103 protein-coding genes, 2 tRNA genes and 1 riboswitch (1 of these 106 cut by a window edge) are annotated in these 114,051 nt (G+C 72.2%); of the genes, 55 read left to right on the top strand and 50 right to left on the bottom strand.

What is annotated here, in order from left to right:
• On the bottom strand, positions 1-756 hold the 5' portion of the coding sequence (locus DC008_RS14375; protein ID WP_108707330.1) for a purple acid phosphatase family protein. It extends 711 nt beyond the left edge of the window; only the first 756 of its 1,467 coding nucleotides appear in the window; it begins with the start codon at positions 754-756; its stop codon lies beyond the left edge, outside the window.
• Positions 757-1,038: 282 nt separating this feature from the next.
• Here DC008_RS14375 and DC008_RS14370 point away from each other — a divergent pair, with 282 nt between their 5' ends.
• Complete coding sequence (locus tag DC008_RS14370; protein WP_108707329.1) at positions 1,039-1,488, top strand: hypothetical protein; 450 nt, start codon at positions 1,039-1,041, stop codon at positions 1,486-1,488.
• Here the strand turns inward: DC008_RS14370 and DC008_RS14365 are convergent.
• Positions 1,450-1,932: an HIT family protein gene (locus DC008_RS14365; protein WP_108707328.1), complete on the bottom strand. Its 483-nt coding sequence runs from the start codon at positions 1,930-1,932 to the stop codon at positions 1,450-1,452. The genes DC008_RS14370 and DC008_RS14365 overlap by 39 nt on opposite strands.
• Positions 1,933-2,056: 124 nt before the next feature.
• On the opposite strand from DC008_RS14365, the gene DC008_RS14360 reads away from it, so the two are divergent.
• Positions 2,057-2,332: a DUF1876 domain-containing protein gene (locus DC008_RS14360; RefSeq protein ID WP_108710689.1), complete on the top strand. Its 276-nt coding sequence runs from the start codon at positions 2,057-2,059 to the stop codon at positions 2,330-2,332.
• Here DC008_RS14360 and DC008_RS14355 read toward each other — a convergent pair.
• The 4 genes from DC008_RS14355 to DC008_RS14340 form a co-directional block, all read right to left on the bottom strand.
• Positions 2,329-3,489: a serine hydrolase domain-containing protein gene (locus DC008_RS14355; RefSeq protein WP_108707327.1), complete on the bottom strand. Its 1,161-nt coding sequence runs from the start codon at positions 3,487-3,489 to the stop codon at positions 2,329-2,331. The two genes, DC008_RS14360 and DC008_RS14355, sit on opposite strands and share 4 nt — an antisense overlap.
• A gap of 118 nt (positions 3,490-3,607) precedes the next feature.
• The gene (locus DC008_RS14350; RefSeq protein ID WP_108707326.1) at positions 3,608-4,366 is read right to left on the bottom strand and encodes an energy-coupling factor ABC transporter ATP-binding protein; all 759 of its coding nucleotides are present in this window, start codon (positions 4,364-4,366) and stop codon (positions 3,608-3,610) included.
• Positions 4,354-5,115 (bottom strand): cobalt ECF transporter T component CbiQ, encoded by a 762-nt coding sequence (gene cbiQ, locus DC008_RS14345; protein ID WP_055624866.1) that lies wholly within the window; start codon positions 5,113-5,115, stop codon positions 4,354-4,356. The genes DC008_RS14350 and cbiQ overlap by 13 nt, the downstream gene beginning before the upstream one ends.
• Position 5,116: 1 nt before the next feature.
• Positions 5,117-6,172: an energy-coupling factor ABC transporter permease gene (locus DC008_RS14340; protein WP_108707325.1), complete on the bottom strand. Its 1,056-nt coding sequence runs from the start codon at positions 6,170-6,172 to the stop codon at positions 5,117-5,119.
• A 220-nt stretch (positions 6,173-6,392) separates the two neighbouring features.
• Between DC008_RS14340 and DC008_RS14335 the strand changes: the two genes are divergently transcribed.
• Positions 6,393-6,755, top strand: a complete 363-nt coding sequence (locus DC008_RS14335) for an SsgA family sporulation/cell division regulator (protein WP_055624864.1) — start codon at positions 6,393-6,395, stop codon at positions 6,753-6,755.
• 3 nt (positions 6,756-6,758) lie between these two features.
• On the opposite strand, the gene DC008_RS14330 is transcribed toward DC008_RS14335, so the two are convergent.
• From DC008_RS14330 to DC008_RS14320, 3 genes are all read right to left on the bottom strand, one after another.
• Positions 6,759-8,429: a penicillin-binding transpeptidase domain-containing protein gene (locus DC008_RS14330; protein ID WP_108707324.1), complete on the bottom strand. Its 1,671-nt coding sequence runs from the start codon at positions 8,427-8,429 to the stop codon at positions 6,759-6,761.
• Positions 8,430-8,531: 102 nt separating this feature from the next.
• Positions 8,532-10,163, bottom strand: a complete 1,632-nt coding sequence (locus DC008_RS14325; RefSeq protein ID WP_108707323.1) for a penicillin-binding transpeptidase domain-containing protein — start codon at positions 10,161-10,163, stop codon at positions 8,532-8,534.
• 128 nt (positions 10,164-10,291) lie between these two features.
• Positions 10,292-12,034 (bottom strand): dolichyl-phosphate-mannose--protein mannosyltransferase, encoded by a 1,743-nt coding sequence (locus tag DC008_RS14320; RefSeq protein ID WP_108707322.1) that lies wholly within the window; start codon positions 12,032-12,034, stop codon positions 10,292-10,294.
• A gap of 62 nt (positions 12,035-12,096) precedes the next feature.
• Between DC008_RS14320 and rsmI the strand changes: the two genes are divergently transcribed.
• The 6 genes from rsmI (at position 12,097) to DC008_RS14290 (ending at position 18,128) form a co-directional block, all read left to right on the top strand.
• Positions 12,097-12,945, top strand: a complete 849-nt coding sequence (gene rsmI / locus DC008_RS14315; RefSeq protein WP_108707321.1) for a 16S rRNA (cytidine(1402)-2'-O)-methyltransferase — start codon at positions 12,097-12,099, stop codon at positions 12,943-12,945.
• 191 nt (positions 12,946-13,136) lie between these two features.
• Positions 13,137-13,526 (top strand): hypothetical protein, encoded by a 390-nt coding sequence (locus DC008_RS14310; protein WP_108707320.1) that lies wholly within the window; start codon positions 13,137-13,139, stop codon positions 13,524-13,526.
• Between the two features lie 47 nt (positions 13,527-13,573).
• A complete protein-coding gene (locus DC008_RS14305; RefSeq protein ID WP_108707319.1) occupies positions 13,574-14,461 on the top strand; it encodes a TatD family hydrolase in 888 nt (295 codons plus the stop codon).
• Between the two features lie 133 nt (positions 14,462-14,594).
• Positions 14,595-15,971, top strand: a complete 1,377-nt coding sequence (locus tag DC008_RS14300) for a resuscitation-promoting factor (RefSeq protein WP_108710688.1) — start codon at positions 14,595-14,597, stop codon at positions 15,969-15,971.
• A 361-nt stretch (positions 15,972-16,332) separates the two neighbouring features.
• A complete protein-coding gene (gene rsmA, locus DC008_RS14295; RefSeq protein ID WP_108707318.1) occupies positions 16,333-17,235 on the top strand; it encodes a 16S rRNA (adenine(1518)-N(6)/adenine(1519)-N(6))-dimethyltransferase RsmA in 903 nt (300 codons plus the stop codon).
• The gene (locus DC008_RS14290; RefSeq protein ID WP_108707317.1) at positions 17,232-18,128 is read left to right on the top strand and encodes a 4-(cytidine 5'-diphospho)-2-C-methyl-D-erythritol kinase; all 897 of its coding nucleotides are present in this window, start codon (positions 17,232-17,234) and stop codon (positions 18,126-18,128) included. Before rsmA ends, DC008_RS14290 begins: the two co-directional genes overlap by 4 nt.
• Positions 18,129-18,132: 4 nt before the next feature.
• Here the strand turns inward: DC008_RS14290 and DC008_RS14285 are convergent, their stop codons facing one another.
• Positions 18,133-18,726 carry a Uma2 family endonuclease gene (locus DC008_RS14285; protein WP_108707316.1) on the bottom strand — a complete coding sequence of 198 codons (594 nt, stop codon included), beginning with the start codon at positions 18,724-18,726 and terminating at the stop codon, positions 18,133-18,135.
• 156 nt (positions 18,727-18,882) lie between these two features.
• On the opposite strand from DC008_RS14285, the gene DC008_RS14280 reads away from it, so the two are divergent.
• From DC008_RS14280 to DC008_RS14265, 4 genes are all read left to right on the top strand, one after another.
• Complete coding sequence (locus tag DC008_RS14280) at positions 18,883-20,691, top strand: ABC-F family ATP-binding cassette domain-containing protein (protein WP_108707315.1); 1,809 nt, start codon at positions 18,883-18,885, stop codon at positions 20,689-20,691.
• A 214-nt stretch (positions 20,692-20,905) separates the two neighbouring features.
• Positions 20,906-22,741: an outer membrane protein assembly factor BamB family protein gene (locus DC008_RS14275; protein WP_108707314.1), complete on the top strand. Its 1,836-nt coding sequence runs from the start codon at positions 20,906-20,908 to the stop codon at positions 22,739-22,741.
• A gap of 79 nt (positions 22,742-22,820) precedes the next feature.
• A complete protein-coding gene (locus tag DC008_RS14270; RefSeq protein ID WP_108707313.1) occupies positions 22,821-24,620 on the top strand; it encodes an outer membrane protein assembly factor BamB family protein in 1,800 nt (599 codons plus the stop codon).
• Between the two features lie 301 nt (positions 24,621-24,921).
• The gene (locus DC008_RS14265) at positions 24,922-25,620 is read left to right on the top strand and encodes a helix-turn-helix transcriptional regulator (RefSeq protein ID WP_108707312.1); all 699 of its coding nucleotides are present in this window, start codon (positions 24,922-24,924) and stop codon (positions 25,618-25,620) included.
• Positions 25,621-25,662: 42 nt separating this feature from the next.
• Here the strand turns inward: DC008_RS14265 and DC008_RS14260 are convergent, their stop codons facing one another.
• Positions 25,663-26,010 carry a hypothetical protein gene (locus DC008_RS14260; RefSeq protein WP_108707311.1) on the bottom strand — a complete coding sequence of 116 codons (348 nt, stop codon included), beginning with the start codon at positions 26,008-26,010 and terminating at the stop codon, positions 25,663-25,665.
• 19 nt (positions 26,011-26,029) lie between these two features.
• Complete coding sequence (locus DC008_RS14255) at positions 26,030-27,721, bottom strand: sodium:solute symporter family protein (RefSeq protein WP_108707310.1); 1,692 nt, start codon at positions 27,719-27,721, stop codon at positions 26,030-26,032.
• A 177-nt stretch (positions 27,722-27,898) separates the two neighbouring features.
• Here DC008_RS14255 and galT point away from each other — a divergent pair, with 177 nt between their 5' ends.
• The 3 genes from galT to galK all read left to right on the top strand — a co-directional run bounded on the left by galT (position 27,899) and on the right by galK (position 31,154).
• Entirely contained in the window at positions 27,899-28,957 is a 1,059-nt protein-coding gene (gene galT / locus DC008_RS14250) for a galactose-1-phosphate uridylyltransferase (RefSeq protein ID WP_108707309.1), read from the top strand.
• The gene (gene galE / locus DC008_RS14245; RefSeq protein WP_108707308.1) at positions 28,958-29,917 is read left to right on the top strand and encodes a UDP-glucose 4-epimerase GalE; all 960 of its coding nucleotides are present in this window, start codon (positions 28,958-28,960) and stop codon (positions 29,915-29,917) included.
• A 73-nt stretch (positions 29,918-29,990) separates the two neighbouring features.
• Positions 29,991-31,154 carry a galactokinase gene (gene galK, locus DC008_RS14240; RefSeq protein WP_108707307.1) on the top strand — a complete coding sequence of 388 codons (1,164 nt, stop codon included), beginning with the start codon at positions 29,991-29,993 and terminating at the stop codon, positions 31,152-31,154.
• Positions 31,155-31,158: 4 nt separating this feature from the next.
• On the opposite strand, the gene DC008_RS14235 is transcribed toward galK, so the two are convergent.
• Positions 31,159-31,614: a GNAT family N-acetyltransferase gene (locus DC008_RS14235; protein WP_055624900.1), complete on the bottom strand. Its 456-nt coding sequence runs from the start codon at positions 31,612-31,614 to the stop codon at positions 31,159-31,161.
• 272 nt (positions 31,615-31,886) lie between these two features.
• On the opposite strand from DC008_RS14235, the gene DC008_RS14230 reads away from it, so the two are divergent.
• Complete coding sequence (locus DC008_RS14230) at positions 31,887-32,660, top strand: LuxR C-terminal-related transcriptional regulator (RefSeq protein WP_055624846.1); 774 nt, start codon at positions 31,887-31,889, stop codon at positions 32,658-32,660.
• A 223-nt stretch (positions 32,661-32,883) separates the two neighbouring features.
• On the opposite strand, the gene tamR is transcribed toward DC008_RS14230, so the two are convergent.
• The gene (gene tamR, locus DC008_RS14225) at positions 32,884-33,381 is read right to left on the bottom strand and encodes a MarR family transcriptional regulator TamR (protein WP_055624899.1); all 498 of its coding nucleotides are present in this window, start codon (positions 33,379-33,381) and stop codon (positions 32,884-32,886) included.
• Positions 33,382-33,476: 95 nt separating this feature from the next.
• Here tamR and DC008_RS14220 point away from each other — a divergent pair, with 95 nt between their 5' ends.
• The 3 genes from DC008_RS14220 (at position 33,477) to DC008_RS14210 (ending at position 34,898) form a co-directional block, all read left to right on the top strand.
• Positions 33,477-34,292: a trans-aconitate 2-methyltransferase gene (locus tag DC008_RS14220; protein WP_108707306.1), complete on the top strand. Its 816-nt coding sequence runs from the start codon at positions 33,477-33,479 to the stop codon at positions 34,290-34,292.
• The gene (locus DC008_RS14215) at positions 34,292-34,660 is read left to right on the top strand and encodes a VOC family protein (RefSeq protein ID WP_108707305.1); all 369 of its coding nucleotides are present in this window, start codon (positions 34,292-34,294) and stop codon (positions 34,658-34,660) included. Before DC008_RS14220 ends, DC008_RS14215 begins: the two co-directional genes overlap by 1 nt.
• A gap of 64 nt (positions 34,661-34,724) precedes the next feature.
• The gene (locus tag DC008_RS14210; protein ID WP_079033879.1) at positions 34,725-34,898 is read left to right on the top strand and encodes a CsbD family protein; all 174 of its coding nucleotides are present in this window, start codon (positions 34,725-34,727) and stop codon (positions 34,896-34,898) included.
• A gap of 103 nt (positions 34,899-35,001) precedes the next feature.
• On the opposite strand, the gene DC008_RS14205 is transcribed toward DC008_RS14210, so the two are convergent.
• Together DC008_RS14205 and DC008_RS14200 are read right to left on the bottom strand one after the other, a co-directional pair.
• A complete protein-coding gene (locus tag DC008_RS14205) occupies positions 35,002-35,676 on the bottom strand; it encodes a TetR/AcrR family transcriptional regulator (RefSeq protein WP_108707304.1) in 675 nt (224 codons plus the stop codon).
• A complete protein-coding gene (locus DC008_RS14200) occupies positions 35,673-36,683 on the bottom strand; it encodes an acyl-CoA desaturase (RefSeq protein WP_108707303.1) in 1,011 nt (336 codons plus the stop codon). The genes DC008_RS14205 and DC008_RS14200 overlap by 4 nt, the downstream gene beginning before the upstream one ends.
• 302 nt (positions 36,684-36,985) lie before the next feature.
• On the opposite strand from DC008_RS14200, the gene ppc reads away from it, so the two are divergent.
• A complete protein-coding gene (gene ppc, locus DC008_RS14195) occupies positions 36,986-39,727 on the top strand; it encodes a phosphoenolpyruvate carboxylase (protein WP_108707302.1) in 2,742 nt (913 codons plus the stop codon).
• A 72-nt stretch (positions 39,728-39,799) separates the two neighbouring features.
• Here the strand turns inward: ppc and DC008_RS14190 are convergent, their stop codons facing one another.
• From DC008_RS14190 to DC008_RS14160, 7 genes are all read right to left on the bottom strand, one after another.
• Positions 39,800-40,432, bottom strand: a complete 633-nt coding sequence (locus DC008_RS14190; protein WP_108707301.1) for an LPXTG cell wall anchor domain-containing protein — start codon at positions 40,430-40,432, stop codon at positions 39,800-39,802.
• A 137-nt stretch (positions 40,433-40,569) separates the two neighbouring features.
• Positions 40,570-41,058, bottom strand: a complete 489-nt coding sequence (locus DC008_RS14185) for a hypothetical protein (RefSeq protein ID WP_108707300.1) — start codon at positions 41,056-41,058, stop codon at positions 40,570-40,572.
• Between the two features lie 65 nt (positions 41,059-41,123).
• Positions 41,124-41,726: an aminoacyl-tRNA hydrolase gene (gene pth, locus DC008_RS14180; protein ID WP_108707299.1), complete on the bottom strand. Its 603-nt coding sequence runs from the start codon at positions 41,724-41,726 to the stop codon at positions 41,124-41,126.
• 95 nt (positions 41,727-41,821) lie between these two features.
• The gene (locus tag DC008_RS14175; RefSeq protein WP_108707298.1) at positions 41,822-42,418 is read right to left on the bottom strand and encodes a 50S ribosomal protein L25/general stress protein Ctc; all 597 of its coding nucleotides are present in this window, start codon (positions 42,416-42,418) and stop codon (positions 41,822-41,824) included.
• Positions 42,419-42,598: 180 nt separating this feature from the next.
• Entirely contained in the window at positions 42,599-43,579 is a 981-nt protein-coding gene (locus tag DC008_RS14170; RefSeq protein ID WP_062673931.1) for a ribose-phosphate diphosphokinase, read from the bottom strand.
• 77 nt (positions 43,580-43,656) lie between these two features.
• Positions 43,657-45,105 (bottom strand): bifunctional UDP-N-acetylglucosamine diphosphorylase/glucosamine-1-phosphate N-acetyltransferase GlmU, encoded by a 1,449-nt coding sequence (gene glmU / locus DC008_RS14165; protein WP_108707297.1) that lies wholly within the window; start codon positions 45,103-45,105, stop codon positions 43,657-43,659.
• A 124-nt stretch (positions 45,106-45,229) separates the two neighbouring features.
• Positions 45,230-45,300: transfer RNA gene (locus DC008_RS14160), tRNA-Gln, on the bottom strand.
• A 154-nt stretch (positions 45,301-45,454) separates the two neighbouring features.
• Here DC008_RS14160 and DC008_RS14155 point away from each other — a divergent pair.
• Entirely contained in the window at positions 45,455-46,783 is a 1,329-nt protein-coding gene (locus DC008_RS14155) for a sensor histidine kinase (RefSeq protein ID WP_108707296.1), read from the top strand.
• 22 nt (positions 46,784-46,805) lie between these two features.
• On the opposite strand, the gene DC008_RS14150 is transcribed toward DC008_RS14155, so the two are convergent.
• Positions 46,806-47,300, bottom strand: coding sequence for an SUKH-3 domain-containing protein (locus DC008_RS14150; RefSeq protein ID WP_108707295.1), 495 nt, complete (start codon positions 47,298-47,300; stop codon positions 46,806-46,808).
• 90 nt (positions 47,301-47,390) lie between these two features.
• Positions 47,391-47,915: a YwqJ-related putative deaminase gene (locus DC008_RS14145; protein WP_055624834.1), complete on the bottom strand. Its 525-nt coding sequence runs from the start codon at positions 47,913-47,915 to the stop codon at positions 47,391-47,393.
• Positions 47,916-48,224: 309 nt separating this feature from the next.
• Here DC008_RS14145 and DC008_RS14140 point away from each other — a divergent pair, with 309 nt between their 5' ends.
• The 3 genes from DC008_RS14140 to DC008_RS14130 all read left to right on the top strand — a co-directional run bounded on the left by DC008_RS14140 (position 48,225) and on the right by DC008_RS14130 (position 53,031).
• Complete coding sequence (locus DC008_RS14140; protein ID WP_108707294.1) at positions 48,225-49,250, top strand: SMI1/KNR4 family protein; 1,026 nt, start codon at positions 48,225-48,227, stop codon at positions 49,248-49,250.
• A gap of 8 nt (positions 49,251-49,258) precedes the next feature.
• On the top strand, positions 49,259-51,880 hold the full coding sequence (locus DC008_RS14135) for an SUKH-4 family immunity protein (RefSeq protein WP_108710687.1): 2,622 nt from the start codon (positions 49,259-49,261) through the stop codon (positions 51,878-51,880).
• Between the two features lie 263 nt (positions 51,881-52,143).
• The gene (locus DC008_RS14130) at positions 52,144-53,031 is read left to right on the top strand and encodes a coiled-coil domain-containing protein (protein WP_108707293.1); all 888 of its coding nucleotides are present in this window, start codon (positions 52,144-52,146) and stop codon (positions 53,029-53,031) included.
• Between the two features lie 46 nt (positions 53,032-53,077).
• Here DC008_RS14130 and DC008_RS14125 read toward each other — a convergent pair whose 3' ends face one another.
• The 7 genes from DC008_RS14125 to DC008_RS14095 form a co-directional block, all read right to left on the bottom strand.
• Complete coding sequence (locus DC008_RS14125) at positions 53,078-54,688, bottom strand: sodium/solute symporter (RefSeq protein WP_108707292.1); 1,611 nt, start codon at positions 54,686-54,688, stop codon at positions 53,078-53,080.
• A complete protein-coding gene (locus tag DC008_RS14120; protein ID WP_108707291.1) occupies positions 54,685-55,143 on the bottom strand; it encodes a DUF485 domain-containing protein in 459 nt (152 codons plus the stop codon). The genes DC008_RS14125 and DC008_RS14120 overlap by 4 nt, the downstream gene beginning before the upstream one ends.
• A 188-nt stretch (positions 55,144-55,331) precedes the next feature.
• A complete protein-coding gene (locus DC008_RS14115) occupies positions 55,332-56,435 on the bottom strand; it encodes a sensor histidine kinase (RefSeq protein WP_108707290.1) in 1,104 nt (367 codons plus the stop codon).
• Complete coding sequence (locus DC008_RS14110; protein ID WP_108707289.1) at positions 56,428-57,108, bottom strand: response regulator transcription factor; 681 nt, start codon at positions 57,106-57,108, stop codon at positions 56,428-56,430. The genes DC008_RS14115 and DC008_RS14110 overlap by 8 nt, the downstream gene beginning before the upstream one ends.
• A gap of 9 nt (positions 57,109-57,117) precedes the next feature.
• The gene (locus DC008_RS14105; protein ID WP_108707288.1) at positions 57,118-57,780 is read right to left on the bottom strand and encodes a VanZ family protein; all 663 of its coding nucleotides are present in this window, start codon (positions 57,778-57,780) and stop codon (positions 57,118-57,120) included.
• A 44-nt stretch (positions 57,781-57,824) separates the two neighbouring features.
• Entirely contained in the window at positions 57,825-58,046 is a 222-nt protein-coding gene (locus DC008_RS14100) for a DUF397 domain-containing protein (protein ID WP_108707287.1), read from the bottom strand.
• On the bottom strand, positions 58,018-58,857 hold the full coding sequence (locus DC008_RS14095; RefSeq protein ID WP_108707286.1) for a helix-turn-helix domain-containing protein: 840 nt from the start codon (positions 58,855-58,857) through the stop codon (positions 58,018-58,020). The genes DC008_RS14100 and DC008_RS14095 overlap by 29 nt, the downstream gene beginning before the upstream one ends.
• 744 nt (positions 58,858-59,601) lie before the next feature.
• Between DC008_RS14095 and DC008_RS14085 the strand changes: the two genes are divergently transcribed.
• Together DC008_RS14085 and DC008_RS14080 are read left to right on the top strand one after the other, a co-directional pair.
• Entirely contained in the window at positions 59,602-60,390 is a 789-nt protein-coding gene (locus DC008_RS14085) for an ABC transporter ATP-binding protein (protein WP_108707284.1), read from the top strand.
• Complete coding sequence (locus DC008_RS14080; RefSeq protein WP_108707283.1) at positions 60,387-62,957, top strand: ABC transporter permease; 2,571 nt, start codon at positions 60,387-60,389, stop codon at positions 62,955-62,957. Before DC008_RS14085 ends, DC008_RS14080 begins: the two co-directional genes overlap by 4 nt.
• 77 nt (positions 62,958-63,034) lie before the next feature.
• On the opposite strand, the gene DC008_RS14075 is transcribed toward DC008_RS14080, so the two are convergent.
• Positions 63,035-64,486: a DUF2079 domain-containing protein gene (locus tag DC008_RS14075; RefSeq protein ID WP_108707282.1), complete on the bottom strand. Its 1,452-nt coding sequence runs from the start codon at positions 64,484-64,486 to the stop codon at positions 63,035-63,037.
• A 428-nt stretch (positions 64,487-64,914) separates the two neighbouring features.
• On the opposite strand from DC008_RS14075, the gene mfd reads away from it, so the two are divergent.
• On the top strand, positions 64,915-68,445 hold the full coding sequence (gene mfd, locus DC008_RS14070) for a transcription-repair coupling factor (protein ID WP_108707281.1): 3,531 nt from the start codon (positions 64,915-64,917) through the stop codon (positions 68,443-68,445).
• 33 nt (positions 68,446-68,478) lie between these two features.
• On the opposite strand, the gene DC008_RS14065 is transcribed toward mfd, so the two are convergent.
• Positions 68,479-69,078, bottom strand: coding sequence for a TetR/AcrR family transcriptional regulator (locus tag DC008_RS14065; RefSeq protein WP_108707280.1), 600 nt, complete (start codon positions 69,076-69,078; stop codon positions 68,479-68,481).
• A 235-nt stretch (positions 69,079-69,313) separates the two neighbouring features.
• Between DC008_RS14065 and DC008_RS14060 the strand changes: the two genes are divergently transcribed.
• Positions 69,314-70,174: an SCO6745 family protein gene (locus DC008_RS14060; protein WP_108710686.1), complete on the top strand. Its 861-nt coding sequence runs from the start codon at positions 69,314-69,316 to the stop codon at positions 70,172-70,174.
• Between the two features lie 154 nt (positions 70,175-70,328).
• On the opposite strand, the gene DC008_RS14055 is transcribed toward DC008_RS14060, so the two are convergent.
• Positions 70,329-70,514, bottom strand: a complete 186-nt coding sequence (locus tag DC008_RS14055) for an Rv0909 family putative TA system antitoxin (protein WP_108707279.1) — start codon at positions 70,512-70,514, stop codon at positions 70,329-70,331.
• A gap of 193 nt (positions 70,515-70,707) precedes the next feature.
• Between DC008_RS14055 and DC008_RS14050 the strand changes: the two genes are divergently transcribed.
• The 13 genes from DC008_RS14050 to DC008_RS13990 all read left to right on the top strand — a co-directional run bounded on the left by DC008_RS14050 (position 70,708) and on the right by DC008_RS13990 (position 83,672).
• Positions 70,708-71,478 carry an HNH endonuclease family protein gene (locus tag DC008_RS14050; protein ID WP_108707278.1) on the top strand — a complete coding sequence of 257 codons (771 nt, stop codon included), beginning with the start codon at positions 70,708-70,710 and terminating at the stop codon, positions 71,476-71,478.
• 80 nt (positions 71,479-71,558) lie between these two features.
• Positions 71,559-72,302, top strand: coding sequence for a GNAT family N-acetyltransferase (locus tag DC008_RS14045; protein WP_208645861.1), 744 nt, complete (start codon positions 71,559-71,561; stop codon positions 72,300-72,302).
• 194 nt (positions 72,303-72,496) lie between these two features.
• On the top strand, positions 72,497-73,129 hold the full coding sequence (locus tag DC008_RS14040; RefSeq protein WP_108707276.1) for a hypothetical protein: 633 nt from the start codon (positions 72,497-72,499) through the stop codon (positions 73,127-73,129).
• A 38-nt stretch (positions 73,130-73,167) separates the two neighbouring features.
• Positions 73,168-74,661, top strand: coding sequence for a serine/threonine-protein kinase (locus DC008_RS14035; protein ID WP_267145702.1), 1,494 nt, complete (start codon positions 73,168-73,170; stop codon positions 74,659-74,661).
• A 203-nt stretch (positions 74,662-74,864) separates the two neighbouring features.
• Positions 74,865-75,503 carry a SurA N-terminal domain-containing protein gene (locus DC008_RS14030; protein WP_108707274.1) on the top strand — a complete coding sequence of 213 codons (639 nt, stop codon included), beginning with the start codon at positions 74,865-74,867 and terminating at the stop codon, positions 75,501-75,503.
• Between the two features lie 58 nt (positions 75,504-75,561).
• Positions 75,562-76,557, top strand: coding sequence for a nucleoside triphosphate pyrophosphohydrolase (locus tag DC008_RS14025; protein ID WP_108707273.1), 996 nt, complete (start codon positions 75,562-75,564; stop codon positions 76,555-76,557).
• A 9-nt stretch (positions 76,558-76,566) separates the two neighbouring features.
• Entirely contained in the window at positions 76,567-77,871 is a 1,305-nt protein-coding gene (locus tag DC008_RS14020; protein WP_108707272.1) for a cytochrome P450 family protein, read from the top strand.
• 143 nt (positions 77,872-78,014) lie between these two features.
• Complete coding sequence (locus DC008_RS14015) at positions 78,015-79,010, top strand: LysM peptidoglycan-binding domain-containing protein (RefSeq protein ID WP_108707271.1); 996 nt, start codon at positions 78,015-78,017, stop codon at positions 79,008-79,010.
• Positions 79,011-79,219: 209 nt separating this feature from the next.
• A riboswitch (cyclic di-AMP (ydaO/yuaA leader) is annotated at positions 79,220-79,412 on the top strand.
• A gap of 4 nt (positions 79,413-79,416) precedes the next feature.
• Positions 79,417-80,094: a transglycosylase family protein gene (locus DC008_RS14010; protein WP_108707270.1), complete on the top strand. Its 678-nt coding sequence runs from the start codon at positions 79,417-79,419 to the stop codon at positions 80,092-80,094.
• 223 nt (positions 80,095-80,317) lie between these two features.
• Positions 80,318-81,598, top strand: coding sequence for a phosphopyruvate hydratase (gene eno, locus DC008_RS14005; protein WP_107096845.1), 1,281 nt, complete (start codon positions 80,318-80,320; stop codon positions 81,596-81,598).
• A 94-nt stretch (positions 81,599-81,692) separates the two neighbouring features.
• Positions 81,693-82,181, top strand: coding sequence for an FtsB family cell division protein (locus DC008_RS14000; RefSeq protein ID WP_108707269.1), 489 nt, complete (start codon positions 81,693-81,695; stop codon positions 82,179-82,181).
• A gap of 10 nt (positions 82,182-82,191) precedes the next feature.
• A complete protein-coding gene (locus DC008_RS13995) occupies positions 82,192-82,722 on the top strand; it encodes a DUF501 domain-containing protein (RefSeq protein WP_108707268.1) in 531 nt (176 codons plus the stop codon).
• The gene (locus tag DC008_RS13990; RefSeq protein WP_108707267.1) at positions 82,719-83,672 is read left to right on the top strand and encodes a Ppx/GppA phosphatase family protein; all 954 of its coding nucleotides are present in this window, start codon (positions 82,719-82,721) and stop codon (positions 83,670-83,672) included. The genes DC008_RS13995 and DC008_RS13990 overlap by 4 nt, the downstream gene beginning before the upstream one ends.
• Positions 83,673-83,754: 82 nt before the next feature.
• On the opposite strand, the gene DC008_RS13985 is transcribed toward DC008_RS13990, so the two are convergent.
• Positions 83,755-84,024 carry a type II toxin-antitoxin system RelE family toxin gene (locus DC008_RS13985; RefSeq protein WP_108707266.1) on the bottom strand — a complete coding sequence of 90 codons (270 nt, stop codon included), beginning with the start codon at positions 84,022-84,024 and terminating at the stop codon, positions 83,755-83,757.
• On the bottom strand, positions 84,021-84,293 hold the full coding sequence (locus DC008_RS13980; protein WP_108707265.1) for a type II toxin-antitoxin system Phd/YefM family antitoxin: 273 nt from the start codon (positions 84,291-84,293) through the stop codon (positions 84,021-84,023). Before DC008_RS13980 ends, DC008_RS13985 begins: the two co-directional genes overlap by 4 nt.
• Positions 84,294-85,041: 748 nt before the next feature.
• Here DC008_RS13980 and DC008_RS13975 point away from each other — a divergent pair.
• Together DC008_RS13975 and DC008_RS13970 are read left to right on the top strand one after the other, a co-directional pair.
• The gene (locus DC008_RS13975; protein ID WP_108707264.1) at positions 85,042-86,430 is read left to right on the top strand and encodes an NAD(P)/FAD-dependent oxidoreductase; all 1,389 of its coding nucleotides are present in this window, start codon (positions 85,042-85,044) and stop codon (positions 86,428-86,430) included.
• A gap of 191 nt (positions 86,431-86,621) precedes the next feature.
• On the top strand, positions 86,622-87,920 hold the full coding sequence (locus DC008_RS13970; protein ID WP_108707263.1) for an SAM-dependent methyltransferase: 1,299 nt from the start codon (positions 86,622-86,624) through the stop codon (positions 87,918-87,920).
• Positions 87,921-87,997: 77 nt separating this feature from the next.
• Here DC008_RS13970 and DC008_RS13965 read toward each other — a convergent pair whose 3' ends face one another.
• Complete coding sequence (locus DC008_RS13965) at positions 87,998-90,532, bottom strand: ABC transporter permease (protein ID WP_108707262.1); 2,535 nt, start codon at positions 90,530-90,532, stop codon at positions 87,998-88,000.
• Complete coding sequence (locus tag DC008_RS13960; RefSeq protein WP_108707261.1) at positions 90,532-91,302, bottom strand: ABC transporter ATP-binding protein; 771 nt, start codon at positions 91,300-91,302, stop codon at positions 90,532-90,534. Before DC008_RS13960 ends, DC008_RS13965 begins: the two co-directional genes overlap by 1 nt.
• A 392-nt stretch (positions 91,303-91,694) precedes the next feature.
• Here DC008_RS13960 and DC008_RS13950 point away from each other — a divergent pair.
• Both DC008_RS13950 and DC008_RS13945 read left to right on the top strand, forming a co-directional pair.
• A tRNA-Leu gene (locus DC008_RS13950) sits at positions 91,695-91,778 on the top strand.
• Between the two features lie 329 nt (positions 91,779-92,107).
• On the top strand, positions 92,108-93,001 hold the full coding sequence (locus tag DC008_RS13945) for a Bax inhibitor-1/YccA family protein (protein ID WP_108707260.1): 894 nt from the start codon (positions 92,108-92,110) through the stop codon (positions 92,999-93,001).
• 108 nt (positions 93,002-93,109) lie between these two features.
• Here the strand turns inward: DC008_RS13945 and DC008_RS13940 are convergent, their stop codons facing one another.
• Positions 93,110-93,340, bottom strand: coding sequence for a DUF4287 domain-containing protein (locus DC008_RS13940; protein WP_055624215.1), 231 nt, complete (start codon positions 93,338-93,340; stop codon positions 93,110-93,112).
• A gap of 102 nt (positions 93,341-93,442) precedes the next feature.
• Between DC008_RS13940 and DC008_RS13935 the strand changes: the two genes are divergently transcribed.
• Positions 93,443-93,754: a hypothetical protein gene (locus DC008_RS13935; RefSeq protein ID WP_108707259.1), complete on the top strand. Its 312-nt coding sequence runs from the start codon at positions 93,443-93,445 to the stop codon at positions 93,752-93,754.
• Between the two features lie 16 nt (positions 93,755-93,770).
• Here DC008_RS13935 and DC008_RS13930 read toward each other — a convergent pair whose 3' ends face one another.
• The 3 genes from DC008_RS13930 to DC008_RS13920 form a co-directional block, all read right to left on the bottom strand.
• The gene (locus tag DC008_RS13930) at positions 93,771-94,592 is read right to left on the bottom strand and encodes a hypothetical protein (RefSeq protein WP_108707258.1); all 822 of its coding nucleotides are present in this window, start codon (positions 94,590-94,592) and stop codon (positions 93,771-93,773) included.
• Positions 94,593-94,875: 283 nt separating this feature from the next.
• Positions 94,876-96,096, bottom strand: a complete 1,221-nt coding sequence (locus DC008_RS13925) for an acetyl-CoA C-acetyltransferase (protein WP_108707257.1) — start codon at positions 96,094-96,096, stop codon at positions 94,876-94,878.
• A gap of 209 nt (positions 96,097-96,305) precedes the next feature.
• Positions 96,306-97,346: an SGNH/GDSL hydrolase family protein gene (locus DC008_RS13920; protein WP_108707256.1), complete on the bottom strand. Its 1,041-nt coding sequence runs from the start codon at positions 97,344-97,346 to the stop codon at positions 96,306-96,308.
• 159 nt (positions 97,347-97,505) lie between these two features.
• Here DC008_RS13920 and DC008_RS13915 point away from each other — a divergent pair, with 159 nt between their 5' ends.
• Positions 97,506-98,894: a cystathionine beta-synthase gene (locus DC008_RS13915; RefSeq protein WP_108707255.1), complete on the top strand. Its 1,389-nt coding sequence runs from the start codon at positions 97,506-97,508 to the stop codon at positions 98,892-98,894.
• A 324-nt stretch (positions 98,895-99,218) separates the two neighbouring features.
• On the opposite strand, the gene DC008_RS13910 is transcribed toward DC008_RS13915, so the two are convergent.
• Positions 99,219-99,650, bottom strand: coding sequence for a hypothetical protein (locus DC008_RS13910; RefSeq protein ID WP_164492447.1), 432 nt, complete (start codon positions 99,648-99,650; stop codon positions 99,219-99,221).
• Positions 99,651-99,819: 169 nt separating this feature from the next.
• Here DC008_RS13910 and DC008_RS13905 point away from each other — a divergent pair, with 169 nt between their 5' ends.
• The 3 genes from DC008_RS13905 (at position 99,820) to DC008_RS13895 (ending at position 102,901) form a co-directional block, all read left to right on the top strand.
• Positions 99,820-101,337 (top strand): aromatic amino acid ammonia-lyase, encoded by a 1,518-nt coding sequence (locus DC008_RS13905; protein ID WP_108707253.1) that lies wholly within the window; start codon positions 99,820-99,822, stop codon positions 101,335-101,337.
• Positions 101,334-102,194, top strand: coding sequence for a MurR/RpiR family transcriptional regulator (locus DC008_RS13900; protein WP_108707252.1), 861 nt, complete (start codon positions 101,334-101,336; stop codon positions 102,192-102,194). The genes DC008_RS13905 and DC008_RS13900 overlap by 4 nt, the downstream gene beginning before the upstream one ends.
• Positions 102,195-102,313: 119 nt before the next feature.
• Positions 102,314-102,901 (top strand): hypothetical protein, encoded by a 588-nt coding sequence (locus DC008_RS13895; protein ID WP_108707251.1) that lies wholly within the window; start codon positions 102,314-102,316, stop codon positions 102,899-102,901.
• A gap of 19 nt (positions 102,902-102,920) precedes the next feature.
• Here the strand turns inward: DC008_RS13895 and DC008_RS13890 are convergent, their stop codons facing one another.
• The 5 genes from DC008_RS13890 to DC008_RS13870 form a co-directional block, all read right to left on the bottom strand.
• The gene (locus DC008_RS13890) at positions 102,921-103,295 is read right to left on the bottom strand and encodes a roadblock/LC7 domain-containing protein (RefSeq protein ID WP_108707250.1); all 375 of its coding nucleotides are present in this window, start codon (positions 103,293-103,295) and stop codon (positions 102,921-102,923) included.
• Positions 103,296-103,309: 14 nt separating this feature from the next.
• Complete coding sequence (locus DC008_RS13885) at positions 103,310-103,807, bottom strand: roadblock/LC7 domain-containing protein (protein WP_108707249.1); 498 nt, start codon at positions 103,805-103,807, stop codon at positions 103,310-103,312.
• 82 nt (positions 103,808-103,889) lie between these two features.
• Positions 103,890-104,681 (bottom strand): hypothetical protein, encoded by a 792-nt coding sequence (locus DC008_RS13880; protein WP_108707248.1) that lies wholly within the window; start codon positions 104,679-104,681, stop codon positions 103,890-103,892.
• A complete protein-coding gene (locus tag DC008_RS13875; RefSeq protein ID WP_055624228.1) occupies positions 104,678-105,070 on the bottom strand; it encodes a hypothetical protein in 393 nt (130 codons plus the stop codon). The genes DC008_RS13880 and DC008_RS13875 overlap by 4 nt, the downstream gene beginning before the upstream one ends.
• A gap of 180 nt (positions 105,071-105,250) precedes the next feature.
• Entirely contained in the window at positions 105,251-106,762 is a 1,512-nt protein-coding gene (locus tag DC008_RS13870) for a type III PLP-dependent enzyme domain-containing protein (protein ID WP_108707247.1), read from the bottom strand.
• 58 nt (positions 106,763-106,820) lie between these two features.
• Here DC008_RS13870 and hutU point away from each other — a divergent pair, with 58 nt between their 5' ends.
• From hutU to hutI, 4 genes are read left to right on the top strand one after another with little or no spacing between them, the layout of a single operon-like run.
• Positions 106,821-108,485, top strand: coding sequence for a urocanate hydratase (gene hutU, locus DC008_RS13865; RefSeq protein WP_108707246.1), 1,665 nt, complete (start codon positions 106,821-106,823; stop codon positions 108,483-108,485).
• The gene (locus tag DC008_RS13860) at positions 108,482-109,705 is read left to right on the top strand and encodes an allantoate amidohydrolase (RefSeq protein ID WP_108707245.1); all 1,224 of its coding nucleotides are present in this window, start codon (positions 108,482-108,484) and stop codon (positions 109,703-109,705) included. The genes hutU and DC008_RS13860 overlap by 4 nt, the downstream gene beginning before the upstream one ends.
• The gene (locus tag DC008_RS13855; RefSeq protein ID WP_108707244.1) at positions 109,702-111,039 is read left to right on the top strand and encodes a formimidoylglutamate deiminase; all 1,338 of its coding nucleotides are present in this window, start codon (positions 109,702-109,704) and stop codon (positions 111,037-111,039) included. Before DC008_RS13860 ends, DC008_RS13855 begins: the two co-directional genes overlap by 4 nt.
• On the top strand, positions 111,036-112,307 hold the full coding sequence (gene hutI, locus DC008_RS13850) for an imidazolonepropionase (RefSeq protein ID WP_108707243.1): 1,272 nt from the start codon (positions 111,036-111,038) through the stop codon (positions 112,305-112,307). The genes DC008_RS13855 and hutI overlap by 4 nt, the downstream gene beginning before the upstream one ends.
• Here hutI and DC008_RS13845 read toward each other — a convergent pair whose 3' ends face one another.
• Positions 112,308-113,891 carry a ricin-type beta-trefoil lectin domain protein gene (locus DC008_RS13845; RefSeq protein WP_108707242.1) on the bottom strand — a complete coding sequence of 528 codons (1,584 nt, stop codon included), beginning with the start codon at positions 113,889-113,891 and terminating at the stop codon, positions 112,308-112,310.
• Between the last annotated feature and the right edge of the window lie 160 nt (positions 113,892-114,051).

Raw genomic sequence — 114,051 nt, 5'->3', positions numbered from 1 at the left:
GTGCGCCGCACCGCCGGCCGAGATGTCGCCCCCGGCGAGCAGCACGTCGGCGCCGCGTCGCCGGGCCTCCTCGACCAGCGCCCGGGACATGATCTCCGGATACGGCTCCCGGCCCGGCTGCTGGAGCACCCCGCGCAGCAGGGGCAGCCCGCCGACCAGACCGGCCGTGGTCTCGCCGAGGTGCAGGTCGTTGCAGAGCGCGATGGACAGCAGATGCCGGCCGGGCGGCGGCTGGGGGGTCGTGAACGAGTACGGCCCGCCGCGGGTGCCGAGCCCGAACGCCGAGGTGCCGACCGCGTTGCCGCGCACCAGGTGCAGCGAGGTCGGCGTCGCGGTGACCCCGCGCGAACGCGCCTGGTAGTAGTACGTCTGGCCCGGCTCCAGGCCCGTGAGCTCGACCTGGTGGTGGGCGGTGGGCGGGCCGCCGGACGCCACCCGGTTCAGCCGGGACGGGTGGGTGCCGTAGACGACCTCGCCCTCGGTGACGGCGGGCAGCGGGCGGCCCGCGCCGTCGTCGGTGCCGGGGACACCGGTGAACCAGGTGACGACCGCGCGGTCCTCGGTGAGCGTGACCAGTTCCAGATGGACGGCCGCCAGATCGTCGGGGTGCGCGGCGCGGGCGCGCCGGCGGGCCGTGGCCGCCGACCGCAGCAGGGCGGGGGCCAGCCGCGCCCCGGAGCGCAGCACCTCACCGGGGCCGGGCAGGGCCGACAGGGCGGCGAGAGCGGGGAGATGGGCGGAGAAGCAGCAGCGCATGGCCTCGGTGCGGCCCTGTGCGGGGGACGGGACGAGAGGCGCCGTCGGCGGGGCCAGAGCCGGTGCGCGACCCTCCCATGGAAGCAGGGCGGGAGCGCCTTCGGCGGTCCCTGTGCCGAGTGTCACCTGATCCCGAGTTGCCGGATGGACACCGGGTAAACGCGGGTCGGCTGGGGTGGACGTGGCGTCCGGATCGGGCCGTTCGACTGTCCGGGACCGGCCCCTCGGGCCGCCCGCCGCACTACGATCGTCCCGGCGGACGGTTCACCGAGGGGGCGGGCAGTGACGGCGCTGAGCGAGGGATCGGACGCGGGGGTCGGCGACCGGGAGCCCCTGCCTCCGGACCGGATCAAGCACCTCGAGTTCATCCAGGCCACCATCACGCGGATGGGCACCAACTCCTTCCTGGTGAAGGGCTGGGCGCTGACCCTGGCCGCCGGTCTGCTCGCGCTGTCCGCGAGCCGGCTGAGCTGGCACCTCGCGGCCGTCGGTGTGCTGCCGCTGCTGTGCTTCTGGTACCTCGACTGCTTCTTCCTGCGCCAGGAGCGGGCCTTCCGCCGCCTCTACGACGACGCCCGCCGCCCCGGCAGCACGGTCGAGCCGCTCTCCATGAACGTGGCGTCCTATCTGGGCACCATGCCCTGGCGGGAGGTCTGGGTCACGCCGACCCTGCTGCTGTTCTACTCGCCGCTGTTACTGGCCGACCTCGCGCTTCTCGTCCTCGCCCTCTGAGCCGGCGCGGGCGGCGTCCGCGACCCGGGCCGCGAGCGCGTCCGCGGCGGCGTCGTCGGCGAACCGGAAACCGGCGCCGGCGGCCGGCCACAGCCGTCCCATCGCGTCCCCGGCCCGGCGCGGCACCAGATGCACATGGGTGTGGAACACCGTCTGCGTGGCCGCCTCGCCCGCCGAGGAGACGACGTTCATGCCGTCCGGCGCGAGCACCGAGCGCAGCGCCCGGCCGACCCGCAGCACCGTCCGCATCAGATGCCGGGCCGTCGTGTCGTCCATCGCCCACAGGTCCGCCGAGTGCCGCCGGGGCACCACGAGCGTGTGACCGAGGGTGGCGGGCTCCAGCGGGAAGAACGCCACGGTGTGCGGGTCCTCGTGGACCAGCCGCGTCCCGGCGGTTCCGGCCGCGATCTCACAGAACACGCAGGGCTGTTCGTCCCCGGGCATGGGCTTTCCCCGTTCGTCGGCGGTGTGCGGTGGCGGCCACTGTACGACCGTCCCGCCCCGGCCCTTCTGGCGAGCCGGCCCGTGAAGGAGCACCCTGGAAGCAGGTCTTCCGGAGGTGATCGTCATGATGCACACCGCAGTGGGATGGCATGTCGAGATGGAGTTCATGGAGGACGACCAGCACACGCGCGCGGCCGCGCTGGTACGGCTCCCCGACGGCACCGAGGTACGCGGCCACGGGCATGCGACCCGGCACCACACCGACTCCTACCAGCCCCGGGTGGGGGAGGAGATCGCCGGCGCCCGCGCGCTGAACGAGCTGGCGACGCAGATGCTGAACAAGGCGCACAGCGAGATCGACGCCGCGTCGGGCCGCACCTCGCACCCGATCCACGTCTAGGTATCCAGAGAAGTCCTGATCGCCCGGATCAGCGCCTGCGCCCTCGGGTCCGCCGTCACCGTCCTGCGGAAGCCGTTCGTCACATAGCCGAAGGCGATGCCCGCCTCCGGGTCGGCGAAGCCGAGGGCGCCGCCGCGCCCGGGATGCCCGAACGAGCCGGGGCCCAGCAGCGGCGAGGCGGTGCCGTGCAGCATGTACCCCAGACCGAAACGGGTGTTGACGACCAGGACGCGGTCCGGGCCCGACGACTCCTCGGCGCGGGCCAGGTCCACCGTCGCCGGGTCGAACAGCCGCATCCCGTCGACCTCGCCGATCAGCGCCGCGTAGAAGCGGGCCAGCGCGTCGGCCGTCGCGATGCCGTTCGTGGCGGGGAGCGCGGCCGCGCGGTACGCGGGGTCGTTCTGGTCGGGGAAGGGGCTGATCGCGGCGAACGCGCGACGCGTGAGGGAGTCCGGATCCTTGTAGGCCGCGGTCACCGACCGCTTCGGCCGGGCCCGCAGCGCGCCCGTCGGCTCCGGCCCGTCCACCCGCCCGGTACGGCCGACCCGGCCGGCCGCCTCCTCCGGCAGCCCCAGCCACAGATCGAGCCCCAGCGGGCCCGCCACCTCCTCGGCGAGCCACTCGCCGGTCCAGCGGCCCGTCACCCGCCGCACCAGCCCGTCCAGCAGCCAGCCGTACGTCAGCGCGTGGTAGCCGTGCGCGGTGCCGGGCTCCCACACGGGGCGCTCCGCGGCGACCGCCGCCGGACCGCGTTCGGGGTCCAGGGCCTCCTCCGGGGTGAGCGGCACGTCGAGGACCGGCAGCCCGGCGCGATGGCCGAGGACGTGCCGGACCAGCAGCCGCTCCTTGCCGTGCGCCTTGAACTCCGGCCAGTACGCCGCCACCGGCGCGTCCAGGTCCAGTTCCCCGCGCCGGTGCAGCAGCAGGGCCACGGCAGCGGCGACCCCCTTGGTCGCCGAGCGCACGACCTGCGCGGTGCCGCGTTGCCACGGCTCGGTGCCGTCGACGTCCCGGGTGCCCGCCCACAGGTCGACGACCCGCCGCCCGTCGCGGTACACGGCGACGGCCGCGCCCCGCTCGCCGAGCCCGGTGAAGTTCCGCGCGAAGGCGTCCCTGACCGGCTCGAAGCCCTCGGCGACCGTGCCGTTCACATCCACGCGCGTGCTCCCTCGACGACCACCCGGCGCCCCCGTGGCGCCTGCGGTGTCCAGTCCAACATGGGTGCGCCACCTTCGATTCCGAAGTGTGGCCGACGTCTCGCGGGGAGGGCGGAGGTCAGGCGCCCGTGGGCACCGAGCGCGGGTCGAACCCGTACGGCAGCTCCAGGCGGTGGGCGCCCATCAGCGCGTCGTCGGCGAGGAGTTCACGGGTCGGGCCGTCCGCCGCGATCACGCCCTCGCTGAGGATCAGCGACCGGGGGCACAGCTCCAGCGCGTACGGCAGGTCGTGGGTGACCATGAGGACGGTGACGTCCAGGGAGCGCAGGATGTCGGCGAGTTCGCGGCGGGAGGCCGGGTCCAGGTTGGAGGACGGCTCGTCCAGGACGAGGATCTCCGGCTCCATCGCGAGCACCGTGGCGACCGCGACCCGGCGCCGCTGCCCGAACGACAGATGGTGCGGCGGGCGGTCCTTGAACTCCGCCATGCCGACCCGTTCCAGCGCCCGGTCGACACGGGCCTCCAGCTCCGCCCCCTTCAGCCCGGCGGCGGCCGGCCCGAACGCCACGTCCTCGCGGACCGTCGGCATGAACAGCTGGTCGTCCGGGTCCTGGAAGACGATCCCGACCCGGCGCCGGATCTCCGCCATGTGCTCCCGGCCCACGGGCAGCCCGGCGACCCGCACGCTGCCGGTGCCGCCGCTCAGGATGCCGTTGAGGTGCAGCACGAGAGTCGTCTTGCCGGCGCCGTTCGGGCCGAGCAGCGCGACCCGTTCGCCGCGCTCGATGGAGAAGTCGACGCCGAACAGGGCCTGATGCCCGTCGGGGTAGGCGAAGGCGAGGCCACAGACCTCGAGGGAAGCGGTCACAGGGTCCATCCCAGCAGACAGACGACGAGGGCGGAAAGCGGGAGGGTCAGGGCGTACGACCACTGCGCCCGCGACGCGGTGACCTCGTCGATCACCGGCATCGTCCCGGCGTACCCGCGGCTGACCATGGCCAGGTGGACGCGCTCGCCGCGTTCGTAGGAGCGGATGAACAGGGCGCCCGCCGACTTGGCGAGCACCCCCCAGTGCCGTACGCCCTTCGCCTCGAAGCCGCGGGACTCGCGTGCGATGCGCATCCGGCGCATCTCGTCGGCGATGACGTCGCCGTAGCGGACCATGAAGGACGCGATCTGCACGAGCAGCGGCGGCAGCTTCAGCCGCTGCAGGCCGAGCAGCAGCTCGCGCAGCTCGGTGGTGGAGGCGAGCAGCACCGACGCGGCGACCCCGAGGGTGCCCTTGGCCAGCACGTTCCAGGCGCCCCACAGGCCGCCGACGCTCAGCGACAGGCCCAGCACCTCGACGCGTTCGCCCTCCGCCACGAACGGCATGAGCACCGCGAACGCGACGAACGGCACCTCGATCAGCAGCCGCTTCAGCAGAAAGCCGGCGGGCACGCGCGCGACGTACGCGACGACGCCGAGCAGCACCGCGTACAGGCCGAACGCCCACATCGCCTCGCGCGGTGTGGACACCACGACGACGACGAACGCGAACGTCGCGGCCAGCTTGGTGTGCGGCGGCAGACCGTGCACGGGTGAGTGCCCGTGCCGGTACAGCCGGTGCGCGTGGCCCGCCCCCATGTCAGGCGCCGCTCGTGCTCGCCGGGGAGACCTCGGCGGGACCGGCGGTGCGGCGCCGGCGCACGGTCCAGAACACCGCGCTGCCCGCGACGACGGTGACCCCGACGCCGATCACGCCCGCGAGGCCGCCGGACAACCGGGCGTCGGTGACGTCCTTGACGCCGTAGTCGGCGAGCGGGGAGTCGGCGACGGCGTGGTCCTCGGCCTTCTTGTCGATGCCGTGGTCGGCGGCGACCTTCTCGAGGCCGTCGGGGCTGGCGGAGGCGTAGAAGCTGACGAAGCCGGCGAGGACCAGGGAGGTCACCAGGCCGACCGCCCACACCTTGCGCGGGGAGCGCGCGGCGACCGGGGCCGGCTCGGCGGCGGGCGCGTCGACGAGTTCGCCGTTGACCCGCAGCCTCAGCCGCTGCCGCAGATCACGGGCGCCGTACACCAGGTCGGGGCGTACGGCGACGACGGCGCCGACCGTCAGGGCGGTGATCGTGGCCTCGCCGAGGCCGATCAGGACGTGCACGCCGACCATGGCGGTCAGGACCTTGCCGAGGGAGACGTCGGTGGTGCCGCCGACCGCGAACATCAGGGTGAAGGCGAGCGCCGCCGCAGGGACGGACAGCAGGGCCGCGGCGAAGGAGGCGACGGTGATGGAGCGGCGGCCGCGCGGGAGCACCTTCACCAGGAGCCGGAAGACGGCGTAGGCGACGACGGTCGTGACGATCGCCATGTTGGTGATGTTCACGCCGAGCGCGGTCAGGCCGCCGTCCGCGAACAGGATGCCCTGCATGAGCAGGACGACGGACACGCACAACACGCCCGTATAGGGCCCGACCAGGATCGCCGCGAGGGCGCCGCCGAGCAGATGGCCGCTGGTGCCGGCCGCGACGGGGAAGTTGAGCATCTGGACGGCGAAGATGAACGCGGCGACCAGACCGGCGAGCGGGGCGGTGCGTTCGTCGAGCTCGCGCCGGGCACCGCGCAGGCTCACGGCGACCGCGGCCGCGGCGACCACGCCGGTCACGGCGGAGGTGGGGGCGTCTATGAATCCGTCAGGTACGTGCACCGTTCGATGATAGTGGCTTAATGCGAACGGTTCGCAAGAGCGAGGCAGTGTTCATTGCGGCCACGCTCGCCGTGGGGCGTCCGGGCATGATTCGGCCCACATCTGAGCCCGATCCGGCTACGACGAGCGGAATCGGGAAGATGTGCGACATTGGAGAAGGAGCGGAGGCAAGCCTTCGCACAGGTCACGCGTTGAGTTCACGCGGGTTAGGGGCCGTCCGATGTCCGTAGTCGAGCAGTACGCACGAGCCCACATCGTCACCGACGCCGACATCCAGGCCGCGGAGCAGGACGCCGTACCGGTCGTCCTGCGCTACGACCCCGACACCGATCCACGCGTGGTGCACATCCGGCTCCCCGGAGGCGACACCCACGACTGGACGTGCTCGCGCACCCTGTTGGAGCAGGGCCTGCGCGCCCCCGCCGGAAGCGGCGAGGTACGGGTCTGGCCGTGCGGCCGGGTGCAGGCCGTCGTCGAGTTCCACTCACCGGAGGGCGTCTCGGTCGTCCAGTTCGACACGAAGGCGCTGATGCGGTTCCTGCGGCGGACCTATCTGGCCGCCACGGAGCCCGTGCACAGCTGAGGCTCAGCCGCCCGCCTTCAGCAGGGCCGCCACGATCGGGCCGGCCGTCGAACCGCCGTGTCCCGCCGCCTGCACGACACCCGCCGCGGCGAGGTCACCCCGGTACGCCGTGAACCAGCCGTTGGGCTTCTTCTGGTTGTCGACCTCGGCCGAACCGGTCTTCGCGCCGACGTCACCGGGGACGCCCGCCATCGCCTCGGCCGCCGTGCCGTACTTCGCCGTGTACGCCATCAGATCGCGCAGCTGGCCCAGCGTGGACGCGGACATCGTGCGGGACGCCTTCGCGAGCGTGCGCCCGTCCACCTCGGGGGAGACCAGGTAGGGCTGCTTGAAGACGCCCTGCTTCACGGTCGCCGACACCGACGCCATGTTCAGCGGGTTCATCCGCACCCCGCCCTGCCCGATCAGCTCGGCCGCCATCTGCGCCTGCGACTGCACCGGGACGGCGCCGTCGAAGGTGGGCACGCCCACCGACCAGTTGTCGAGCGAGAGACCGAAGACCTGCTGGGCCTGCTTGGTGAGGCTGTCGTCCTCCAGCTCCGGCGCCTGGCTGATGAAGGCCGTGTTGCAGGAGCGGGCGAAGCTCGCCTTGAACGTCCCGCCCTTGATCTCGAACTTGTCGTCGTTCTGGAACTTCCAGTGCCCATAGGTGAAGTACTTCGGGCAGGGGTGCGCCTTGTCCGCCGACGCCAGGCCCTTCTCGATCAGCATCGAGGAGGTGACGACCTTCATCGTGGAGCCGGGGGCGAGGGAGCCCTGGAACGCGGTGTTGAAGCCGTGCGAGGAGTTCGCCGCGGCGAGGATCTCGCCGGTGGAGGGGCGCAGCACGACGACCGACGCCTTCTCCTTCGCGGCGACCTGCTGCTCGGCGGCGGCCTGCAGGGAGGGGCTGAGCGTCGTCTTCACGGTGCCCGGGGTGCCCTTGCTCAGCTCCAGCACGGTCTTGTCGGCCAGCTCCGCCTTCTGGGACTCCTTGCCCCGGACGACCTGGAGTTCGACGCCCGCCGTGCCGCCGGCCTTCTCGCCGTACTTCTCGCGCAGCCCGTCCAGGACGGAGCCCAGCGACGGGTAGGCCTTCACGGTCAGCTCGCCGCCGTCGCGGTCGAGGGCCTTGACCGGCGGGGTGCCGGACGCGCCGGTGACGAGCCGGTCGCCGTCCTTCAGCTCCGGGTGGACGACCGACGCCTGCCACTTGACCAGCGGCTTGCCGTCCTCCGCCCGCCGGACGACGGTGAGTGCGCTGTCGTACGTCAGGGGCTTGCTGGTCTTCTTGTAGGAGACGGTGCCCTTCACCGAGAAGGGGACCTTGTCGCCGGCGCGGGCACCCGGGGTGAGGGTGACGTCCTTGATACGGGCGTCCTTGGCGTAGCCGGTGAGCTGGGCCTTCGCGGCGGCGCTGTCGTCGGTGGCGGCGGCGGCCTTCGCCACGTCGCCCTTCTGCCAGGCCGTGAGGAACGCCTCGGCGGCCGAGGTGACCTCCTTGCCGGAGAGCGGGCCCGACCTGACCTTCCGCGCCCGCTGCTCGGCGGAGGACGACTGCGTGTCCGCGGCCGCTCCACCGCCGTACAGGGCGTAGACGCCGAACCCGGCGCCACCGATCACGACGGCGATCATCCCGCCGAGCACGGCGGGGTTGGTCTTCCGCCGCTCGGCGACGCGCTTTCTTCTGCCCACTGCTTTCCGTTCCCTCGCGAATCCCAGGGGTCCCCGGTGCCCCGCTGCCCTCACGCACAACGACGACGACCAGCCTAGAGTCCCCCGGCGCCGAGGGTGAGGTCAGCCGGCCGCTCGTAGCACGGCTGCGACAATCGGACCGGCCGCGTCGCCGCCGTGCCCGCCCTGCTGGACCAGTGCGGACGCGGCCACGTCACCGCGGTACCCGACGAACCAGCTGTCCGAGGTGGCTTCCCCGTCGACCTCCGCCGAACCGGTCTTCGCGCCGATGTCACCGCTGAGCCCGCGCATGGCCGCCGCGCCGGTGCCCTGCGTCGCGGTCAGCCGCATCATCTGCCGGATCTGGTTCGCGGTGCCCGGGCGCAGCCCCGCCGCGGTCGCGAACTCCCGGTCGTCGAGCGCGCGCGGCACCAGATACGGCTGCCGGAACGAGCCGGTGATCGCGGTCGCCGTCACGGACGCCATGGTCAGCGGGTTCATCTGGACCGTGCCCTGCCCGATCGCGTTGGCCGCGCGGTCCGGCCCCGCGGAGGCGGGGACGCTGCCGTCGAACGAGCTGATGCCGGTCCGCCAGTCGCGGCCGATCCCGAACCGCTGCTCGGCCTCCGCGGTCAGGGAGGCGTCGGTGACGCCGTCGCGGCCGACCAGCTTGATGAAGGCGGTGTTGCAGGACCGGGTGAACGCGGCCGAAAGGGTGGCGCCGGTCCCCTCGTCGGGCTTCATGCCCTTCAGGTTCTTGAAGGTCTGGCTCTGCCAGACCGCGGTGTCCGGGCAGGGCGCCGGACCGTTCATCGTCGCGAGGCCGTTGTCGATGAGCATGGCCGAGGTGAGCACCTTCATCGTGGAGCCGGGGGCGACCTGCCCCTCGAAGGCCGCGTTGAAGGCGTCCTCACGGTGGTTGGCGACGGCGAGGATCTCACCGCTGCTGGGCTGGAGGGCGACGACGGAGGACTGCCCGTACTTCTCGACGGCCTTCTCGGCGGCGGCCTGCACGCCCGCGCTGAGCGTGGTGCGCAGCTTGCCGGGTCTGCCCTTGGAGAGGGTCAGCAGCGAGGTGTCCGGGGCCTCGGTGGCGGTGTGCCGGATCGACAGCTCCACGCCGGGCTCACCGCCCGCCTTGTCGCCGTACCTCGACCGCAGGGTGTCCAGGACCGGCCCGAGCGAGGGGTACTTCTCCTTCGTCAGCACGGTGCCGTTCCGGTCGACTGCCTCGATGGGCGGGTTCTCGGCCTCGCCGGTGACCAGGGTGTCGCCCTTGCGCAGCTCCGGATGGATGACGGCCGGCTGCCAGTCGACAAGCGCCCGCCCCGTACTGACCCCCCGCACCACGGTGAGCCGGCTCTCGTACCGCAACGGCTTGGACTTCCCGCCGTAGGACACCGTGGCGTCGACACCGAACGGCACGGTGGTACCCGTCGCCTTCCCCGCCCTGATCTTCACATCACTGATGTGCGCGGCCTTGGTGTAGGCGTTGAACAGCACACCGGCGGCCGCGTCGTTGTTGGTCCGGGCGGCGGCCTGCTCGACCTTGCCCTTCTCCCACGCCTCGAAGAACGCCTCGGTGGTCTCCGCCACCTCGTCCGCGTCCGGCGGCCCGGACCGTGCCGACCCCCCGGCGCCGGTGGCCCCGCCCCCGTCCAACGCCGACACGATGTTGTACGCGCCGTACCCGGCCCCGCCCACCATCAGGGCGAACACCCCGCCGACGACCGCGACCTTGACCCCCTTGGCCATGATCCCCTCCCCGTTTTCGTCCCCCGGCACTGTAAGTGGCGTGGGGGAGAACTGTGAGGAGAGTTTCCTTTTGTGACCGAGGAGGCCCGCACATGTGTCCGATCGTCAGGCCCTCCGGGCGGGCCCGCCTACACCCACGTATCCAGCCACATCCGCGACCGCCACTCGTCGATCGGGATCGACGTGCCCGTGTGCAGGGGCCAGAAGTAGATGAAGTTCCAGGCGATCAGGAGGACCAGGACGCCCGCGGCCGTCGCGCCGATCACCCGGCGGGTGGCGCCGGAGCGGGGTGGGCCGATGATCGCGCCCAGGAGCATCGCCACGGCCAGGCAGAGGAAGGGGAGGAAGACGATGGCGTAGAAGAAGAAGATGGTGCGTTCCTGGTAGAGGAACCAGGGGAGGTACCCGGCCGCGACGCCGCAGGCGATGGCGCCGGCCCGCCAGTCGCGGCGCAGCAGCCAGCGCCACAGGACGTACAGCACGGCCGCGGCCGCCGCCCACCACAGGACCGGGGTGCCGATCGCCAGGACCTCGCGGGCGCACTTGCCGCCCGCGTCGGAGGGGCAGCCGTCCCTGCCGGGCAGCGGGGACTCGTAGAAGAAGGAGACGGGGCGGCCGTCGACGATCCAGCTCCACGGGTTGGATTGGTAGGTGTGCGGCGAGGACAGGCCGACGTGGAAGTCGTACACCTGGTTCTCGTAGTGCCACAGGGACAGCCACCAGTCGGGGAACAGCCAGGACCAGTCGCTGGTGCGGCCGTTGGCGGTCGCCCAGTCGCGGTAGTAGCCGCCCTTGCCGTTCGTGGGGGAGAGGATCCAGCCGGTCCAGGACGCGAAGTAGGTGACGACCGCCACCGGGACCGTCGCCAGGAAGGCCAGGCCCAGGTCGTGGCGGGCCACGGCCCAGTAGGGGCGGCCGGCGCCGGCGACCCGGCGGGCGCCGATGTCCCACGCCACGGTCATCAGGCCGAACGCGGCCAGGAAGTACAGGCCGTTCCACTTGGTGCCGATGGCCAGGCCCAGCATCAGGCCCGCCAGCCAGCGGTAGGGGCGCAGCCCGAGGCGCAGGGTCTCGGCGATGTGCGCGTCCGGGCGGGCCCGCCCGTCGGCGTCCACCGGCAGCGCGGCCGCCAGCTTCGCGCGCGCCCGGTCCCGGTCGATGACCAGACACCCGAAGGCCGCCAGCACGAAGAACATCAGCACCCCGTCCAGCAGCGAGGTGCGGGCCATCACGAAGGCCAGCCCGTCCACGGCCATGAGCGCGCCCGCGACACAGCCGAGGAACGTGGAGCGGAAGATCCGCCGGCCGATGCGGCACAGCATCAGCACCGACAGCGTGCCGAGCAGCGCCGTCATGAAGCGCCAGCCGAAGGGGTTGAACCCGAACATCAGCTCGCCGAGCCCGATGACGTACTTGCCCACCGGCGGGTGCACGACGTACGCCGCCTCCGTCGGGATCGGCACCTTGTCGGCCAGCTCCAGGACGGACTTGTTGGCGTTCTTGTCCCAGCTGACCTCGAAACCGCGGTGGATCAGCGCCCAGGCGTCCTTGGCGTAGTACGTCTCGTCGAATATCACCGCCTTCGGGCTGCCCAGGTGCCAGAAGCGCAGCACGCCCGCAAGCAGCGTCACCAGCAGCGGGCCGCCCCAGCCGGACCAGCGTGTGATCCGGTCGGCGAGCGGACCCGAGGCGCCGAGGAACTGCCACATCCGCGGGCTGGGCTTCACGTACGGCGGCACGAGTTGGTCGCGTACGTCGCCGCGGGGCGCGGCGGAGTAGCCGAATCGGCGCAGCCGCTGCTGCCACGACGGCCGCTGCTCGTGCGATGCCTGGCCCTGCCGGGTGTCCGTGGAGGACGCGGTACTGGTCACCGCGCCATCGTAGGGAACACGTCTGTGACAGTCGCGCGGATGCGCCCTGCGAGACTGGAAACGTGACAGGAACCCTTGTACTGGCAGGCACCCCCATCGGCGACGTCCAGGACGCCCCGCCCCGGCTCGCGGAGGAACTGGCCGGCGCGGACGTGGTCGCCGCCGAGGACACCCGGCGGCTGAAGCGCCTCACCCAGGCGCTGGGCGTGCAGCCGTCCGGCCGGGTCGTGTCGTACTTCGAGGGCAACGAGTCGGCGCGCACCCCCGAACTGGTCGAGGCGCTGCTGGAGGGCTCGCGGGTGCTGCTGGTCACCGACGCGGGGATGCCGTCCGTGTCGGACCCGGGGTACCGGCTGGTCGCGGCGGCGGTGGAGAAGGACATCCGGGTCACCGCCGTGCCCGGCCCGTCCGCCGTGCTGACCGCGCTGGCCCTGTCCGGGCTGCCCGTGGACCGGTTCTGCTTCGAGGGGTTCCTGCCGCGCAAGGCGGGGGAGCGGCTGTCGCGGCTGAAGGAGGTCGCCGGGGAGCGGCGCACGCTCGTGTACTTCGAGGCCCCGCACCGGCTCGACGACACCCTCGCCGCGATGGCCGAGGTGTTCGGGCCCGAGCGGCGGGCCGCCGTGTGCCGGGAGCTGACGAAGACGTACGAGGAGGTCAAGCGCGGCGGCCTCGGGGAGCTGGCGGCCTGGGCCGCCGAGGGTGTGCGCGGCGAGATCACCGTCGTCGTCGAGGGTGCGCCGGACAAGGGCGGCGAGGAGATCGACGCGGCCGAGCTCGTGCGCCGGGTCCGCATCCGCGAGGAGGCGGGCGAGCGGCGCAAGGAGGCGATCGCGGCGGTCGCGGCCGAGGCGGGCGTGCCCAAGCGGGAGGTGTTCGACGCCGTCGTGGCGGCGAAGAACGCGGGCGCGTGAAGGTGGTGTGAGCAGGGCGTACACCGCTGGGCGCGGGCGCCCCATGCCGGGGTAAAGCGACTCGGGCCTTTCGGCAAGGAACGGCCAATTCGCCGCCAACAGTGGACAGATGCCGTGCGTTCATGTCCGGCCGGGAGTCCACTGGTCGTGGGGCGTCGATCGTCCCAGCCCTGCGGACCACAGGAGCCGGCATGAGTGAGAGCGCACAGCGGATACCGGGCCTTCCCGGTGCTGCCACCGCCGCCGTCCACGAGTCGTACTCGTTCGCGTGCATGCGCTGCGGGCACGGCTGGGAGCAGTCGTACGCGATCGAGCACGAGCGGGACGCGGACGGTCGGGAGTCCGTCCGGTACGTGGCCGACGGCCGGGTCGTGCCGTCGCCGCTGAGCCGGCCCGTCTGCCGCAACTGCGACGGGCATGTGGTGCGCATCATGCGCGCCGGGCAAGTGGCCTCCGTGCAGAACTCCCTGCACCGGCCCGCCCCCGCCCCGGCCCCGGTGGTGCCCGCACAGCCCGGTGAGGCGCCGCATCACCGGCACCTCTCCGACCTCCTGCACGTCTTCCACCGCAAGGCCGGCTGACCCCGCCGCCCGGCCGGCCCGGCAGGCCCCTTCCGTAGGATCGGGACATGCCTTCGAACGCCGCCGACAAGCACGCCGCTCCGCCCGCCCCGGAACCCCTGCGGGTGCCGGTCGCCGACTCGCACACCCATCTCGACATGCAGTCGGGCAGCGTGGAGGACGCCCTGGCGAAGGCGGCCTCCGTCGGGGTGACCACCGTCGTGCAGGTCGGCTGCGACGTGCGCGGCTCGCGGTGGGCGGCCGAGACGGCGGCGGCGTACGACGCCGTCCACGCGGCCGTCGCCCTGCACCCCAACGAGGCGCCTCGCATCGTGCACGGCGACCCCGACGGCTGGTCCCGGCAGGGGGCGCGCGAGCCCGGGGGCGCGGCGGCGCTCGACGAGGCCCTCGCCGAGATCGACCGGCTCGCCGCGCTGCCGCAGGTGAAGGGCGTCGGCGAGACGGGACTGGACTACTTCCGCACCGGGCCCGAGGGCATGGAGGCGCAGGAGGCGTCCTTCCGCGCCCACATCGAGATCGCCAAGCGGCACGGCAAGGCCCTCGTCATCCACGACCGCGACGCCCACGCCGACGTCCTGCGCGTGCTGAAGGAGGAGGGCGCCCCCGAGCGGACCGTCTTCCACTGCTACTCCGGCGACGCCGAGATGGCGGAGATCTGCGCCCGCGCCGGATACTTCATGTCCTTTGCCGGGAACGTCACCTTCAAGAACGCCCAGAACCTGCGGGACGCGGTCGCCGTCGCCCCGCTGGAACTGCTCCTCGTGGAGACCGACGCGCCCTTCCTCACCCCGGCCCCGTACCGCGGACGGCCCAACGCCCCGTATCTCGTTCCGATCACGGTGCGGGCCATGGCCGAGGTGCGCGGCATCGACGAGGACACGCTGGCCGCGGCCCTGGGATCGAACACGGCACGCGCCTTCTCCTACCCGCGCTGACACCCCGCCGACGGCCCTCCCGGCTCCCAACGCCCGTAAAAATTACGGTGCGTAGCCGCGTCGCCTTGGTGACCGCCCGGCGCTCCGCTAGGTTCTGGTGGCCCTGAACGGACCCCTCCGCTGGAGCGTCGTCGTGAGCAACGCGCAGTTCGAGACGTATGGACCGAGCCCGTCCCCGTACCCCCCGGGGTACGGCGGCTTCGACCCGTACACCGCTCCCACGGTCGCGTACGGCACGCCGGCCGCCTTCGAGCCGTACACGGACCGTCACGAGAGCGGGTACGGCGGTCCTGAGGCGTACGCGGACACCTACCGCCCGGCGTACGAGGTGGCCGAAGGGGCGTACGCGCCCGGCGCGGACCACCGGACCGGGCGGCGGGCCGCGCACCGCCGTCGCGGCCGGACCGTCGAGCGGGTCGAGGGGCCCATGCGCCGGCTGGTCCCGCAGGCCCTGGTCGTCGCGTTCCTGGCGGGCGGCACCAGCGCCTTCGTCGCCAACGACAAGGCTGTCGAGCTGACCGTCGACGGCGCCCCGCGCACCCTGCACACGTTCGCCGACGACGTGGGCGACCTCCTCGACGACCAGGGCGTCGAGGTCGGCGCCCACGATGTGGTGGATCCGCCGGCGGGCTCGGCGCTGGAGAGCGGCGACGAGGTCGTGGTGCGCCACGGGCGGCCCCTGCGGCTCACCCTCGACGGCCGCCCGCGCGAGGTGTGGACGACCGCGCACACCGTCGAGGCGGCGCTGCGGAAGCTCGGTGTGCGCACCGAGGGCGCGTATGTGTCGGTGCCGCGCTCGAAGCGCATCGGACGGGAGGGGCTCACGCTGGACGTGCGCACCGAACGCGCGGTGACGGTCCTCGCGGACGGCCGCGCCCGCACCGTCCGCACCAACGCCGCGACCGTCGCCGAGGTCGTCGAGCAGGCCGGCATCACCCTGCGCGGCGACGACACCACCTCGGCGCGGGCCGAGGACTTCCCGCGCGACGGGCAGGCGGTGACCGTGCTGCGGATCACCGGCGGCCGGGAGATCCGTGACGAGGTGATCCCCTTCGACGTACGCCGGGTCGAGGACCCCGCGGTGTTCCGGGGCACGGAGGTCGTCGAGCGCCCGGGCCGGCCGGGCCTGCGCCGCATCACCTACACCACCCGCACCGTCAACGGCGTACGGCAGAAGCCGCGCCGCACCGGCACGGAGGTGATCCGCCGGCCGGAGACGCAGATCGTCAAGGTCGGCACCAAGCCGCTGCCCGTCTCCACGGACTCGACGGGCCGGCTGAACTGGGAGGGGCTCGCGGCCTGCGAGTCCGGCGGCCGCCCCGACGCGGTCGACTCCTCGGGGACCTACGGCGGGCTGTACCAGTTCGACACCGAGACCTGGCAGCGCCTCGGCGGCCGGGGCCGCCCCCAGGACGCGCCGCCCGCCGAGCAGACCATGCGCGCCAAAAAGCTGTACGTCCGCCAGGGCACCAGCCCATGGCCGCACTGCGGGCAGCGCCTGCACGGATGAGACCCGCGCCGGGCACGGGCCACCGGCCCGGCCGCGGCGCCCGGCCCGGCCGCGGCGGACCCGCTGCGGCGCCCGGCCCGGACCCCCGGTCCCGGTTGCGGTGACCGGCCCGGACCCGTCGGCCCCGGCTGTGGCGACCGGGCCGGACGCGGCGGACCGGCTGCGGCGGTCGGGCCGCCCCCCCCGGTCCCGCTGTGGCGAAGGGCCCGGACCCCTCGGCCCCGGCTGTGGCGACCGGGTCGGACGCGCTGGCCCGGCGGTGGCAGTCGGGCGGCCCCGCCGACCCCGGCCGTGGCGGGCGGTGCGGGCCGCCGGACCGGCTGCGGCGATCAGGCCCTACGGAGCCCCGTACCCTGGTCGGGTGAGCAGCCCCACCCCCGACGCCCTCCTGGGCCCCGCCGACATCCGTGAACTGGCGGCCGCCCTCGGTGTGCGCCCCACCAAGCAGCGCGGCCAGAACTTCGTCATCGACGCGAACACCGTCCGCCGTATCGTCCGCACCGCGGAGGTCCGCCCCGACGACGTGGTCGTCGAGGTCGGCCCGGGGCTCGGTTCCCTCACGCTCGCCCTGCTGGAGGCCGCCGACCGGGTCACCGCCGTCGAGATCGACGACGTGCTGGCCGGCGCGCTGCCCGCCACCGTCGCGGCCCGCATGCCCGACCGCGCCGACCGGTTCGCGCTGGTCCACTCCGACGCGATGCACGTCACCGAGCTGCCGGGACCGCCCCCGACGGCGCTCGTCGCGAACCTCCCCTACAACGTGGCCGTCCCGGTGCTGCTGCACATGCTCGAGACCTTCCCGAGCATCGAGCGCACGCTGGTGATGGTGCAGTCCGAGGTCGCCGACCGCCTCGCCGCCGCCCCCGGCTCCAAGGTGTACGGCGTCCCCTCGGTCAAGGCCAACTGGTACGCCGAGGTCAAGCGGGCCGGCGCCATCGGCCGCACCGTCTTCTGGCCCGCGCCGAACGTCGACAGCGGACTGGTGTCGCTGATGCGCCGCACGGACCCGCTGAAGACCACCGCGTCCCGGCGCGAGGTCTTCGCCGTCGTCGACGCCGCCTTCGCCCAGCGTCGCAAGACGCTGCGCGCCGCCCTCGCCGGGTGGGCCGGTTCCGCGGCCGCCGCCGAGGCCGCCCTGGTCGCGGCCGGCGTCTCCCCGCAGGCCCGCGGCGAGTCGCTGACCGTCGAGGAGTTCGCGCGCATCGCCGAGAACAAGGACGCCGGAGACAAGGGCGCCGGACATGAGGAGCAGGGCCAGCAGTGAGCGTCACCGTCCGCGTCCCCGCCAAGGTCAACGTCCAGCTCGCGGTGGGCGCCGCCCGCCCCGACGGCTTCCACGACCTGGCCAACGTCTTCCTCGCCGTCGGCCTCTACGACGAGGTGACCGCCATCCCGTCGCCGGACGGGCTGCGCGTCACCTGTGACGGCCCCGACGCCGCGCAGGTCCCGCTGGACCGCACCAACCTCGCCGCCCGCGCCGCCATCGCCCTCGCCGAGCGGTACGGCCGCACGCCCGACGTCCATCTGCACATCGCCAAGGACATCCCCGTCGCGGGCGGCATGGCGGGCGGCAGCGCGGACGGCGCGGGGGCCCTGCTCGCCTGCGACACCCTGTGGGGGACCGGCGCCACCCGCGAGGAACTCCTCGACATCTGCGCCGAGCTGGGCAGCGACGTGCCGTTCAGCCTGGTCGGCGGGGCGGCCCTCGGCACCGGGCGCGGGGAGAAGCTGCGCCCCCTCGACGTCGGCGGCACCTTCCACTGGGTGTTCGCGATGGCCACGCGTGGGCTGTCGACGCCCGCCGTCTTCCGCGAGTTCGACCGGCTCGCCGAGGGCACCCGCGTCCCCGAGCCCATCGCCTCCGAGCCGCTGCTCGCCGCCCTCGCGAAGGGTGACCCGGACGCGCTCGCCGCCGCCGTCTCCAACGACCTCCAGCCCGCCGCGCTCTCCCTCTTCCCGGAGCTGGCGGACACCCTGGACGCCGGGCGCGCGGCCGGGGCGCTCACCGCGCTCGTCTCCGGCTCGGGCCCCACCACGGCGTTCCTCGTCCGCGACGCGGCCGGCGCCCAGAAGGTCGCCGAGGCCCTGGCATCCGCACCCGCCTGCCGCACGGTGCGCACAGCGGTGGGGCCGGTGCCGGGGGTGACGGCTCTCTGAGGCGTCAGGGGCGCGGGCCGACCGTGGTCAGATCGATGTCGACGGGAGCCGGCTTGTCCACCTTGACCCGGTCGCTCTGCCGGCCCAGGTGCACGTACGACATCGTCGCGAGGTCGAGTTCGTAGACATGCACCACGGGCCGGCCGGTGAGGCCGTCCTGCTCGACGCGCCAGAAGTTCGGAATCCCGGCGACGGCGTACTTGTGCGGCTTGTACATGCGGTCGCGGGCTTCCGAGTCGGGGGAGACGACCTCCACGGCGAGAAGCACGTCCTTGGCGTGGAAGCACGTCTGGTCCAGCCCGGTCACCGCATCGGCCCGCACCACGCTGACATCCGGTTCGGGGCCGTTCCGCCGGTCGAGGACCACCGTCATCTCGCGCTCGACACTGAACTGCGGGCCCAGGCAGGCGCGCAGTCCCTGGACCAGCAGGTCGATCACCAGGAAGTGGAAGCGGCGCTGCGGACTCACGAAGATCAGGCTCCCGTCGATCAGCTCTGTGTGCGGCGGGAGATCAGGCAGGGTGAACAGGTCGTCCACGGTCCAGCCGTCCGGAGGCGGCACCGGCCAGCGGCGGTGCTCTGCGGGCTCGGCGGTCATGAGTCCTCCCATGGACGGGATCCTGCGGCCTGTCCTCCACGGTAGTCGCCCCATTCCGATCACGTCATCACAAAGGGTGACCATCTCCTCGCGTCACGGCCGTCCCCCGGCAGGGCCTAGGCTGGAAAGCTGATCGATCCACCGGGCAGGAGCAAAATGGCCGTCAATCTGGTCAATGTCGAGAACGTCAGCAAGGTGTACGGCACCCGTGCGCTGCTGGACGGGATTTCGCTCGGCGTCTCCGAGGGGGACCGCATCGGTGTCGTCGGCCGCAACGGCGACGGCAAGACGACCATGATCCGGATGCTGGCCAGGCTGGAGGAACCCGACACCGGCCGGGTCACCCACTCCGGCGGGCTGCGGCTCGGCGTCCTCACCCAGCACGACTCCCTCGACCCCGAGGCGACCGTCCGCCACGAGGTGATCGGCGACCTCGCCGACCACGAGTGGGCCGGCAACGCCAAGATCCGGGATGTGCTGACGGGCCTGTTCGGCGGGCTCGACCTGCCCGGCTTCCCGCAGGGGCTCGACACCGTCATCGGTCCGCTGTCCGGCGGCGAGCGGCGCCGGATCGCGCTGGCCAAGCTGCTCATCGAGGAGCAGGACCTGATCGTCCTCGACGAGCCCACCAACCACCTCGACGTCGAGGGCATCGCCTGGCTCGCCGAGCACCTGCGCAACCGCCGCTCCGCGCTCGTCTGCGTCACCCACGACCGGTGGTTCCTCGACCAGGTCTGCACCCGCATGTGGGACGTGCAGCGCGGTGTCGTCCACGAGTACGAGGGCGGCTACTCCGACTACGTCTTCGCGCGCGCCGAGCGGGAGCGCATCGCCGCGACCGAGGAGGTCAAGCGGCAGAACCTGGTCCGCAAGGAGCTCGCCTGGCTGCGCCGCGGCGCCCCCGCCCGTACGTCCAAGCCCCGCTTCCGCGTCGAGGCGGCCAACGAGCTGATCGCGGACGTGCCGCCGCCGCGCGACAGCAGCGAGCTGATGAAGTTCGCCTCCTCCCGGCTCGGCAAGACGGTCTTCGACCTTGAGGACGTGACCGTCCAGGCCGGGCCCAAGGTGCTGCTGAAGCATGTGACCTGGCAGCTCGGCCCCGGCGACCGCATCGGCCTGGTCGGCGTCAACGGCGCCGGCAAGACCTCCCTGCTGCGGGCGCTCGCCGAGGCCGCCTACAGCGAGGGCGAGACCCAGCCCGCGGCCGGGCGGATCCGCGTCGGCAAGACGGTCAAGCTGGCCTATCTGTCGCAGGAGGTCGCCGAACTCGACCCCGAGTGGCGGGTGTTGCAGGCCGTGCAGCAGGTCCGTGAGCGCGTCGACCTCGGCAAGGGCCGCGAGATGACGGCCGGTCAGCTCTGCGAGACGTTCGGCTTCAGCAAGGAGAAGCAGTGGACGCCGGTCGGGGACCTCTCCGGCGGTGAGCGCCGCCGGCTGCAGCTGCTGCGTCTGCTGATGGACGAGCCCAACGTCCTGTTCCTCGACGAGCCCACCAACGACCTCGACATCGAGACCCTGACCCAGCTGGAGGACCTCCTCGACGGCTGGCCCGGCTCGATGATCGTCATCTCCCACGACCGGTTCTTCGTCGAACGCACCACCGACCGGGTGTTCGCCCTGCTCGGCGACTCCACCCTGCGGATGCTGCCGCGCGGCATCGACGAGTACCTGGAGCGCCGCCACCGTATGGAGGCGCAGGCGGCCGCCGCCGCGTCCGTCCCGGCCGTGGAGAAGGCCGTACCGGAGCGCAGCGCCGCCGATCAGCGGGCCGCCAAGAAGGAGTTGCAGCGCATCGAGCGACAGCTCGACAAGCTGTCCGAGCGCGAGACCGAGCTGCACGCGCAGATCGCCGAGAACGCCACGGACTTCGCGAAGGTGGCCGAACTCGACGCGGAACTGCGCGATCTGGCCACCCAGCGGGACGAGCTGGAACTGCGCTGGCTCGAACTCGCCGAGGACGCGTAGCCGTCGGCTCCCGCACGTGAAGAGCCCGTGAAGGGTCATAACGGGGGCATCACAGGCCGGTCCTCCCTTGGGTACAGGGGTGGGCGGGGACCGGTGCGCCGTCGGTGGCGGGTGATAGAAAGGGCCGCTGAGGACAGTCTGAGAAACGCCGGTGTGGCGAGATCGCGACGGCACAGGACGCGGCACCGCACCGGCCCACCGAGGGGGACCACTCATGAGCCAGCCGCCCAACCAGCCGCCGCAGGGCGGTTTCGGCGCACCGCAGGATCCGCGGCAGGGCGGCTTCGGTGCCCCGCAGCAGCCGCAGCCCGACGGTGCCCCGCAGACCCCGCCCCCGCCGCAGGGCGCCCCCCAGACGCCTCCGCCGCCGCAGACCCCGCCGCAGCCGCCGGCCGGCCCGCCCCAGCCCGGGTACGGCTACCCGCAGCAGCCTCCGCAGCCGCAGCAGCAGCAGCCCGGCCCCTACGCGAGCGGCCCGTACGGCCAGCCGCCCCAGCAGCCGGGCCCGTACGGCTACCCGCAGCAGCCCGGCCCCTACGGCCAGCCGCCGCAGGGCTACGGCCAGCCCGGCCAGCCGCAGTTCCCGGGCGCGCCCGGCACCCCGCCCGGCGGCTCCCGCAACCCGTTCAAGGGCAAGCCCGCCCTCGCCGTCGTCGCGGCCGTCGCCGCGCTCGCGGTGATCGGCGGCACCGTGTGGGCGGTGACCAGCGGCGACGACGGCCCGAAGAAGCCGGTCGCGCAGAAGACCGACGACCCCAAGGGCTCCGCGTCCCCGAGCGGTGACGACGGCGGCGATGACGGCGGCAGCGCGGGCGGCGCCGACCCCGACAACCTCAACGGCGGCCGGCAGGCCGGCGAGGCCAAGGTGCTCTGGTACCAGGCCGCCCCCGACGCCCCCGGCTCGGGCGCCGACGCCCCCGGCATGTGGATCACCGACACGACCGCCGTGAAGGCGGCCTACAAGCAGGTCTTCGGCTACCGCGTCGCCGACGGCAAGGCCGCCTGGGACCCGATCTCCTTCCCGGAGAAGATCTGCTCGGTCACCGCGCAGAAGTCGTCCGACGACAAGGTCGTCGTGGCCTACATGAGCGGCAGCAGCGACCGCGCCAAGTGCAACCAGCTCCAGCAGATCGACCTGAACTCCGGTGCGAAGGGCTGGAAGGGCACGGTCGCCGAGGGCGGCCTGTTCGACACCACGCTCAAGGTCGAGATGTCCATCACCGGCAAGACGCTGATGGTGGGCCGCTCGCAGTCCGGCACCGCCTACGACGTCGGCACCGGCAAGAAGATGTGGGACAAGCAGCGTTACGGCGACAAGTGCTTCCCCGACGCCTTCGCGGGCGGCGAGAAGCTGATCGGCGTGGCGTCCTGCGACGCCGGCGGCTCCGGCGAGCACGACGAGATCCAGGTCCTCGACCCGGCGACGGGCAAGGCCAAGTGGACGCGCAAGATCGACGGCGGATGGCGGGTCGCCCGCGTCTTCTCCGTCGACCCGCTGGTCGTCTACAGCACCAACAAGGACAAGAAGACGTGGAACATCTCCACGTTCGACTCCGCGAGCGGCAAGCGCCGTTCGCAGGTCTCCGTCGACCTGGAGATCGGCGCCGAGTGCGGCTGGGCCATCCTCGAGCGCGCCCTGCAGGGCTGCGGCGGTGTGGTCGCCGACGACGACACGCTCTACATGCCGACCAAGGCCATCGCCGCCGCCAACGAGATCGTCGCGATCAGCCTGGACAGCGGCAAGGAGAAGTGGCGCGCCAAGTCCCCGGCCGAGGAGACGATGCTCCCGGTCAAGGTCGAGGACGGCAAGCTCGTCGCGTACGTGACGCCGTCGTACGACGCGGGCGGCCAGGTCGTCGCGATCCCGCTCTCCGGCGGCGACCACGACCCGGAGAAGCTCCTGCAGAACCCGGCGGGCGCCGCGCGGATCGAGAACGGCTTCTTCTCCAAGGCGTACGACTGGGTCGACGGCCGCTTCTACCTGTCGAGCACCCGCCTCAGCGGCCGGGACGACGCCAAGGAGAAGCTGATCCTCGCCTACGGCAAGTGAGTTGGGCGCGGGTGCCCGGCACCCGCGCCTCCGCCGTGTCCCGCCGCGCTCCCGTCCCCCTCCCCGAGGTGCCCTCGCCATGACCCAGCCGCCGCCCCCGCCGCCCAACCAGCCCCCGGGCGGCTTCGGCCCGCCCCAGGGCCAGCCGCCCCAGCAGCCGGGCCAGCCCCAGCACGGCCAGCAGCAGCCGCCGCAGCCGCCGACCCCGCCGGCCGGTCCGCCGCAGCAGCAGCCTGGCTACGGCTACCCGCAGGCACCGCAGCAGCCCCAGCAGCCGACGCCGCCGTACGGCTACCCGGGCCAGCAGCCCAACCCGTACACGCAGCAGCCCCAGCCGTACCCGACGCCCAACCCGTACGGCCAGCAGCCCGGTTACGGCTATCCGCAGCAGCAGCCCTACGCGACGCAGCCCGTCACGACGGCCGGCGGCGGCGCCAACGGCGGGCGGATCGCGGTCATCGTGGCCGCGGTCGTCGTCGTGATCGCCCTGGTCGTCGGCGGTGTGTTCCTGTTCAAGCCCGGTGACGACGGCGGCAAGGACGAGACCGCCAGCTCCAGCGGCGGCACCGGCGGCGGAGGCGACGACGGTCGGGGCGGCGGCGGGGACACCCCCGACGGCACCGAGAAGGTGCCCGCCGAGACCAACTCCGACGTCCTGTTCAAGGTCCCGTCGCCCAAGGTCGACGAGGACACCAGCGTCGTCGTCGCCGGCTCGTGGCTGACCGAGAAGGCGTACGTCAAGAGCGGCGTGTCCGAGATCGTCGGCTACGACCCCGCCAAGGGCACCGAGCTGTGGACGATCCCGCTGCCCGGACCGGTCTGCCAGGCCAGCCGGCACATCACCGACGGGCACCTCACGGCGATCGCGTTCCAGCCCGCGAAGCCCACCAAGGACAAGCCGTCCCACGGGTGCAGCCAGGTCGCCGCGATCGACCTCGACACCGGCAAGAAGCTGTGGACGAAGACCGCCAAGACCGGCAGCCGTGAGCTGCGCTTCGACAACCTCACCGTCAGCGGCGGCACCGTCGCCGCGGGCGGCACGAGCGGCGGCGCCGCCTTCGACCTGAGGACCGGCCGCTCGCTGTGGACGCCGAAGGCCGACGACGACTGCTACGACCTCGGCTACGGCGGCGGGCCCAAGCTCGTCGTGGTGCGCAAGTGCGGCAGCTACGACCAGCCGCAGCTGCACATCCAGACCGTCGACCCGAAGTCCGGGAAGGTGATCTCCGAGTACAAGATGGCCGAGGGCGTCGAGTACGCCAGCGTCATCTCCACCGACCCGCTCGTGGTCGCCGCCGAGGTCGGCGAGTCCGACGCCATCGGCATCTCGGACGCCTTCTCCATCGACAACAAGACGGGCAAGCTGCGCATCCGCATCCCGCTGCCCGCCGACAAGTTCGCGGCCCGCTGCTCCGGCGTCACCACCATCGAGGCCTGCACCGGCGTCGTCGTCGGCAACGACCGGCTGTACGCGGCGACCAAGGAGCACTCCGGCGGCGGCGAGTACGGCCGTACCAACGAGATCGTCGCCTTCGACCTGGCCACCGGCAAGCAGACCGGGCAGCGCGCCGACGCCGGCGACCGCTACACCATCACGCCGCTGCGCATGGACGGCGGCAATGTGATCGCCTACAAGCGGCCCCCGTACGACAAGGGCGGGCAGATCGTCAGCATCGACGGCGGCGACTTCAAGGAGACGAAGCTGCTGGAGAACCCGGCGGCGCGGCCGGTCCGGGACATCGAGACGCGGATGTCCCCGGACTACGCCGAGATCCTCTACTCGCAGGGCCGGCTGTACATGTCGTCCAGGTTCGCCAGCTCGCTGGGGAGTTCGGGCGAGCAGCGGTGGCATCTGATCGCGTTCGGCGCGAACGGCTGACGCGCGCGCCCCCTTTCGACGGCCCCGTTCCTGGTCAGGAGCGGGGCCGTCGGCTTACCGCCTGTGTGGCCGGGCGTGCGGGGAAAGCCGGAAATTCCGCCGTTCCGGGGCACTTATCGCCGGTAGGGGGAGCGCGACGTCGAACAAGCGTGTAGCTTCCGGGGGCATGAAGGGCGGCCCGGCCGGGAGGGGGCCGCTGTCCGCGCGGACCAGTGGGTATCCATAGTGGGGCGCCCGGACGGCGTGACGACCGCATCCGGGCATGGCGGGAGATCCATTGGGGGGACTGGGGGGTTGCTCGATGGGAGTGCGACTGATGGTGGTCGACGACCACCGGTTGCTCGCCGAGGCGCTGGCCTCGGCACTGAAACTGAGGGGGCATCGGGTGCTGGCCGCGGCGGCTCCGGCCGCGGGGGCGGCCGAGCTGGTGATCACGCGGGCGCCCGAGGTGTGTCTGCTGGGGACGGCGACACCGGCGGAGCCGGGGATGTTCGACCCGGTGGTGCGGATCAAGCGGGAGCGGCCGCAGGTGGCGGTGCTGGTCCTCGGGCCGGTGCCGAGCCCCCGCGGGATCGCGGCGGCGTTCGCGGCCGGCGCCTCCGGTTATGTGCGGCACGACGAGCGCATCGAGGGTGTCGAGCGGGCGATCATGAAGGCGCGGGCCGGTGAGGCGGCGGTGGCACCGCAGTTGCTGCAGGGCGCGTTCAGCGAGCTGCTGAACCCGGCGGCCCAGCCGGACGACGAGGGGCAGCGGTTGCTCCAGATGCTCACCCCGCGCGAGGTGGAGGTGCTGGTCCGGGTCGCCGACGGCGAGGACACCCGGCTCATCGCGGCCGGTATGGGCATCGCCCCGTCGACGGCCCGCACCCATGTCCAGCGGGTGCTGATGAAGCTGGGCGTCGGCTCGCGTCTGGAGGCGGCGGCGCTGGCGGCCCGCACCGGACTGCTCGACCGGGCGGGCCCGCTGCCCCGCCCGCACGCGCCGCCGGAACCGCCGTAGCGGGCCGGGGGCGAGGGCGGGTGCCGCTCGCCCCCGGCGGGGTCATTCGGACGGTTCGTCGCCCGGCGCGACCGGCGGGGGCGGCGGCGCGGCGGGCCGCAGCTTCAGCCAGGTCAGGAAGAACAGGCCGAGCAGCAGCATGCCCAGGCCGGTCCACAGGTTGATGTTGACGCCCTCGGCCTTGTCGATGGCGGCGTCGTCGTCGGTGATGCCGACGATCGTGACGATGACGCCGTAGACGACGAAGAGCCCGCCGATGATGCGGCGGATGTCGAAGAGCCGGGCGGCCGTCTCGGACTTCTCCTCCAGCTCGGTGACCTCGCGCTGGACGTCCTCCTCGGAGAAGCCGTGGTGGCGCGGGCGGTCGGGGTGCTCGGGACGGTCGGTCATGGTCGGTCGGACCTTCCTGTCAGAACGAGAACGGGATGTAGCAGGCGGCCGCCAGGATCACGGCGCCCCAGCCCAGCAGGGCGGGCCTGCGGTACCAGGCGTCGTCGCCCTCGGCGGGCGGCTCCGACATACCGGGGGAGCGGGTGCCGTAGACCAGGCCCTGCAGCTCCTTCGCCGGCTTGGGCGCGGTGAACAGGGAGACGGCGACCATGACGACCGCGCCGGCCACGAAGCCCGCGATGGCGGAGACGAAGTTCGCGCCCTGGTCGGTGGGGATGGAGATGACGTCCTGCTTGTACAGGACGAAGTAGTTGACCATCGCCGCCGTGGTGCCGGCGAGCAGTCCCCAGAAGCCCGACTTCATCGAGGCCCGCTTCCAGAACATGCCGATGATGAAGACGACGAACATCGGCACGTTGAAGAAGGAGAACAGCGTCTGGAGGTAGCTCATGATGTTCGAGAACGACGAGGCCAGGAACGCCGTCCCGATGGACGCCATGACGCCGATGGCCGTGATGAGCCGTCCGAAGCGCACGTAGTAGGTGTCCTCGCGGTCCTTGACCACGTACTTCTGCCAGATGTCCGTGGTGAACACGGTGTTGAAGGACGACACGTTGGCCGCCATGCCGGCCATGAACGCGGCGAGCAGTCCGGTGACCGCGATGCCGAGCACACCGTTGGGCAGCAGCCCCTCCATGAGGAAGGGGATGGCGTCGTTGTACTGGTAGCCGGACTCCTCGGTGCCGAAGCCGGGGACCAGGGCGGCGACGGCCAGACCGGGGATCATCACCAGGAAGACGATGAAGATCTTGGGGAAGGCCGCGATCAGCGGGGTGCGCTGGGCCGCGGAGAGGTTCTTCGCGGACAGGGCGCGCTGGACCTCGGCGAAGTTCGTCGTCCAGTAGCCGAAGGACAGCACGAAACCGAGGCCGAGGACGATCGTCAGCCAGTTGGCGCCGAGCGGGTTGGCGTCGCCGATGCCGGTGCCGCCCCAGGCGGTGACGAAGTCGTCGCCGTGGGCCTTGGTCAGGGTGTCGCTCAGGCCGTCCCAGCCGCCCACCTTCTTCAGGGAGAGGACCGTGATCGGGATGAGCGCGGCCAGGATCACGAAGAACTGCAGGACCTCGTTGTAGATCGCCGAGGACAGACCGCCCAGGGTGATGTAGGCCAGCACGAAGAATCCGGCGACCACGATGGCCACCCACTGCGGCCAGCCCAGCAGGGCCTCGACCACGATCGCGAGGGCGTACAGGTTGACCCCGGCGATGAGGATGGCGGCGAAGGCGAACAGGATCGAACTGAGCAGGTGGGCCGCCCGGTCGAAGCGCAGCAGCAGGAACTCCGGCACGGAGCGGACCTTGCTGCCGTAGTAGAAGGGCATCATCACCAGGCCGAGGAAGACCATGGCCGGGATGGCGCCGATCCAGTACCAGTGGACGGTGTAGGCGCCGTACTGGGCGCTGTTCGCGGCCATGCCGAGGATCTCGGTGGCGGCCAGGTTGGCGGAGATGAACGCCAGGCCGGTGACCCAGGCGGGCAGGGAGCGCCCGGACAGGAAGAAGTCGAGGCTCGTCTTCACCGAGCGGCGGGCCGCGAAACCGATGCCGAGCACGACGACGAAGTAGATGCCCAGCAGCGTGTAGTCGAGCCAGTTCGTGGGGAGCCGTAGCTCCGCGGCGAGGTAGGTGGGGGGATATGTGGGGGTTTCCATGTGTACTCGCTTCGTATAGCGAACCGATCCAGAGCGGAACCTACGCCGCCGTGTTCAGTAATTGAACACTTCGAGTGACGGTTTTTGTTTGATCGTGATGTTGACCGACCCTGGTGAGTTGTGTTCTCCTATGTTTGGTTCTGTTGGGTGAAGGTTCGGACAACTGTGGAGTCCCGCGTGAAGAAGACCTCGACCCGGCTGGCGGACGGTCGGGAGCTCATCTACTACGACCTGCGCGACGACACCCTGCGCCAGGCGGTCGACCGCCGCCCGCTGGAGCCCACCGTCACCACGTCCGAGATCCGCCACGACGACCTCCTCGGGGACGGCGTCGCCATCGCCTCCCACCGGCAGGGCCGCACCTACCACCCGCCCGCCGACGAATGCCCCCTCTGCCCGTCCCGCGACGGCCGGCTCAGCGAGATCCCCGACTCCTCCTACGACGTCGTCGTCTTCGAGAACCGCTTCCCCTCGCTCGCCGGCGACTCCGGGCGCTGCGAGGTCGTCTGCTTCACCTCCGACCACGACGCCTCCTTCGCCGATCTGACCGAGGAACAGGCGCGCCTCGTCCTGGACGCGTGGACCGACCGCACCTCGGAGCTGTCCTCGCTGCCCGCCGTTGAACAGGTGTTCTGCTTCGAGAACCGCGGCGCCGAGATCGGCGTCACCCTGGGGCATCCGCACGGGCAGATCTACGCCTACCCCTTCACCACGCCCCGCACCGCCCTGATGCTGCGTTCGCTCGCCCGCCACAAGGCGGCCACCGGCGGAGGCAACCTCTTCGACGCCGTCCTGGAGCGCGAACTCGCCGGGGAGCGCGTCGTCCTGGAGAGTGAACACTGGGTGGCCTTCGTGCCGTACGCCGCGCACTGGCCGTACGAGGTCCACCTGTACCCGAAGCGCCGGGTGCCCGACCTGCTCGCCCTCGACGAGGCGGCGCGCGCGGAGTTCCCCCAGGTCTATCTGGAACTGTTGAGGCGCTTCGACCGGATCTTCGGGGAGGGCGAGCCGCCCACGCCGTACATCTCCGGCTGGCATCAGGCGCCGTTCGGCCGGTCGGCGGAGTCCGACGGTGTCGTGCGCGACGACTTCGCGCTGCATCTCGAGCTTTTCACCATCCGCCGTACGTCCGGCAAGCTGAAGTTCCTCGCGGGTTCGGAGTCCGGCATGAACGTGTTCATCAACGACGTGCCGCCGGAGCGCGCGGCCGAGCGACTGCGAGAGGTAGCGAGTTAGATGAGCGGGAAGTTTCTGGTCACCGGGGGCGCGGGCTACGTCGGCAGCGTGGTCGCCCAGCACCTGATCGAGGCCGGGAACGAGGTCGTCGTCCTCGACAACCTCTCCACCGGCTTCCGTGAGGGCGTGCCGGCCGGGGCCGCGTTCATCGAGGGCGACATCCGCGACGCGGCCAAGTGGCTGGACCCCTCCTTCGACGCCGTGCTGCACTTCGCCGCCTACTCCCAGGTCGGCGAGTCCGTCGTGAAGCCCGAGAAGTACTGGGAGAACAACGTCGGCGGCTCCATGGCCCTGCTCGGCGCCATGCGCGAGGCGGGCGTGCGCACCCTCGTCTTCTCCTCCACGGCCGCCACATACGGCGAGCCCGCCGAGGTGCCGATCCTGGAGTCCGCGCCGACCCTCCCCACCAACCCGTACGGCGCCTCCAAGCTGGCCGTCGACCACATGATCACCGGTGAGGCGGCGGCCCACGGTCTCGCGGCGGTCTCCCTGCGCTACTTCAACGTCGCCGGCGCCTACGGGGAGCACGGCGAGCGCCACGACCCCGAGTCGCATCTGATCCCGCTGGTCCTCCAGGTCGCCCAGGGCCGGCGCGAGTCGATCTCCGTCTTCGGCGACGACTACCCGACGCCGGACGGCACCTGCGTGCGCGACTACATCCATGTCGCCGACCTCGCCGAGGCCCATCTGCTCGCCCTGAAGGCCGCCGTGCCGGGCGAGCACCTCGTCTGCAACCTCGGCAACGGCAGCGGCTTCTCCGTCCGCGAGGTCATCGAGACGGTCCGTCAGGTCACCGGGCACCCGGTGCCCGAAGTGGTGGCCCCGCGCCGGGCCGGCGACCCGGCCGTCCTGGTCGCCTCCGCCGGCACCGCCCGCGAGCGGCTCGGCTGGAACCCGTCCCGCACCGACCTCGCGGGCATCGTCGGGGACGCGTGGGAGTTCGCGCAGCGTATTGGCTAGGTTCTACGGCTGAGCGGCCGGTCAACTCTCCGGCCATGACGGCCGGTTCGGCAGGGAAGGTCAGGATCAGGGGATGAGCGTCGACACGGCGGCCACGGTCGCGGAGCGGTTCCGGGAGCTGTACGGGTCCGAGCCGGAGGGACTGTGGGCCGCGCCCGGGCGGGTCAACCTCATCGGCGAGCACACCGACTACAACGACGGCTTCGTCATGCCGTTCGCGCTGCCGCACACCGCGGTCGCCGCCGTCGGCCGCCGCGACGACGGTGTGCTGCGCCTGCACTCCGAGGACGTCCGCGGCGGTGTCGTGGAGCTGCGCGTCGACCACCTCGCCCCCGAGACGGACCGCGCCTGGACCGCCTACCCCGCCGGTGTCGTCTGGGCGCTGCGCAACGCGGGTCACGCCGTGGGCGGCGCCGACGTCCACCTCGCCTCCACCGTCCCGGCCGGTGCGGGCCTGTCCTCGTCGGCGGCCCTGGAGGTCGTCGTCGCCCTCGCCCTGAACGACCTGTACGACCTGGGCCTGAAGGGCTGGCAGCTGGCCCGTCTGTGCCAGCGCGCCGAGAACGTCTACGTCGGCGCCCCCGTCGGCATCATGGACCAGACGGCGTCCGCCTGCTGCGAGGCAGGCCACGCCCTCTTCCTGGACACCCGCGACCTCTCCCAGCGGCAGATCCCCTTCGACCTGGCCGCGGAGGGCATGCGCCTGCTCGTGGTCGACACCCAGGTCAAGCACTCCCACAGCGAGGGCGAGTACGGCAAGCGCCGCGCCGGCTGCGAGAAGGGCGCCGCCCTGCTCGGCGTGGACGCCCTGCGCGACATCCCCTACGGCGAACTCGACGCGGCCCTCGCCCGGATCGGCGACGACGAGGAGGTGCGCCGCCTGGTCCGGCACGTCGTCACCGAGGACCAGCGCGTCGAACGGGTCGTCGGCCTGCTGGAGTCCGGCGAGACCCGGGCCATCGGACCGGTCCTGACCGAGGGCCACGCCTCGCTGCGCGACGACTTCCGCGTCTCCTGCCGCGAACTCGACCTGGTCGTCGACACCGCCCTGACCGCCGGGGCGCTCGGCGCCCGGATGACCGGCGGCGGCTTCGGCGGCTCCGCGATCGTGCTGGCCGAGGCCGGGGACGTCGAGGGGATCACCAAGGCCGTCGAGGACGCCTTCGCCGCGGCCGGCCTCACCGCGCCGCGCGTCTTCGAGGCCGTACCGGCGGCGGGCGCGCGCCGGCTGAGCTGAGCGCTCAGCGCAGCCGTTTCACGAGCGTGTACTCGGTGATCCCCGGCGGATAGTCGGGGATCACGCACACCACGTCGTACCCCTGCTTCTGGTAGAACTCCGGCGCCTGGAAGTCCCAGGTCTCCAGGCGCACGGAAGCACAGCCCCGCTCGTCGCGGGCGACGCGCTCCGCCTGTGCGAGCAATTGCGAACCGAGCCCGGCACCGCGGTGGCGTCCGTCCACCCACAGATACGTGACGTGCAGCCAGGTGGCCCAGGTGTGGCCGACCAGACCACCGGCCACGGCGCCCGCGTCGTCCAACGCCCACACATGGAGCGGAAGTTCGCGTTCACCTGGGGTTCCGCGCAGCGCGCGCAGCACCGGGGAGGCCGCGGTGTTGGTGTCCCGCAGTCTCCGCCGGAGCAGATCCCGCCGGGAAGTGTCGACTTCTGTCTCCAGACGAAACATGCGGCTCACCATAAACGCGTCGGCGAACCAGTTCTGCAAATCCGCTTCCGCTCATCGCCGTCGCCCGTACTCTGATGAGCAGCACCGGTGGGGGCCGGTGCTGATCAGGGGGCGAGACAGTCGGGTTCGACGCCCGGCGTGGGGGGTAGCAGTTCCTGCACGGCGGCGGCCGTGCGTGCCCTTCGCGTCCGGGCGTCGCGCCCGCGACCGTGTTCGTCTCCCGGTGTCGTCCTCATGACGATGGGGTATCCCCTGCTCTTCGGGAGCGTGGGGAAGGGGGTTTCGTGGTTCGCATCCGAGTCCTGGTCGTCGACGACCATCGCATCTTCGCCGAGTCGCTCGCCGCCGCACTGGCGGCCGAGCCCGACGTCGAGGTCTCCGCCGCGGGCAGCGGTCCGGCCGCGCTGCGCAGCCTGGAGCGCGCGGCCGCCGAGGGGCGCCGCTTCGACGTGCTGCTCGTCGACGCCGACCTGGGCGGCGCCATGCCGGGCATACGGCCCGCCCCGCCCGTCCAGGAGGTGGGCGAGGACGGACTGGTCGACGGCATCTCGCTGGTCGCGGGCGTCCGCTCCGCGCAGCCCGCCGTACGGACCGTCGTCCTCGCCGAGAAGGACGACCCGCGCCGTGCCGCGCTCGCCCTGCAGGCCGGGGCGTCCGGCTGGGTCGCCAAGGACTGCTCGCTGTCCCGGCTGCTCACCGTGATCCGCGGGGTGCTGCGCGACGAGACGCACCTCCCGCCCGCCCTGCTCACGGGGGTGCTGCGCGAGCTGACGGCGGCCCGCAAGCACCGCACGGAGAGCGAGCGGCTCGTGGAGTCGCTGACCCCGCGCGAGCGGGAGGTGCTGCGCTGCATGGTCGCCGGCCTGGGCCGCAAGGCCGTCGCCGAACGCCTGTTCCTCTCCCCGCACACGGTCCGCACGCACATGCAGAACGTCCTGGGCAAACTGGGCGTCCACTCCACCCTGGCCGCAGTAGCCCTGGCCCGCCGAGCCGGAGTAGGCCCAGTAGACCTGACCCCACCCACCAGAATCCTCCCAGAAGCAACAACAAGCGCCTGACGATAAAGCGCCGTCCGCCGACAACACCCTCAGGGGCGCGGGGAGCTGCGCGCCCGGCCACGACGACGCGGCGCCCGCATCAAACCGGCCCCGGCACCCCGCTCCCGCGAGCGCCGTCCGCCGAAAACACCCTCAGGGGCGCGGGGAACTGCGCGCCCGGCCACAACGACGCGGCGCCGGGCACCCGCGCAGGACCCCAGCGGCGCAGCCCCGGGCAGCACACCTACCCGGGGATGTTGTCGAAGGGCGCGGTCAGCCTGCGCAGCAACCCCGCCAGCTCGGCCCGCTGCCCCCCCGAGAGCTCCCCCAGAATCGCCCGCTCCTGCGCAAGCAGCCCCGCCAGGGCCTGGTCGGCCCGATCCCGCCCCTCGGCGGTCAGCCGCACCAGCACCCCACGCCGGTCACTCGGATCCGGCAGCCGCTCGACCAGCCCCTTCTTGGCCAGCCGGTCGATCCGGTTCGTCATCGTCCCCGACGTGACCAGCGTCTGCGTCAGCAACTGCCCCGGAGAGAGCTGATACGGCGCCCCCGCCCGCCGCAGCGCGGTCAGCACGTCGAACTCCCACGGCTCCAGGCTGTGCTCGGAAAACGCCAGCCGCCGCGCACGGTCCAGATGCCGGGCCAGCCTGCTCACCCGGCTGAGCACCTCGAGTGGCTCCACGTCGAGGTCAGGGCGCTCCCGGCGCCACGCTGCGACCAGCCGATCGACCTCGTCCTCCATGACGATCAGTGTAGTGGTTGTGTCGACGTGAAGTCTCTTGACGTCAAGATAAAACTGGAGGCAGGGTAGGAGCCCGGAAGACAGGAGGCCCCGCCATGTCACCAGCAGCCACCCCCACCCCGACCTGGGACCCGGCGCAGTACCTGCGTCACGCCGACCACCGCGCCCGCCCCTTCACCGACCTCCTCGCCCGCGTCCCCCCGCTCCCCGGCGACCGGCCCCGCATCGCCGACCTCGGCTGCGGCCCCGGCAACGTCACCGCCCTTCTCGCCGAGCGCTGGCCCACCGCCCACATCACCGGCCTCGACAACTCCGCCGAGATGCTCGACCGCGCCCACACCGAGCACGAGGGCCCCACCGCGGGCGGCGGCCGCCTGGACTTCGCCCACGCCGACGTCGCCATGTGGACGCCCGAGGAGCCCTACGACCTGATCGTCAGCAACGCCACCCTGCAGTGGGTGCCGGGCCACGCCGACCGCTTCGGCTCCTGGGTGGCCGGTCTGCGCCCCGGCGGCACCTTCGCCTTCCAGATCCCCGGCAACTTCGACGCCCCGAGCCACCGCCTGATGCGCGACCTCGCCGCCCGCCACGGCGTCGCCGACGTCCTGCGCCACTCCGACGCCGTGCTCGACCCGAGCGAATACCTGGCCCGCCTGACCGCCCTGGACTGCGCGGCGGACGTATGGGAGACGACGTATCTGCATCTGCTGACCGGCGAGGACCCCGTCCTGGACTGGGTGAAGGGCACCGGCCTGCGCCCCGTCCTCACCGCGCTCGCCGACGACCCCGGCCGCCGGGACGCCTTCCTCGACGAGTACCGGGCCGCGCTGCGCGAGGCGTACCCGCCCGGCCCGCACGGCACGCCGTTCCCGTTCCGCCGCCTGTTCGCCGTAGCCCGCAAGGAGCAGTGATGATCAGCGCCGTCGACCACGTCCAGCTCGCCGCCCCGCCCGGCTCCGAGGACCGTCTGCGCGCGTACTACGGGGACGTCCTCGGCATGACCGAGATCCCCAAGCCCCCCGCGCTCGCGGCCCGCGGCGGCTGCTGGTTCCAGACGGGCGGCGTCCAGCTGCACCTCGGCGTCGAGGCGGACTTCCGGCCTGCGTACAAGGCCCACCCCGGGCTGCGGGTCACCGGGATCGCCGCGTACGGCGCCAGGCTGGCCGCGCTCGGTGCCACCGTGGAGTGGGACGGCGCCCTCCCCGGGCACCGCAGGTTCTACTCGTACGACCCCGTCGGCAACCGTCTGGAGTTCCTGGAGCCCGATCCCGCTGTTTGAGCCGTGACCCGCGGGACACCCGTTCTGTGGCAGCGACAGTCGAGCCTTGCGGGAGTTGAGAGACGTGGCGAAGGAAGAGAAGTCCCGGGCCATGAAGGAACAGGTCAAGGGCAAGGCGAAGGAAGCCATGGGCAGGATGACCGGCAACGAGCGGATGACCGCCGAGGGCAAGGCCGACCAGATGAAGGGCGACGCGCGTCAGGCGAAGGAGAAGGGCAAGGACACCTTCAAGCACTGACGCATACCGTCCGCACGACCGACACGGGCGCGCGGGGTGCTGTGGGGGCACCCCGCGCGCCCGTGTCCGCGTCCGCCTCCGCGTCCGTACAAGCCTTCCGGCGTCAGCTCTTGCGGCGCCCGATCAGATGCGGGCGGGCCTCCAGGCCGTCCAGGCCGTGCCAGGCCAGGTTCACCAGGTGCGCCGCCACCTCCGCCTTCTTCGGGCGGCGCACGTCCAGCCACCACTGCCCGGTCAGGGCGACCATCCCCACCAGCGCCTGCGCGTACAGCGGGGCCAGCTTCGGGTCGAAACCGCGGCTCTTGAACTCGCGGCCCAGGATGTCCTCCACCTGGGTGGCGATGTCGGAGATCAGCGAGGCGAACGACCCGGTCGACTGGGGGATGGGCGAGTCACGGACCAGGATCCGGAAGCCGTCCGTGTACTCCTCGATGTAGTCCAGCAGCGCGAACGCCGCCTGCTCGCACAGCTCCCGCGGATGCCCCGCGGTCAGCGAGCCGGTCACCATGTCGAGCAGTCGCCGCATCTCCCGGTCCACGACGACCGCGTACAGCCCTTCCTTGCCGCCGAAGTGCTCGTACACCACCGGCTTGGACACCCCGGCCTTGGCCGCGATCTCCTCCACCGACGTGCCCTCGAACCCCTTCGCGGCGAACAGGGTGCGACCGATCTCCAGCAACTGCTGGCGTCGCTCCGCACCGGTCATCCGGGTGCGGCGCGTGCGCCGCGGCTTGTCGTTGCTGGAGGTGCTGGAGTCGGTCGCCACGGCGTCAATCATGCCGCCTTCGCGGGCTCCTTCCGGCGGCGGGCTCCTTCTTCCCCGGTGTTACGGCGGGAATCGATACGCGAGCGTGACGGCCAGCGCACGTCGTACGCCCAGCCGAACTTCTCGAAGATCTTGATGAAGCGGGCCGAGGAGTCGATCTGCCAGCGCTCCACACCGTGCCGCGCGGACGTCGGATCGGCGTGGTGCAGGTTGTGCCAGGACTCGCCGCACGACAGGACGGCCAGCCACCACACGTTGCCCGAGCGGTCACGCGACTTGAAGGGGCGCTTGCCCACGGCGTGGCAGATGGAGTTGATCGACCAGGTCACGTGGTGCAGCAGGGCCACCCGGACGAGGGACCCCCAGAAGAAGCCGGTGAAGGCGCCCCACCAGGACATCGTCACCAGACCGCCGATCACGGCGGGCAGGGCCAGCGACAGGATCGTGAAGGACACGAAGTGACGGGAGACGGCGCGGATCGCGGGGTCCTTGATCAGGTCCGGCGCGTACTTTTCCTGCGGCGTCTGCTCCTCGTCGAACATCCATCCGATGTGTGCCCACCACAGGCCCTTCATCAGGGCCGGCAGGGTCTCGCCGAACCGCCACGGCGAGTGGGGGTCGCCCTCGGCGTCCGAGAACTTGTGGTGCTTGCGGTGGTCCGCCACCCAGCGGACGACCGGGCCCTCCACGGCCATCGACCCGGCGACGGCCAGCGCGATCCGCAGCGGCCGCTTGGCCTTGAACGAACCGTGCGTGAAGTAGCGGTGGAAGCCGATCGTGATGCCGTGGCAGCCGAGGAAGTAGAAGAAGACCAGCAGGCCGAGGTCGAGCCAGCTGACCCCCCAGCCCCACGCCAGCGGTACCGCCGCGAGGAGCGCGAGGAACGGCACGATGATGAAGAGGAGAAGAGCGATCTGCTCGATCGACCGTTTCTTCTCCCCGCCGAGGGTGGCGGTGGCAGTCGGGGTGTCGTCGTTCGCCTGCGGGGCGTCTTCGATCACATCGGAGCTCGTGGTCATGGGCGTCCCCTGTGGGGTCGAGGGTTGTGACAGATGCCGTGTCACGGTCGGGAGGGCTCCGCGTGCGCGGTGCCTACGGTTCCGTAACCTACGGCGACGTAAGTATGGCAGTGCGCCGCCCTGCGGCAAGAGCCCGTGAGACAGCGCGTCCCCATGGACACCTATCCTTGTCTCGGTCGGACAGCGCGGTCCGCTCTGATTTCTTCCCGGATGTCAGGAGCCGTAAGCGGTGGTCCCGCCGTACGGCCCAGGCGACGGGTTCCCCTCCCGGACGAGCTTCAACACTGCAAGGAGCCGCACCTGTGAGCAGTGCCGACGACCAGACTGTGCCCCAGGCGACCACCAGCACCGAGCTGCGAGCCGACATCCGCCGGCTGGGTGACCTCCTCGGCGAGACACTCGTCCGCCAGGAGGGCCCCGAGCTGCTGGAGCTCGTCGAGAAGGTCCGCCGCCTCACCCGGGAGGACGGCGAGGCCGCAGCGGAGCTGCTGCGTGGCACGGAACTCGACACCGCGGCCAAGCTGGTCCGCGCCTTCTCCACCTACTTCCACCTGGCCAACGTCACCGAGCAGGTGCACCGCGGCCGTGAGCTGCGCGCCCGGCGCGCCGCCGAGGGCGGCCTGCTCGCCCGCACCGCCGACCGCCTCAAGGACGCCGACCCCGAGCACCTGCGGCAGACGATCCAGCACCTCAACGTGCGCCCCGTCTTCACCGCGCACCCCACCGAGGCCGCCCGCCGGTCCGTGCTCAACAAGCTCCGGCGCATCGCCGCGCTCCTGGAGACCCCGGTCCTCGAAGGCGACCGTCGCCGCAACGACACCCGACTGGCCGAGAACATCGACCTCGTCTGGCAGACCGACGAACTGCGCGTCGTCCGCCCCGAGCCCGCCGACGAGGCCCGCAACGCCATCTACTACCTCGACGAACTGCACGCCGGCGCCGTCGGCGACGTCCTCGAGGACCTCACCGCCGAACTGGAGCGCGTCGGGCACAAGCTCCCCGACGACACCCGCCCCCTCACCTTCGGCACCTGGATCGGCGGCGACCGCGACGGCAACCCCAACGTCACCCCCCAGGTGACCTGGGACATCCTGATCCTCCAGCACGAGCACGGCATCAACGACGCCCTGGAGATGATCGACGAGCTGCGCGGCTTCCTGTCGAACTCCATCCGCTACACCGGGGCCACGGACGAACTCCTCGCCTCCCTCCAGGCCGACCTCGACGCCCTGCCCGAGATCAGCCCCCGCTACAAGCGGCTCAACGCCGAGGAGCCCTACCGGCTCAAGGCCACCTGCATCCGCCAGAAGCTGGAGAACACCAAGACCCGGCTGGCCCGCAACACCCCGCACGAGCCCGGCCGCGACTACCTCGGCACCGGCGAACTGCTCGCCGACCTCACCCTGATCCAGAGCTCCCTGCGCGAGCACCGCGGCGGCCTCTTCGCCGACGGGCGCCTGGACCGCACCATCCGCACCCTCGCCGCCTTCGGCCTGCAGCTCGCCACCATGGACGTCCGCGAGCACGCCGACGCCCACCACCACGCCCTCGGCCAGCTGTTCGACCGGCTCGGCGAGGAGTCCTGGCGGTACGCCGACATGCCGCGCGACTACCGGGCCAAGCTCCTCGCGAAGGAGCTTCGCTCCCGCCGGCCGCTCGCCCCGAGCCCGGCGCCCGTCGACGCCGCCGGCGAGAAGACCCTCGGTGTCTTCCAGACCGTCAAGCGGGCCCTGGAGGTCTTCGGACCCGAGGTGATCGAGTCGTACATCATCTCGATGTGCCAGGGCGCCGACGACGTCTTCGCCGCGACCGTCCTCGCCCGCGAGGCCGGCCTGATCGACCTGCACGCCGGATGGGCGAAGATCGGCATCGTGCCGCTGCTCGAGACCACCGACGAGCTCAAGGCCGCCGACACCATCCTCGAGGACATGCTGTCCGACCCGTCCTACCGGCGCCTCGTCGCGCTGCGGGGCGACGTCCAGGAGGTCATGCTCGGCTACTCGGACTCCTCCAAGTTCGGCGGCATCACCACCAGCCAGTGGGAGATCCACCGCGCCCAGCGCCGGCTGCGCGACGTCGCCCACCGCTACGGCGTACGGCTGCGCCTCTTCCACGGCCGCGGCGGCACCGTCGGCCGCGGCGGCGGCCCCTCCCACGACGCGATCCTCGCCCAGCCCTGGGGCACCCTCGAAGGCGCCATCAAGGTCACCGAACAGGGCGAGGTCATCTCCGACAAGTACCTGGTCCCCTCGCTGGCCCGGGAGAACCTGGAACTGACCGTCGCCGCCACCCTCCAGGCCTCCGCGCTGCACACCGCGCCGCGCCAGTCCACCGAGGCGCTCGCCCGCTGGGACGCCGCGATGGACGTCGTCTCCGACGCCGCCCACACCGCGTACCGCAAGCTCGTCGAGGATCCCGACCTGCCGACGTACTTCGTCGCCTCCACCCCCGTCGACCAGCTCGCCGACCTGCACCTCGGCTCGCGGCCCTCCCGCCGCCCCGGCTCGGGCGTCTCCCTCGACGGGCTGCGCGCCATCCCCTGGGTGTTCGGCTGGACCCAGTCCCGGCAGATCGTCCCCGGCTGGTACGGCGTCGGCAGCGGCCTGAAGGCGCTGCGCGAGGCCGGCCTCGACACCGTGCTCGACGAGATGCACGAGCAGTGGCACTTCTTCCGCAACTTCATCTCCAACGTCGAGATGACCCTCGCGAAGACCGACCTGCGTATCGCCCAGCACTACGTCGACACCCTCGTCCCCGACGAGCTCAAGCACGTCTTCGACGCCATCAAGGCCGAGCACGAGCTGACCGTCGCCGAGGTGCTGCGCGTCACCGGCGAGAGCGAACTCCTCGACGCCCAGCCCGTCCTCAAGCAGACGTTCGCCATCCGTGACGCCTACCTGGACCCGATCTCCTACCTCCAGGTCGCCCTGCTCAAGCGCCAGCGCGAGGCCGCGGCCAGCGGCACCGACCCCGACCCGCTGCTCGCCCGCGCCCTGCTCCTCACGGTCAACGGCGTGGCGGCCGGCCTCCGCAACACCGGCTGACCCCGTACGAAAGACGGTGCCCCCGTGCTCGCGCGAGCACGGGGGCACCGTCTTTCAGTGCGGCGATCCGGGTCAGGCCCTGCGGCGCCGCAGCACCAGATAGCCGCCCGCGCCCAGCAGCGCCGCGGCGGCCGCGGACAGCAGGCCCACCGGGGCCTCGTTGCCGGTCTCGGCGAGATCGCCCTCGCCGCCCTGCGGGGACGGGGACGACGACGGCGCCGCCTCGGCGGCCGGCGTCTCAGCCGGAGCCTCGGAGGCGGAGGCGGACGCGGACAGGGCGGGTGCCGTCGCGTCCTCCCCGCAGTCCGTCCAGAACACCTTGTGCTTCGCGGACCCCTTCTCGCCCGCGAAGTTCCAGAACAGCTTGTAGTGCCCGTCGGGCAGCGTCAGATCCGCCGTACGGCCGTGGCCCTCGCCGTCCAGCGTGAGCGCGCCGGACCGCACGGTCTCGCCCTTGACGCCGGCCGTCGGCGCCCAGGCCTCGATGTGCCAGTCGACCTGCTGGGCGCGGTCGAACCCGAAGGCGTCCAGGTAGAACGTGCACACGTGCGGTTCGTTGCGGCGCAACTCCTCGCCGGTGGCGGAGTCATGGATCTTCACGGTGCCGTTGTCGCCGGGAGCGGTGGCGTGGGCGGCCGCCGGGAGGCACAGCACGGCGGAGGCGGCGACGGCGGACAGGGCGCCGGCGCGAAAGAGGGTACGCATGGGGCAGCAGTCCATCTGCGAGTGGGAACGGGACGATGTGGAGGGGGCGGCTCAGCTTCCAGCCGTCGCTGAACGAAGGTCAATCACGAAGCGGCCACACTCCGGACCTCCACAGACATGGAGAACGGGCAGCCCGCTCACACCATGACGAAAGCGCCCGTCAGCAGGGCCAGGCCCGTGCCTGCCAGCAGCCAGGAGAGGCGGGCGCTGCGCAGGCCGCCTGCCGCCACCACCGAGGCGAGCAGGAAGGCGCCGCCCAGGGGGACCCAGGCGTAGAGGACGCCCGCGGGGCCCGAGCGGACCACCTCGTCCGTGCCCGGCTTCACCACCACGGCGTATGTCTCGCCCTTGTGTACCGCGACGTTGTTCTCGATCCTCACCGAGTCGCGCTCGCGGGATCCCACGGAGACCGGTGTGTACGGGCCCGTGCACGAGTCGCCGGTGCAGCGGGCGACCTCGATCGTGCCGTGCTCACGGCCCTTGGTGAGCATCACGTGCTGGGCGCTGCCCCACGACCCCCACACACCCGCGACCAGGATGAGCAGCACGACCGTCCCCATCGCCGCGACCCGGCCGAACCGCAGCGCGGAGACGGCGCCCTGACTGGAGACAACGGCGGAAGGCATGGCCGCGATCCTTGGCCATGCCCCTACGGCCGGTCAACTCGACGCCGACCGCGCCGGCGGACAAGTCAGGAGTTGTACGTGCTTTGCGCCCGCTCCAGGCCCTCGATCACCAGACACTCCACCGCGTCCGCCGCCCGGTCCACGAAGTAGTCCAGCTCCTTGCGCTCCGCCGCCGAGAAGTCCTTCAGCACGAAGTCCGCCACCGGCATCCGGCCCGGCGGACGCCCCACGCCGAACCGCACCCGGTGATAGTCGGAACCCATGGCTTTTGTCATCGACTTCAGGCCGTTGTGCCCGTTGTCCCCGCCGCCGAGCTTCAGCCGCAGCGTGCCGTAGTCGATGTCCAGTTCGTCGTGCACGGCGACGATGTTGCCCAGCGGCACCTTGTAGAAGTCGCGCAGCGCGTTCACCGGGCCGCCCGACAGGTTCATGTACGACATCGGCTTCACCAGCACCACCCGCCGGTTCGCCGGACCGGGCGGGCCGATGCGCCCCTCGACGACCTGCGCCTGCGCCTTCCCGGCCCGCTTGAACTTGCCCCCGATCCGCTCCGCCAGCAGATCCACCACCATGAACCCCACGTTGTGCCGGTTCCTGGCGTACTCGGGCCCCGGATTACCGAGACCGGCGATCAGCCACGGCGCACTCGGATCGGTCGTCACGTCCACGTCTCCATTGATACGCGCCGGCCGCCGCCCCCGGAGGGACGGCGGCCGGCGAACACGACGGCGGAACCGGAACGGCTCCCGCCACGACTCGAGGATCAGGCCTCGGCGACGTCCTCGCCCTCGGCCTCGGCGCCCTCGGCGGCCTCCTCGGCCTGCGCGGCCAGGACCTGCAGCACGACGGTGTCGTCCTCGACGGCCAGCTTGGTGCCCTTGGGCAGCTCGATGTCCTTGGCGAGGATCGAGGCGCCGGCCGCGAGGCCCTCCACCGACACGGTGACCGACTCGGGGATGTGCGTGGCCTCGGCCTCGACCGGAAGGGCGTTCAGCACGTGCTCGAGCAGGTTGCCGCCCGGGGCCAGCTCGCCCTCGGCGTGCACGGGGATCTCGACCGTGACGGTCTCGCCGCGCTTGACCAGCTGCAGGTCGACGTGCTCCAGGAAGCCCTTCAGCGGGTCGCGCTGCACGGCCTTCGGGATGGCCAGCTCGTTGGTCTTGCCGTCGATGTCCAGCGCGATCAGGACGTTCGGCGTACGCAGGGCGAGCAGCAGCTCGTGGCCCGGAAGCGTCAGGTGCAGCGGGTCGGAACCGTGGCCGTACAGCACACCGGGGACCTTGTTGTCACGACGGATACGGCGGGCGGCACCCTTACCGAACTCGGTACGGGTCTCGGCGGCGATCTTCACCTCGGACATGGCGATCACTCCTCGTAGAAGTAGAACGGACGGGGTCACCCGGCCACGAACGGCCTGCTACGAAGAGCGCGTCGATAACGGACAACCGCCTCCACAACGGGAAACGGCCTCCCTCGCCGAGCAACTGCAGCAGTCTACTCGGGGAGGGAGGCCGTTCCCAAAACGATCTTCGGCGCTCGCCTACTGCTCGTCGAACAGGCTCGTCACCGAACCGTCCTCGAACACCTCGCGCGCCGCACTGGCGATCGTCGGCGCGATCGAGAGCACCGTCAGCTTGTCCAGATCCGCCGCCAGTTCACCCGGGGTCGGCAGCGTGTTCGTGAACACGAACTCGCTCACCCGCGAGTTCTTCAGGCGGTCCGCCGCCGGACCCGACAGCACACCGTGCGTCGCCGTCACGATGACGTCCTCCGCCCCGTGCGCGAACAGCGCGTCCGCCGCGGCGCAGATCGTGCCACCGGTGTCGATCATGTCGTCGACCAGGACGCAGACGCGGCCCTTGACCTCACCCACGACCTCGTGGACGGTCACCTGGTTCGCCACGTCCTTGTCACGCCGCTTGTGGACGATGGCCAGCGGCGCGCCCAGCCGGTCGCACCAGCGGTCCGCGACCCGGACCCGGCCCGCGTCCGGCGAGACGACCGTCAGCTTGTCCTTGTCGACCTTGCGGCCGACGTAGTCCGCCAGCAGCGGCAGCGCGAACAGGTGGTCCACCGGCCCGTCGAAGAAGCCCTGGATCTGGTCGGTGTGCAGATCCACGGTCAGGATGCGGTCCGCGCCGGCCGTCTTCATCAGGTCCGCGATCAGACGGGCCGAGATGGGCTCACGGCCACGGTGCTTCTTGTCCTGGCGGGCGTAGCCGTAGAACGGCACGATCACCGTGATCGAGCGGGCCGACGCACGCTTCAACGCGTCGATCATGATCAACTGCTCCATGATCCATTTGTTGATCGGCGCCGTGTGGCTCTGGATCAGGAAACAGTCCGCACCCCGCGCAGACTCCTGATACCGCACATAGATCTCGCCGTTCGCGAAGTCGAAGGCCTTCGTCGGGACGACCCCGACACCCAACTGCTGGGCGACCTCCTCGGCAAGCTCGGGGTGGGCGCGGCCGGAGAAGAACATCATCTTCTTCTCGCCGGTCGTCTTGATCCCGGTCACAGCACTGTCTCCTCAGAGGTGTCTCAGCTGGGTGTGCACCTATCACGGTACGCCGTGTCCGACGCACCCGTTTCCGGTCAGTCTTCGCTTCCGCCCTGCCGGGACGCCTCCTCGGCCGCCCGCGCCGCCGCGCTCCCCGGACGCTTGCGGGCCACCCAACCCTCGATATTCCGCTGCTGGCCACGGGCCACGGCCAGCGAACCGGGCGGCACATCCTTCGTGATCACGGACCCGGCGGCGGTGTACGCACCGTCCCCGATCGTGACAGGAGCCACAAACATGTTGTCCGAACCCGTACGGCAGTGGGACCCCACCGTCGTGTGGTGCTTGTCCTGGCCGTCGTAGTTCACGAACACGCTGGCCGCGCCGATGTTCGTGTACTCGCCGATCGTCGCGTCCCCCACGTACGACAGATGCGGGACCTTCGTCCCCTCACCGATCGACGCGTTCTTGGTCTCCACGTACGTGCCGATCTTGCCCTTGGCGCCCAGCCGGGTACCCGGACGCAAATACGCGAACGGACCCACCGACGCCCCGGCACCCACCACGGCGCCGTCCGCCACCGTGTTGTCCACCCGGGACCCCGCGCCCACGCGCGTGTCCCGCAGCCGGCAGTTGGGCCCGACCTCGGCGCCCTCTCCCAGATGCGTGGCGCCCAGCAGCTGCGTACCCGGCAGCACGACCGCGTCCTGCTCGAACGTCACCGACACGTCGATCCACGTCGACGCCGGGTCCACCACCGTGACGCCGGACAGCATCGCCGCCGTCAGCAGCCGGTCGTTCAGGATCCGGCGCGCCTCGGCCAGCTGCACCCGGTTGTTGATGCCCGCGATCTCCCGGTGGTCCGACGCCACCGACGCGCCCACCCGGTGCCCGGCCTCCCGCAGGATGCCGAGGACGTCCGTCAGGTACTCCTCGCCCTGGCTGTTGTCCGTGCGCACCTTGCCCAGCGCGTCCGCGAGGAGCTGACCGTCGAACGCGAACACCCCGGAATTGATCTCCCGGATCGCCCGCTGCGACTCCGACGCGTCCTTGTGCTCCACGATCGCCGTCACCGCGCCCGAGGCGCCGTCCCGCACGATCCGGCCGTAGCCCGTCGCGTCCGGAACCTCCGCCGTCAGCACGGTCACCGCGTTGCCGTCCGCCGCGTGCGTCGCCGCCAGCGCCGACAGCGTGCCGCCGGTCAGCAGCGGCGTGTCGCCGCAGACGACCACGACCGTGCCCTCGACCGGGCCGCCCAGCTCCTCCAGGGCCATCCGCACCGCGTGCCCCGTGCCGTTCTGCTGCGCCTGCACGGCGGTGCGCACGGCGGGGTCGATCTCACCGAGATGTGCGGTGACCTGCTCACGCGCGTGACCGACCACGACGACGAGATGCTCGGGGTCCAACTCGCGGGAGGCGGCCAGCACATGCCCGACGAGACTGCGTCCGCAGAGCTCGTGCAGGACCTTGGGTGTGGCCGACTTCATACGGGTGCCCTCACCCGCTGCGAGAACGACGACGGCTGCCGGGCGAATGGCGCTCACGGGATGCCCTTCGGCTGTGATGGGGGAGGGGTGACATCCGCAGGATACCGGGGCGTTTCCCGGCGGACATGAGAGCGGGCCCCGACCGTGGACGCTGCCAGGTGGGGCCCGAACCGAAGATGTGCTCCCGGGGGAGGACTCGAACCCCCATGATCAGAACCAAAATCTGACGTCTTGCCCTTAGACGACCCGGGATGGGCTGGATGTCCGATTCAGTAGATCGTCCGATCGGACGGCTCCTACTATGCCGTACCAGCAGCCTTCGACGCGACGATACAAGTCCGCGCTGCTCGGGACGGTCCGGGAAAGTCGACGGAAATGGGTGGGGGTGCGCCCGTAGGCTGGAGGCATGACCAGGACGGGGGAAGAGCACGCCGGGGACCCGCCGCCGGGGGGTGGGCCGTGGTGGTGGAGCAGGGCGCGTGGCGCCGTGCTGGACGGGACGCTGGCCGGCGCGTCCGCGGTGGAGTGCGCGTTCGAGGGCGTCGGGTTCGCGCGGGACGCGGGGCTGCCGGTGCCGGTCGGGGTGGTGTTCGGGGCGCTGGCGGGCTCGGTGCTGCTGCTGCGCCGCCGGTGGCCGATCGCGGTGGTGCTGGTGTCGATCGCGGTGCTGCCGGCGCAGATGGGCTTCCTGCTGAGCATCGTCGGCCTGTACACCCTGGCCGCCTCGGAGCTGCCGCGCCGGATCATCGCGTCGCTGGCGGGGATGTCGTTCGTCGGCACACTGATCGTGACGTTCGTGTGGGTCCGCCAGGACGTGGCGCGGGGGAATCTGACGTGGGGCGACTGGGTGGTGCCCTTCGCTTCGTTGACGACGGCGATCGGGCTGACGGCGCCGTCGCTGCTGCTCGGCCTGTACGTGGGGGCCCGGCGCCGGCTCATGGAGAGCCTGCGGGAGCGGGCGGACAGCCTGGAGCGGGAGCTCCAGCTGCTCGCGGAGCGGGCGGAGGAGCGCGCCGAGTGGGCGCGCAACGAGGAGCGGACGCGGATCGCGCGGGAGATGCACGACGTCGTCGCGCACCGGGTGAGCCTGATGGTGGTGCACGCGGCGGCGTTGCAGGCGGTGGCGCGCAAGGACCCGGAGAAGGCCGTGCGCAATGCCGCGCTGGTGGGGGACATGGGCCGGCAGGCGCTGACGGAGCTGCGGGAGATGCTCGGGGTGCTGCGCAGCGGTGTGGCGTCGGCGAACGCCTCGCGGGGCGCGGTGGTGCCGTTGGCGGCGGTGGGGGTCGCCGCGGCGGTGGCCGCCGACCGGGAGCGGGCGGAGGAGCCGGTCGCCGAGGGGCCGTGCCTGTCGGAGCTGGACGAGCTGGTGGGGCAGTCGGCGGCGGCGGGGATGGTCGTCGATCTGTCGGTCGAGGGGGAGTCCAGGGAGTACGCGCCGGAGGTGGAGCAGACGGCGTACCGGGTGGTGCAGGAGGCGCTGACGAACGTCCACAAGCACGCGGCGGGCGCGAAGACGTATGTGCGCCTCGCGCACCGGGTGTCGGAGATCGCGATGCAGGTGGAGAACGAGCCGCCGCCGGAGGCGTCGTCGGCGTCGTCCGCGCGTCTGCCGTCGGGCGGCAACGGTCTGGTGGGGATGAAGGAGCGGGTGTCGGCGCTGGGCGGGGTGTTCGTGTCGGGGCCGACGGACGCGGGGGGCTTCCGGGTGTCGGCGGTGATCCCCGCGGCGTGACCGCGGTGTGACCGCGGCGGGTTCAGGGCGCGGTGAGACGGGCGGGTTCGAGGCCGGTGACGAGTCCGGCGAGGGCCTGGTCGATGTCGGCGCCGAGGTACCAGTCTCCGGTGTGGTCGAGGGCGTAGACCCGGCCCTCGCTGTCGATGGCGAGCAGGGAGTCGGTGCCGGTCTCGGTGCCGAGGGGGCTGACGTCGGTGTCGAGGGCGCGGCCGAGGTCGCCGAGGGTGCGGGCCATGTGCAGGCCGTGCAGGGGGTCGAGGTGGAGGGCGGCGGGGGCGATCTGCCGTCCGGGTCCGGCCGGGGTGATGTGCAGGCCGCCGAACTCGGCCCAGGCCTCGACGGCGGCGGGGAAGACGGTGTGGCGGTGCCCGGCGGGCGAGGTGTGGTCGCGCAGGGTGTCGGCCCAGATCTCGGCTTGCTTGATGTCCCAGCGCCCGGGCTGCCAGCCGGCGGCGCGCAGGGCGGCGTCGACGGGCACGGGGAAGCGGGTGGTCGAGGTGCGGTCGGTGTGCATCGGCTCTTCGTTCGTCGAGTGTGCCGGGGCCGGGTGGGGGGTCGGGGTCCGGGCGCGCGCGGCGGTGTGCGGGTCGTGCGGGCTGGGGGCTCAGTCGGCGGGCGGCGTGGGGTCGACGATGCGGACGCCGAAGTGGGCGCTGAGGGCGGTGCAGGCGCGGCAGGGGGTGACGAAGCTGCCGTGCAGCGGATCGCCGTCCTCGCGGATCCGGCGGGTGGTGAGCTTGGCCTGCTTGAGGGCTTTGCGCGCTTCGCCGTTCGTCATGGGTTTGCGGGAGGCGCGTTTGCTGCGGGCCGTGTCGGCGGCGGCGATGTGCCGCGAGATGAGGATGGTCTCGGCGCAGCGTCCGGTGAAGCGGTCCCGTTCGTTGCTGGTGAGGGTGTCGAGGAAGTCCTGGACCAGGTGGTGCAGGGCGGGGGGCTGGTCGCCCCGGGCGGCGGTGCCGGTGAGGGTGGCGCCGCGTACGGAGAGGGCGGCGGCGACGGTGGGGAGTATGCCGTCGCGGCGGTGCAGGAGGGGCGGTGTGTACGGGGTGCCGTCGGCGCTCCATCCGATGCGGGGGTCGCCGGACCTGCCTGAGTGCGGGTCGGTCTGTGTCGCGTTCATGGTCATCATCCCCTCCTGAGCATCCCCCGGGCATGCTCTCGGACGTCACAGAGTGCCAAATGGCGTGGCGGGTGCGGAAGCTGGGGCGACGCGACACGCCCGTGTCGGGGCGGGCTGTCACGGTGGGGTGACGCCTTGTCACGGCGGTGAGGGGGGCTGTCCCCTGTGCCGGTGACCGTGGTCGTCGTACCGCATAGGCTGTCGCCACCGCTTTCCATGCGGTGACGCGTGGACGCAGACGAGTCAGTCGATTCGGGGCGTTGTGACCGTGTGTGGTCATGGCGGGCCCGGGTCAGAACGCCGCAGGGGGCTACCGCCATGACGACAGGTCGGCTCGGGCTGGGGGATCCTCCCGGCCGCCAGGCCGGGGGACACGCCGCGCCGCCGAACGCGGCCTACGCCGGGCAGGTCGTGCATTTTCCCGACCCGGTGCGGGCGGCCCGGCACCCCAGAGGGGTGCGGGTGGACGAGCGGGGTTACCCCGACTTCTCGCCGTACGCGCGGGCGGCGGCGGAGATCGCGGAGCCGCCGGAGGGTTTCGGTGTCGACGAACTGCGGCTGACGGACTACGTGTCGGCGAACGCGGCGCTGGCGGCGTCGGGGCACGCGTTGTGGGACACGGTGCCGGCGGTGGCGACGCCGCACGGCTGGACGTGGCACCACGTGGTGGGCTCGCGGCGGCTGGAGCTGGTCCCGGTCGAGGTGAAGGCGCTGCTGCGGCATCACGGCGGGATCGCGACGTCGGGCGTGGACCAGCTCAAGCGCGGCACGCGCCCGTTGCAGGAGACGCGGCCGGCGCACTTCCGGCTGCCGAAGTCGGGCGTGGCGGTGACGGAGGCGCAGGCGCTGGGCGTTGAGGAGGACCTCGGCTACCGGCTGCCGGGCGCGTACCGGTCGTTCCTGAAGGCCGCGGGCGGCTGTGCCCCGGTGGGGACGGCGCTGGACGCGGAGTTGGGGCTGCTGATCGACCAGCCGTTCTTCACGGTCCGGGACGAGGCGGCGGTCAACGACCTGGTCTATGCGAACAAGTGCCTGCGGGACCATCTCACCAAGGACTACCTGTGTGTGGGGTTCGTGCAGGGCGGGCTGCTGGCCGTGAAGGTGAAGGGCGAGCGGATCGGCTCGGTGTGGTTCTCGGCCTACGACGACGCGCGGGACGTGGATCCGTCGTGGTCGGTGGCGGAGCGCGTGGAGCGGCTGCTGCTGCCGTGCGGTGAGGACTTCGACGCGTTCCTGTCCCGGCTGGCGGGCTCTCCGCCGGAGCTGGACACGGTGGCGAATCTGATGGTGGACGGTGGGTTCGCGCGTGCGGTGCCTGTCGAGGCCGCGGCTGCGGGGGAGTGAGCTTCGCGATGGTGACGTTCGCACAGGCGCAGGAGCGCGCCGAGGAGTGGATCAACGGCGATGTGCCGTCGTACCAGCATCGTGAGGTGCGGGTCCGGGAGTTCGGGCTGGGCTTCGTGGTGTGGGCCGAGGACCGCGCGGACGGGCCCCGGTCGGACGGTGGCGCACAGCGGCTGGTGATCGCCCGGGACAGCGGGGAGGCCACGCTGTGGCCGTCGCTGCCGGTGGGCGAGGTGATCCGCCGGTACGAGGAGGAGTACGGCCGTGACGACGCGGCCGCGGAACCGGTGCCGGCGCCCGCGGCGCGGGTGGATCTGAACCAGACGTCGTTCCTGCTGACGCCGCCGGAGTGGCTGCAGGAGGCTGCCGACCGGATGGGTGTGCCGGACCGCCGGCAGCCGGAGGACGCCGCACCGCGCGACGCGGAGCCGGTGGACGAGCCGCGGGACGCGGTGCCGGCGGCGGTGCCCGAGGGGGCGACGCCGTGGGCGGGTACGGACACCAACGCGGACGCGGGCGAGGACCGTTCGGTGCCGCTGCCGGAGACGGTGTTCGCGCCGCCGCTCAGCGGTGACGACACGGCGACACCGCCGGACGCCGAGACGGCGCTGATGGCGGGCGGCAGCGGGCTGCCGCGGACGGCGGTCGAGCCGGCCGTGGACGGCCCGGACACGCCGTCCGGTCCGCCGTCGTACGGCTATCCGCAGGGCGCGGGTACGCCGACGCCTCCGCCCGCGCCCCCGTCGTACGGGTATCCGCAGCCGCCGAGCGCCGGGGACATCGCGGACGCGGCGACCAGCAAGGCGCCGCCGCGCGGGACGGGTGGCGCGACGCCGCCTCCGCCGCCGGGCGCGCCCGGTGCGCCGGGTGCGGGCAGCGCCCCGGCCGGCGGGTATGTGCCGACGCAGCTGGTGTCGTCGCTCGGTCCGGACGGGCCGGAGGGCGGCCCCGGCGTTCCGCCGCCGCCCGGTGCCCCGAACCCGCCTGGGGTCCCGAGTCCTCCTGGCGCGCCCGGCGCCCCGGGTGTGCCGGCTCCGCCCGGTGCCCCCGGCACGCCCGGTGGGACGCCCCCGGGTGGGGTGCACCATGCCGCCACCATGCTGGCCAACCCCGGCCCGCAGCCTCCGGCGCCGCCCGGCGCCCCGGGTGCCCCCGGCATGCCCGCGCCCCCCGGCGCCCCCGGTGCTCCCGGCACCCCGCAGCCGCCCGGTCCGCCGGCCCCGCCCGGAGCCCCGGGCGCCCCCGGCATGCCCGGCGCTCCGCAGCCCCCCGGCGCACCCGGTGCTCCCGGTCTTCCGGGTGGCGGCCCCGGTGGCGTGCACCACGCGGAGACCGTGCTGTCCGCGCCGCCCGTCGCGGGCCCCGGCGTGCCCCCGCCGCCGCCCGCCCCGAGTGTCCCGAACGCTCCCGGCGCTCCCGGCGCTCCCGGCGTGCCCACCGGACCGGCCGGCCCCGTCGGCCCTCCCGGCCCCCTCGGGCATCCCGGACCCTCCGGCCCTCCCGGACCCGTCGGTCAGCCCGGCCCCGGTGTGCCTCCGGGCGCCCCGCAGCCCATGCCCCCCGGTGCCGTGCCTCCCGGTGCCGTGCCCCCCGGTGCCATGGCGCCGGGTCCGGGGCAGCCGCCCGCGTACGGCTATCCGCAGCAGCCCACCGGTCAGCCGACCGTCGGCCCCGGCTACCAGGCCGTGCTGCGCTACCGCGCCCAGGACGGCTCGGAGCAGCAGCTGATCCGGCGTTCCGCGCCGGGCACCCCGCACCCGGAGTGGCAGATCTTCCACGAGCTGCGCGCCATGAACGTGCCGCCGGACCAGGTGCTGGAGCTGCACACCGAGCTGGAGTCGTGCGAGCTGCCGGGCGCCTACTGCGCGCGGATGATCCGGGAGCAGTGGCCGCAGGCGCGGATCACGTCGATCGCGCCGTACGGCACGGATCACGCGAGCCGCCAGCAGGGCATGCGGCAACTGCTGGCCCATCAGGGTGAGTTGCACCAGGTGGCGGACGGTCCGGCGCGGCCGGCGCCGGTGCGGGCCCCGCTGCCGCAGGTGCAGCCGGTGCCGCCGATCCCCCCGGAGGGGGTCGCGCAGGAACTCGCCGGGGCGTTCGGGCCGGGGATCTTCCGGTTCGAGCAGGCCGCGGTGTCCCGGCAGGGCGTCCCGCCGATCGTGGCGCACAGCCTGGTCGTGGGCGGTCTGCCGCTGGACATGGGCCCGTTCTTCTGGGCGCAGGCGAAGCCGGGGCGGCCCGTGCCGACGCTGGCGGAGCTGGCGCAGGAGCGCGGGGTGCAGCCCGCGTCGGACGCGGGCTCCTACCTGGTGATGGGCAGCGACTTCGGCAGGGCGCTGTGTGTGCAGTACGGAACGGCACACATCGTGGCCGTGCCCGTGGAGGCCGGGCCGGGCGGTGCGCCCGTGCCGCCGCAGTTCGTGAACACGGGGCTGCCCGAGTTCCAGCGCTGCCTCGCCCTGCTGGGCCGGATGTGGCGGCTGCGGTTCGGTCTGAACCAGGAGCAGGCGGGCCGCTGGACTGTCGACTTCCAGGCGCAGCTCGCGGCGCTGGACCCGGCGGCGCTGGGTTCGCCGGAGAGCTGGTGGTCGGTGCTGCTGGAACAGATGTGGGACGGACTGCTCTGACCTCGCACGGACGTTCGTCCGGTCGGGGAGGGTGTGTGACGTGATGTCACCCGGCTGCCGTCGAGGGTAGCCGGGTGCGGGAAGGGGCCGATCCCGGTGGTGAGACCGGGGTCGGCCCCTTTCGTGTGCGCTGTTCGTCGCTCTTCGCGCCGCCCGCCCGCTCCCGTACGCGGAGTGTCGCGTTATGCCCACTTACGCCTGATACTTCAAGATGTGCGCTAAATCATCATTTTCCTGTCCGTCCGGTGGAGAGGGGTTCCGAGATGAGTGGCGCACCGGTCCCGCTGTACGACTTCGTGGTCGTACGAGGGCGCGGCTACCGTCCCGACCAGGTCGACGCCTTCGTCGACGCCCTCTCCCGCGACCGTGACGCCGCCTGGGAGCGGGCCGCCCGGCTCACCGTGCTGGCCAGGGAGATGGAGACGGAGGCGGAGCGGCTGCGCGAGGAGGTGGCGCGGCTCGTCCCCCAGACGTACGAGACCCTCGGTGAGCGGGCGCGCCGGATCTTCGAGCTGGTCGAGCAGGAGGCGGCGGCCGTGCGCGGGGAGGCGCGCAAGGAGGCCCGGCGCCTGATGGACGAGGCGCAGGAGTGGGCGGACGGGGTCCGGGAGGCGGCGCGGACGCACGCCGACGCGGTGACCGCCGAGGCGGAGGGGTTCGCCGGGGAGCGGCTGCTGGCGGCCCGCACCGAGGCGGACGAGATCCGGGTGACGGCCCGGCGCGAGGTGCGCGAGGAACGCAAGGGCGCGCTGGGCGCGTTGCGGGAGGCGCGGCAGCGCACCGTGGGGATGCTGGCCGACCAGGCGGAGCGGCACGACAGGAAGTGGACGCGGGCCGAGCGGGAGGCCGAGGAGCAGCTGGCGGCCCAGGAGACGGCGGAGCGGGAGCGGGCGACGCGGGCGGAGGCGGCGCTGGCCGAGGCGACCGAGGTGTTCGCGGACGCGGAGGCGTCGGCGCGGCGGCTGGAGGAGGAGGCCCGCACCCATGCCGAGGAGCTGGTCGCGGCGGCGCGGCGGCGGGCCGAGGAGATCGCCCTGGAGACGGAGCGGGTGCTGCGCGAGCACAGCGACACCTGGGACGCCGTGCGCGCCCACATCGGGCAGATGCGCAACAGCCTGACGGCGCTGACCGGGCAGGTGGCGCAGGAGTGAGGGCCCGTCACCGGCATATCGGTGACGGGCCCCCGGTCGTACGCGGTCAGTTGCCCCGGCGGACGGCTCCGGCGAGGATCCAGCCCTCGACGGCCTCGTACTGCCGTCGCTGGTCGTCGGACTTCCCGCGGCCCGACAGGACCGTCCCGAGGTAGCCGAGGGCGAACCCGGCGGGGATCGACACCAGCCCCGGTGTGGTGAACGGGAACCAGTTGAAGTCGGCCTCGGGGAACGCCGCGACGGGCGAGCCGGAGACCAGGTTGGTGCCCGGCATCAGCAGCAGCACGACGACGGTGCCGCCGATCAGCGTCCACAGCAGTCCGGTGCGGGTGTACCGGCGCCAGAAGAGGCTGTAGACGAGCGCGGGCGCGATGGCGGAGGCGCCCAGCGTGAACGACAGCGTGACGAGGGGCTGCAGACTGCGGTGCTGGACCATCGTCGCCAGCACGATCGCCACGCCGCCGACGGCGAGCGCCGACAACCGGGCCGCGGTCATCTCCCGCCGCGTGGACAGCCGTTGCGAGCGGGCCGCGAACAGGTCGTGCGCCAGGGAGTTGGCGCAGGCGAGGATCATGCCGGCCACCGAGGCGAGCACCGTCAGGAAGATCGCCGTGGTGACGGCCGTGAACAGCATCGTCTCCGCGTACGAGACCTCGATGCCGAAGACGGCCCGGGTGCCGAGCAGGAACGCGGTGTTGCCCTGCGGGTCGGCCCCGGCGATGACCTCGCGGCCGATCAGCGCGGTCGCGCCGAACCCGACCACCGTGATCACCAGCACGAACAGGGCGACGCTGGACACCGCCCAGGACATCGACCGGCGGACCTGGCGGGCCCCGGTGGCCGTGTACATGCGCATGGTGATGTGGGGCAGGACGCCGCCGCCGAGCACGACGGCGAGCTGCGAGGTGATCATGTCGATCCGCGGGTACGGGCTGCCCGCGAACTGCAGTCCGGAGTTGAGGAACGACGGGCCGACGCCGCTCTGCGCGGCGGCCGCGCCGAACAGCGCGCCCGGGTCCCAGTCGAAGCGGTTCAGGATGAGCAGGGCGACGACGGATCCCGAGCCGAGCAGCATGACGAGCTTGAGGATCTGGATGAGGGCGGTGCCCTTCATGCCGCCGATCGCCGCGTAGCTGATCATCAGCACGCCCAGGCCGATGATGCAGCCGGTCTCCAGGGAGTCGCCGGAGAAGCCGAGGATGAACGCCAGCAGCTGGCCCGTCCCGGCGAGCTGCACCAGCATCAGCGGCAGCAGCGCGGCCAGGGTGACCGCGCACGCGGCGATCCGTACGGCCCGGCCGGGCATCCGGCGGGCGAGGGCGTCGCCCATGGTGAACCGACCCGCGTTGCGCAGCGGTTCGGCCAGCAGGAACATCAGCAGCATCAGCGACAGGGCCGTGCTCAGGGCCAGCACGATGCCGTCGTAGCCGCACAGGGCGATCACGCCGGTGGTGCCGAGGACGGTCGCGGCGCTGATGTAGTCGCCGCCGATCGCGAGGCCGTTGCGCATCGGCGACAGGGAGCTGTAGCCGGTGTAGAACTCGTCGAGGTCGTCCCGGTCGGGGCCGGTCATCACACACAGCAGCAGGGTGATGGTGGCGACCGCGCAGAACGCGACCAGGGACATCGCCTGGGAGTCTCCGCCGAAGTCCGTCATCGTCCGGCCCCCCTCTGCCCGGCGTCACGCTTGGCGTCGACCTGGGACTGCCGGCGGATGCGGTCGGCGATCGGGTCGACGTAGCGGCGGGCGGTGTGTTCGTACAGGCCGATCGCCAGCCAGGTCACCGGCAGCTGGAGCAGGGCCAGCAGCAGACCGGTGGGCAGGCCGGGGGCGAACTCCTCGCCCATGAAGCCGGGCGCGAAGGCGGACAGGGTCAGGAACAGCAGGAAGTAGCCGAGGGCGGTGAGGGTCGCCACGCGGCGCTGCAGCCGGTAGGCGGTCCGCAGGACCCGCAGGTCGCTGTGGTTCCCGAGCGGCGGGTTCTCGGGGGTGCGGTGGCGCGGCGGCTCGGCCGGCTCGGCCGGGAAGGCCGCCTGCCACGGGTAGGTGGCGTGGGGCGGTGGTGGCGGGTGGGACGTGTGGGGTTGGTACGGCTCATACGGGGAGGACATCCCAGTACTCCTTGCGTGGCTCGGGTCCGGTGCGGCGGACCGCAGGGAGGTGGGGGGGGTGGGCGAGCCACGCACGTTACTTCGGAGTACGGGTGAACGCGAGGGTTTCTGCAAACTGATTGGTCGGTATGCGGGATCGCTATCAAGCCGTGTCTGACCTGGGGTGTTACCGTCGTTAACTCAGACTTTTACGCTGTCTGACCGGCGGATGTCCGTTCTGTCCTCGGCTGTCGCACCGTCACGGTCAGGCCGCCGCCGTCGCGCGGCGCGAGGTCCAGGCTCCCGCCGTGCGCGCGTACGACGCTCTGCACGATGGCGAGGCCCAGGCCGGCACCGGCGTGCTCGTCCGTGCGGACGCGTTCGCTGCCGCGCCGGAACGGCTCGGTCAGCGTCGGCACGAGATCCGGCGGCACCGGCGGGCCGGTGTTCTCCACCCGCAGCTCGCTCACGTCCCCGAGGGTCCCGGTCCGTACGGTGACGGTGCCGCCCTCGGGGAGGTTGTGCACGACGGCGTTCTGGACGAGGTTCGTCACCATCCGCAGCAGCAGCTCCGCCGAACCGGCGACCGGGGCCGCCCCGCCGGCGACGTCCAGGGTGATCCCGCGCTCCTCGGCCCGGGGCAGCAGCACTTCGGCGGCCTCCTCGGCGAGCAGGGACAGATCGACGCTCGCCCGGGCGAAGTTCCCCCGGTCGCTGCGGCCGAGCAGCAGCAGAGCCTCCGTCAGGTCGATCGCGCGGGAGTTGACGGCCTGGAGGCGTGCGAAGACCTCGTCGTGGTCGCCGTCCGGGTCCCGCCGGGCCACGTCGAGCATGGCCTGCGAGATGGCCAGCGGGGTGCGCAGTTCGTGCGAGGCGTTCGCGGCGAACCTCTGCTGCTCCGCCACATGCGACTCCAGCCGCTCCAGCATGCCGTCGAAGGCGTCGGCCAGCTCCCGGAACTCGTCCTGGCGGCCCTCCAGACGGATCCGGTGCGACAGCGACCCGCTCCCGGCGGTCCGGGCGGCGGCCGTGATCCGGGTGAGCGGCGCGAGCATCCGCCCGGCGAGGATCCACCCGCCGCCGAGACCGAGCACGAGCAGCACGCCCATCGTGACGGCCGCCGCGCGCCCGAAGACCCGCGACAGCAGATACCGGTTGGGCGAGATCCCCAGGAGTCCCTGCGAGTTGTCCGGCACGTAGCGCAGCAGGAACAGCCAGACCACCGCCAGCAGGACCGCCCCGGTGACGAGGACGACCCCGGCATAGCTGAGGGTGAGCTTCAGCCGGGTGCTCGGACCGGGGCGCCTAGGCACGGTCGTCGTCCCCGCCGGTGTCGATGCGGTAGCCGACGCCGGGGACCGTGGCGATGACCCATGGCTCGCCCAGCCGTTTGCGCAGGGCGGACACGGTGATGCGGACGGCGTTGGTGAACGGGTCGGCGTTCTCGTCCCAGGCCCGCTCCAGCAGCTCCTCCGCGCCGACGACCCCTCCCTCGGCGTTCACCAGCACCTCCAGCACGGCGAACTGCTTGCGGGTCAGCGCCACATGGCGTCCGTCCCGGAACACCTCCCGGCGGAACGGGTCGAGGCGCAGCCCCGCGATCTCCCGCACCGGAGGCCGGGCGTGCGCGCGCCTGCGGTCCAGGGCCCGTAGCCGCAGTACGAGTTCCCGCAGGTCGAACGGCTTGGTGAGGTAGTCGTCGGCGCCCAGCTCGAAGCCGGACGCCTTGTCGTCGATCCGGTCGGCGGCGGTCAGCATGAGGATCGGGATGCCGCTGCCGGACGCCACGATGTGCCGGGCGACCTCGTCGCCGGACGGGCCGGGGATGTCACGGTCGAGGACCGCGATGTCGTAGGAGTGGACGCTCAGCAGCTCCAGGGCCGTGTCGCCGTCCCCGGCGATGTCGGCCGCGATCGCCTCCAGCCGCAGCCCGTCCCGCACGGCCTCGGCGAGATACGGCTCGTCCTCCACGATCAGTACGCGCATGTCCGCAGCCTAGGCAGCGGTGTGTACCGCCGGCGTATGCGAGGACGGCCGCGCCGGGACGCGCCACCAGCGGCGGGACGCCAGTGCGGCGAGCGCGGCACCGGCCGCGTTCACCAGGACGTCGTCCACCGACGACACACGGTCCAGGCGCAGCACGTACTGCGCCGTCTCGACCAGGACCGAACAGGCCGCCCCGAGCGCCAGCACCCGTGGCACGGACGCCGGCGCCGCGAACCGCATCGGCGCGAAGAAGCCGAGGGCCGCGAAGACGAGCAGATTGCCGGTGATCCCGAGCGGGCCCATCGTGACCAGGTCCCGCAGCGGTACGAGGCTGACCCGGCCGGGGACCTGTCCCGCCGCCGCGCCGGGCATGAGGACCAGCCAGACGAACGGCACCGTGCCGTGCACCATGCCGACCTCGGCCAGCGAGAGCCGCCACGCCGCCGGGACCCCGCGCTTCTGGCGCCGCCACGCCAGGGCGTACGCCACCAGGACGGCCAACGGCACCGTGACCAGGGTCATCAGCACCACGCCGTTGAACGTGTCGTAGCAGCCGTGCCACCGCCCTGCCAGGCAGGTGGGTGCGGTCATCGTCAGCGGCCGCCGCAGAAGGAACAGGACGGCCGCCACGCCGAGCACGGCCGCGCCGAGAGGGAAGAGCTTGCGGGTCATGCCTCCATGACAGGGGCCGGGCTGTTGCGTCGGCGTACGCGGTTCTACATACGCCCGCGATATACGGCGCCGACGAACGCGGTCCAGGCGGGCGCGGAGAAGAGGAGGGCGGGGCCGGTGGGGTGCTTGCTGTCGCGCACGGGGACCGTGGGGTGCGGTGCGTCGGCGACTTCGAGGCAGTCGCCGCTGTCCCCGCCGCTGTAGGAGGACTTGCGCCACGACGTCAGGACCGAGGCGTCAGGGATGCGGTACTCGTCGCGCTTCATCTTCGTAATCCTCCGCGGCAGACCTGAGGAGCGCCAGAGATGCCCGGTGCGACAAGGCGTCGCCCAGCGCCTGATCGTAGGCCACCTGGCATTCGCGTACCACGGACGGGAGTTCCCAGACGCGGCCGGTGCGCAGGCCCTCCACGTAGGCGACGGGAGGCATGTCCTCGAACCACATGAGGGAGACGAAGCCTTCGAGCAGGGCGTGGTACCCGGCCGAGAAGGGCAGGACGTGCACTCGGATCCGGTGGGTCTCCGCGAGGGTCAGGACGTGCCGGAGCTGTTCCGCCATCACAGAGGGCCCGCCGATCGGCCGCCGCAGCACGGCCTCGTCGAACATGGCCCATACGGTCGGAGTGGCGGGGTCGTCGAGGATGCGCCCGCGCTGGAGACGTGTGACAAGCAGCGCGTCACGTTGCTCGTCGCTCCTCGGTGTGGAGCCGGAACTGAGCACCTCGCGCGCGTACGCGGGTGTCTGGAGGATGCCCGGCACCAACTTCGGTGCGTACAGCCGGATCTCGATGGCCTGCCCCTCGAACTCGGCGGCACCCTTGAAGTGTTCGGCGACTTTGCGACCGTCCAGCACCGGCAGGAAGTTCTCGAAGAAGCCGTCGGTCCCCAGCACCTGGTCGAGGCGGCGGGCGTCCTCGACGTCCGGTCTGCGTCGCCCGCCCTCGATATGTGCGATGTGCGTGCGCGACATCACCGCACGCTGGCTCAGCTCCTCCTGGGTCAGGCCCGCCGCCTCCCGGCGCCGCTTCAGTTCCGCCCCGTACTGCTCCCGCGAACGCGGGTTGTCCTCGATGGCCACCCGGCAACTCCCCTTCGTGCGGACTGCGTTGTCACGCTGAGCCACCTTCCGAGCGTACCCACGGTGACGTCACTGTGTGCGGGAGACGACACGGAAAGTGAAAGGCGGTCACGTGGACCAGGCTGAGCAGCAGAAAGACCCGTTCGACGAGGTGCCGGGGCCCGCGCTCACGCTGCGGGTCTCCCGGGACGGCGGGCGGACGTGGGGACCCACGGTGACGTACCAGCCGTCGCGGAAGGACACGCCGTTCGACCTCGCCGGCCGCTTCCCGCCCTGCCGGTGCCCCCGCTGTGTACGTCGCGGGTAGGACGCGGGGGGCGACTCGGTGCCACGGGCCCTCACCGGCCTACCCCGAGGTCGCCGTCCGCCGTCCCTGATCTCTCGGCTTCCGTTCGCCGGGGGCTTCCTGCTTGACCCTCACGCGGCGGGAGGGTGGAGGCTGGGTGGGCCGAAGGGCGCAGCGACCCTGACTCGGCCTCCACCCCAGGGGGGACAGCCCCTAGGGGTACCTCCGTACCAGGTCTCGGGGAGGGTTGGTACCGGCGGAGGACGAGACGGCGGGGGCCGCGTCCTTAACCTGGCTTTACGCCGCCGGGGGGTGGCGGACCGAACCGGCGGGGGTGGGGTTTTCCCCCGCACAAGACGGGGCCGGGCACCAGCGCGCCGGACCCTCTTCCGACACGAGACTGAACGCCGTGACGACATGGCGTGACGCGCCTGCTGAACCGACTTAGGAGACATACCGTGACATCGGCTGTGACCATTCCCAGGCACGGGGGTACTGGAGGGCGTACGGCCGTTGCCGCGCGGGCGCGGCAGGTCGTGAAGGCGTACGGGTCGGGGGAGACCCGCGTCGTCGCCCTGGACCATGTGGACGTGGACATCGCCCGCGGGCAGTTCACCGCGATCATGGGGCCCTCGGGCTCCGGCAAGTCCACCCTGATGCACTGCCTCGCCGGGCTCGACACCGTCACCAGCGGGCAGATCTACCTCGACGAGACCGAGATCACCGGTCTGAAGGACAAGAAGCTCACCCAACTGCGGCGCGATCGCATCGGGTTCATCTTCCAGGCGTTCAACCTGCTGCCCACGCTGAACGCCCTGGAGAACATCACGCTGCCGATGGACATCGCCGGCCGCAAGCCGGACAAGGCGTGGCTGGGGCGGGTCGTCGACACCGTGGGCCTGTCCGACCGGCTCAAGCACCGGCCGACCCAGCTCTCCGGCGGTCAGCAGCAGCGTGTCGCGGTGGCCCGCGCCCTCGCCGCCCGGCCCGAGATCATCTTCGGTGACGAGCCCACCGGAAACCTGGACTCGCGCGCCGGCGCCGAAGTCCTCGGCTTCCTGCGCACGTCCGTGGACGAGCTGGGCCAGACCATCGTGATGGTCACCCACGACCCGGTCGCCGCCTCCTACGCGGACCGGGTGCTGTACCTCGCCGACGGACGCATCGTCGACGAGATGTACAAGCCGACGGCCGAGGCCGTCCTGGACCGGATGAAGGACTTCGACGCCCGGGGGCGCACGTCATGACCGTCGTGAAGACCTCGCTGCGCAACTTCTTCGCGCACAAGGGGCGGATGGCGCTGTCCGCGGTGGCGGTCCTGCTGTCCGTGGCGTTCGTGTGCGGCACGCTCGTGTTCACCGACACGATGAACACCACCTTCGACAAGCTCTTCGCGGTGACCTCCTCCGACGTCAGCGTCAGCCCCAAGGAGGCCGAGGACGAGGACGACGGCTCCGGCACCGGCCGGCCGCGCTCGCTGCCCGCGTCGGTCGTCGAGCAGGTCGCGTCGATCGAGGGCGTCAAGAAGGCGGAGGGCGCGATCAGTTCGCTGAACGTGACCGTCGTGGACGCCGACAACAAGAACATGGGGTCGTCCACCGGGGCGCCCACCATCGCCGGCAACTGGACCGAGAACGACCTGCGGTCCATGGAGATCACCTCCGGGCACGCCCCGCGCGGGCCCACCGAGGTCATGGTCGACGCCGACACCGCCGACAAGCACGACCTGGAGCTCGGCGACGAACTGCGCACCATCGCCGCCACCGGCGACATCCGCGCGAACATCGTCGGCATCGCCTCCTGGAAGGTCACCAACCCGGGCGCGGCCGTCGTCTACTTCGACACCGAGACCAGCCAGCGCGCCCTGCTCGGCGCCACCGGCCGGTTCACCCAGGTCTCCGTCACCGCCGCGGACGGCGTGAGCGACACCCAGCTCAAGAAGAACGTGGCCCAGGCCCTGGACGGCTCGTACAAGATCCAGACGGCCAAGGAGAACGCCGACGAGAACCGCAAGGACGTCGGCGAGTTCATGGACATCATCAAGTACGCCATGCTCGGCTTCGCCGGGATCGCGTTCCTGGTGGGCATCTTCCTGATCATCAACACCTTCTCGATGCTGGTCGCCCAGCGCACCCGGGAGATCGGCCTGATGCGGGCCATCGGCTCCTCGCGCCGCCAGGTCAACCGGTCGGTGCTGGTGGAGGCGCTGCTGCTCGGCTTCGTCGGGTCCGTCCTCGGGATCGGCGCGGGCGTCGGGATCGCCATCGGCCTGATGAAGCTGATGTCGATGGCCGGTATGAGCCTGTCCACCGACGACCTCACCGTGAAGACGTCGACACCGGTGATCGGCCTGATCCTCGGTGTCGTGGTGACGGTGCTGGCCGCCTATCTGCCGGCCCGCCGCGCCGGGAAGGTCTCCCCGATGGCCGCCCTCCGCGACGCCGGCACCCCGGCCGACGGCCGGGCCGGCCGGGTGCGGGGCCTGATCGGCCTGGTGCTCACCGGCGCCGGCGCGGCCGCCCTCTACCTGGCGGCCACCGCCGACAAGGCGAGCGACGGCGCGCTGATGCTGGGCGGCGGTGTGGTGCTGTCCCTGATCGGCTTCGTCGTCATCGGCCCGCTCCTCGCGGGCGGTGTGGTCCGGGTGATCAGCGCGGTGCTGCTGCGGGCGTTCGGTCCCGTGGGCCGGATGGCCGAGCGCAACGCCCTGCGCAACCCGCGCCGCACCGGCGCCACCGGCGCCGCCCTGATGATCGGCCTCGCCCTGGTGGCGTGCCTGTCGGTGGTCGGCTCCTCGATGGTCGCCTCGGCGACGAGCGAGCTCGACAAGTCGGTCGGCGCGGACTTCATCGTGATGAGCCAGCAGCAGCGGATCGTGTCGCAGGCGGAGAAGGCCATGGAGGACACGCCCGGCCTCGCCCACGTCACCCACTACAAGAGCGTCGACGCCACCCTGACCTCGCCGGACGGCAAGACCGACGACTCCGGGGTCACGGCCGCCGACCCGACGTACGCCGAGGACCTGCGCCGGACGACGACCGAGGGCAACCTCGCCGCCGCGTACGGCAAGGACGCCATGTCGGTCGGCAGCGACTACGCCAAGAAGCACGGCGTGCACGTCGGCGACACCGTCACCGTCGCCTTCAAGGGTGGCGAGACCGCGAAGCTGAAGGTCGCCGCCGTCACGGACGACGACACCTCCATCGACCAGGGCGCCCGCTACCTGAGCATCGACACGCTCCGGAAGTACGTGCCGGCGGACCGGATCCCGCAGAACGTGATCATGTTCGCCAAGGCGGAGGACGGCAAGCAGGACGCCGCCTACGCGGCCCTGAAGAAGGCGCTCGACCCGTACCCGCAGTACCAGGTCCGCGACCAGACCGACTACAAGGAGGAGCTGAAGGACCAGGTCGGCCAGCTCCTGAACATGGTCTACGGCCTGCTGGCCCTGGCGATCATCGTGGCCGTCCTCGGTGTGGTGAACACCCTGGCCCTCTCGGTGGTCGAGCGGACCCGGGAGATCGGCCTGCTGCGCGCCATCGGCCTCTCCCGCCGGCAGCTGCGCCGCATGATCCGCATGGAGTCCGTGGTGATCGCCCTCTTCGGCGCCCTGCTGGGCCTCGGACTGGGCATGGGCTGGGGCGCGACCGCCCAGCGGCTGCTCGCCCTGGAGGGCCTGAACGTCCTCGACATCCCGTGGCCGACGATCGCCGGGGTGTTCGTCGGATCGGCCTTCGTGGGACTGTTCGCCGCCCTCGTCCCGGCGTTCCGGGCGGGCCGGATGAACGTCCTCAACGCCATCGCGACCGAGTAGCCACCGCACACGGGGGTTGCGGGGGACGGGCCCGGCCCGGAGGGACACACCCTCCGGGCCGGGCCGCGTCCGACCCGTCAGCCGCCCTGCCGCTCCAGCAGGACGACCCCGTAGGCCGTGCCCCGGACGGTGTACCGGACACCGGGATGCAGACGTCCGGCGTAGGCCTCGACGTCGCGGTGGCGCTTGCGCGAGTTGTCCAGGGCGATGTAGTCCGGCTCGACGCCCTGGGTGTTGCTGACCCAGAACACCCGGCAGCGCGAGGTGAGCCGGCTGATCGGGGCGATGTTCGCCTCGACGGACGCGCCGTCCGGGACGGTGTCGAGCAGCCGCTCGATCGCGGTGACCCGCTCCGGCTTGCGGTAGATCTCGGTCTCGGTCACGGCGGCCAGCGGCAGCGAGGTCGTCAGCGCCAGGGAGGCGCCCGCGACGGCGGCCGGAAGGTGCTGGGCGTACGACCTGAGCCACGGCAGCGGGCTGTTTCGGGCGGTGTGCACGGCGTCGACGAGGGCGAGCGCGACGACCGGCATCAGGACGGCGCTGTAGTGCCAGTCCGTCCCCCAGTACTGCGGGTAGGAGGACACGAACCGCCAGCCGACGGTGGGCAGCGCCACCAGCAGCAGTGGGGAGCGCAGGGCGAGCAGCCCGGTCGTCGGGATCAGGATCCAGCCGAGGGTGCGGAGCTTGGTGTCCAGACCGTCCAGCGGCCCCCCGCCGCCCGATTCGCCCACCTTGTTCCAGTAGTCGTAGGAGCCCGCCGAGTTGAACGCCGGTATCAGCACCAGCAGGGTGAGGGCGACGGCGACGGCACCGAACACGGCGACACCGGCCGCGTACCGGGCCGCGCGCGGGGAGGTGCCGCGCGCCCGCCAGGCGACGACCACGGCGAGGGCGCTCAGCGTGAACCCCAGGTCCTCCTTCACGAGGACCAGCGGCAGCGCCCACAGCAGGGCGGCCCGCCAGCGCCGGGCCAGCAGCGCCTCCAGCGCGAAGGCGATCAGCGGCACCGCGAAGCAGATCTCGTGGAAGTCGAAGTCGACGGCCTCCTGGATGCCCCAGGACAGCCCGTACGAGACGCCGACCGCCAGCCCGCGCCCGCGGCCCAGCAGCCGGGCGGCGGCCCGGGCGACCGGGACGGCGGACAGCGCGAACAGCGCCGCCTGCGCGACGAGCAGGGTGACGGAGGACGGGAACAGCCGGTAGAGCGGTGCAAGGAGCACGGTCACCGGGCTGAAGTGGTCACCGAGGATGTTGAACCCCGGGCCCTTCAGATCGGCGACCGGCGCCTGGAGGTGCGCGTAGGAGCGCACGACCTGCTCGAAGATGCCGAGGTCCCACGAGCGCTGCCCCAGATGGCGGTACCGCCCCACGGAGACGATCGCGTACCCGGCGAACAGCACACCGGCCAGCACCCAGGCGTCCCACCGGCCCGCTCCGGGCACCGGCGACTCCCCGGCACGCGGGCCGGTTACGGCTATCGCGGGGTCCGAGGAGGCGTCCTGGTTCGAGGCGGCGGCACGGGTGGGCATGGGGGGACTTTACGTGGACGGGGGAGGGGGGCCGGGGGGTGGGGCGGGGTGGGATTGCCCGCCGGGGGGTGGGGTGGTCGTGGGGTGTGCACCGGATCCGGTGTCCGGGGGTGGGTGGGGTGGCGTGGGTTGTGCGCGGGGTCCGGCGACCGGGGTCGGGCCGCGGGGTGATCGTGGGTTTGTCCGCGGGCTGCGGTGTCCCGGTCGGGTGGGGTGGGCGCGGGGTGTGCGCGGGCTCCCGTGTCCCGGGTCGGGTGGGGTGGGCGGGGTTGTCCACAGGCCCTCGCGTCCGGAGCCCGCGGGGTGATCGTGGGTTGTCCACAGGCTCCGACGTCCGGGTCTGTGGCGACGTACGCTGGAACACCCGGCCCGTCCCAACGTGTCGGGCCCTTCGTGTTGCCCATCCCTTTGGACGGAAAGCGCCCTCCATGAGTCTGCACGGTCTGCTCGACGCCGTAGTCAAGGACACCGCCCTGGCGGAAGCGATCACGGCGGCCGCGGACGGCAACCGCATGCACGTCGACCTGGTCGGCCCCCCGGCGGCCCGCCCCTTCGCGATCGCGGCCCTCGCGCGCGAGTCCGGCCGCACCGTCCTCGCCGTCACCGCGACCGGCCGGGAGGCCGAGGACCTCGCGGCGGCGCTGCGCTCCCTGCTGCCCGAGCAGGGCGTCGTGGAGTACCCCTCCTGGGAGACCCTGCCCCACGAGCGCCTCAGCCCCCGCAGCGACACCGTGGGCCGCCGCCTGGCCGTGCTGCGCCGGCTCGCCCACCCCCGGCCCGACGACCCGGAGACCGGACCGGTCTCCGTGGTGGTGGCCCCCGTGCGCTCCGTCCTCCAGCCGCAGGTCAAGGGCCTCGGCGACCTGGAGCCCGTCGCGCTGCGCAGCGGTCAGACCGCCGATCTGAACGCCGTGGTGGACGCCCTCGCGGCCGCCGCCTACGCGCGCGTGGAGCTCGTCGAGAAGCGCGGCGAGTTCGCCGTGCGCGGCGGCATCCTCGACGTCTTCCCGCCCACCGAGGAACACCCCCTGCGCATCGAGTTCTGGGGCGACGACGTCGAGGAGATCCGGTACTTCAAGGTCGCCGACCAGCGCTCTCTGGAGGTCGCCGAGCACGGCCTGTGGGCGCCGCCCTGCCGCGAGCTGCTGCTCACCGACGAGGTGCGCGAGCGGGCGCGCGTGCTCGCCGAGCAGCACCCGGAGCTGGGCGAGCTGCTCGGCAAGATCGCCGAGGGCATCGCCGTCGAGGGCATGGAGTCCCTGGCGCCGGTCCTCGTCGACGACATGGAGCTGCTGCTCGACGTCCTGCCCAAGGGGTCCATGGCCGTCGTCGCCGACCCCGAGCGGGTCCGCACCCGCGCCGCCGACCTGGTGGCGACCTCGCAGGAGTTCCTGCAGGCGTCCTGGGCGGCCACCGCGGGCGGTGGCGAGGCCCCCATCGACGTCGGCGCGGCCTCCCTGTGGTCCATCGCGGACGTCCGCGACCGGGCCCGCGAGCTGGACATGATGTGGTGGTCGGTGTCGCCGTTCGCCGCCGACGACGAGCTCGACGCGGACACCCTCAAGCTGGGCATGCGCGCCCCCGAGGCCTACCGCGGCGACACCGCGAAGGCGCTGGCCGACACCAAGGGCTGGCTCGCCGACGGCTGGCGCACGGTCTTCGTGACCGAGGGCCACGGCCCGGCGGCCCGCACCGTCGAGGTGCTCGGCGGCGAGGGCGTCCCGGCCCGTCTGACCATCGACCTGGACGAGATCTCCCCGTCCGTCGTGCACGTCGCCTGCGGCTGTATCGACTACGGCTTCGTGGACCCCGCGCTCGGCCTGGCCGTCCTCACCGAGACCGACCTGACCGGGCAGAAGGCGGCCGGCCGCGAGGGCGCCCGGATGCCGGCCCGCCGCCGCAAGACCATCGACCCGCTCACCCTGGAGGCGGGCGACTACATCGTCCACGAGCAGCACGGCGTCGGCCGGTACATCGAGATGGTGCAGCGCACCGTGCAGGGCGCGACCCGCGAGTACCTGGTCGTGGAGTACGCCCCCGCCAAGCGCGGCCAGCCCGGCGACCGGCTCTACATCCCCACCGACCAGCTGGAGCAGATCACCAAGTACGTCGGCGGCGAGGCGCCCACCCTGCACCGCCTCGGCGGCGCCGACTGGACGAAGACGAAGGCCCGCGCGAAGAAGGCCGTGAAGGAGATCGCGGCCGACCTGATCAAGCTGTACAGCGCGCGCATGGCCGCGCCGGGCCACGCCTTCGGCGGCGACACCCCGTGGCAGCGCGAGCTTGAGGACGCCTTCCCGTACGCCGAGACCCCGGACCAGCTGACGACGATCGCCGAGGTCAAGGAGGACATGGAGAAGTCGGTCCCGATGGACCGCCTGATCTGCGGCGACGTCGGCTACGGCAAGACGGAGATCGCGGTGCGCGCCGCCTTCAAGGCGGTCCAGGACGGCAAGCAGGTCGCCGTGCTCGTGCCGACGACCCTGCTGGTCCAGCAACACTTCGGCACGTTCTCCGAGCGCTACTCGCAGTTCCCGGTCAACGTGCGCGCGCTGTCCCGCTTCCAGACCGACACGGAGGCGAGGGCGGTCCTGGAGGGGCTGCGCGACGGTTCGGTGGACGTCGTCATCGGCACCCACCGGCTGTTCTCGTCCGAGACCAAGTTCAAGGACCTCGGTCTGGTCATCGTCGACGAGGAGCAGCGCTTCGGCGTCGAGCACAAGGAGCAGCTGAAGAAGCTGCGCGCCAACGTCGACGTCCTGACGATGTCCGCGACCCCGATCCCGAGAACGCTGGAGATGGCGGTCACCGGCATCCGCGAGATGTCCACGATCACCACCCCGCCGGAGGAGCGGCACCCGGTGCTCACCTTCGTCGGACCGTACGAGGAGAAGCAGATCGGCGCGGCGATCCGCCGTGAGCTGCTGCGCGAGGGCCAGGTCTTCTACATCCACAACCGCGTCGAGTCGATCGACCGGGCCGCCGCCCGGCTGCGCGAGATCGTCCCCGAGGCGCGGATCGCGACCGCCCACGGGCAGATGTCGGAGCAGGCGCTGGAGCAGGTCGTGGTCGACTTCTGGGAGAAGAAGTTCGACGTCCTCGTCTCCACGACGATCGTCGAGTCCGGCATCGACATCTCCAACGCCAACACCCTGATCGTGGAGCGCGGCGACAACTTCGGCCTCTCCCAGCTGCACCAGCTGCGCGGCCGCGTCGGCCGGGGCCGCGAGCGCGGCTACGCCTACTTCCTGTACCCGCCGGAGAAGCCGCTCACGGAGACCGCGCACGAACGGCTCGCCACCATCGCCCAGCACACCGAGATGGGCGCGGGCATGTACGTGGCCATGAAGGACCTGGAGATCCGCGGCGCCGGAAACCTGCTGGGCGGCGAGCAGTCCGGGCACATCGCGGGCGTCGGCTTCGACCTCTACGTCCGCATGGTCGGCGAGGCGGTGGCCGACTACCGCGCCTCGCTGGAGGGCGGCGTGGAGGAGGAGCCGCCGCTGGAGGTCAAGATCGAGCTCCCCGTCGACGCGCACGTCCCGCACGACTACGCGCCCGGCGAGCGGCTGCGCCTCCAGGCGTACCGCGCCATCGCCTCCGCCAACACGGAGGAGGACGTCAAGGCCGTCCGCGAGGAACTCGTCGACCGCTACGGCAAGTTGCCCGAGCCGGTGGAGAACCTTCTGCTGGTGGCCGGGCTGCGGATGCTGGCGCGTGCGTGCGGCGTCGGCGAGGTCGTGCTGCAGGGCAACAACATCCGGTTCGCACCGGTGGAGTTGCGCGAGTCGCAGGAGCTGCGGCTCAAGCGGCTGTACCCGGGCACGGTCATCAAGCCGTCGGTGCACCAGGTGCTGGTGCCGCGCCCGAAGACCGCGAAGGTCGGCGGAAAGCCGCTGGTCGGGCGGGAGTTGCTGGGCTGGGTCGGGGAGTTCCTCACTTCGGTGCTGGGGTCCTGACCCAGATGGATCCGGCCTGACTGGCTGCCTGGCTCAGTCGGTGTGACGGAAGAGGGTCGCCGCCAGGGCCCGGAAGGCCTCCTCCGGGTCCTGGTCGCCGACCGGGCCGTCCAGGTTGTGGCTGAGGAGCAGTGTGGCGAAGCCGTGGGCCAGGGACCACGCGGCGACCCCGGCCATCCGGGCGTCGATGCCGAACTCCTCCGGGCGCACACCGGAGACGGCGCCCCGCAGGGCGTCACCGGCGAGGGTGCGGGCCGTGGCCAGTTCCAGATCGTCGGCGCGCAGCAGCCCCGGCGTGAACATCACCTGGAAGTGCGCGGGGTGTTCGCGGGCGAAGCGGACGTAGCGCACGCCCGCGTCCCGCAGGTCGGCCGCCTCGGCCAGCGCCGCCGCCAGCAGCCCGAACCCTTCGGCGGCGATCGCCGTGAGCAGTCCGGTGCGGTCCTTGAAGTGATGCGCCGGCGCGGCGTGCGAGACACCGGCACGGCGGGCGAGGTCGCGCAGGCTGAGCGCGGACGGGCCGTCGGAGGCGATGACGTCGAGCGCGGCGGTGAGGACGGCCCGGCGCAGATCGCCGTGGTGGTACGGGCGGCGGGGAGAGGTCTGGCTCTGGCGAGCGGGCTGCTGCGGCATGACAGCAGCGTACGCCGCATCTAGACGGTGACAAGTTCTCGGTATCTAGTCATTGACAAGTTCAGGGCTGGTCGGGCAATCTTGTCAGTGTCAAGTTGAGGAGCGCGGGGGCCGGGATGGGCCGTGAGGTCACGGGACCGGGTGGCTCGGCGCTCGGGACGTCGAATGGGGGCGCGTCATGGCTGATGGTCTGGTGGGCGACTCGGTGGAGCAGGGCGGCGGGGTGAGCGCCGGGATGGACGCCGGTCGGGTGCGACAGCTCTGGCATCTGCTGGAGCCGCTGCACGCGGTGATGTACTACGCGCCCGAGGTGTTCGAGGAGGCGGCGGCGCTCGGATACGCGACCGACGAGCGCTGGCCGAGCTACTTCCCGTTCCGGGCCGCCCCGTTGGGAGCGGTCGGCGTGGAGAGCGTCGCGTCCGCGTTCTACAGCTTCAGCCCGCGCATGGTCGCCGAACACATCGAGCCCGCGTGGAAGACGGCGGGCCCGGAGGCGGTGCTGCGGGCTCGGGTCACCGGGATCGACCGGCTCTACCGCAGGCTGTTCGGCGACCGGGTGGACGGTCCCGGGCCGGCCGAGCTTACGGCCCTGGTCCGGCGCGCGGCGGAGGCGGCGGACACCGCGGGCCGTCCGCTCGCGGCGGCCAACGCCGCCCTGGAGTGGCCGGAGGCCCCGCACCTCCAGCTCTGGCACGCGGCGACGATCCTGCGCGAGCATCGGGGCGACGGCCATATAGCCGCCCTGCTGGTGGCCGGCCTGGACCCCGTCGAGTCGCTCGTGTCCTTCGCCGCGACAGGGGCCGCGTCCGTGGAGCGCTTCGAGAGCCGTGGCTGGAGCGCCGAGGAGTGGGCGGCGGCGCGGGAACGCCTTGTGACCCGGGGCCTGGTCGACGGGAACGGTGTGGCCACGGACGCGGGCCGCGCGCTGCGCCGCAAGGTTGAGGCGGACACGGATCGCCTCGCCGCCGCACCCTGGCAGGCGCTCACGGTGACGGAGGTGGACCGCCTCGTGGAACTGCTCGGCGACTTCTGGGTGGCGGTGCTGTCCTCGGGGCTGCTGCCGTCTGAGAACACGCTGGGGATCGGCAAGGTCTGAGCCATGGTCGGACGGGCGGCCTGACGGTCGGTCAGCCGCCCTCACCCTCGCCCTCGCTCCCGCCCCCGCTAGCGCTCCCGCTCACGCGAAGCCGTCCGCGGAAGTCGACTGGGTCCGCGGACGGCTCTCTCGGGCTGGGCGTGGGTCTACGGCCTCACGGCTGGTCGGGCTTGTCGCGGTCCATGCCTGCCTGGCGCTCGATCCGCTGCTGAGCGTCGTCGACCTGGCTCTCGTACTTGTTGCCCGTCTTCTCGTTGACCTTTCGCTCCGCGGCGTCGGACATGCCCCCGGCCTTGCCCTGCGCATGGCGGTTGCTCTTGAACCTGTCGAAGATGCCCATCCAGAGCTCCTTCCCGAGTGACTCACGATCGACGATACGCCCGACTTGCGTGCAATGCGCACTTGGCCGGTTTCTGGTCTGGACCTCCCGGATACCCCGATGCGCCGGGCGGCTACGGTGTGCACGCCCGGAAATCCGGGGAAGAGAGTCATGGCCCCGGGGCGTCCGGGCAGGCCAGGGGAGGGACCGCACGGTGAGGCGTCTGAGGGGTGGGGCGGCGACCGCCGCGGCGGTGCTCGGTACGGCACTGTTGCTGGGAGGCTGCGAGAACGTCGAGCTGCCCGCACCGGACGGCACGTCCGGCGCCGGCCCGGCCGCGGGATCGGGCCGCGCCACGAGCCCGCTGGACAACCCGGACGGCACGAAGCCGGGCCTTGCGCCTCTCACCTCGGACGCCGACCGGGCCGAGGCCCGCGCCCTCATCGAGAAGGTCGCGACAAAGGGCCGCGGCCCGAGAACCGGCTACGAACGCGAAGCGTTCGGCTACGCGTGGATGGACTCGGCACCCGGCGGAGTCCCGTTCTCCCGCAACGGCTGCGACACGCGCAACGACCTCCTGAAGCGCGACGGCCAGGGCGTCCGCTTCCGTTCCGGCTCCGACTGTGTGGTGATGTCGATGACGCTGGACGACCCGTACACGGGCCGGACCATCGAGTGGACCAAGTCCAAGGCCACCAGTGTGCAGATCGACCACGTCATGCCGCTGTCCTACGACTGGCAGATGGGCGCCTCCCGGTGGCCGGAGGGCAAACGGCAGGACATCGCCAACGACCCGCTCAACCTGCTCCCTGTCGACGGCCCCACCAACAGCTCCAAGGGCGACTCGGGACCCGCCTCCTGGCTGCCGCCGAGCAAGCCGATCCGGTGCTCGTACGCGGTCCGCTTCGCCCAGGTCTCCCTCAAGTACGAACCGCCGGTGACGAAGGCGGACAAGGAGATGATGCTGCGCCAGTGCGGCGGCTGAGACGGTCCCTGAATCAGCCCCTGAAACGGCCCGCGGAAAAGGACTTTGCCGCCCTCACCGCCCGACCTACCGTGACCCGCATGGAGACCAAGGTGTGGAGTCTCGCCGAGCGGCCCGAGCGGGTGGCGGCGGTGCTGGGGATGGCGGACAGCTGGCCGGAGATCGTGCTGCACGATCTCGTGGGGAACAGCCACTACGGGCGGATACCCGCCGAGTTCCCGGAGTACGTGCTGTTCGCCGAGGACGAGGGGGGCGAGGTCGTCGCCCATGCCTTCAGCGTGCCGTTCGCGCTGGACGTCGAGGGGCGTGGTGCCCTGCCCGCGCGTGGTTGGGACCAGGTGCTGGCGTGGGCCTTCTCCGATCTGCGGTCCGGGACCCGTCCCGACACAGTCAGTGCCATCTCCGTCGTCGTCGCCCCGCAGGTCCAGGGCGGCGGGCTGTCCGCCCGGATGCTCGGCGCAATGCGCGACCAGGCCCGCGCGCACGGTTTCACCGAGGTCGTCGCGCCGGTCCGCCCCAGCGCCAAGCACCTCGAACCGCGCACCCCCATCGAGGAGTACGCGCACCGCGTACGCCCCGACGGGCTGCCGTACGACCCGTGGATGCGTGTCCACGCCCGCGCCGGGGCCACCGTGGAATGCGTCGCGCCCGCATCGATGACCGTCGTCGGGTCGCTGGGGATGTGGCGCGGCTGGACCGGGCTGCCGTTCGACACCGAGGGGGACGTGGAGGTGCCGGGGGCGCTGGTGCCGGTGCGGTGCGAGCCCGAGCGGGACCTCGCGGTGTACGTCGAGCCCAACGTGTGGATGCGCCACGCGCTCTGAACCGGCGCCCGGAAGCCCCGCCTCCGCCACCTGCGCCGTCGTACGAGGTGATCAGCACGACAACGATCCGGTACAACCGGTGACCGGACCTCGGTGTCGACCTATACGCTCGAAGCGACCCTCACACGACCGGGATTGCGCCATCGGGCAGGATCGGTCGGGTCCGTCCACCTCGTCAGGCATCAGGAGCAGCCATGCAAGGCCACGGCTACACACAGCCGGTGAAGCAGCCGCCGTCCAACGGGACGCTGGTCTTCCTGCGCGTGCTGTTCGTCGCGGTCACCGTGTTCAGCTTCGGCCTGCTGACCTTCGCGATGATGCTGCGCCTGGCCATCGTGACCCGCCGGGCGCTCGACTGGTGCCTGTTCGTGGCGTCGATCGTGGTGCCCTACTTCGGGTTCTACCTGATCGGCTCCGAGCCCGGAGACGAGATCAACACCGGGGGCGGCTACTTCGGCCTCCTCCTGGTGCTCGGCGGCATCGTGGCCGGAATCGCCTACTACCTCGCCGCGGACATCCGCCACTTCCAGCAGGCCCGCCTCACCGGCGGCTACGTCCAGCGGCCGCCGGTCGGCCCGGCGTACGGCTATCCGCGGCCCGCGTCGCCGTACACCGCGACGACCGTGCCGTCCACGCCCCACACCCCGGTGCCGTCGACGCCCCACACGCCGGTGCCGCCCGTTCCCCGCGACACTCCCTTGCCGCCGCCCCCGCAGCGCCCCGCGCCCGCCCGTATCGACCAGGTGCGCGCCGAACTCGACGAGCTCAGCGACTATCTGCGCCGCCAGGACGGACGGCCCGACGACACCCGTGAGGGCGGGCAGTGACCGCGACGACCGGACACGTCGTCTCCGGCCGCTACGAGCTGTCCACCCTCATCGGGCAGGGCGGTATGGGCCAGGTCTGGACGGCCTACGACCAGCGGCTCGACCGGCGCGTGGCGGTGAAGCTGCTGCGCCCCGACAAGGTCGCCGGGCAGGAGGCGGACGAGCTGCGCCGCCGCTTCGTGCGCGAGTGCCGGGTGACCGCGCAGGTCGACCACCCCGGCCTGGTCACCGTGCACGACGCGGGCAGCGAGGGCGAGGAGCTGTTCCTCGTCATGCAGTACGTCGACGGCGTCGACCTCTCCGCCCACCTCGCCGAACAGGACGCGTACCCGTGGCCCTGGGCGGTCGCGGTCGCCGCGCAGCTGTGCGCCGTGCTCAGCGCCGTGCACGCGGTGCCGATCGTCCACCGCGACCTCAAGCCGCGCAACGTGATGGTGAAACAGGACGGCACCGTCACCGTCCTCGACCTGGGCGTCGCCTCCGTCATGGACACCGACACCACCCGCCTCACCCACACCGGCTCCCCGATCGGCTCACCCGCCTACATGGCCCCCGAGCAGGCCATGGGCGGCGCCGTCGGCCCGTACACCGACCTGTACGCGCTCGGCGTCCTCATGCACGAACTGCTCAGCGGCGACGTGCCGTTCTCCGGCTCGACCGCGCTCGGCGTGCTGCACCGGCATCTGTACGAGCCGCCGAAGCCGGTGCGCCAGTCCCGCCCCGAGGTCCCCGAGGCCCTGGAGGCACTGGTCCTGCGCCTGCTCGCCAAGGACCCCCAGCACCGCCCGGCCTCCGCCCAGGAGGTCTACGAGTCCCTGGCGCCGCTGCTGCCCGCGCGCGGCATACCCGGCGGGGAGCCCCTCGACCCCACCCGCCCCTTCCTGCGCCCGCACGCCCCCTGGCCGGACCGCGCCCGCACCCCCGCGCCCCAGCCGGCGCCCGCCGCCCCGGCACCGCCCGCCGACGAGAAGGCCGACGTGGCACGGGCCGTCGACGAGGTCAAGCGCCTCCTCGGCGAGGGCCGGATCACCCAGGCCGTCGACATCCTCGGCGCGATCCTGCCGGTCGCGGCCGAACAGCACGGCGGCAACTCGCCGGTCGTGCGCACCCTGCGCAAGCAGTACGCGGCCACGCTCATGGACGACGGCCAGTACCGGCGCGCCCTGCCCGAGCTGCGCCGCCTCGCCGACGAGCGGGCCTCCGAGGCCGGACAGGCCGACCCGCAGTCCCTGCGCTTCCGCTACGACGTCGCCCAGTGCCTCGAACAGCTCGGCGAACCGGCCGCCGCCCTCGCCGAGTACCGCTCGCTGCTGCCGTACTACGAGAACCAGTACGTCTCCGGCGACCCCGTGCTCGCCCACGACGTGCGCCGCCGTATCGGGCATCTGCTGCTCGCCCTCGGCGACCGCCCCGCCGCCCACGACACCCTCGCCCGGCTCCTGATGGACGTCGAGCGCCTGCACGGCCCCGCCCACCCCCTCGCCGCAGAGGTCCGCCGCACCCTCCAATGGCTCGGCCAGGTCCGAGGCTAAGGGCTGTCCCGTGATTCCCGGCGTCCACCGGGAATCACGGGACAGCCCTTGGGGCCGCGGAGATCGCGCCGCGCCGGGTGACGGGTGCCCGAAGCGCACGCGAATCGTTGGTCGAATGGGTTGGCCAGAGCTTGCCCACTGCCTACCATCGATCACCGCAAGACTTTGTGCACCGACGCACAAGCGCCCCTCGGGAGGTCTCCTTGCACCGCCGCCGTCGTACCGCGCTCCTGCTCTCCGCCGTGCTCGCCGCGGCACCCCTGCTCACCGCGTGCGGAAGCGACGCGCATCCGGGCGCGGCCGCCGTCGTCGGAGACCAGCGGATCACCGTCGCCCAGCTGGAGAACCGGGTGAGCGAGGTACGCGACGCCCAGCGGGCCGCCGTCCCCGACGAGGCGGCCTACGCCCAGGTCATCGCCAAGTCCGGCACCCTCCCGCGCGACGTGCTGCACACCATGGTCCTCGACCGGGTGCTGCACCGGGCCGCCCTCGACCACGGCGTGAGCGTGACCCGCAAGGAGGTCCAGGAGATGCGGGAGGGCCTGGAGAAGCAGGTCGGCGGCGCGAAGGCGCTCGAGACGTCCTGGCTCCAGCAGTACGGCGTCCCGCCGCAGCGCCTCGACGACAACCTCCGCCTCCAGCTGGAGGCCCAGAAGCTCGCCACCGCGCTCGGCACCGACACCGGCAAGCCCGCCTTCTGGGACGCGCTGGCCGCGGCCTCCAAGAAGCTCGACATCGACCTCAACCCCCGCTACGGCACCTGGGACGCCCGCCAGAGCGCCCGCACCGACGCCAAGGCCCCCTGGCTGCGCGAGGTCACCGCGCCGCAGCAGCCCGCGTAGCCGGCCGGTCCGGGGACGGCCGAAGAGCCGCACCCGGGACGTGGGTTACGTTCGGAGCGTGAACGCAACCAGTCCCGAAGCCGCCCCCGGCCGTATCGTCCTGCTCACCACCAGCCACCGCGTCGCGCCCGGTCTGCTGTCCTGGCCCGCCTGGCAGGCACTGCGCACGGCCGACCGGGTGCTGTGCGCGGACGGCGCGCACCCGCAGCTGCCGTATCTGCGCGAGGCCGGGATCACCGTCGACGAGGCCGTCCCGACCGCCGAACAGCTGGTCGAGGCGTGCTCCGGGGGCCGGACCGCCGTCGTCGTGGCCACCGGCGAGGGCGAGCCCGCGCTCACCGACGGCCTGGCCCGCCTCGCCGGGACCGGCAGGGTGCGGATGCCCGAGCTGGAGCTGCTGCCCGCCTCCTACGACCTGCCCGGCGCCCGCCTCCTCGACCTGGTCCAGGTCATGGACCGCATCCGCGCCGAGTGCCCCTGGTCCTCCCGGCAGACCCACGAGGGCCTGGCCAAGTACGGCATCGAGGAGGCGTACGAACTGGTCGAGGCGATCGAGGACGGCGACCGCGACGAGCTGCGCGAGGAACTGGGCGACGTCCTGCTCCAGGTCGTCTTCCACGCCCGGATCGCCGAGGAGCACCCCGACGCCCCGTTCTCCATCGACGACGTCGCCGGCGGCATCGTCGCCAAGCTGATTCACCGCCACCCCCATGTCTTCGGCGACGCGACCGCGACGACCCCCGAGGAGGTCCGCGAGCACTGGCTGCGCACGAAGGCCGAGGAGAAGCGGCGGGAGTCGGTCACCGACGGCATCCCGCTCGGCCAGCCCGGCCTCGCCCTCGCGGCGAAGCTGGCGTCCCGTGTCCACACGGCCGGACTCGACGTCCCGCTGCCCGCCGGGGAGGGCGTCGGCTACGACCTGCTCGCCACGGCGGTGCGCGCGGCGGAGGCCGGCGTCGACCCGGAGGCCGCCCTGCGCGTCGCCGCCCGGGCCTACCGGGACGCGGTCCGGGCCGCGGAGGGCGTGAAGACCCTGGGCCCGCAGGGCGGATAACGTCGAAGGGTGACCGACCAGCCCCGATGCCCCGCCTCCGCTCCCGCCGCTCCCGAGCTCTTCACCTGGGAGTTCGCCACCGATCCGTATCCGGCGTACGCCTGGCTGCGGGAGCACGCGCCCGTGCACCGGACCCGGCTGCCCAGCGGGGTGGAGGCCTGGCTGGTCACCCGGTACGCCGACGCCAAGCAGACGCTCGCCGACAACCGGCTCTCCAAGAACCCGGCCCACCACGCCGAACCGGCCCATGCCAAGGGCCGCACCGGCATCCCCGGTGAGCGCAAGGCCGAGTTGATGACGCATCTGCTGAACATCGACCCGCCGGACCACACCCGGCTGCGGCGCCTGGTCAGCAAGGCGTTCACACCGCGCCGTGTCGCCGCGTTCGCGCCCCGGGTGCAGGAGCTGACCGACCACCTCATCGACGGGTTCGCCGGGAAGGGGGAGGCCGACCTCATCCACGAGTTCGCCTTCCCGCTGCCCATCTACGCCATCTGCGACCTGCTCGGCGTCCCCCGCGAGGACCAGGACGACTTCCGGGACTGGGCGGGCATGATGATCCGGCACCAGGGCGGCCCGCGGGGCGGCGTCGCCCGGTCCGTGAAGAAGATGCGCGGCTATCTGGCCGACCTCATCCACCGCAAGCGCGAAGCGCTGCCCGACACCCCGGGCCCGGACGAGGACCTCATCTCCGGTCTCATCCGGGCGTCCGACCACGGCGAGCACCTCACCGAGAACGAGGCCGCCGCCATGGCCTTCATCCTGCTGTTCGCCGGTTTCGAGACCACCGTCAACCTCATCGGGAACGGCACCTTCGCGCTGCTCACCCACCCCGCGCAGCGCGCCCGCCTCCAGGACTCCCTGGCCGCCGGCGACACCGCCCTGCTGGAGACCGGCGTCGAGGAACTCCTGCGCTACGACGGCCCGGTGGAGCTGGCCACCTGGCGGTTCGCCACCGAGCCGCTGACCATCGGCGGGCAGCACATCGCCGCCGGTGACCCGGTCCTGGTCGTCCTGGCCGCCGCCGACCGGGACCCGGAGCGGTTCGCCGACCCGGACACCCTCGACCTCTCCCGCCGGGACAACCAGCACCTGGGCTACGGCCACGGCATCCACTACTGCCTCGGCGCCCCGCTGGCCCGGCTGGAGGGACAGACGGCCCTCGCCACTCTTCTCACCCGGCTCCCGGACCTCCGACTGGCCGCCGATCCCGCCGAGTTGAGGTGGCGGGGCGGTCTCATCATGCGGGGGCTGCGCACCCTGCCCGTGGAGTTCACCCCGGTCGGAGTCAAGAGTTCCGCTCCGCAAACATGACATGCGCTCATCTCTGTGATCTTCACGTGATCTGCGCGGCATTAACTTGTGACAAGTGATCGTCTGCCTATACGTTCACCCATCAACGAAGGCACGCGGATTCCGCGTCCCTTGGTCACCGCTGTCTCGCGAAAGGTCCCCGCATGCTCTCCGGGAACGGTCGTCACCGTCGCCCCCGTCAGGCTCCGGCTCTTCTCGTCGCGGCCGGAGTGACCGGCTCCGCCATCGCCATCCCGCTCCTCGGCGCCTCGGGCGCGAGCGCGGCGGACGGGAGCGTGTGGGACAAGGTCGCCGAATGCGAGAGCGGCGGCTCCTGGAGCGCGGACACGGGCAACGGGCACTACGGCGGACTCCAGTTGACCCAGGCGGACTGGGAGGGCTTCGGCGGTCTCGACTACGCCGCGAGCCCGGATCTGGCGAGCCGCTCGCAGCAGATCGCCGTGGCGCAGAAGATCCTCGCCGAGCGCGGGACCGTCCCGTGGGGCACCTGTGCGGTGCTCAACGGGCTCAGCAAGAAGTCGGGTGCCGTCGACCTCGACACCGGTGTCTCCGGGGACTCCCCGAGCGAGGTGTCCGGGTCGTCCGGCTTGCTCGATTCCTCTGATTCTTCCGACTCGTCCGAGTCTTCCGGTTCTTCGGGCGGTTCGGGCTCCTCCGACGGTGCGTCGAACACCCCGAGCGGCTCGTCGTCCGCGTCGCCGGAGAGCTCCGCACCGTCCTCGCCCGAGGCCGGGAAGTCAGGAAAGTCCGAGAAGGCTGAGAAGTCCGGTTTCACGGCCACCGCCTCTCCGGACAGTTCCCCGGTGGAGAGCCCCGAGATCACGAATCAGGACAACTCCGGGCAGAGTGCCGGATCCTGGAGCCTCGTCGACACCGCCGCGATCGAGGACGTACCGGCCGGTCCCGGACGGCACCGCGGCGCCAGCGCCGAGGAGACCAAGGCCGCGGACGGCGACTCCGCCGCCTCCGGCCGCCACGCCTCCTACCGGGTCCGCGCGGGCGACACGCTCGCCTCCATCGCCGACTCCCTTGACGTCGACGGCGGATGGCGCGCGCTGTTCGAGGCGAACAAGGCGGCCATCGGCACCGACGCCAACAGCATCGCTCCCGGTCAGACGCTGGACGTCCCCACCGAATAAGGGCCGAACAGGGCCAAATGAAGCGGCAGTTCACGCCCCGCTTTCATGGTGAATGTCCGTTTTGAATGGACTGAGAGATAGATCTCAGAAGCCTTGATCGTCTTTGAAAATCCCCGAGCGGCGTGTCTACGGTCGTGACCGCTCGCCTCCAGTGCGAGCCCCGACAGCCGTCACGCCGAATCCTGCCGGCGGCCGTCCGGGAACAGTCGTCGCGTCATGCGCCGTAGGCAGGAGCGGGGGACCCAAGGTAAGCGCCGGGTCCGGACGTCGAGGCCCTCCGGGGGCTCACGGCCGGAACCGGCTTGGGGTGAAGTCGCGCACCACGCACCAGTGGTGGGCGACCGGGCAACTCAACCGGCCCGAACCCGACAGCTCACCTCGTAGGCGTCGGTGAGGGGATCTCTCCATGCTGTTCTCCAGCAAGGGCAAGCACCGTCGTCCGTCCAAGGCGGCCCGCGCCATCGCCGTCGTCGGCGTCACCGGCGCCGCCGCCGTCGCCGGCCCGCTGATGGCCGCCGGCAGCGCCTCGGCCGCCACCGCCTCCGAGTGGGACGCCGTCGCCCAGTGCGAATCCGGCGGCAACTGGTCGATCAACACCGGCAACGGCTACTACGGCGGCCTGCAGTTCTCCGCCTCGACCTGGGCGGCCTACGGCGGCACGCAGTACGCCTCCACCGCCGACAAGGCCACCAAGGCCCAGCAGATCGCGATAGCCGAGAAGGTCCTCGCGGGCCAGGGCAAGGGTGCCTGGCCGCACTGCGGCACCGGCCTGTCGAGCGCGGCCTACAACGGTTCCGCCGCCACCGGTGGCGAGCAGAGCGCCCGCTCCACCGAGGAGAAGCCGGCCTCCCGCTCCGCGGACCGTCCGGCCGCCGAGAAGAGCACCAAGACCGTCACCACGCCGACCGGCAAGAAGGTCAAGAAGGGCGACGGCGAGTACAAGGTCGCCAAGGGCGACACCCTCAGCACCATCGCCGCCGACCACGACGTCAAGGGCGGCTGGGAGAAGCTCTTCGAGCTGAACAAGGACATCGTCCAGGACGCCGACCTGATCTACCCGGGTCAGCAGCTCCACCTCAAGTAAGCCCCCACAGGCTCCCCGCCCCGGCGCGTGTTCCCCCGTGTGCGCCGGGGCGGGGTTCTGTGTAGATGTACGCGCCCGCTTTTTGTTCCGTTCGGAAACAATTCGCTCTCGGTTCCGTCCACAGGGCGGTCGACCGCTGGCCGAACCTCCGGAGCCGGTTAGGCTCGTCTCGCAGCACCCACGCGGGCTGCGTAAAGGCTTCACATCCACGAAGGAGATGCTCGTGCCGTCCATCGACGTCGTCGTAGCCCGGGAAATCCTGGACTCCCGAGGCAATCCCACGGTCGAGGTCGAGGTCGGCCTCGACGACGGCAGCACCGGTCGTGCCGCCGTCCCGTCCGGCGCCTCCACCGGCGCCTTCGAGGCCATCGAGCTGCGCGACGGTGACACCAACCGTTACCTCGGCAAGGGCGTCGAGAAGGCCGTCCTCGCCGTCATCGAGCAGATCGGCCCGGAGCTCGTCGGCTACGACGCCACCGAGCAGCGCCTGATCGACCAGGCCATGTTCGACCTGGACGCCACCGACAACAAGGGCTCCCTCGGCGCCAACGCCATCCTCGGTGTCTCGCTCGCCGTCGCCCACGCCGCCTCCGAGGCCAGCGACCTGCCGCTCTTCCGCTACCTGGGCGGCCCGAACGCGCACCTGCTCCCGGTGCCGATGATGAACATCCTGAACGGCGGCTCGCACGCCGACTCCAACGTGGACATCCAGGAGTTCATGATCGCCCCGATCGGCGCGGAGTCCTTCTCCGAGGCCCTGCGCTGGGGCGCCGAGGTCTATCACACCCTCAAGAAGGTCCTGAAGAACAAGGGCCTGGCCACCGGCCTCGGCGACGAGGGCGGCTTCGCGCCGAACCTCGGCTCCAACCGCGACGCCCTCGACCTCATCCTCGAGGCGATCAAGGAAGCCGGCTACACCCCCGGCGAGCAGATCGCCCTGGCGCTCGACGTGGCCGCCTCCGAGTTCTACAAGGACGGCGTCTACACCTTCGAGGGCAAGGAGCGCTCGGCGGCCGAGATGACCGAGTACTACGCGGAGCTCGTCGACGCGTACCCGCTCGTCTCCATCGAGGACCCGCTGTTCGAGGACGACTGGGACGGCTGGAAGACCATCACCGACAAGCTCGGCGACAAGGTCCAGCTCGTCGGCGACGACCTGTTCGTCACCAACCCGGAGCGCCTCGCCCGCGGCATCGAGGAGGGCGCCGCCAACGCCCTGCTGGTGAAGGTGAACCAGATCGGTTCGCTCACCGAGACCCTGGACGCCGTCGAGCTGGCCCAGCGCAACGGCTTCAAGTGCATGATGTCCCACCGCTCCGGCGAGACCGAGGACGTCACCATCGCCGACCTGGCCGTCGCCACCAACTGCGGCCAGATCAAGACCGGTGCCCCGGCCCGCTCCGAGCGCGTCGCCAAGTACAACCAGCTGCTGCGCATCGAGGAGATCCTCGACGACGCCGCCGTCTACGCCGGCCGCAGCGCGTTCCCCCGCTTCAAGGGCTGAGGCACGCGCCTGTAGGAAGCGTCGTACGTACGTCCCCGTACTCGGTCCCGTACCGTGTGCGGGGACGTACGCGCGTTGAGACGGGAGGCGGGACATGGCCGTGAAGGACCGGGACCGGTTCTCCACCGCGACCAGGATCCGGTTGCTCGGGGAGCAGACGGCGGCCCGTGTCTACCGTTCCCAGACCAAGCGGCAGGCCCGGCGCTCCCGGCTCACCAGCCGCGCCGCGCTGCTCGCGCTGGTCGTCTGCACCCTCGTCGTGGCCATGGCGTACCCGATAAGGCAGTACGTCTCCCAGCGCGCCGAGATCGCCGACCTCCAGCGGGAGAAGGCGGCGACCACCCGGCGCGTCGAGGAACTGCGCGACCTCAAGGCCCGCTGGCAGGACGACGCCTACGCCGAGCAGCAGATCCGGCTGCGGCTGCACTATGTGATGCCCGGTGAGACCGGCTTCGTCGTCGTCGACCCGGACGCGGCCAGGCAGTCGCGGACCGACCTGGGCGCGGCCCACCGCCCCTGGTACACGAACCTCTGGGAGGGCGTCGACAAGGCCGACGCCGCCCGCAGCGAACAGAGACGATAGAAAGACAGGCATGGAAACGCCCCCGCCGCCCACCCCGCGCACCGAGCCCACCGACGCGGACGTCGAGGCCTTCAAGCAGCAGCTCGGCCGCCCCCCGCGCGGGCTGCGCGCGATCGCCCACCGGTGCCCCTGCGGCCAGCCGGACGTGGTCGAGACGGCCCCCCGCCTGCCCGACGGCACACCCTTCCCGACGCTGTACTACCTGACCTGCCCGAAGGCGTCGTCGGCGATCGGCACGCTCGAGGCCAACGGCGTGATGAAGGAGATGACGGCGCGGCTGGAGAGCGACCCCGAACTGGCCGCCGCCTACCGCGCGGCGCACGAGGACTACATCCGGCGCCGGGACGAGATCGAGGAGCTGACGGGCTTCCCCAGCGCGGGCGGCATGCCCGACCGGGTGAAGTGCCTGCATGTGCTGGTCGCGCACTCGCTGGCCGCCGGACCCGGTGTCAACCCGCTGGGCGACGAGGCGCTGGCGATGCTGCCGGAGTGGTGGCGCAAGGGCGCGTGCGTGACGCTGCCCGCCGAGGAGGACCGATGACCCGGGTCGCGGCCGTCGACTGCGGCACGAACTCCATCCGGCTCCTCGTGGCGGACGTGCACCCGGACACCGGTGAACTCGTCGAGCTGGACCGGCGGATGACGATCGTGCGGCTCGGCCAGGGCGTCGACCGCACGGGCCGGCTGGCGCCCGAGGCGCTGGAGCGCACCTTCGCCGCCTGCCGCGAGTACGCCTCCGTCATCGAGGAGCACGGCGCCGAGCGGGTCCGCTTCGTCGCCACCTCCGCCTCCCGGGACGCCGAGAACCGCGACGACTTCGTCCGCGGTGTCGTGGACATCCTGGGCGTCGAGCCCGAGGTCGTCACCGGCGACCAGGAGGCAGAGTTCTCCTTCACCGGTGCGACCCGCGAACTGACCGGGCGGGCCGACCTGAAGCGGCCGTACCTCGTCGTGGACATCGGCGGCGGCTCGACCGAGTTCGTCGTCGGCGAGGAGCATGTGCGCGCCGCGCGCTCCGTGGACGTGGGCTGCGTCCGGATGACGGAGCGTCATCTGGTCCGGGACGGCGTGGTCTCCGACCCGCCCTCCGCCGCGCAGGTCGTGGCCATACGGGCCGACATCGAGGCGGCCCTGGACCTCGCCGAGGAGACGGTGCCGCTGCGCGAGGCGAGGACGCTGGTCGGGCTGGCCGGTTCGGTCACCACGGTGTCGGCGATCGCCCAGGACCTGCCGGAGTACGACTCGGGGCGTATCCACCACTCCCGGATCACCCTGGACCGGGTCCGCGAGATCACCGAGTGGCTGCTGCGCTCCACGCACGCGGAGCGGGCGGCCGTGCCCTCCATGCACCCGGGCCGGGTCGACGTCATCGGGGCGGGCGCCCTGGTCCTCCTGGCGATCATGGAGCGCGTCGGCGCCGACGAGGTCGTGGTCAGCGAGCACGACATCCTGGACGGCATCGCTTGGAGTTGCGCCTCCGAGGCGCGTTAGAGAGCGACCCTCGACGGGATCGCTCACTTCGCGGCGAGCGAGGTGCGTTGAGGGGCGGCGCCAGGCGGTCTCGGGTGGGGCGTCACAGGTTGCGGTAGACGTCCCGCCGGTCGCCCACCTTGACGACCAGGATGACGAGTTCACCGTCGTTGATCTGGTAGGCGATCCGGTAGCTTCCGACCCGGAGTCGGTAGAGACCGGACGGGCCGGTGAGCTTCTTGACGTGGGTGTCCTGGCGGTACGGGTCGTCACCGAGCGCGGTCAGTGCGGTCAGGATGCGCATGGCGTCGGGTCGGCTGATGGCCCGGAGCTGCCGCTGCGCCGCTGTGGTGAACCGGAAGGCGTACTTCACGCCGCCTCGCCGTCCCGCTCGCTGAACAGGTCCGCCAGCAGTTCCGCCATGGTCACGGTGGAGCCGCCCTCTGCCAGCACCGCTTCGGCCTCGCGCGCCAGCATCACATCGGCAGCTTCCTCCAACGCTTCGAAGTCCGAGATCGGCACCACGGCTGCCACCGGGGTGCCATTGCGCGTGATGACGGTCGGGACGCCTTCCTCGGCCCGGTTGATGTGGTCGGCGAGGTGTGTGCGGGCTTCCCGTACGGAAACGGTGTGCTCAGTCATAAGGGCAGTGTACGCGCATGCGTGTACACATGGGTAGCCGTCGGGAGACGCGTTCGCGAGCGATCCTGGACGGCATCGCCTGGTGGCTGGTGCGCTGAGGCGTCGTCGGTGCTTTCGAAAAGTGGCCGCTTTTCCTTGGCGTTGGGTTCACGGTCCGCAAGGAGCGCGTCGAGGTCGAGGAGATCGACGACGGCCGGCACGGCAAGGGTCCGGGTCGCCGTTGGGGCTCTCCGCGCAGGGTTCCGAGGGTGTCGGCGGCCAGAGGTGCCGGCGCCCGCCGGGCTGCCGGGGCGGACGCCCCGTACCGGTGAACGACGCTGGTCAAACAGCCTCCGCTGAGCGGCGGACGGCACGGGTGAGCGGGCTTGGAGGGGCCTTGCGGGCCGGTCCGGGCGCGGCCTCGGAGAAAGTTCGTGAAGTTCTTCACAAGGATTTCCGGCAAGTCCGGGGCCCAAGAGGGGCCGGTTGGCCCTTCCGAGGGGTGAACAGGCCCTTGAACATGTTCAGATGAACGGTGTAAGCAGGGTGTCGACAGGCCGTTCCGGCCGGTGTTTCGGCCCCCTCACGGGAGGCTCCCAGGGGCAGAGAGGCAGCTCACGCGGCATTGACAACGGGGCACAGCGGACCCGGGTTCCCTTTCGTGACCATGACCTGCGTCACGCGGGCCGGGGAGTGTAGCACAGCGCCTGCAAGAGCTTGTGAAGGGGCGCACGAGCGACCCCCCTGAGGCGGGTGGATACTCGATGGCATGAGCACCACGGAGCGTCCCAGGATCCTCGTAGTAGGCGGTGGGTACGTAGGCCTGTACGCAGCTCGGCGCATTCTCAAGAAGATGCGCTACGGCGAGGCGACCGTCACGGTCGTCGACCCCCGGTCGTACATGACCTACCAGCCCTTCCTCCCCGAAACCGCCGCCGGCAGCATCTCCCCGCGCCACGTCGTCGTCCCGCTGCGACGCGTGTTGCCGAAGGCGGAGGTCCTCACCGGCCGGGTCACCACCATCGACCAGGACCGCAAGGTCGCCACGATCGCCCCCCTCGTGGGCGAGGCGTACGAGCTGCCGTTCGACTACCTGGTCATCGCGATGGGCGCGGTCTCCCGCACCTTCCCGATCCCCGGCCTCGCCGAGCAGGGCATCGGCATGAAGGGCATCGAGGAGGCCATCGGCCTGCGCAACCACGTCCTCGAGCAGCTGGACAAGGCCGACTCCACCACGGACGAGGAGATCCGCCGCAAGGCGCTCACCTTCGTGTTCGTCGGCGGCGGCTTCGCCGGTGCCGAGACCATCGGTGAGGTCGAGGACATGGCCCGCGACGCGGCCAAGTACTACTCCAGCGTCAAGCGCGAGGACATGCGGTTCATCCTCGTCGACGCCGCCGACAAGATCCTCCCCGAGGTCGGCCCCAAGCTCGGCCAGTACGGCAAGGAGCACCTGGAGGCCCGCGGGGTCGAGGTCTACCTCTCCACCTCCATGGACTCCTGCGTCGACGGTCACGTCGTGCTGAAGAACGGGCTCGAGGTCGACTCCAACACGATCGTCTGGACGGCCGGCGTCAAGCCCAACCCGGCGCTCTCCCGCTTCGGTCTGCCCCTCGGCCCGCGCGGCCACGTCGACTGCGAGCCGACCCTCCAGGTCGCCGGCACCGACTACATCTGGGCCGCCGGCGACAACGCCCAGGTCCCGGACCTCGTCGGCCGCAAGGCCGGCAACCCCAACGCCTGGTGCCCGCCGAACGCCCAGCACGCGCTGCGCCAGGCCAAGGTCCTCGGCGACAACGTCATCTCCGGTATGCGGGGCTTCCCGCAGAAGGAGTACAGCCACGCCAACAAGGGCGCGGTCGCGGGCCTCGGCCTGCACAAGGGCGTGGCGATGATCGTCATGGGCAAGATGAAGATCAAGCTCAAGGGACGTCTCGCCTGGTACATGCACCGTGGCTACCACGGCATGGCGATGCCGACGTTCAACCGCAAGATCCGCGTCTTCGCCGACTGGACCCTCGGCATGTTCCTCAAGCGCGAGGTCGTGTCCCTCGGCGCCCTGGAGACTCCGCGCGAGGAGTTCTACGAGGCCGCCAAGCCCGCTCCGGTGCCCGCCGCGAGCGCCGCCGACAAGGGCGAGAAGGCCAAGGCCTCCTGACCCTCCCGGTCGTCCACCGGCCCCCGGGCCGACCGAAGGACCTCCCGCCATCCGTGGTGCGGGAGGTCCTTTTCGTGTTTGCCGACTCCGTAGCGGTTGTTTGCCCAGCCGTGACGCGCGTGGGGGACTGCGCACGCGCCCCTCAGGTGTTTACGTGGTGTTGGACATTCCGGGATTCGGAGGTGTGCGCCATGGCTGACGCCGCGCTGCGGCTGCAGGTCCTTCTGGAACAACTGCTGGGAACGCCCCTCCCGGTGCGCATCCGCGCCTGGGACGGCTCCCGGTCCGGGCCGCCGGGAGCCCCGGTGCTCGTCGTCCGCAACCGCCGCGCCGTGCGCCGACTGCTCTACCGGCCCGGCGAACTCGGCCTGGCCCGCGCCTGGGTGGCCGGGGATCTGGACATCGAGGGCGACCTCTACACGGCCCTCGACCTGCTCGCCGGGCTGGTCTGGGAGCGCGGCGAGGACGCCCGCGGCACGCTGGAGATCCTGCGCGACCCCGAGGCGCGCGCCGCCGTCGCGGGACTGGTGCGGCTCGGCGGACTGCCGCTGCCGCCCGCGCCCCCGCCGGAGGAGGTGCGCCGGCCCCGGCACCGGCACACCAAGCGCACCGACCGGCGGGCCATCAGCCACCACTACGACGTGGGCAACGACTTCTACGAACTCGTGCTCGGCCCGTCCATGGTGTACTCCTGCGCCTACTGGCAGGCCCCGCCCCCCGAGGGCACCCTCGAGGACGCCCAGCGCGACAAGCTCGACCTGGTCTGCCGCAAGCTGGGGCTGAGAGCCGGGATGCGGCTCCTCGACGTCGGCTGCGGCTGGGGCTCGATGGCCCTCCACGCCGCCCGCGAGTACGGCGTGGAGGTCGTCGGCATCACCCTCTCCCAGGAGCAGGCGGCGTACGCCCGCAAGCGGGTCGCCGACGAAGGGCTGACCGACAAGGTGGAGATCCGCGTCCAGGACTACCGGGACGTCTCCGACGGCCCCTACGACGCCATCTCCTCCATCGGCATGGCCGAACACGTCGGCGCCGAGCGGTACCTGGAGTACGCGGACGTCCTGTTCCGGCTCCTCAAGCCCGGCGGACGGCTGCTCAACCACCAGATCGGCCGCCGCCCGCAGCGCGACGAATCCTCGTACCAGGTCGACGAGTTCATCGACGCCTACGTCTTCCCCGACGGGGAGCTCCAGCCGATCGGCGTGACCGTCGCGCAGCTGGAGCGCGCCGGGTTCGAGGTGCGGGACGTGGAGGCGCTGCGGGAACACTACGCCCTGACGCTGCGCCGCTGGGTCGCCAACCTGGAGGACCGGTGGGACCGGGCGGTGAAGCTGACCGGGCCGGGGCGCGCCCGGGTCTGGCGGCTCTACATGGCGGCCTCGGCGCTGGCGTTCGAGCGCAACCGCATCGGCGTCAACCAGGTGCTGGCGGTGCGCACCCCCGACTCCGGCGAGTCCGGGATGCCGCTGCGCGCCCGCGTCTGGGGCGGCTGAACCGCACACGGAGCACGCAAGGGCCGGGCTCCCCGTGACGGGGGCCCGGCCCTTGCGGTGCCGCCGATGTCGCAGGGCTACTCGGCCTTGATCGCGTTCAGCATGTTCAGGCGGGCCGCGTTGCGGGCCGGCCACATCGCGGCCAGGACGCCGACAAGACCGGCCAGGACGAGGAAGACGCCGATCCGGTCCCAGGGCAGGACCAGGGCGTACCCCGGCACCTGGTCCGCGAAGGTCTCGCCGATCGCCCAGCCGAGGAACGCGCCGAGACCGATGCCGACCACCGCGCCGAACACCGAGATGACGACGGCCTCAAGACGCACCATCCGCTTCACCCGGCGCCGGTCGAGACCGATCGCGCGGAGCATGCCGATCTCCTGCTGCCGCTCGAACACCGACATCGCCAGGGTGTTGACGACACCCAGCACCGCGATGATCAGCGCCATCGCCAGCAGGCCGTACATGACGTTCAGCAGGGTGTTGATGGCGCCGCCGAACTCGTCGCGGATGTCCTGCCGGTCCATGACCGTGATCGCGGGGTTGTCGCCGAGCGCGTCGATGAGGACCTGCTCGTTGGCGCCGGTCTGCCCGCCGTCCATCTTCACGAAGATCTCCCGGATGTACGGCCGGGTCTCGTGCGGGCCGACGACGTCCGTGGAGACGACGACGGGGGAGAGGAACTCGCTGTCCTTGAAGACGGCGCCGACCTTGAGGGTCTGCTTCTTCTCGTCGCCGAAGGTGACGGGGACGCTGTCGCCGGGCTTCCAGCCCTTGCCGCGGGCCGTCTTCTCGGCGACGGCGAGCTGCCCGTCGCCGAGGGTGCCGAGGTCACCGCTGACCAGGTCCATCCGCAGGACCTTCTCGATGTCGCCCGGCGTGACCGCCGAGACGGAGACGAAGTCGTCGTCACCGGCCTTGAAGTAGACGCTCTGCTGGGGCGAGACCGCCGAGACGCCCTTGGCCTTCTCCAGCGCGGTCAGCGCGGACCGGTCGAGGTCGCCGCCGTTCGCCATCGAGACCATGTAGTCGGCCTTGATGTTGTCCGTGGTCATCTTGTCGATGGCGGTGCCGACCGTGATACCGAGCACCGACAGACCGGTCACCAGCGTCAGCCCGATCGCCAGCGCCGAGGCGGTGGCGCCGGTGCGGCGCGGGTTGCGGACCGCGTTCTGCCCGGCCAGCTTGCCGGCCACACCGAACGGACCGGCGAGCAGCGGACGGACGAGGGCGATCACGGGCCGCGACAGCAGCGGGATCAGGACGATCACACCGATCAGCGCGAGGAACGCGCCCGCCCCGATGAGCATCCGGCCGTCGTCGCCACCCGAGGAGGCGCCCGCGACGATACCGGCGGCACCGACGGAGGTGATGGCCGCGCCCAGCGAGTTGCGCAGCACCAGCGACTTGGTGGTGGCCACCGCGTGGACGCTGTTCATGGCGGCCACCGGCGGGATCTTCGCGGCCCGGCGGCCGGGCAGCCAGGCGGCGAGCATCGTGATCAGCACGCCCACGCCGAGCGCGGAGAGCACCGGGGTGGCGGTCACGACCAGCGGGCCGTCCGGCATCTTCATCTCGAACGCGGCCATGCCGGAGCGCAGCCCGACCGCGAGCCCGATGCCGAGGACGAACCCGACGACCGAGGCGACCAGGCCCACCAGCGCGGCCTCCGCCAGCACCGAGCGGGTGATCTGCCGGCGGGACGCGCCGACGGCCCGCATCAGGGCGATCTCCTTGGTGCGCTGGGCGACCAGCATCGTGAAGGTGTTGGAGATCAGGAAGATCCCGACGAACAGGGCGATGCCCGCGAAGCCCAGCAGCACCTGCTTGAGGTTGCTCATGCCGCGCTCGATGTCGTCGGCCTGCTCGTCCGCGAGTGCCTGGCCGGTACGGGCCTCGGCGTGCTCCGGCAGCAGCGGCTTCACCGCGGCGAGGATCTTCGCGTCGGACGCGCCGGGGGTGGCGGTGACGGTGACGCTCTCGAAGTAGCCGGGCTTGAGGTACTGCTTCTGGGCGACGGCGGTGTCGAACAGGACCAGGCTGCCGCCGGCGTTCACGGCGCCGTCCTCGGTGGTGAACACCCCGCTGAGGGTGTACTCCTTCACCGGGCCGTTGGTCGCGACGCGCACCCGGTCGCCGACCTCGTACTCGCCCTTGGCCGCGGACTCCTCGTCCAGGGCGATCTGGTCGTCCTTCACCGGGCCGGAGCCCTCGGTGAAGGTGTACGCGGCGTCCTTGCCGTCCTTGCCGGGCGAGAAGTTGGAGCCCTTGTTGGACCAGCCGACGCCGATCAGCTTCCCGTCGGGGTCGGCGACCCCGGCGAAGCCCTCGACCCGGCCGCGGGCGGCGGCGACACCGTCCACGGCGGCGATCCTGTCGAGCGTCTTCCGGGACAGTCCGGGTTCCTGCTCGGGGTCGTCCGTGGAGGCGTAGGAGGTGACGGCGACGGCGACGTCGTCGTAGCTCTTCGCCGACTGGTTGCGGAAGGCGTTGGAGAGCGTGTCGGCGAAGACCAGGGTGCCGGAGACGAAGGCCACGCCGAGCATCACGGCGAGGACGGTCATCAGCAGGCGGGCCTTGTGCGCCAGTACGTTGCGCAGGGCGGTGCGGAACATCAGGAGGTGCGGCCCTTCGCGTCGAACTGCTTCATGAAGTCCAGCACGTTGTCCGCGGTGGGCTTGTACATCTCGTCGACGATCCGGCCGTCGGCGAGGAACACCACGCGGTCCGCGTAGGAGGCGGCGACCGGGTCGTGGGTCACCATGACGACCGTCTGCCCCATCTCCCGCACCGAGTTGCGCAGGAAGCCGAGCACCTCGGCGCCGGAGCGCGAGTCCAGGTTGCCGGTCGGCTCGTCACCGAAGATGATCTCCGGCTTGGAGGCGAGGGCGCGGGCCACGGCCACACGCTGCTGCTGGCCGCCGGAGAGCTGGGCGGGGCGGTGCTTGAGCCGGTCGGCGAGGCCGACCATGCCGATCACCTTGTCCAGCCACTGCTTGTCGGGCTTGCGGCCCGCGATGTCCATCGGGAGCGTGATGTTCTCCAGCGCCGTGAGCGTCGGCAGCAGGTTGAACGCCTGGAAGATGAAGCCGATCTTGTCCCGGCGCAGCTGGGTGAGCTGCTTGTCCTTCAGGGCGCCCAGCTCGGTGTCGCCGATGCGCACCGATCCGGAGGAGAAGGTGTCGAGGCCCGCCACGCAGTGCATCAGCGTCGACTTGCCGGAACCGGACGGGCCCATGATCGCGGTGAACTCGGCCTGCCGGAACTCGACGGAGACCCGGTCGAGGGCGACCACCTGGGTCTCGCCCTGTCCGTAGATCTTCGACAGATCCGTGGCACGTGCGGCCACGGCGGTGGCGCGGCCGGCGATGGATGCGGTGGTCACGAGAAGGACGCTCCTGAGGGGGTGACGGGTGTTCGAAGGACACGTCCATCGTCCCGGCCGTCCGGAGCCGTGTAGTCCATCGCTGTTCCGGTTCCGGGGGCAGACTGCGGATGGACCGGAGGCCGCCGCGTCATACCTGAGGATGACGGAGCGCCCCGAGGAGCGGGTCGCGCGAGAACAGGTGGGGCGTCCTTGTTCGGACGGTGAAATTCCGTCATTCCGCATACGGCGCCGGCACCCGCACGCAAGGCTATTGGCAAGTGCGGATGGCCCGTTCCACGGGCTGATGCTCCCTCAGACGCCAATAAAATAAGACAACATCGGTCCGCCCGGGCCCTGTTCGTCAGGCGTCTCCCGATAGGCTCGGGACTTCGATGCGGAGCCCATGGCCTGCCCAGATGGTGGAATGCAGACACGGCGAGCTTAAACCTCGCTGCCCCTTCGCGGGCGTGCCGGTTCAAGTCCGGCTCTGGGCACTTCCGATCTTCCTCGTCCCCACCCCTCGCTCTCCGTGAGCGCACCCCGGGCCGTGCCCCGTGCCGCGCCGGCGCCGGGCGCAGGGTGAAGCGGACGCCACCTCGCGAACGCTTCGGACGGGTGTCCGGCAAGCGGGTGATCTCCGTCCGATCCCGGGCACGTGTCAGTCTGGTCATGAACGCTCACGGTCATGGCCGGGAATCACCCGGACGCGTAGCGTGTTGGCCAGCACGAAGAGGGAAAGATCCTCCCCAAGTATTAGGGTCGATCCTTTGCCAACCTATTACTCTTGAGCCAAGGCCGCGCACGGCGGCCATGGAGGAGTGAAATGAGGAGCAGCAACCCGGTCTTCTCGCGACGGGGGTTCAGCCGCGACAACGGCTACGCGGGCTTCAACGCCGCGCCGCAGGCCGGGGGCGCCGCTGTCGGCACGCAGGGCAACCCCTACGCCCAGCCGCAGGCCGGCAACCCGTACGCGCAGAACCCTTACGCCCAGCAGGACCTTCAGTACGGGGCGCCGCAGGCCCCGGCCACCGCCGACCGCATGACGATGGACGACGTCCTCATGCGCACCGGCACCACGCTCGGCGTGCTGATCGTCACGGCGGCCCTCGCCTGGGCGACGCTGCCCGTCGACGACGCGAACATCAGCCGTTCCTACGGCATCGCCATCGGCGCCGGCCTCATCGGCATGGTGCTGGGGCTCGTCCAGTCCTTCAAGCGCAAGGCCTCGCCCGCGCTGATCCTGGCGTACGCCGCGTTCGAGGGTGTCTTCCTCGGCGTCGTCTCCAGCGTCGTGGACAACCGCATCGCGAGCGGTGCGGCCATGCAGGCGGTGCTCGGCACCATGGCGGTCTTCGCCGCGGTCCTGGTGGCCTACAAGGCCGGCTGGATCCGGGTGAACCGGCGCTTCGTCGGCTTCGTGATGGCGGCCGCCCTCGGCTTCATCGCGCTGATGGCGATCAACCTGCTGTTCGCGGTGTTCGGCGGCGGTGACGGCCTCGGCTTCCGCAGCGGCCCGCTCGGCATCCTCTTCGGCGTCATCGGCATCCTGCTCGGCGCCTGCTTCCTCGCCCTGGACTTCAAGCAGGTCGAGGACGGCATCGCCTACGGCGCGCCGCGCGAGGAGTCCTGGCTGGCGGCCTTCGGCCTGACGCTGACGCTGGTCTGGATCTACTTGGAGTTCCTGCGGATCATCGCGATCCTCAACAGCAACGACTAGCCGTGACAGCAGCGACTGTCTCAGGGCGGTCGTACGCGGAAGGGCCCCGGGTTCCCACCCGGGGCCCTTCGCGTGGTTGCCGGCGTATACGTGCCCGGGCCTACGGCCTCAGAGCAGGTTGCGCGCGGCCCTCCTCAGGTCGTACTCGTGGATGATCGCTTTCGCGTGGCCGTACGCGAGGTTGTGCTCGTGGCGGAGCCAGCTGACCTTCTCCTCGAAGTTGAAGAGGGCCGGGCCCTCCTCGACGGCGCGGAGCCAGTCGGACACTTCACGACCGGTGCAATGGGGGATACGGGCGAGCAGGTTGCGATGGGTCTCCTCGGAGAAGACTTGGGACATCGGCGCCTCCGAACGCAGGGGATACAAGCCGGTCCTTCAGGTCACCGTGCCTGAGCGTCCGCGTGTTGGCAACAGTCCCGTCGCGCCGCGTAGGTTGGGGGCGTGGTTGATACGACGCCCCTCACCCGTGCCGTGGATCACTTCGCCGACCGTCTGAGGGCCGCTCCGCAGAGCCGGCTGCAGCGGGGGGCGGCGAGCGAGGCCCTCGGCCTGGCCCGGGAGCTGTCCCGGCGGGCCCAGCTGCTGGAGGAGCCCGGGGTCGAGCCCTGGGAGATGCCGGACGCCGGCATGTTCGCCGCGGCCGACCAGATCACCGTCGCCGTGCACGACCTGGAGGTCGTCCTGACGTCCGACGCCGAGGTCGAGGACGCGGTACGGCTGGTGGAGGAGGCGCAGAAGCGCGCGGGGGTCTGAGAAGCACCCGGCCGCCCTAGAGGGACGCGATGACCCGGTCGGCCAGGATGTAGACGTTCTCGTCACCGCAGGCGAACGTCAGCGTGTACGCCCCGGAGACGCCCGAGCCGCCCAGCAGGACCGGGGTCTCGCCTGCGCGCAGGGCCGTGGCCAGCCGTTCGGCCGTCTCACGGTGGCCCGGGGTCATACAGAGCGTGGTGCCGTCGGCGAAGACATAGACGTCCAGCGTGCCCAGCGGGCCGGGGCGGACGTCCGTCAGCTCGATGGCCGAGGCGGCCAGGTCCTCCAGGGTGGCCACGGTGCGCTCGTGGTCGTTGACGACCGGGGACTGCACCGGGACGAAGTCCGGGTGGGAGGGGTGCCGGCGGCGGGCGGCGGCCAGCTCGGGCGACTCGGTCGGGGTGCCCGGCTGGACGAGGTCCTTGGCGGAGAACTCCTCGGCGTCCGCGGCGGGCTCGGCGACCGGCTCCAGATGGTCCAGGCCCGCGAGGTCGGCCTGGCGGGGCAGGAACAGCTCGCTGTCGGGCAGCCCCAGCAGCGTCGGGCCGTCGGAGCCGTCACGGGCCTCCTGCGCCGCCCAGAAGGCGCGCGCCTCGGCCAGCTCCCGCTCCCGCTCCTCGGCGAGGGCCTCGGCGACCGCGGCGCGTATCTCGTCGGCGTCGGCGGCGAGCCGGGCCTGCGGAATGCGGCCCGCGGCACGCGCGGCATTGCCCTGGGCGAGCTCGGCGTGCAGGGCGGCGACCTGTCGACGCAGCACCATGAGGGTGCGCAGGACGGCGACGCCCACGGCGCCGGTGGCGGCCGTGATGAGCAGCAGGGCGATCGGCATGGCGCTCACTGACGTACTCCCGGTTCAAAGTCGACCCCCGACTTCCTACATCAGCTTGAAGGGCGGACCATCCAGCTGTCAGTGCGTAACGTCACGAACCGGACAGGTCTTTGGGTCGGGGGTCAGGTGGTGCAACGGCTCTGAGCTGCGAGAATCCCTCAACCGAGGGAGATAGGTCACATCCTGAGGGAGATTGGATCACAAATCGGCCCAGAACCAAGGGGTTTCCCGGGTTCTGGGCCGACGGCTCACAGTGGGTCGTGAGGCGACTACGCAGCGGTCGCCGGCGGGGTCAGCTGAGGCGCTCGATGACCATGGCCATGCCCTGGCCACCGCCCACGCACATCGTCTCCAGACCGAACTGCTTGTCGTGGAACTGCAGGGAGTTGATCAGCGTGCCGGTGATGCGCGCGCCGGTCATGCCGAAGGGGTGGCCGACCGCGATGGCGCCGCCGTTGACGTTCAGCTTCTCCAGCGGGATGCCCAGGTCGCGGTAGGAGGGGATCACCTGCGCGGCGAACGCCTCGTTGATCTCGACCAGGTCGATGTCGTCGATGGTCAGGCCGGCGCGGCGCAGCGCCTGCTGGGACGCCTCGACCGGGCCGAGGCCCATGATCTCGGGGGACAGGCCCGAGACACCGGTGGAGACGATGCGGGCGAGCGGGGTCAGGCCCAGCTCGCGGGCCTTGGTGTCGCTCATGATGACGAGCGCGGCGGCGCCGTCGTTCAGCGGGCAGCAGTTGGCGGCGGTGACGAGGCCGTCGGGGCGGAAGACGGGCTTGAGGCCCTGCACGCCCTCCAGGGTGACGCCGGCGCGCGGGCCGTCGTCCTTGCCGACCACGGTGCCGTCGGGGAGGGTCACCGGGGTGATCTCGCGCTCCCAGAAGCCGTTCTTGATGGCTTCCTCGGCGAGGTTCTGCGAGCGGACGCCGAACTCGTCCATGTCCTGGCGGGTGACGCCCTTCCAGCGGGCGAGGTTCTCGGCGGTCTGGCCCATCGCGATGTAGGCGTCCGGCACCAGGCCGTCCTCGCGCGGGTCGTGCCAGGTGGTGCCCTCCTGCTGGGCGACCTCGGCGGTGCGGGCCTCGGCCTCGGCGAAGAACGGGTTGTGCGTGTCCGGCAGGGAGTCGGAGTTGCCCTTGGTGAAGCGGGAGACCATCTCGACACCGGCCGAGATGAAGACGTCGCCCTCGCCGGCCTTGATGGCGTGCAGCGCCATGCGCGAGGTCTGCAGCGACGAGGAACAGTAACGGGTGATCGTGCAGCCCGGGAGGTGGTCCATCCCCATCTGGACGGCGACGATCCGGCCGAGGTTGTTGCCCTGCTCGCCGCCGGGCAGACCGCAGCCGAGCATCAGGTCGTCGATGTCGCGCGGGTCCAGCTCGGGCACCTTGGCGAGGGCGGCCTGGATGATCGTGGCGGTGAGGTCGTCGGGACGGAGGTCCTTCAGGGAGCCCTTGAAGGCGCGGCCGATGGGGGAGCGGGCGGTCGAGACGATGACGGCTTCGGGCATCACGGCTCCAGTCGAAGGGCGCGGCGCGCGGCGCCTCGTTGCGGGGGCGTCGGCGGAGGGTGCGCGTACCGGTGGGTCGGGCAGGGCTGTGAGGGAAGTTACCCGTCCGTACGCGGAGGGTCACGGGTGTCGGGGTGTGACCCTGACCGCAATTTTCTAAGCGCTTGCTTGGTTCATGGGGTCGCTGCCTGATTCAGGGCCCCGCCGGCTCATGGAGCCTCGTGCACGCCGGCCGGGCCGGCCGGCGAGGGCTCCGCCGTCTCCAGCCTGCGCCTGCGCCGCCGCTTGAGCAGTGCCCAGGGCCCCTTCGGGCCGGTCGGCATCGCCGCCGTGACCTCCGTGCCCGCCTCCGAGGCGGCCTCCGCGGCGGCGCGGGCGACCGGCAGGAAGCCCTCGCGGCGGGTGGCGTCCGGGCGCTCCTCCTCGGCCGGCCACAGGCCGAGCGCCGCACACACCGTCGGCAGCACCGCCATCGCCGCGGTGGCGTACCCCTCCGCGGAGGGGTGGTAGTGGTCCGGGCCGAACAGCTCGCGCGGGTTCGCCTCGAACTCGGGCCCCAGCAGATCGCCCAGCGACACCGTGCGCCCGCCCTGCTCGACCACGCCGATGGTCTGCGCGGCCGCCAGCTGGCGTGAGGCCCGCCGGGCCAGCCACCGCAGCGGCTGCTGCACCGGCTCGATCGTGCCGAGGTCGGGACAGGTGCCCACGACCACCTCCGCGCCGGCCGTGCGCAGCCGCCGTACCGCCGCGGAGAGATGCCGGACCGAACGCGTCGGCGGCATCCGGTGCGTGACGTCGTTGGCGCCGACCATGATCACGCAGATGTCCGGCGGCGCGGACGGGTCGGCGAGGACCAGGGCCACCTGCCGGTCCAGATCGTCCGAGCAGGCCCCCGGCAGCGCCACGTTGCGCAGCACCACCGGGCGCTCCGCCACCGCCGCCAGCCCCGACGCCAGCAAAGCCCCCGGGGTCTGCCCCGCCCGGTGCACCCCCTGCCCGGCGGCCGTCGAGTCGCCCAGGAGCGTCAGGCGCAGCGCGGTCTCACCCGGGGTGTCGTACAGGTGGCCGAATCGGCCGTCGGCGCTCGGGACGTGGTTGTTCGTACCGTTGCCCACATGGCGCCTGGCCATCCGCACCTCGGCGAGCAGCAGACCGACCGTCGCCGCCCCCGCCAGACCGATGCCGCCCCCGCCGTACGCGGCGCCCGCCGCGATCCGTCGGGCCACCCTTGCCCTGGACATGCTCGTCATGCGTCGCCGCCACCTCCTCGTAGCCGTACATCAACTGCTTGCCCCGCACGGACGGTGGCCCAATCCCCACGGGGCGTGAACGACCTTCACGGGTCTCGTGCAGGCCATAGGCTGGCGGAACCACTACGACCGCATCTTTTGCAGCATCCGGAGACAACGGTGCATTTCCACGACTCGATGATCAGCCTCGTCGGCAACACCCCGCTGGTGAGGCTCAACCACGTGACCAAGGGCATTCAGGCCACCGTCCTGGCCAAGGTCGAGTACTTCAACCCGGGCGGCTCCGTGAAGGACCGCATCGCCCTGCGCATGATCGAGGCGGCGGAGCAGAGCGGCGAGCTGAAGCCCGGGGGCACCATCGTCGAGCCCACCAGCGGCAACACCGGCGTCGGGCTGGCCATCGTGGCCCAGCAGAAGGGGTACAAGTGCATCTTCGTGTGCCCCGACAAGGTGAGCACCGACAAGATCAACGTGCTGCGCGCGTACGGCGCCGAGGTCGTCGTCTGCCCCACCGCGGTCGACCCCGAGCACCCCGACTCGTACTACAACGTCTCCGACCGGCTGGTGCGTGAGACGCCGGGCGCCTGGAAGCCGGACCAGTACTCCAACCCCAACAACCCGCTCTCGCACTACCACTCGACCGGCCCCGAGCTGTGGGAGCAGACCGAGGGGAAGATCACCCACTTCGTGGCGGGCGTCGGCACCGGCGGCACCATCTCCGGCACCGGCCGCTATCTGAAGGACGTCAGCGACGGCAAGGTCAAGGTCATCGGCGCCGACCCGGAGGGCTCGGTGTACTCCGGCGGCTCCGGGCGGCCGTACCTGGTCGAGGGCGTCGGTGAGGACTTCTGGCCGAGCGCCTACGACCGCACGGTCGCCGACGAGATCGTGCCGGTGTCCGACAAGGACTCCTTCCAGATGACCCGCCGCCTCGCCAAGGAGGAGGGGCTGCTCGTCGGCGGCTCCTGCGGCATGGCGGTCGTCGGCGCGCTGCGGGTCGCCGAGCGGCTCGGCCCGGACGACGTCGTGGTGGTGCTCCTGCCGGACAGCGGCCGCGGCTATCTGTCGAAGATCTTCAACGACGAGTGGATGGCCGACTACGGCTTCCTGGAGGACGAGGGCCCCAACGCCCGTGTCGCCGACGTCCTCAACGACAAGGAGCACGGTGCGATCCCGTCCCTCGTCCACATGCACCCCGACGAGACGGTCGGCGAGGCCATCGAGGTGCTGCGCGAGTACGGCGTCTCGCAGATGCCGATCGTGAAGCCGGGCGCCGGGCACCCGGACGTCATGGCGGCCGAGGTCGTGGGCTCCGTGGTGGAACGCGAACTGCTGGACGCGCTGTTCACCAAGCGGGCCTCGTTGGAGGACCCGCTGGAGAAGCACATGTCGGCCCCGCTGCCCCAGGTCGGCTCCGGCGAGCCGGTCGGCGACCTGATGTCGGTGCTGGGCGCCGCGGACGCCGCGATCGTGCTCGTCGAGGGCAAGCCGACCGGAGTGATCAGCCGTCAGGACCTGCTGGCCTTCCTGGCCAAGGGCGGGAAGTGACGGCGGATCCACGGTGAACGGGCCCGGCCGGCGGCGAACATGCGGCCGCCGGCGGCCCTGGCCGTCGCCGAAGTGGTACGAGGGTGTCACGTCCACGCAGCACACGCTTAACACGCGTCCGGCACATTGATGGGTGTCGGCAAGCGGGCGGGAGCGGCTCCCCGCCCGAGCCGGCACCGAACGTCCAAGGACCTCCGGAGCGGCTCCCGGACCTCCAAGGACGCTGGACGCGGCCAGGCCCTGACCAGGTCGACGTCCCTCGCGGGGACCGCCGTCGTCCCGCCCCCCGGCAACGGGGGTGCGGCGGTCCCCGCGCAATCCCTCTCAGTCCTCCCAGGCGTCGTCGCCCTTGCCGGACTTCCCGCGTCCGCCCCGGAACAGCCCCGGGTGGGTGCGCGCGACCTGGGCGACGTTCACGCCGACGATCCCCGCCCAGGCCACCAGCAGCCCCGGCAGATGGGCGACACCGCCGCCGATGGCGGACAGCGGGATCGCCAGCACCAGGGAGACCAGCCCGAAGCCGAAGCGCTCGCCCCAGGTGTCCGTCGCCCTCGGCGACCGGGCGTCCCGGGCCGCCGCCATCTGCTGCTCGGCCAGATGCCGGCGCAGCCGGCGCTCGACCGCGCCGTCGATGCGCTGGTCGACCTTCTCCAGGAACGAGTCGACCAGCGCGGACTCGTACTCCTCACCCAGCTCCCTGCGGGCCTGCAGCGTGGCGTCGAGTTCCTTCTTGAGCTCGGGGCCCTGCGCGTCCATTGCGGTCATACGCCCACGGTAGGCAGCGGCGGGGCCCCGGCGCACTGGGGACAACCCCCCTGTCGCGGCGGGGGAAGCCCCGCCCGGGCCCCGGACTCCCTTGCCCGGCTGCATAGCGTCATGCAGAGTTCTTTCCAGCTGAATAGCGGCGTGAGGGGAGTGCTGGTCGATGGGGTCGCGGTTCGTGGACCTGCCGGGTGTCGCGTCTCCCGGGCACGCCGGGCCGGTCGTCCTCGACGGGACCGGGCTCGGCGTCGAGGACGTCGTGCGCCTCGCCGACGCCGTCGCGCGCCCGGTGCCCGCGCCCGAGGCCCTCAAGCGGGCCGAGGTGTCCTGGGACGCCGCCCGCCTCATCGCCGCGACCGGACGCGTCTACGGCCGCTCCACCGGGGTCGGCGCCAACCGCAACGAACCCGTGCCCACCGAGGCCGCCGCCGAGCACGGGCTGCGGCTGCTGCGCAGCCACGCCGGCGCCATCGGCGAGCAGGTGCCCGCCCGGCAGGTGCGGGCCATGCTCGCCATACGGGCCAACCAGGTGCTCGCGGGCGGCGCCGGACTGCGCCCCAGCGTCGTCACCGCCCTGTGCGAGGCCCTGGAGAGCGGCGCCCACCCCGTCGTCAACGAGTTCGGCTCCGTCGGCACCGGGGACATCGCCGCCCTGGCGCAGGCCGGGCTCGCACTCGCCGGTGAGCACCCCTGGCGCGGTCCCGGGGCGCCCGCGCCGCAGCCGCTCGACAACAACGACGCCCTCGCGTTCATCAGCAGCAACGCCCTCACCCTCGGCCAGGCCGCGCTCGCCCTGCACGAACTGCGCGGACTGATCGGCGCCACCGAGGTCGTCGCCGCTCTCTCCCTGCTCGCCGTCGACGGCTCCCACGAGGCGTACGCGGCCCCCGTGCACGCCGCCCGGCCGCACCCGGGCACCGTCGAGGTCGCCCGCCGGATGCGCCGGCTGATCGGCGCCGACGACCGGCCGACCCCGCCGCTCGGCCGGATTCAGGACCCGTACGGCTTCCGCTGCCTGCCCCAGATCCACGGACCCGCTCACGACGCCGCCGACGCCCTGGAGCAGGTGCTGACCGTGGAGATGAACGCCGCCGCCGAGAACCCCCTCATCAGCCCCGAGGACATGGCCGCCTACCACCACGGCGGCTTCTACCAGGCCCAACTCGCCCTCGCCCTGGACCACTTCCGGCTCGCGCTCACCCAGGTCGCCCGGCTGTCGACGTCCCGGCTCTCGACCCTCAACGAACCCGCCTACACCCGGCTGCGGCCGTTCCTCGCCGATTCCGCGCCCGCCGCGTCCGGCGTGATGATCCTGGAGTACGCCGCCGGGGCCGCCCTCGGCGATCTGCGCGCGTTCTCCGCTCCCGCCTCCCTCGGGCACGCTGTACTCTCCCGGGGCGTGGAGGAGCAGGCCAGCTTCGCCTCGCTCGCCGCCCGGCAGACACTGCGCGCCTGCGCCGCGTACCGTCTCGTCGTCGGCTGTGAACTCGTCGCCGCCGTACGGGCGTTGCGCCAGCGCGACCTGCGGCCCGACCCCGCGCTGCCGGCGGGCCGGGCACTGGCGCTGGCCGAGGCGGTGCTCGACGACGACCCGGCCGATCGCCCGCTCACCGACGACGTGACCGAGGCGGCGGCACTGCTCGACCGGTTCACCGAGATCTGGAGGGGAAGCGCGGCATGAGCGCCGACAGGAACACGACGGGGACGGACAGTCCCGCCGCGCGGCTCCAGACGCTGTTCGAGGGGCACCGGCTGACCCCGACCCAGCGGCGCATCGCGCACAGCATGGTCCGCCGGGCCGCCGACGTGCCGTTCCTGTCCAGCGTGGAGCTGGCCGAACTGGCCGGGGTCAGCCAGCCGTCCGTGACCCGTTTCGCCGTCGCCCTCGGCTTCGACGGCTACCCGGCGCTGCGCCGCCATCTGCGCGAGGTCGCGCCCGCCGAACCGGCCCCCGACACCGGCGCGTACAACGAGTACCAGCAGGCAGTCGAGGCGGAGATCGAGAATCTGCGGCATCTGGCCGAAGCGCTCGCGGACCCGCGTCCCGTGCAGCGCGCCGGGCGCGTCCTAGCCGCCTCCCGCCCGCTGCCCGTCCTCGGACTGCGTGCCGCGGCCGCCCAGGCGTACGGCTTCTCCTACTTCGCCGCCAAGGTGCACCCGGACGTCCGTCTGCTGGACGAGGGCGGCACCATGCTCCAGGACCGGATCGACGCCGCCGTACGGGCCGGGGCGAGCGCCCTGCTCTGCTTCGCGCTGCCCCGGCATCCGCGCGAGGTCGTCGACACCCTCGTCCACGCCAAGGAGTCCGGGCTGACCACGGTGACCGTGGCGGACTCCGCGTTCGCGCCCGTCGCCCGCGCCTCCGACCTGCTGCTGCCCGCGGCCGTCGGCACCGGTCTCGCCTTCGACACGGCGTGCGCGCCGATGCTGCTGGGCCGGGTCCTGCTGGAGGCCATGTGCGACGACCTGCCGGACGCCCAGGCGCGTCTGGAGGAGTTCGACACCCGGGCGGCGGCGCGGGGGCTGTTCGTCGAGTGAACCGGTCCCCGCGTTCTTAAGGCTCATCTCACGTTGGCTGGCTAATCTGCCCGCCAAGCTGTCTGGAACAGATGTCTGGAACAGCTGTCTGGAACACCGATGGAGACGGGAGGCTGAACGTGGTGCGCGGTGGAGGACATGGGCTGGCTCGGGTCGCCGTCGTCGTACGGGCCGGGGCCGCGCCCCTTTTCTGGGCCGGGGTGTGCGCCGCCGGGATCGGGGCGCTGGTGCCGGGTCTGACGGGGCGCCGGATCGGCGGGCTCGCCGGGGCGGCGCTGTTCCTCGTCGCCCTCGCCGTCGTCTTCTGTGCCCGTCGCGGCCGCTATGCCGCGCTGGTCGGGTCGGCCGTGCGGGCCGCCAAGCTGGACGTGCTGCAGGACCGGGCGGTGAGTGTGCGCGCCTGGCGCCGGGGCCACCGCTGGCTGCTGCTGCTCGCGCCGGCCGCCGCCGTGGCCTCCGCGTTCGCGGTGCCGATCGCCGGCGGGCTGCTGCTGGCGGGCTGCGGGGCGGGGCTGTGGCTGAAGGCGGCCTGGGTGGGCCGCCGGGAGCTGGCCGCCGGGGTCCTGCTGTGGGTGCGGGTCGACTGGCTGGACGCCCGCGCGGGCCGCCCGGCCGGCAAGACCGTGAAGGGCTACCGCACCACCGGTATCGCCGCGGGCGACGCGGCCCCGGGCGGGGCCCGCCGCCGCACCGCGGCGCTGGTGTAGAGATCCTCTGGGGCAGGCTCTAGACCTCCAGCTCCTCCTCGATCTTCTTCAGCTGGTGCCGGGCCATGGCCAGGTTGGCGCGCTTGGCGTCGAGGACCAGGTACATGAAGAGGCCGTTGCCGCCGCGCCCGGTGAGCAGCCGGATCAGGTGGTACTGGTCGCTGAGGGTGATCAGGATGTCCTCGATGCCGCCCTTGAGGCCCAGGTGCTCCATGGTGCGCATCTTGGCCCTGATGACGTCGGTGTTGCCCGCGGCGGCGACGTTGAGGTCGAAGGTCTTGCTGCCGCCGAGGGTGCCGAGGGCCATGCCGCTGGTGTAGTCGACGAGCGCGACGCCGGTCGCCCCCTCGATCGACGCGAGGCATTCCTTCAGAGCGGTCTCGGTGTTGGCCATGACGTGATGTCCTCTCAACTTTCGGTAGTGGTGCGCGCGTTCGCGGCGGTGCGCGCGGCGCGCGTGCTTCTCGTACGGGTGGGCATGGGTTTGGCGGGCTCCTTCGCGGAGCTCTTGGCCGGGCTCCGCTTCGGCAGGGCCGCGTCGGCGTCGACGAGTTCGCCGATGCGGGCGCCGGCGCGGCGGCCCTCCAGATGCAGCCGGCCGACGTTGACGCCGTCCTGGGCGAGCAGCGTCAGCACGGCGGTGCGTCCGGCGGCGTAGGTGGCGACATAGCCGTCGGTGCCGCGCATGAGCAGTTCGCGGAAGTCGCCCCGGCCGGTCGCGTCCGTCACGCGCATGGCGACGCCGAGCGCCGCCGCGGTGAGCGCGGCCAGACCGTCCGGCTCGACGCCGGGGGTGTCGTGGGCGAGGACGAGGCCGTCGACGCCGGCCGCCAGGGCCCCGGTCAGCTGGGGCACCCGGGCTCTGAGCCGGCGGAACTCGTCGAGTAGAGCGGCCTCGGCCGCCATCAGTGTTCTCCTCTCGGCACGGGACCGCTGGGGCGGGCGGGGCAGCCCGTCCGCCGTGTCGCGGTCCTCGAAGGGTTTGCGGTCAAAGGGCCTCCAGCGCATCCCTGACCCTCTTCAGCAGCGCGACATAGGGATCGCCGGCGGCGTCGGACGGATGGTCCTGGTGGGGCGGTGTCCGGGTGGCGACGAGGCCCGCCGCGGCCAGCCGCCGCAGATGCACCAGGGTGTGGAAGGCGGGCCTGCCCAGCTCCCGCGCGATGTCCACGGCCTTGCGGACGCCGTCGACCCGGGCCAGTACGGCCGCCTGCCGGGACGGCACCGCGGGCGCGGCGACCGGGTCGGCCCGCACCAGGGGCGCGCCGTCGATCGCCGGGTCCGGCCAGATCCGGCACAGCAGCGCCCGGCGGCGCAGCGTCTCGCGCTCCAGGTCGTCCACCGGCACCGGGTGCACGGCGGCGAGCCAGTGCGCACCGCCGTACCGGAAGCGGCCGGGCGTGCTGCTCGGGGCGAGCGCGAAGTACGCCGCGTCGTACAGGGCGCTGACCTGGGCCAGCTCCAGCACGCCCGGGGTGAGGCCGTGCCGCAGCAGATGGGCCTCGTCGGCGCTGTCCTCGGCGTCCCGCCACGCGGTGGCGTCGAGACCGCCGTGGGCGGTCAGCAGGGTGCCGAGGCTGGGGGCGAGCGGGCTCTCCGCGTGCACCACCCGGCCCTGGACGAGGTGGAGCGTGCCGTGCTCGCGGTGCAGGACACCGGTGGCGCGCTCGTCCGCGAGCCGGGTGAGCATCGGGGAGACCACCCCCCGGGCCTCCCGGAGGGCGGCCTGCCGGTCCCGGACCGGCAGCCGGGGCGGCGGGGTGCCGGCGACGACGGTCATCCCAGCACCAGCCGTTCGGCCATCTCGCCGAGCCGGATACGGGCCAGCGCGAGATTGCCGTCCGAGCGGGCCAGCCACAGGTACAGGCACACACTGCTGTCGAACGACGTCGGCACGAACCGCAGCACGTGATAGCTGTCGCGGTTGCTGAGGATCACGTCCTCGACCGGCGGATCCGCGGCGTCGCCGCCGTCCTCCGGGCCGAACGCCTGCTGCTCGGCGGCCAGCCGCGCCAGTTCCGCCGCCTCGGCCGCCGCCGTCTCGTGGTCACCGCCCGGAGGATCGCCCACCGTGCCCAGGGCCAGCCCGCTCGTCCAGTCCACGAGCGCCGCGCCCCGGGCACCTGGCAGTCGCATCGTCTCCAGCAAGCACTCGTCGATTCCGGGCACCGTCGCTCCCCTCCCGCCTGGGGTCCGGCTGAGTGACCGCCAAACTACGCAACGTGTGTGCGGCGAGTGAGCGTTCGGGCATTTTCCGGTGGAACATGCGCCGAGTGGCTAGGGTGGGTCAACTGACCTCATGCGCGGGCGGGTTGACCTCCCCTGTTCACAGCGTGCAGCGGGGGTGCGTCAAAGGCGCCCGGGCTCGGTGAGGGTGGTGAGGGCCGAGGCGTGCGCCCCTCCGGACTCGGCGACGATCTCCTCGACGGACTGCGGCTCCCGCACGGTCGCGAACGCGACCTCCCCGTCGGCGCCGGCCGCGTAGCCGTACACCCCGGGCCGGGCCAGCGAGTTGTAGGCGTAGTGGTGCGCGAAGTAGTACGCGCCGGTGTCCAGCGCCGCCGCGAGATCCCCCTGCTCCAGCAGTGGCAGCGAGGCCCGCTCGGCCAGCAGGTCGCCGGAGAAGCAGGCCGGGCCGGCGACGTCCTGGATGATGTCGGGCCCCTCCTTGGGGCGCCCCTTGGCGTCGTACGCGGCGATCCGCAGCGGCCAGCTGCCCGGCATGTAGACCGTCCGGGTGGCGACCTGCACGCCCGCGTGCGTGATCGCGACCGGCCGTCCGCCCGCGCTCTTGGCGTACTCGACGCGGGCCACGATCGTGCCGTGCTTGGCGAGCAGGGACCGGCCGAACTCGGTGACCAGGCCGTAGCGCCCGTCGAACAGCCCCGGCACCGACTCCGCGAGCAGCCGCGCGTACTGCGCGTAGGTCGGGGTCGTGGCGTCCGACGCGAAGTTCACCGGCAGCCCGCCGCCGATGTCGAGGGTGTCGATCTGCTGCCGTCCCACCGCCCGGTTGATCTCCTCCGCCAGCGCGTACGTCTCCGCCACGCCCCGGGCCATCAGGGACAGCGGGACGCCCTGCGACCCGGTGTGCGTGTGCAGCCGGGTCAGCCACGGACGGTCCCGGTACGCCTGGACGACCCACTCGCGCGCCCCCGGATCGCGCAGCGCCACCCCGAACTTCGAGGTCGGTGTCGAGGTCGACGTCGCCCCGATGGAACCCCCGCCGACCTGCGGGTTCACTCGCAGCCCCAGCGGGGAGCGGCTCGTGGCCACGCGGGTGCCTCCCACGCCGTCCGGGCCGTGGGGGAGCATGAGGGCGTCGAGCCGCGCCAGCTCCTGCGGATTGTCGGCGTTGACGGCGATGCCCAGGGCGAGCGCCTGGCGCAGCTCGGCCGGCGTCTTCGCGGGCGAGTCCAGCACGGTCGCCTCCGGGCGCAGTCCGGCCGCCCGGGCCAGCGCGAGCTCGCCGGGGCTGGCCACCTCGGCGCCGATGCCCTCCTCCCGCAGCAGCCGCAGCACCGGCACCAGCGGGCTCGCCTTGACGGCGAAGGCGTGCAGCACGGGCGTGCCCGGCGCCACCACGTCCTCGAAGGCCGCCCGCAGCGCCGCCGCCGACTCCCGTATGCCCGTGACGTCCAGCAGGCCGACGACGGGGGAGTCCGGGCCGAGCAGCCCCCGCTCCACCGCCGCCCGCACCGCCTCGTCCCGCCGTGCCGCCCGCCGCCCGTCGTCCGCCGCCGTCCCCGCTGCCTCGCCCACCGCGTCCTCCGTCCTCTCGTCGTCCGTACCGATGCATCCAGCCAAACACCGACCGCGCGCCCGTGCTGGCGCGCGCATGTATTGACTAGCTCTATTCATGAAGCCAGGATGTGAATAGCAACCTCAACAGTCATCGTCGTCCGCTGGGAGGCAGACCATGTCAGGACCCCGCACCGTCCGAGCCCCGCGCGGTACGGAACTGAGTGCCCTGGGATGGCAGCAGGAAGCCGCCCTGCGGATGCTCCAGAACAACCTCGACCCCGAGGTCGCCGAGCACCCCGACAAGCTCGTCGTCTACGGCGGCACCGGCAAGGCCGCCCGCGACTGGCGCTCCTTCGACGCCATGGTCCGCACGCTGAGGACCCTCAAGCAGGACGAGACGATGCTCGTCCAGTCCGGCCGCCCCGTCGGCGTCATGCAGACCCACGAATGGGCGCCGCGCGTCCTGATCGCCAACTCCAACCTGGTCGGCGACTGGGCCAACTGGGAGGAGTTCCGCCGCCTGGAGGCCCTCGGCCTCACCATGTACGGCCAGATGACCGCCGGCTCCTGGATCTACATCGGCACCCAGGGCATCCTCCAGGGCACCTACGAGACCTTCGCCGCCGTCGCCGCGAAGAAGTTCGGCGGCACCCTCGCCGGCACGATCACCCTCACCGCGGGCCTCGGCGGCATGGGCGGCGCCCAGCCTCTCGCCGTCACCATGAACGACGGCGTCGCCATCTGCATCGACTGCGACCCGCGCGCCATCGAGCGCCGTATCGAGCACCGGTACCTGGACGTGCGCGCCGATTCGCTGGAGCACGCCCTCCGGCTCGCCACCGAGGCCCGCGACGCGCGCCGCCCGCTGTCCATCGGCGTCCTCGGCAACGCGGCCGAGCTGGTCCCGCAGCTCCTCGCGATGGGCGCGCCCATCGACATCGTCACCGACCAGACCTCCGCCCACGACCCGCTCGCCTACCTGCCGCTCGGCGTCGCCTTCGAGGACATGGCCGACGCCGCCGCCAAGGACCCGGCCGGATTCACCACCCGGGCCCGCGAGGCGATGGCCCGGCACGTCGAGGCCATGGTCGGCTTCATGGACGCCGGGGCCGAGGTCTTCGACTACGGCAACTCCATCCGCGGCGAGGCCCAGCTCGCCGGGTACGACCGGGCGTTCGCCTTCCCCGGCTTCGTCCCCGCCTACATCCGCCCCCTCTTCTGCGAGGGCAAGGGCCCCTTCCGCTGGGCCGCCCTCTCCGGCGACCCGGCCGACATCGCCAAGACCGACAAGGCGATCCTCGACCTCTTCCCGGAGAACGAGTCCCTCGCCCGCTGGATCAAGATGGCCGGCGAGCGCGTCCACTTCCAGGGCCTGCCCGCCCGGATCTGCTGGCTCGGCTACGGCGAACGCGACAAGGCCGGCGAGCGCTTCAACGACATGGTGGCCTCCGGTGAGCTGGCGGCGCCGCTCGCCATCGGGCGCGACCACCTCGACTGCGGCTCCGTCGCCTCCCCGTACCGCGAGACCGAGGCCATGCTCGACGGCTCCGACGCGATCGCCGACTGGCCGCTGCTGAACGCCATGGTGAACGTGGCCTCGGGCGCCTCCTGGGTCTCCCTCCACCACGGCGGCGGCGTCGGCATGGGCCGCTCCATCCACGCGGGGCAGGTGACCGTGGCGGACGGTACGAAGCTGGGCGGCGAGAAGATCCGGCGGGTGCTGACGAACGACCCCGGCATGGGTGTCATCCGGCACGTGGACGCCGGCTACGACATCGCCGAGTCGGTGGCGGACGCCAAGGGTGTGCGGGTGCCGATGCGTGAGGGTGACGACGCGTGACCTTCCACAGCATGTGGGCGGAGCTGCTGCCGATCGGCCGCAGCGCCGCCTCCGGCGGCTACCGGCGCTACGCCTGGACCGGGGCCGACCTCGAGTGCCGGGCCTGGTTCGAGGAGCAGGCTCGTACTCGGGGTCTCGCCTACGAGGTGGACCGGAACGGGAACCAGTGGGCGTGGCTCGGCGACCCCGCCGCCGGGGACGCCGTCGTCACCGGGTCGCATCTGGACTCCGTGCCGGACGGGGGCGCCTTCGACGGCCCGCTCGGCGTGGTGTCCTCCTTCGCCGCTCTCGACGAGCTGCGTGCCCGCGGCACGGACCTCGCCAAGCCTCTCGCCGTCGTCAACTTCGGCGACGAGGAGGGCGCCCGCTTCGGGCTCGCCTGCGTCGGCTCCCGCCTCACCGCCGGAGCGCTCACCACCGAGGAGGCGCACCGCCTGACCGACACCGACGGCACCAGCCTGCCCCGCGCCATGGAGGCCGCCGGATACGACCCCGACGCCCTCGGCGCCGACCCCGAACGGCTCTCCCGCATCGGCGCGTTCGTGGAGCTGCACGTCGAGCAGGGCCGCGCCCTGGACCTGACCGGCGACCCGGTCGGCATCGCCGGCGCCATCTGGCCGCACGGCCGGTGGCGGTTCGACTTCCGGGGCGAGGCCAACCACGCCGGGACCACCCGGCTCACCGACCGGCGCGACCCCATGCAGCCCTACGCCGAGACCGTGCTCGCCGCCCGCCGCGAGGCAGAGCGCGCCGGCGCGGTCGCCACCTTCGGCAAGATCGCCGTCGAGCCCAACGGCGTCAACGCCATCCCTTCCCTGGTGCGCGGCTGGCTCGACTCCCGCGCCGAGGACCAGGCATGCCTCGACACCGTCGTCGGCGGCATCGAGAAGGCGGCCCGCGCCCACGCCGACGCGCACGGCGTCGCACTCGACGTGGTCCGCGAGTCCTTCACGCCCGTCGTCGAGTTCGACCACTCACTGCGCGACGAACTGGCCCGCATCCTCGGCAAGGACACCGGCACCGGCATCACCGTGCCCGTCCTGGGAACCGGTGCCGGACACGACGCCGGAATCCTCTCCGGGCGCATCCCGACCGCCATGCTGTTCGTACGCAACCCCACGGGCGTCTCGCACTCCCCTGCGGAGTTCGCCGCCGAGGACGACTGCGTGGCCGGGGTGCTCGCACTCGCCGACGTACTGGAAGGGCTGGCCCGCAGGTGACAGCGAAGACGTACTGGCTGGAGCACGCCTGGCTCGACCCGCACGTCGAGCCGGGCGTGGCGCTGGACGTGGCCGACGGGCGCATCGCCGCCGTCCGTACCGAGGTCCCCGCCCCGCCGCCCGGCGCGGAGGTGCTGCGCGGGCTCACCCTGCCCGGCCTCGCCAACGCGCACAGCCACGCCTTCCACCGCGCCCTGCGCGGCACCGTCCAGGTCGGCTCCGGCACCTTCTGGACCTGGCGCGAGGTCATGTACTCCGTCGCCGAGCGGCTGACGCCGGAGACCTATCACGCGCTGGCCCGCGCGGTGTACGCCGAGATGGCGCTCGCCGGCGTCACCGCGGTCGGCGAGTTCCACTACGTCCACCACGCGCCCGGCGGCACCCCCTACGCCGACCCCAACGCGATGGGCGAGGCGCTGATCGCGGCCGCCGCCGAGGCCGGCATCCGGATCACCCTCCTCGACACCGCCTACCTCTCCTCCGGCTTCGGCCGCCCGCCCACCGCCCACCAGCTGCGCTTCTCCGACGGGGACGCCGACGCCTGGGCCGAACGCTGTTCACTTCTCAAGGAACACGATCACGCGCGGATCGGCGCGGCCGTCCACTCCGTGCGGGCAGTACCCGCCGGGCAGCTGTCGACCGTCGCCCTCTGGGCCGAGGAGCGGCGCGCGCCGCTCCATGTGCATCTGTCCGAGCAGACCGCCGAGAACGACGCCTGCCGCGAGGCCCACGGCTGCACCCCCACCCAGCTGCTCGCCCTGCACGGGGTCCTCGGCCCGCGTACCACCGGTGTGCACAACACGCACCTCACGCCCGAGGACATCTCCCTCATCGGCGGCAGCGGCACCGGCACCTGCATGTGCCCCACCACCGAACGGGACCTCGCCGACGGCATCGGACCGGCCACCGCCCTCCAGAACGAGGGCTCGCCGCTGTGTCTCGGCTCCGACAGCCACGCCGTCATCGACCTGCTCGAAGAGGCCCGCGCGATGGAGCTGAACGAGCGGCTGCGGACCCGTACCCGGGGCCACTGGACGGCGGCGGCCCTGCTGCGGGCGGCCTCCGCCGACGGCCACGCCGCCCTCGGCTGGGACGGCGCGGGCACCCTGGAGCCCGGTGCGCTCGCCGACTTCACGACGATCGCGATGGACTCCGTCAGGACGGCAGGGCCGCTTCCGCGGTTCGGGGCCGAGACGGCCGTATTCGCCGCGTCGGCAGCGGACGTGTCGCATACGGTCGTGGCCGGCCGGCACGTCGTGCGGGACGGGGCCCACACCCTCGTACCGGATGTGCCGCGGGCCCTCGCGGACGCCGTCGGAGCCCTGCGCGGATGACCCCGGGCCGCTCCGCCCCCCACCCCACCGCAGAGAAGGCAACCGAGGACGCCATGAGCAACGCGACGACCGTCAGCCCCGCCCACTCGGCGAGCACCGCCAGCACGCTCATCACCAACATCGCCGCCCTGGTCACCAACGACCCCTCCCTAGGTGACAGTTCCCCCCTCGGACTGGTCCACGACGCGGCGGTCGCCATCGAGGGCGACCGCGTCGTGTGGACCGGTGATCAAAGGAAAGCACCCGCCACTGACAACCGGGTCGACGCCGGTGGCCGGGCGGTCGTCCCGGGCTTCGTCGACTCCCACTCGCACCTCGTCTTCGCGGGCGACCGCACCGAGGAGTTCAACGCCCGGATGTCCGGGCGGCCGTACAGCGCGGGCGGCATCCGCACCACCGTCGCCGCCACCCGCGCCGCGAGCGACACCGAGCTGGAGGCGAACCTCACCCGGCACCTCGCCGAGGCCCTCCGCCAGGGCACCACCACCTTCGAGACCAAGTCCGGCTACGGCCTGACCGTCGAGGACGAGGCCCGCGCCCTGCGCATCGCCGCCGCCCACACCGACGAGGTCACCTACCTCGGCGCGCACATCGTCTCCCCGGACCACGCCGACGACCCGGCGGCCTACGTCGACCTCGTCACCGGCCCGATGCTGGACGCCTGCGCGCCGTACGCCCGCTGGATCGACGTGTTCTGCGAGAAGGGCGCCTTCGACGGCGACCAGGCCCGCGCGATCCTCACCGCCGGCAAGGCCAGGGGCCTGCACCCGCGCGTCCACGCCAACCAGCTCTCGTACGGCCCCGGCGTCCAGCTGGCCGTGGAGCTGGACGCGGCCAGCGCCGACCACTGCACCCACCTCACGGACGCCGACGTCGACGCGCTCGCCCACAGCCGTACCGTCGCGACCCTGCTGCCCGGCGCCGAGTTCTCCACCCGGGCCGAGTGGCCGGACGCCCGCCGGCTGCTGGACGCGGGGGTCACCGTGGCCCTGTCCACCGACTGCAACCCGGGCTCGTCGTACACCTCGTCGGTGCCGTTCTGCGTGGCGCTCGCCGTGCGGGACATGGGGATGACCCCCGACGAGGCGGTCTGGTCGGCCACCGCGGGCGGCGCGGCGGCCCTGCGCCGGGACGACGTCGGCCGGCTCACCCCGGGCGCCCGCGCCGACCTGCTGCTGCTCGACGCCCCGAGCCACGTGCACCTGGCCTACCGGCCCGGCGTGCCCCTGGTGAGCGAGGTGTGGCGGCGCGGCGTCCGCGTGGCCTGATCAGGCCGCTCCGGCCCGCCACCGCTGGCCGGAGCCGCCGCCCACGGGTTCCAGCGACAGCCCGTCGCCCACGCCGCCGTCCGGGGTGAGGGCCGTCCCGAGGGCGATGACGGGGCGGATCAGCCCGTCGCCGTCCACCACGAACCTCAGGTTCCGCCCGTTGCGGCCGTCGACCGAGTCGCAGTCCCAGATCCCGACGCCCCGGTCCGTGTCGCCCCGGCTGTCCAGGCAGAAATCTGGGTCGGCGGCGGACTGGAGCACCCCGCGGTCCCTGTCGACGCGCCAGCGCTGGGTGCGCGACCCGGAGCAGCGGGCCGTGATCACGTCGGTCCCGTCGAAGAAGGCGCCGCCCACATCCAGGCACAGCCCCGAACCGGTGTTCACGACCTGCGCGAACGACGAGGACGGCGGGCCCGCCTCGGCCGTCGGCGACTTCGTGGGTGCCGAACTCTTCGAGGGCGACGGGGACTTCCGCGATGGGGACGGCGACGGAGACGGAGACGGAGAGGCCGATCTCGACGGCGGAGGGGACGACGTGGAGGAGATGGTCGGCTCGTTCACCGCACTCGTCACCGCCACCGGAGGAACGCTCGCCGCCGCGCCGGCCGGGTCCCCCGCGTCCGACCCCGCCTGGGCCACCAGGAACAGCACCAGCGGCAGCACGGCCACCCCGAGCGCCGCCGACACGAGGACCACCTGACGCCGGTCCGGGCGTGACTCCCGCGCGCGTCCCGGCCGTGCCCGCTGGGCCCGGACGGACGCCGTCCGCCCTTCCGCCGCGCCACCGGTGTACGCCGCACCGCCCCACGGCAGCAGCCCTTCCGCGAGGGCCGCGCGCGGGGTGTCCCGCAGCGCCGACAGCTCGGCGTGCGCGGCGGCGCAGTGCGGGCAACGAGCCCTGTGCGCCCGCAGATCGGCGCTGTCGCGCGGGTTGTCCGGGCGTACGGACTCCTCGATGAGACGGCCGAAGTCGGGGCAGTCGGGGTCGTCGGACGCGGCGAGACGGGTGCGCAGACAGGCGCGGGCCAGCTGCTGGAGAGCGGGCCCGGTGCCGTACGTGACGTCCTCGCGCGTGAGGCCGAGCAGGGCCGCCGTGCGCGCGGGCGGCTCCTCCTCCACGATCCCGTACCAGATCAGGCCCTGGGTGCGGTCGGGCAGCGACGAGAAGGCGGTCAGCATGGACGGCGTCGGACCGTCGGGGCCGGTCGAGCGCAGCAGGAGCAGCAGGGCGGGGTCGAGGCCCGCCGCCCGTTCGTCCGTCGCCCAGGTCCCCGCCGTTCTGGCGGCGAGGAGCAGGAGGTGGTGCCGCCAGGGCAGGCCCGGGTCGAGGCCGCGCGCGGTCCGCCGGGCCGCCGACGTGACCGCCTCGGCGGCCAGTTGACGTGCCAGGGCGTCGTCGGGGGCGCACAGCCGCGCGTACCTGAGGACGTGCGCGTGGTGGCGGGCGCGCAGCTCCTGGAGGGCGGGGTACGCCGTCGTCGTGTGGCCGCGCAGGAGTTCGGCCAGCCGGGCGTCGGAGACGTCCGCGTGGATCCGGTGACCGGGGTCCTCACGGTCGGGGCCTGTGCCGTCGTCCCCAGCCATCGCGCCGCCTCCTCGCAGCCGTACGACCCGCGCGGTGAAGGGGCTACCGGCGGGTTTGACGGCTCATAGTGGAGGAACGGAAGCATCGGGGAAAGGGTTTCTGACGGTAACCCCCGACGGTCCCCACGAGACCCGCACAGCACTGTGCCCGGTGCCCGGC

Source organism: Streptomyces nigra, assembly GCF_003074055.1.
Lineage (GTDB): Bacteria > Actinomycetota > Actinomycetes > Streptomycetales > Streptomycetaceae > Streptomyces > Streptomyces nigra.
This window is presented reverse-complemented; position numbering and strand designations above follow the sequence as displayed.

Excerpts from the sequence above, each read along its gene's own strand:
- DC008_RS14365 (WP_108707328.1), bottom strand. The coding sequence starts at position 1,932 with ATGCCCGGGGACGAACAGCCCTGCGTGTTCTGTGAGATCGCGGCCGGA.
- DC008_RS14360 (WP_108710689.1), top strand. The coding sequence starts at position 2,057 with ATGATGCACACCGCAGTGGGATGGCATGTCGAGATGGAGTTCATGGAG.
- DC008_RS14350 (WP_108707326.1), bottom strand. The coding sequence starts at position 4,366 with ATGGACCCTGTGACCGCTTCCCTCGAGGTCTGTGGCCTCGCCTTCGCC.
- cbiQ (WP_055624866.1), bottom strand. The coding sequence starts at position 5,115 with ATGGGGGCGGGCCACGCGCACCGGCTGTACCGGCACGGGCACTCACCC.
- DC008_RS14335 (WP_055624864.1), top strand. The coding sequence starts at position 6,393 with ATGTCCGTAGTCGAGCAGTACGCACGAGCCCACATCGTCACCGACGCC.
- DC008_RS14325 (WP_108707323.1), bottom strand. The coding sequence starts at position 10,163 with ATGGCCAAGGGGGTCAAGGTCGCGGTCGTCGGCGGGGTGTTCGCCCTG.
- DC008_RS14310 (WP_108707320.1), top strand. The coding sequence starts at position 13,137 with ATGAGTGAGAGCGCACAGCGGATACCGGGCCTTCCCGGTGCTGCCACC.
- DC008_RS14305 (WP_108707319.1), top strand. The coding sequence starts at position 13,574 with ATGCCTTCGAACGCCGCCGACAAGCACGCCGCTCCGCCCGCCCCGGAA.
- DC008_RS14285 (WP_108707316.1), bottom strand. The coding sequence starts at position 18,726 with ATGACCGCCGAGCCCGCAGAGCACCGCCGCTGGCCGGTGCCGCCTCCG.
- DC008_RS14280 (WP_108707315.1), top strand. The coding sequence starts at position 18,883 with ATGGCCGTCAATCTGGTCAATGTCGAGAACGTCAGCAAGGTGTACGGC.
- DC008_RS14275 (WP_108707314.1), top strand. The coding sequence starts at position 20,906 with ATGAGCCAGCCGCCCAACCAGCCGCCGCAGGGCGGTTTCGGCGCACCG.
- DC008_RS14270 (WP_108707313.1), top strand. The coding sequence starts at position 22,821 with ATGACCCAGCCGCCGCCCCCGCCGCCCAACCAGCCCCCGGGCGGCTTC.
- DC008_RS14265 (WP_108707312.1), top strand. The coding sequence starts at position 24,922 with ATGGGAGTGCGACTGATGGTGGTCGACGACCACCGGTTGCTCGCCGAG.
- DC008_RS14260 (WP_108707311.1), bottom strand. The coding sequence starts at position 26,010 with ATGACCGACCGTCCCGAGCACCCCGACCGCCCGCGCCACCACGGCTTC.
- DC008_RS14255 (WP_108707310.1), bottom strand. The coding sequence starts at position 27,721 with ATGGAAACCCCCACATATCCCCCCACCTACCTCGCCGCGGAGCTACGG.
- galE (WP_108707308.1), top strand. The coding sequence starts at position 28,958 with ATGAGCGGGAAGTTTCTGGTCACCGGGGGCGCGGGCTACGTCGGCAGC.
- galK (WP_108707307.1), top strand. The coding sequence starts at position 29,991 with ATGAGCGTCGACACGGCGGCCACGGTCGCGGAGCGGTTCCGGGAGCTG.
- DC008_RS14235 (WP_055624900.1), bottom strand. The coding sequence starts at position 31,614 with ATGGTGAGCCGCATGTTTCGTCTGGAGACAGAAGTCGACACTTCCCGG.
- tamR (WP_055624899.1), bottom strand. The coding sequence starts at position 33,381 with ATGGAGGACGAGGTCGATCGGCTGGTCGCAGCGTGGCGCCGGGAGCGC.
- DC008_RS14220 (WP_108707306.1), top strand. The coding sequence starts at position 33,477 with ATGTCACCAGCAGCCACCCCCACCCCGACCTGGGACCCGGCGCAGTAC.
- DC008_RS14215 (WP_108707305.1), top strand. The coding sequence starts at position 34,292 with ATGATCAGCGCCGTCGACCACGTCCAGCTCGCCGCCCCGCCCGGCTCC.
- DC008_RS14205 (WP_108707304.1), bottom strand. The coding sequence starts at position 35,676 with ATGATTGACGCCGTGGCGACCGACTCCAGCACCTCCAGCAACGACAAG.
- DC008_RS14200 (WP_108707303.1), bottom strand. The coding sequence starts at position 36,683 with ATGACCACGAGCTCCGATGTGATCGAAGACGCCCCGCAGGCGAACGAC.
- DC008_RS14190 (WP_108707301.1), bottom strand. The coding sequence starts at position 40,432 with ATGCGTACCCTCTTTCGCGCCGGCGCCCTGTCCGCCGTCGCCGCCTCC.
- DC008_RS14185 (WP_108707300.1), bottom strand. The coding sequence starts at position 41,058 with ATGCCTTCCGCCGTTGTCTCCAGTCAGGGCGCCGTCTCCGCGCTGCGG.
- DC008_RS14175 (WP_108707298.1), bottom strand. The coding sequence starts at position 42,418 with ATGTCCGAGGTGAAGATCGCCGCCGAGACCCGTACCGAGTTCGGTAAG.
- DC008_RS14155 (WP_108707296.1), top strand. The coding sequence starts at position 45,455 with ATGACCAGGACGGGGGAAGAGCACGCCGGGGACCCGCCGCCGGGGGGT.
- DC008_RS14150 (WP_108707295.1), bottom strand. The coding sequence starts at position 47,300 with ATGCACACCGACCGCACCTCGACCACCCGCTTCCCCGTGCCCGTCGAC.
- DC008_RS14145 (WP_055624834.1), bottom strand. The coding sequence starts at position 47,915 with ATGATGACCATGAACGCGACACAGACCGACCCGCACTCAGGCAGGTCC.
- DC008_RS14140 (WP_108707294.1), top strand. The coding sequence starts at position 48,225 with ATGACGACAGGTCGGCTCGGGCTGGGGGATCCTCCCGGCCGCCAGGCC.
- DC008_RS14135 (WP_108710687.1), top strand. The coding sequence starts at position 49,259 with ATGGTGACGTTCGCACAGGCGCAGGAGCGCGCCGAGGAGTGGATCAAC.
- DC008_RS14130 (WP_108707293.1), top strand. The coding sequence starts at position 52,144 with ATGAGTGGCGCACCGGTCCCGCTGTACGACTTCGTGGTCGTACGAGGG.
- DC008_RS14125 (WP_108707292.1), bottom strand. The coding sequence starts at position 54,688 with ATGACGGACTTCGGCGGAGACTCCCAGGCGATGTCCCTGGTCGCGTTC.
- DC008_RS14120 (WP_108707291.1), bottom strand. The coding sequence starts at position 55,143 with ATGTCCTCCCCGTATGAGCCGTACCAACCCCACACGTCCCACCCGCCA.
- DC008_RS14110 (WP_108707289.1), bottom strand. The coding sequence starts at position 57,108 with ATGCGCGTACTGATCGTGGAGGACGAGCCGTATCTCGCCGAGGCCGTG.
- DC008_RS14105 (WP_108707288.1), bottom strand. The coding sequence starts at position 57,780 with ATGACCCGCAAGCTCTTCCCTCTCGGCGCGGCCGTGCTCGGCGTGGCG.
- DC008_RS14100 (WP_108707287.1), bottom strand. The coding sequence starts at position 58,046 with ATGAAGCGCGACGAGTACCGCATCCCTGACGCCTCGGTCCTGACGTCG.
- DC008_RS14080 (WP_108707283.1), top strand. The coding sequence starts at position 60,387 with ATGACCGTCGTGAAGACCTCGCTGCGCAACTTCTTCGCGCACAAGGGG.
- DC008_RS14075 (WP_108707282.1), bottom strand. The coding sequence starts at position 64,486 with ATGCCCACCCGTGCCGCCGCCTCGAACCAGGACGCCTCCTCGGACCCC.
- mfd (WP_108707281.1), top strand. The coding sequence starts at position 64,915 with ATGAGTCTGCACGGTCTGCTCGACGCCGTAGTCAAGGACACCGCCCTG.
- DC008_RS14065 (WP_108707280.1), bottom strand. The coding sequence starts at position 69,078 with ATGCCGCAGCAGCCCGCTCGCCAGAGCCAGACCTCTCCCCGCCGCCCG.
- DC008_RS14060 (WP_108710686.1), top strand. The coding sequence starts at position 69,314 with ATGGACGCCGGTCGGGTGCGACAGCTCTGGCATCTGCTGGAGCCGCTG.
- DC008_RS14055 (WP_108707279.1), bottom strand. The coding sequence starts at position 70,514 with ATGGGCATCTTCGACAGGTTCAAGAGCAACCGCCATGCGCAGGGCAAG.
- DC008_RS14045 (WP_208645861.1), top strand. The coding sequence starts at position 71,559 with ATGGAGACCAAGGTGTGGAGTCTCGCCGAGCGGCCCGAGCGGGTGGCG.
- DC008_RS14040 (WP_108707276.1), top strand. The coding sequence starts at position 72,497 with ATGCAAGGCCACGGCTACACACAGCCGGTGAAGCAGCCGCCGTCCAAC.
- DC008_RS14015 (WP_108707271.1), top strand. The coding sequence starts at position 78,015 with ATGCTCTCCGGGAACGGTCGTCACCGTCGCCCCCGTCAGGCTCCGGCT.
- DC008_RS14010 (WP_108707270.1), top strand. The coding sequence starts at position 79,417 with ATGCTGTTCTCCAGCAAGGGCAAGCACCGTCGTCCGTCCAAGGCGGCC.
- DC008_RS14000 (WP_108707269.1), top strand. The coding sequence starts at position 81,693 with ATGGCCGTGAAGGACCGGGACCGGTTCTCCACCGCGACCAGGATCCGG.
- DC008_RS13995 (WP_108707268.1), top strand. The coding sequence starts at position 82,192 with ATGGAAACGCCCCCGCCGCCCACCCCGCGCACCGAGCCCACCGACGCG.
- DC008_RS13990 (WP_108707267.1), top strand. The coding sequence starts at position 82,719 with ATGACCCGGGTCGCGGCCGTCGACTGCGGCACGAACTCCATCCGGCTC.
- DC008_RS13980 (WP_108707265.1), bottom strand. The coding sequence starts at position 84,293 with ATGACTGAGCACACCGTTTCCGTACGGGAAGCCCGCACACACCTCGCC.
- DC008_RS13975 (WP_108707264.1), top strand. The coding sequence starts at position 85,042 with ATGAGCACCACGGAGCGTCCCAGGATCCTCGTAGTAGGCGGTGGGTAC.
- DC008_RS13970 (WP_108707263.1), top strand. The coding sequence starts at position 86,622 with ATGGCTGACGCCGCGCTGCGGCTGCAGGTCCTTCTGGAACAACTGCTG.
- DC008_RS13965 (WP_108707262.1), bottom strand. The coding sequence starts at position 90,532 with ATGTTCCGCACCGCCCTGCGCAACGTACTGGCGCACAAGGCCCGCCTG.
- DC008_RS13945 (WP_108707260.1), top strand. The coding sequence starts at position 92,108 with ATGAGGAGCAGCAACCCGGTCTTCTCGCGACGGGGGTTCAGCCGCGAC.
- DC008_RS13940 (WP_055624215.1), bottom strand. The coding sequence starts at position 93,340 with ATGTCCCAAGTCTTCTCCGAGGAGACCCATCGCAACCTGCTCGCCCGT.
- DC008_RS13925 (WP_108707257.1), bottom strand. The coding sequence starts at position 96,096 with ATGCCCGAAGCCGTCATCGTCTCGACCGCCCGCTCCCCCATCGGCCGC.
- DC008_RS13920 (WP_108707256.1), bottom strand. The coding sequence starts at position 97,346 with ATGACGAGCATGTCCAGGGCAAGGGTGGCCCGACGGATCGCGGCGGGC.
- DC008_RS13910 (WP_164492447.1), bottom strand. The coding sequence starts at position 99,650 with ATGGACGCGCAGGGCCCCGAGCTCAAGAAGGAACTCGACGCCACGCTG.
- DC008_RS13905 (WP_108707253.1), top strand. The coding sequence starts at position 99,820 with ATGGGGTCGCGGTTCGTGGACCTGCCGGGTGTCGCGTCTCCCGGGCAC.
- DC008_RS13900 (WP_108707252.1), top strand. The coding sequence starts at position 101,334 with ATGAGCGCCGACAGGAACACGACGGGGACGGACAGTCCCGCCGCGCGG.
- DC008_RS13890 (WP_108707250.1), bottom strand. The coding sequence starts at position 103,295 with ATGGCCAACACCGAGACCGCTCTGAAGGAATGCCTCGCGTCGATCGAG.
- DC008_RS13885 (WP_108707249.1), bottom strand. The coding sequence starts at position 103,807 with ATGGCGGCCGAGGCCGCTCTACTCGACGAGTTCCGCCGGCTCAGAGCC.
- DC008_RS13880 (WP_108707248.1), bottom strand. The coding sequence starts at position 104,681 with ATGACCGTCGTCGCCGGCACCCCGCCGCCCCGGCTGCCGGTCCGGGAC.
- DC008_RS13870 (WP_108707247.1), bottom strand. The coding sequence starts at position 106,762 with ATGAATAGAGCTAGTCAATACATGCGCGCGCCAGCACGGGCGCGCGGT.
- hutU (WP_108707246.1), top strand. The coding sequence starts at position 106,821 with ATGTCAGGACCCCGCACCGTCCGAGCCCCGCGCGGTACGGAACTGAGT.
- hutI (WP_108707243.1), top strand. The coding sequence starts at position 111,036 with ATGACCCCGGGCCGCTCCGCCCCCCACCCCACCGCAGAGAAGGCAACC.
- DC008_RS13845 (WP_108707242.1), bottom strand. The coding sequence starts at position 113,891 with ATGGCTGGGGACGACGGCACAGGCCCCGACCGTGAGGACCCCGGTCAC.